The 115343-nt window shown below is 28.7% G+C and carries 121 protein-coding genes and 1 tRNA gene (1 of these 122 running past the window's edge); 19 read left to right on the top strand and 103 right to left on the bottom strand.

Annotation, left to right across the window (positions count from 1 at the left end; genetic code table 11):
• The 24 genes from ppdK to hemW all read right to left on the bottom strand — a co-directional run.
• Nucleotides 1–2152: the 5' portion of a pyruvate, phosphate dikinase gene (gene ppdK, locus LQE93_RS12000; RefSeq protein WP_231073827.1), read on the bottom strand. It extends 479 nt beyond the left edge of the window; the window shows 2152 of its 2631 coding nt (coding positions 1–2152); it begins with the start codon at nucleotides 2150–2152; the stop codon falls past the left edge of the window.
• Between the two features lie 140 nt (nucleotides 2153–2292).
• Complete coding sequence (locus LQE93_RS11995; RefSeq protein WP_055267452.1) at nucleotides 2293–2931, bottom strand: helix-turn-helix transcriptional regulator; 639 nt, start codon at nucleotides 2929–2931, stop codon at nucleotides 2293–2295.
• A gap of 180 nt (nucleotides 2932–3111) precedes the next feature.
• Complete coding sequence (locus LQE93_RS11990; RefSeq protein ID WP_231073826.1) at nucleotides 3112–3744, bottom strand: DUF4342 domain-containing protein; 633 nt, start codon at nucleotides 3742–3744, stop codon at nucleotides 3112–3114.
• A gap of 8 nt (nucleotides 3745–3752) precedes the next feature.
• Nucleotides 3753–4502 (bottom strand): DNA repair protein RecO, encoded by a 750-nt coding sequence (gene recO, locus LQE93_RS11985; protein WP_055267448.1) that lies wholly within the window; start codon nucleotides 4500–4502, stop codon nucleotides 3753–3755.
• A 6-nt stretch (nucleotides 4503–4508) separates the two neighbouring features.
• Entirely contained in the window at nucleotides 4509–5399 is an 891-nt protein-coding gene (era, locus tag LQE93_RS11980; protein WP_055267446.1) for a GTPase Era, read from the bottom strand.
• 10 nt (nucleotides 5400–5409) lie between these two features.
• Nucleotides 5410–5811 (bottom strand): cytidine deaminase, encoded by a 402-nt coding sequence (locus LQE93_RS11975; RefSeq protein ID WP_055267444.1) that lies wholly within the window; start codon nucleotides 5809–5811, stop codon nucleotides 5410–5412.
• 143 nt (nucleotides 5812–5954) lie between these two features.
• The gene (locus LQE93_RS11970) at nucleotides 5955–6656 is read right to left on the bottom strand and encodes a diacylglycerol kinase (protein WP_231073824.1); all 702 of its coding nucleotides are present in this window, start codon (nucleotides 6654–6656) and stop codon (nucleotides 5955–5957) included.
• A 17-nt stretch (nucleotides 6657–6673) separates the two neighbouring features.
• Nucleotides 6674–7174 (bottom strand): rRNA maturation RNase YbeY, encoded by a 501-nt coding sequence (ybeY, locus tag LQE93_RS11965; protein WP_055267440.1) that lies wholly within the window; start codon nucleotides 7172–7174, stop codon nucleotides 6674–6676.
• A 68-nt stretch (nucleotides 7175–7242) separates the two neighbouring features.
• Nucleotides 7243–9312: an HD family phosphohydrolase gene (locus LQE93_RS11960; RefSeq protein WP_231073822.1), complete on the bottom strand. Its 2070-nt coding sequence runs from the start codon at nucleotides 9310–9312 to the stop codon at nucleotides 7243–7245.
• Nucleotides 9313–9339: 27 nt separating this feature from the next.
• On the bottom strand, nucleotides 9340–10479 hold the full coding sequence (gene yqfD, locus LQE93_RS11955) for a sporulation protein YqfD (RefSeq protein ID WP_231073820.1): 1140 nt from the start codon (nucleotides 10477–10479) through the stop codon (nucleotides 9340–9342).
• A gap of 5 nt (nucleotides 10480–10484) precedes the next feature.
• Nucleotides 10485–10763 (bottom strand): sporulation protein YqfC, encoded by a 279-nt coding sequence (gene yqfC / locus LQE93_RS11950; RefSeq protein ID WP_055267434.1) that lies wholly within the window; start codon nucleotides 10761–10763, stop codon nucleotides 10485–10487.
• Between the two features lie 503 nt (nucleotides 10764–11266).
• On the bottom strand, nucleotides 11267–11443 hold the full coding sequence (rpsU, locus tag LQE93_RS11945; RefSeq protein WP_055267432.1) for a 30S ribosomal protein S21: 177 nt from the start codon (nucleotides 11441–11443) through the stop codon (nucleotides 11267–11269).
• Between the two features lie 114 nt (nucleotides 11444–11557).
• A complete protein-coding gene (locus tag LQE93_RS11940; RefSeq protein WP_055267430.1) occupies nucleotides 11558–11902 on the bottom strand; it encodes a histidine triad nucleotide-binding protein in 345 nt (114 codons plus the stop codon).
• Nucleotides 11903–12069: 167 nt separating this feature from the next.
• Nucleotides 12070–13374, bottom strand: coding sequence for a tRNA (N(6)-L-threonylcarbamoyladenosine(37)-C(2))-methylthiotransferase MtaB (gene mtaB / locus LQE93_RS11935; RefSeq protein WP_186838085.1), 1305 nt, complete (start codon nucleotides 13372–13374; stop codon nucleotides 12070–12072).
• A complete protein-coding gene (locus LQE93_RS11930) occupies nucleotides 13374–14138 on the bottom strand; it encodes an RsmE family RNA methyltransferase (RefSeq protein WP_055267427.1) in 765 nt (254 codons plus the stop codon). Before LQE93_RS11930 ends, mtaB begins: the two co-directional genes overlap by 1 nt.
• Nucleotides 14139–14156: 18 nt before the next feature.
• Nucleotides 14157–15098: a 50S ribosomal protein L11 methyltransferase gene (prmA, locus tag LQE93_RS11925; protein ID WP_055267425.1), complete on the bottom strand. Its 942-nt coding sequence runs from the start codon at nucleotides 15096–15098 to the stop codon at nucleotides 14157–14159.
• A gap of 134 nt (nucleotides 15099–15232) precedes the next feature.
• Nucleotides 15233–16426 (bottom strand): O-antigen ligase family protein, encoded by a 1194-nt coding sequence (locus LQE93_RS11920; protein ID WP_055267423.1) that lies wholly within the window; start codon nucleotides 16424–16426, stop codon nucleotides 15233–15235.
• Between the two features lie 220 nt (nucleotides 16427–16646).
• A complete protein-coding gene (gene trmB, locus LQE93_RS11915) occupies nucleotides 16647–17303 on the bottom strand; it encodes a tRNA (guanosine(46)-N7)-methyltransferase TrmB (RefSeq protein ID WP_055267421.1) in 657 nt (218 codons plus the stop codon).
• A 135-nt stretch (nucleotides 17304–17438) separates the two neighbouring features.
• Nucleotides 17439–18989 (bottom strand): nitrite/sulfite reductase, encoded by a 1551-nt coding sequence (locus LQE93_RS11910; protein WP_055267419.1) that lies wholly within the window; start codon nucleotides 18987–18989, stop codon nucleotides 17439–17441.
• Between the two features lie 197 nt (nucleotides 18990–19186).
• Nucleotides 19187–20317, bottom strand: a complete 1131-nt coding sequence (gene dnaJ, locus LQE93_RS11905) for a molecular chaperone DnaJ (protein WP_055267417.1) — start codon at nucleotides 20315–20317, stop codon at nucleotides 19187–19189.
• 206 nt (nucleotides 20318–20523) lie between these two features.
• Nucleotides 20524–22377 (bottom strand): molecular chaperone DnaK, encoded by a 1854-nt coding sequence (gene dnaK / locus LQE93_RS11900; protein WP_055267415.1) that lies wholly within the window; start codon nucleotides 22375–22377, stop codon nucleotides 20524–20526.
• A 62-nt stretch (nucleotides 22378–22439) separates the two neighbouring features.
• On the bottom strand, nucleotides 22440–23033 hold the full coding sequence (gene grpE, locus LQE93_RS11895; protein ID WP_055267413.1) for a nucleotide exchange factor GrpE: 594 nt from the start codon (nucleotides 23031–23033) through the stop codon (nucleotides 22440–22442).
• A gap of 19 nt (nucleotides 23034–23052) precedes the next feature.
• Nucleotides 23053–24084 (bottom strand): heat-inducible transcriptional repressor HrcA, encoded by a 1032-nt coding sequence (hrcA, locus tag LQE93_RS11890; protein WP_055267411.1) that lies wholly within the window; start codon nucleotides 24082–24084, stop codon nucleotides 23053–23055.
• 187 nt (nucleotides 24085–24271) lie between these two features.
• Entirely contained in the window at nucleotides 24272–25402 is a 1131-nt protein-coding gene (gene hemW / locus LQE93_RS11885; RefSeq protein ID WP_055267409.1) for a radical SAM family heme chaperone HemW, read from the bottom strand.
• A 108-nt stretch (nucleotides 25403–25510) separates the two neighbouring features.
• Between hemW and LQE93_RS11880 the strand changes: the two genes are divergently transcribed.
• A complete protein-coding gene (locus tag LQE93_RS11880) occupies nucleotides 25511–26422 on the top strand; it encodes a patatin-like phospholipase family protein (protein ID WP_231073818.1) in 912 nt (303 codons plus the stop codon).
• 41 nt (nucleotides 26423–26463) lie between these two features.
• Here the strand turns inward: LQE93_RS11880 and lepA are convergent, their stop codons facing one another.
• The 4 genes from lepA to gpr form a co-directional block, all read right to left on the bottom strand.
• A complete protein-coding gene (gene lepA, locus LQE93_RS11875; RefSeq protein ID WP_055267405.1) occupies nucleotides 26464–28269 on the bottom strand; it encodes a translation elongation factor 4 in 1806 nt (601 codons plus the stop codon).
• Nucleotides 28270–28412: 143 nt separating this feature from the next.
• Nucleotides 28413–28847, bottom strand: a complete 435-nt coding sequence (locus tag LQE93_RS11870; protein ID WP_055267403.1) for a hypothetical protein — start codon at nucleotides 28845–28847, stop codon at nucleotides 28413–28415.
• A gap of 68 nt (nucleotides 28848–28915) precedes the next feature.
• Nucleotides 28916–30037: a stage II sporulation protein P gene (locus tag LQE93_RS11865; RefSeq protein ID WP_231073816.1), complete on the bottom strand. Its 1122-nt coding sequence runs from the start codon at nucleotides 30035–30037 to the stop codon at nucleotides 28916–28918.
• Between the two features lie 442 nt (nucleotides 30038–30479).
• Nucleotides 30480–31454: a GPR endopeptidase gene (gene gpr / locus LQE93_RS11860; RefSeq protein ID WP_055267397.1), complete on the bottom strand. Its 975-nt coding sequence runs from the start codon at nucleotides 31452–31454 to the stop codon at nucleotides 30480–30482.
• 175 nt (nucleotides 31455–31629) lie between these two features.
• Here gpr and rpsT point away from each other — a divergent pair, with 175 nt between their 5' ends.
• Entirely contained in the window at nucleotides 31630–31893 is a 264-nt protein-coding gene (rpsT, locus tag LQE93_RS11855) for a 30S ribosomal protein S20 (RefSeq protein WP_032117965.1), read from the top strand.
• 31 nt (nucleotides 31894–31924) lie between these two features.
• Here rpsT and holA read toward each other — a convergent pair whose 3' ends face one another.
• The 27 genes from holA to LQE93_RS11720 form a co-directional block, all read right to left on the bottom strand.
• Nucleotides 31925–32956, bottom strand: a complete 1032-nt coding sequence (gene holA, locus LQE93_RS11850; protein WP_231073814.1) for a DNA polymerase III subunit delta — start codon at nucleotides 32954–32956, stop codon at nucleotides 31925–31927.
• Between the two features lie 19 nt (nucleotides 32957–32975).
• Entirely contained in the window at nucleotides 32976–34670 is a 1695-nt protein-coding gene (locus LQE93_RS11845) for a ComEC/Rec2 family competence protein (RefSeq protein WP_231073812.1), read from the bottom strand.
• 90 nt (nucleotides 34671–34760) lie between these two features.
• Complete coding sequence (locus tag LQE93_RS11840; RefSeq protein ID WP_055267391.1) at nucleotides 34761–35081, bottom strand: hypothetical protein; 321 nt, start codon at nucleotides 35079–35081, stop codon at nucleotides 34761–34763.
• Nucleotides 35082–35111: 30 nt separating this feature from the next.
• Nucleotides 35112–35504 carry a YbaN family protein gene (locus tag LQE93_RS11835; protein ID WP_055267389.1) on the bottom strand — a complete coding sequence of 131 codons (393 nt, stop codon included), beginning with the start codon at nucleotides 35502–35504 and terminating at the stop codon, nucleotides 35112–35114.
• A gap of 13 nt (nucleotides 35505–35517) precedes the next feature.
• Entirely contained in the window at nucleotides 35518–35817 is a 300-nt protein-coding gene (locus tag LQE93_RS11830) for a nitrous oxide-stimulated promoter family protein (RefSeq protein ID WP_055267387.1), read from the bottom strand.
• A gap of 94 nt (nucleotides 35818–35911) precedes the next feature.
• Nucleotides 35912–37582, bottom strand: a complete 1671-nt coding sequence (gene cydC, locus LQE93_RS11825; protein ID WP_055267385.1) for a thiol reductant ABC exporter subunit CydC — start codon at nucleotides 37580–37582, stop codon at nucleotides 35912–35914.
• Nucleotide 37583: 1 nt separating this feature from the next.
• A complete protein-coding gene (locus tag LQE93_RS11820; RefSeq protein WP_231073810.1) occupies nucleotides 37584–39383 on the bottom strand; it encodes an ABC transporter ATP-binding protein/permease in 1800 nt (599 codons plus the stop codon).
• Between the two features lie 225 nt (nucleotides 39384–39608).
• On the bottom strand, nucleotides 39609–39893 hold the full coding sequence (locus LQE93_RS11815; protein ID WP_055267381.1) for a DUF2325 domain-containing protein: 285 nt from the start codon (nucleotides 39891–39893) through the stop codon (nucleotides 39609–39611).
• 43 nt (nucleotides 39894–39936) lie between these two features.
• On the bottom strand, nucleotides 39937–40575 hold the full coding sequence (locus LQE93_RS11810; RefSeq protein ID WP_055267379.1) for a DUF3793 family protein: 639 nt from the start codon (nucleotides 40573–40575) through the stop codon (nucleotides 39937–39939).
• A 234-nt stretch (nucleotides 40576–40809) separates the two neighbouring features.
• The gene (locus tag LQE93_RS11805) at nucleotides 40810–40968 is read right to left on the bottom strand and encodes a DUF1540 domain-containing protein (RefSeq protein ID WP_070205701.1); all 159 of its coding nucleotides are present in this window, start codon (nucleotides 40966–40968) and stop codon (nucleotides 40810–40812) included.
• A gap of 320 nt (nucleotides 40969–41288) precedes the next feature.
• Nucleotides 41289–41663 carry a NifB/NifX family molybdenum-iron cluster-binding protein gene (locus tag LQE93_RS11800; protein ID WP_055267377.1) on the bottom strand — a complete coding sequence of 125 codons (375 nt, stop codon included), beginning with the start codon at nucleotides 41661–41663 and terminating at the stop codon, nucleotides 41289–41291.
• A gap of 4 nt (nucleotides 41664–41667) precedes the next feature.
• Nucleotides 41668–42051 carry an ArsR/SmtB family transcription factor gene (locus LQE93_RS11795; RefSeq protein ID WP_055267375.1) on the bottom strand — a complete coding sequence of 128 codons (384 nt, stop codon included), beginning with the start codon at nucleotides 42049–42051 and terminating at the stop codon, nucleotides 41668–41670.
• A 118-nt stretch (nucleotides 42052–42169) separates the two neighbouring features.
• Complete coding sequence (gene spoVAE / locus LQE93_RS11790; RefSeq protein WP_055267373.1) at nucleotides 42170–42526, bottom strand: stage V sporulation protein AE; 357 nt, start codon at nucleotides 42524–42526, stop codon at nucleotides 42170–42172.
• 44 nt (nucleotides 42527–42570) lie between these two features.
• Nucleotides 42571–43590: a stage V sporulation protein AD gene (spoVAD, locus tag LQE93_RS11785; protein WP_055267372.1), complete on the bottom strand. Its 1020-nt coding sequence runs from the start codon at nucleotides 43588–43590 to the stop codon at nucleotides 42571–42573.
• A gap of 9 nt (nucleotides 43591–43599) precedes the next feature.
• Nucleotides 43600–44064 carry a stage V sporulation protein AC gene (gene spoVAC, locus LQE93_RS11780; RefSeq protein ID WP_055267478.1) on the bottom strand — a complete coding sequence of 155 codons (465 nt, stop codon included), beginning with the start codon at nucleotides 44062–44064 and terminating at the stop codon, nucleotides 43600–43602.
• Between the two features lie 205 nt (nucleotides 44065–44269).
• Nucleotides 44270–45028: an RNA polymerase sporulation sigma factor SigF gene (sigF, locus tag LQE93_RS11775; protein WP_055267370.1), complete on the bottom strand. Its 759-nt coding sequence runs from the start codon at nucleotides 45026–45028 to the stop codon at nucleotides 44270–44272.
• Nucleotides 45029–45046: 18 nt separating this feature from the next.
• Nucleotides 45047–45469 carry an anti-sigma F factor gene (gene spoIIAB, locus LQE93_RS11770; RefSeq protein WP_055267368.1) on the bottom strand — a complete coding sequence of 141 codons (423 nt, stop codon included), beginning with the start codon at nucleotides 45467–45469 and terminating at the stop codon, nucleotides 45047–45049.
• Between the two features lie 13 nt (nucleotides 45470–45482).
• A complete protein-coding gene (gene spoIIAA / locus LQE93_RS11765; protein ID WP_055267366.1) occupies nucleotides 45483–45818 on the bottom strand; it encodes an anti-sigma F factor antagonist in 336 nt (111 codons plus the stop codon).
• A 167-nt stretch (nucleotides 45819–45985) separates the two neighbouring features.
• Nucleotides 45986–48283 carry an AAA family ATPase gene (locus LQE93_RS11760; RefSeq protein WP_231073808.1) on the bottom strand — a complete coding sequence of 766 codons (2298 nt, stop codon included), beginning with the start codon at nucleotides 48281–48283 and terminating at the stop codon, nucleotides 45986–45988.
• 186 nt (nucleotides 48284–48469) lie between these two features.
• Nucleotides 48470–49144, bottom strand: a complete 675-nt coding sequence (deoC, locus tag LQE93_RS11755; protein ID WP_055268391.1) for a deoxyribose-phosphate aldolase — start codon at nucleotides 49142–49144, stop codon at nucleotides 48470–48472.
• Between the two features lie 142 nt (nucleotides 49145–49286).
• A complete protein-coding gene (locus LQE93_RS11750; protein ID WP_055268393.1) occupies nucleotides 49287–50333 on the bottom strand; it encodes a DNA polymerase IV in 1047 nt (348 codons plus the stop codon).
• Between the two features lie 9 nt (nucleotides 50334–50342).
• A complete protein-coding gene (locus LQE93_RS11745) occupies nucleotides 50343–51293 on the bottom strand; it encodes a DUF4003 family protein (RefSeq protein WP_231073806.1) in 951 nt (316 codons plus the stop codon).
• A gap of 204 nt (nucleotides 51294–51497) precedes the next feature.
• Nucleotides 51498–51827, bottom strand: a complete 330-nt coding sequence (locus LQE93_RS11740; protein WP_055268397.1) for a hypothetical protein — start codon at nucleotides 51825–51827, stop codon at nucleotides 51498–51500.
• 127 nt (nucleotides 51828–51954) lie between these two features.
• Nucleotides 51955–52608, bottom strand: a complete 654-nt coding sequence (locus LQE93_RS11735) for an anthrax toxin lethal factor-related metalloendopeptidase (RefSeq protein ID WP_186838099.1) — start codon at nucleotides 52606–52608, stop codon at nucleotides 51955–51957.
• 295 nt (nucleotides 52609–52903) lie between these two features.
• On the bottom strand, nucleotides 52904–53902 hold the full coding sequence (locus LQE93_RS11730; RefSeq protein WP_055268401.1) for a GGGtGRT protein: 999 nt from the start codon (nucleotides 53900–53902) through the stop codon (nucleotides 52904–52906).
• 21 nt (nucleotides 53903–53923) lie between these two features.
• Nucleotides 53924–54616: an iron-sulfur cluster assembly scaffold protein gene (locus LQE93_RS11725; protein ID WP_055268403.1), complete on the bottom strand. Its 693-nt coding sequence runs from the start codon at nucleotides 54614–54616 to the stop codon at nucleotides 53924–53926.
• Between the two features lie 229 nt (nucleotides 54617–54845).
• Nucleotides 54846–55664, bottom strand: coding sequence for a ZIP family metal transporter (locus LQE93_RS11720; RefSeq protein ID WP_231073804.1), 819 nt, complete (start codon nucleotides 55662–55664; stop codon nucleotides 54846–54848).
• A gap of 189 nt (nucleotides 55665–55853) precedes the next feature.
• Between LQE93_RS11720 and LQE93_RS11715 the strand changes: the two genes are divergently transcribed.
• A tRNA-Leu gene (locus LQE93_RS11715) sits at nucleotides 55854–55936 on the top strand.
• A 199-nt stretch (nucleotides 55937–56135) separates the two neighbouring features.
• Nucleotides 56136–56999, top strand: coding sequence for a S66 family peptidase (locus tag LQE93_RS11710; RefSeq protein ID WP_231073801.1), 864 nt, complete (start codon nucleotides 56136–56138; stop codon nucleotides 56997–56999).
• Between the two features lie 145 nt (nucleotides 57000–57144).
• Here the strand turns inward: LQE93_RS11710 and LQE93_RS11705 are convergent, their stop codons facing one another.
• Nucleotides 57145–57366, bottom strand: coding sequence for a hypothetical protein (locus LQE93_RS11705; protein WP_186838120.1), 222 nt, complete (start codon nucleotides 57364–57366; stop codon nucleotides 57145–57147).
• A 66-nt stretch (nucleotides 57367–57432) separates the two neighbouring features.
• Nucleotides 57433–58176, bottom strand: coding sequence for an N-acetylmuramoyl-L-alanine amidase (locus LQE93_RS11700; RefSeq protein ID WP_186838121.1), 744 nt, complete (start codon nucleotides 58174–58176; stop codon nucleotides 57433–57435).
• A 189-nt stretch (nucleotides 58177–58365) separates the two neighbouring features.
• Here LQE93_RS11700 and LQE93_RS11695 point away from each other — a divergent pair, with 189 nt between their 5' ends.
• Genes LQE93_RS11695 through LQE93_RS11685 form a run of 3 tightly spaced genes read left to right on the top strand, consistent with a single transcriptional unit; the run spans nucleotide 58366 to nucleotide 60234 of the window.
• The gene (locus LQE93_RS11695) at nucleotides 58366–58740 is read left to right on the top strand and encodes a GntR family transcriptional regulator (RefSeq protein ID WP_055268412.1); all 375 of its coding nucleotides are present in this window, start codon (nucleotides 58366–58368) and stop codon (nucleotides 58738–58740) included.
• A gap of 2 nt (nucleotides 58741–58742) precedes the next feature.
• A complete protein-coding gene (locus tag LQE93_RS11690) occupies nucleotides 58743–59594 on the top strand; it encodes an ABC transporter ATP-binding protein (protein WP_231073799.1) in 852 nt (283 codons plus the stop codon).
• Nucleotides 59595–59598: 4 nt separating this feature from the next.
• Nucleotides 59599–60234: an ABC-2 transporter permease gene (locus LQE93_RS11685; protein ID WP_055268416.1), complete on the top strand. Its 636-nt coding sequence runs from the start codon at nucleotides 59599–59601 to the stop codon at nucleotides 60232–60234.
• 56 nt (nucleotides 60235–60290) lie between these two features.
• On the opposite strand, the gene LQE93_RS11680 is transcribed toward LQE93_RS11685, so the two are convergent.
• Nucleotides 60291–60914 carry a DUF975 family protein gene (locus LQE93_RS11680; RefSeq protein WP_186838124.1) on the bottom strand — a complete coding sequence of 208 codons (624 nt, stop codon included), beginning with the start codon at nucleotides 60912–60914 and terminating at the stop codon, nucleotides 60291–60293.
• Nucleotides 60915–61006: 92 nt separating this feature from the next.
• The gene (locus tag LQE93_RS11675; protein WP_231073798.1) at nucleotides 61007–61453 is read right to left on the bottom strand and encodes a GNAT family N-acetyltransferase; all 447 of its coding nucleotides are present in this window, start codon (nucleotides 61451–61453) and stop codon (nucleotides 61007–61009) included.
• Nucleotides 61454–61616: 163 nt separating this feature from the next.
• Here LQE93_RS11675 and LQE93_RS11670 point away from each other — a divergent pair, with 163 nt between their 5' ends.
• A complete protein-coding gene (locus tag LQE93_RS11670; RefSeq protein ID WP_055267900.1) occupies nucleotides 61617–62738 on the top strand; it encodes an aldo/keto reductase in 1122 nt (373 codons plus the stop codon).
• Nucleotides 62739–62821: 83 nt separating this feature from the next.
• Here LQE93_RS11670 and LQE93_RS11665 read toward each other — a convergent pair whose 3' ends face one another.
• The 9 genes from LQE93_RS11665 to LQE93_RS11625 form a co-directional block, all read right to left on the bottom strand.
• On the bottom strand, nucleotides 62822–63652 hold the full coding sequence (locus LQE93_RS11665; RefSeq protein ID WP_231073796.1) for a DUF4097 family beta strand repeat-containing protein: 831 nt from the start codon (nucleotides 63650–63652) through the stop codon (nucleotides 62822–62824).
• A gap of 12 nt (nucleotides 63653–63664) precedes the next feature.
• Nucleotides 63665–64243, bottom strand: a complete 579-nt coding sequence (locus LQE93_RS11660) for a DUF1700 domain-containing protein (RefSeq protein WP_231073794.1) — start codon at nucleotides 64241–64243, stop codon at nucleotides 63665–63667.
• Between the two features lies 1 nt (nucleotide 64244).
• Nucleotides 64245–64580 (bottom strand): PadR family transcriptional regulator, encoded by a 336-nt coding sequence (locus tag LQE93_RS11655; RefSeq protein ID WP_231073792.1) that lies wholly within the window; start codon nucleotides 64578–64580, stop codon nucleotides 64245–64247.
• 216 nt (nucleotides 64581–64796) lie between these two features.
• Nucleotides 64797–64988, bottom strand: coding sequence for a hypothetical protein (locus tag LQE93_RS11650; protein ID WP_231073791.1), 192 nt, complete (start codon nucleotides 64986–64988; stop codon nucleotides 64797–64799).
• A gap of 74 nt (nucleotides 64989–65062) precedes the next feature.
• A complete protein-coding gene (locus LQE93_RS11645) occupies nucleotides 65063–66148 on the bottom strand; it encodes an AI-2E family transporter (protein ID WP_231073789.1) in 1086 nt (361 codons plus the stop codon).
• A 172-nt stretch (nucleotides 66149–66320) separates the two neighbouring features.
• Complete coding sequence (locus LQE93_RS11640) at nucleotides 66321–66650, bottom strand: hypothetical protein (RefSeq protein ID WP_055267912.1); 330 nt, start codon at nucleotides 66648–66650, stop codon at nucleotides 66321–66323.
• Nucleotides 66651–66770: 120 nt separating this feature from the next.
• Nucleotides 66771–69926, bottom strand: a complete 3156-nt coding sequence (locus tag LQE93_RS11635; RefSeq protein ID WP_231073786.1) for an AAA family ATPase — start codon at nucleotides 69924–69926, stop codon at nucleotides 66771–66773.
• A 6-nt stretch (nucleotides 69927–69932) separates the two neighbouring features.
• Nucleotides 69933–71108 carry an exonuclease SbcCD subunit D gene (locus LQE93_RS11630; protein ID WP_055267916.1) on the bottom strand — a complete coding sequence of 392 codons (1176 nt, stop codon included), beginning with the start codon at nucleotides 71106–71108 and terminating at the stop codon, nucleotides 69933–69935.
• 124 nt (nucleotides 71109–71232) lie between these two features.
• Nucleotides 71233–71763, bottom strand: coding sequence for a GNAT family N-acetyltransferase (locus LQE93_RS11625; RefSeq protein WP_055267918.1), 531 nt, complete (start codon nucleotides 71761–71763; stop codon nucleotides 71233–71235).
• A gap of 174 nt (nucleotides 71764–71937) precedes the next feature.
• On the opposite strand from LQE93_RS11625, the gene LQE93_RS11620 reads away from it, so the two are divergent.
• On the top strand, nucleotides 71938–72645 hold the full coding sequence (locus LQE93_RS11620; protein ID WP_084759052.1) for a superoxide dismutase: 708 nt from the start codon (nucleotides 71938–71940) through the stop codon (nucleotides 72643–72645).
• Between the two features lie 204 nt (nucleotides 72646–72849).
• Here the strand turns inward: LQE93_RS11620 and LQE93_RS11615 are convergent, their stop codons facing one another.
• The 9 genes from LQE93_RS11615 to LQE93_RS11575 all read right to left on the bottom strand — a co-directional run bounded on the left by LQE93_RS11615 (nucleotide 72850) and on the right by LQE93_RS11575 (nucleotide 82277).
• A complete protein-coding gene (locus tag LQE93_RS11615; RefSeq protein ID WP_055267921.1) occupies nucleotides 72850–74025 on the bottom strand; it encodes an MFS transporter in 1176 nt (391 codons plus the stop codon).
• Nucleotides 74026–74166: 141 nt separating this feature from the next.
• Entirely contained in the window at nucleotides 74167–74712 is a 546-nt protein-coding gene (locus LQE93_RS11610) for a biotin transporter BioY (protein WP_231073784.1), read from the bottom strand.
• Nucleotides 74713–75163: 451 nt separating this feature from the next.
• On the bottom strand, nucleotides 75164–76387 hold the full coding sequence (locus LQE93_RS11605) for an NAD(P)/FAD-dependent oxidoreductase (RefSeq protein ID WP_055267925.1): 1224 nt from the start codon (nucleotides 76385–76387) through the stop codon (nucleotides 75164–75166).
• Nucleotides 76384–76800 carry a 4Fe-4S dicluster domain-containing protein gene (locus LQE93_RS11600; RefSeq protein WP_055267927.1) on the bottom strand — a complete coding sequence of 139 codons (417 nt, stop codon included), beginning with the start codon at nucleotides 76798–76800 and terminating at the stop codon, nucleotides 76384–76386. The genes LQE93_RS11605 and LQE93_RS11600 overlap by 4 nt, the downstream gene beginning before the upstream one ends.
• Before the next feature lie 6 nt (nucleotides 76801–76806).
• Nucleotides 76807–78882: a molybdopterin oxidoreductase family protein gene (locus LQE93_RS11595; protein ID WP_231073782.1), complete on the bottom strand. Its 2076-nt coding sequence runs from the start codon at nucleotides 78880–78882 to the stop codon at nucleotides 76807–76809.
• Between the two features lie 15 nt (nucleotides 78883–78897).
• Nucleotides 78898–79869, bottom strand: coding sequence for a sulfite reductase subunit C (gene asrC / locus LQE93_RS11590; protein ID WP_231073780.1), 972 nt, complete (start codon nucleotides 79867–79869; stop codon nucleotides 78898–78900).
• 11 nt (nucleotides 79870–79880) lie between these two features.
• Nucleotides 79881–80675, bottom strand: coding sequence for an anaerobic sulfite reductase subunit AsrB (asrB, locus tag LQE93_RS11585; protein WP_231073778.1), 795 nt, complete (start codon nucleotides 80673–80675; stop codon nucleotides 79881–79883).
• Nucleotide 80676: 1 nt separating this feature from the next.
• Nucleotides 80677–81690 carry an anaerobic sulfite reductase subunit AsrA gene (asrA, locus tag LQE93_RS11580; protein ID WP_231073776.1) on the bottom strand — a complete coding sequence of 338 codons (1014 nt, stop codon included), beginning with the start codon at nucleotides 81688–81690 and terminating at the stop codon, nucleotides 80677–80679.
• 116 nt (nucleotides 81691–81806) lie between these two features.
• On the bottom strand, nucleotides 81807–82277 hold the full coding sequence (locus tag LQE93_RS11575; protein ID WP_055267937.1) for a peptidoglycan recognition protein family protein: 471 nt from the start codon (nucleotides 82275–82277) through the stop codon (nucleotides 81807–81809).
• Nucleotides 82278–82471: 194 nt separating this feature from the next.
• Here LQE93_RS11575 and LQE93_RS11570 point away from each other — a divergent pair, with 194 nt between their 5' ends.
• Nucleotides 82472–83257 (top strand): Cof-type HAD-IIB family hydrolase, encoded by a 786-nt coding sequence (locus LQE93_RS11570; RefSeq protein WP_055267939.1) that lies wholly within the window; start codon nucleotides 82472–82474, stop codon nucleotides 83255–83257.
• 50 nt (nucleotides 83258–83307) lie between these two features.
• Here the strand turns inward: LQE93_RS11570 and LQE93_RS11565 are convergent, their stop codons facing one another.
• Nucleotides 83308–83541, bottom strand: a complete 234-nt coding sequence (locus LQE93_RS11565) for a YgjV family protein (protein WP_055267941.1) — start codon at nucleotides 83539–83541, stop codon at nucleotides 83308–83310.
• 202 nt (nucleotides 83542–83743) lie between these two features.
• On the opposite strand from LQE93_RS11565, the gene LQE93_RS11560 reads away from it, so the two are divergent.
• A complete protein-coding gene (locus LQE93_RS11560) occupies nucleotides 83744–84058 on the top strand; it encodes a heavy metal-binding domain-containing protein (RefSeq protein WP_055267943.1) in 315 nt (104 codons plus the stop codon).
• Nucleotides 84059–84071: 13 nt separating this feature from the next.
• A complete protein-coding gene (locus LQE93_RS11555; protein ID WP_172675777.1) occupies nucleotides 84072–84212 on the top strand; it encodes a hypothetical protein in 141 nt (46 codons plus the stop codon).
• 111 nt (nucleotides 84213–84323) lie between these two features.
• On the opposite strand, the gene LQE93_RS11550 is transcribed toward LQE93_RS11555, so the two are convergent.
• Nucleotides 84324–86273, bottom strand: coding sequence for a GTP-binding protein (locus LQE93_RS11550; RefSeq protein WP_231073773.1), 1950 nt, complete (start codon nucleotides 86271–86273; stop codon nucleotides 84324–84326).
• 299 nt (nucleotides 86274–86572) lie between these two features.
• On the opposite strand from LQE93_RS11550, the gene LQE93_RS11545 reads away from it, so the two are divergent.
• Nucleotides 86573–87931: an MATE family efflux transporter gene (locus LQE93_RS11545; RefSeq protein WP_186839269.1), complete on the top strand. Its 1359-nt coding sequence runs from the start codon at nucleotides 86573–86575 to the stop codon at nucleotides 87929–87931.
• Nucleotides 87932–88150: 219 nt separating this feature from the next.
• Here LQE93_RS11545 and LQE93_RS11540 read toward each other — a convergent pair whose 3' ends face one another.
• Entirely contained in the window at nucleotides 88151–88648 is a 498-nt protein-coding gene (locus LQE93_RS11540; RefSeq protein ID WP_186839270.1) for a CarD family transcriptional regulator, read from the bottom strand.
• Nucleotides 88649–88891: 243 nt separating this feature from the next.
• Here LQE93_RS11540 and LQE93_RS11535 point away from each other — a divergent pair, with 243 nt between their 5' ends.
• On the top strand, nucleotides 88892–89629 hold the full coding sequence (locus LQE93_RS11535) for an NAD-dependent protein deacylase (RefSeq protein ID WP_186839271.1): 738 nt from the start codon (nucleotides 88892–88894) through the stop codon (nucleotides 89627–89629).
• A 181-nt stretch (nucleotides 89630–89810) separates the two neighbouring features.
• Here LQE93_RS11535 and LQE93_RS11530 read toward each other — a convergent pair whose 3' ends face one another.
• From LQE93_RS11530 to LQE93_RS11510, 5 genes are all read right to left on the bottom strand, one after another.
• Entirely contained in the window at nucleotides 89811–90494 is a 684-nt protein-coding gene (locus LQE93_RS11530; RefSeq protein ID WP_231073771.1) for a GTP pyrophosphokinase, read from the bottom strand.
• A 193-nt stretch (nucleotides 90495–90687) separates the two neighbouring features.
• Nucleotides 90688–91980, bottom strand: coding sequence for a cobyrinate a,c-diamide synthase (locus LQE93_RS11525; protein WP_231073769.1), 1293 nt, complete (start codon nucleotides 91978–91980; stop codon nucleotides 90688–90690).
• Nucleotides 91981–92054: 74 nt separating this feature from the next.
• Nucleotides 92055–93068: an aspartate--ammonia ligase gene (gene asnA, locus LQE93_RS11520; RefSeq protein ID WP_186839370.1), complete on the bottom strand. Its 1014-nt coding sequence runs from the start codon at nucleotides 93066–93068 to the stop codon at nucleotides 92055–92057.
• A gap of 569 nt (nucleotides 93069–93637) precedes the next feature.
• A complete protein-coding gene (locus LQE93_RS11515; protein ID WP_186839369.1) occupies nucleotides 93638–93970 on the bottom strand; it encodes a Lin0368 family putative glycerol transporter subunit in 333 nt (110 codons plus the stop codon).
• Between the two features lie 32 nt (nucleotides 93971–94002).
• Entirely contained in the window at nucleotides 94003–94410 is a 408-nt protein-coding gene (locus LQE93_RS11510; RefSeq protein ID WP_231073768.1) for a Lin0368 family putative glycerol transporter subunit, read from the bottom strand.
• Nucleotides 94411–94700: 290 nt separating this feature from the next.
• Between LQE93_RS11510 and LQE93_RS11505 the strand changes: the two genes are divergently transcribed.
• Nucleotides 94701–94877, top strand: a complete 177-nt coding sequence (locus tag LQE93_RS11505; RefSeq protein WP_055267963.1) for an HTH domain-containing protein — start codon at nucleotides 94701–94703, stop codon at nucleotides 94875–94877.
• Between the two features lie 158 nt (nucleotides 94878–95035).
• On the opposite strand, the gene LQE93_RS11500 is transcribed toward LQE93_RS11505, so the two are convergent.
• The 7 genes from LQE93_RS11500 to LQE93_RS11470 form a co-directional block, all read right to left on the bottom strand.
• Nucleotides 95036–96844: an ABC transporter ATP-binding protein gene (locus LQE93_RS11500; protein ID WP_231073766.1), complete on the bottom strand. Its 1809-nt coding sequence runs from the start codon at nucleotides 96842–96844 to the stop codon at nucleotides 95036–95038.
• Complete coding sequence (locus LQE93_RS11495) at nucleotides 96834–98567, bottom strand: ABC transporter ATP-binding protein (protein ID WP_055267967.1); 1734 nt, start codon at nucleotides 98565–98567, stop codon at nucleotides 96834–96836. The genes LQE93_RS11500 and LQE93_RS11495 overlap by 11 nt, the downstream gene beginning before the upstream one ends.
• Nucleotides 98560–99000, bottom strand: coding sequence for a MarR family winged helix-turn-helix transcriptional regulator (locus LQE93_RS11490; RefSeq protein ID WP_055267969.1), 441 nt, complete (start codon nucleotides 98998–99000; stop codon nucleotides 98560–98562). The genes LQE93_RS11495 and LQE93_RS11490 overlap by 8 nt, the downstream gene beginning before the upstream one ends.
• Nucleotides 99001–99221: 221 nt before the next feature.
• Nucleotides 99222–99650: a gamma-glutamylcyclotransferase family protein gene (locus tag LQE93_RS11485; RefSeq protein ID WP_186839365.1), complete on the bottom strand. Its 429-nt coding sequence runs from the start codon at nucleotides 99648–99650 to the stop codon at nucleotides 99222–99224.
• A gap of 1 nt (nucleotide 99651) precedes the next feature.
• The gene (gene pcp, locus LQE93_RS11480) at nucleotides 99652–100293 is read right to left on the bottom strand and encodes a pyroglutamyl-peptidase I (RefSeq protein ID WP_186839364.1); all 642 of its coding nucleotides are present in this window, start codon (nucleotides 100291–100293) and stop codon (nucleotides 99652–99654) included.
• Nucleotides 100294–100516: 223 nt separating this feature from the next.
• Nucleotides 100517–101446: a DUF979 domain-containing protein gene (locus tag LQE93_RS11475; RefSeq protein WP_231073764.1), complete on the bottom strand. Its 930-nt coding sequence runs from the start codon at nucleotides 101444–101446 to the stop codon at nucleotides 100517–100519.
• 13 nt (nucleotides 101447–101459) lie between these two features.
• Nucleotides 101460–102140 carry a DUF969 domain-containing protein gene (locus LQE93_RS11470; protein ID WP_186839362.1) on the bottom strand — a complete coding sequence of 227 codons (681 nt, stop codon included), beginning with the start codon at nucleotides 102138–102140 and terminating at the stop codon, nucleotides 101460–101462.
• Nucleotides 102141–102453: 313 nt separating this feature from the next.
• On the opposite strand from LQE93_RS11470, the gene LQE93_RS11465 reads away from it, so the two are divergent.
• Nucleotides 102454–102921 carry a pyridoxamine 5'-phosphate oxidase family protein gene (locus tag LQE93_RS11465; RefSeq protein WP_055267980.1) on the top strand — a complete coding sequence of 156 codons (468 nt, stop codon included), beginning with the start codon at nucleotides 102454–102456 and terminating at the stop codon, nucleotides 102919–102921.
• Between the two features lie 161 nt (nucleotides 102922–103082).
• Here the strand turns inward: LQE93_RS11465 and LQE93_RS11460 are convergent, their stop codons facing one another.
• The 3 genes from LQE93_RS11460 to LQE93_RS11450 form a co-directional block, all read right to left on the bottom strand.
• Nucleotides 103083–103985, bottom strand: coding sequence for an anti-sigma factor domain-containing protein (locus tag LQE93_RS11460; protein ID WP_231073762.1), 903 nt, complete (start codon nucleotides 103983–103985; stop codon nucleotides 103083–103085).
• 10 nt (nucleotides 103986–103995) lie between these two features.
• The gene (locus LQE93_RS11455) at nucleotides 103996–104661 is read right to left on the bottom strand and encodes a sigma-70 family RNA polymerase sigma factor (RefSeq protein WP_055267984.1); all 666 of its coding nucleotides are present in this window, start codon (nucleotides 104659–104661) and stop codon (nucleotides 103996–103998) included.
• Nucleotides 104662–104758: 97 nt separating this feature from the next.
• Complete coding sequence (locus LQE93_RS11450; RefSeq protein WP_231073760.1) at nucleotides 104759–105430, bottom strand: hypothetical protein; 672 nt, start codon at nucleotides 105428–105430, stop codon at nucleotides 104759–104761.
• 325 nt (nucleotides 105431–105755) lie between these two features.
• Between LQE93_RS11450 and LQE93_RS11445 the strand changes: the two genes are divergently transcribed.
• Entirely contained in the window at nucleotides 105756–105959 is a 204-nt protein-coding gene (locus LQE93_RS11445; RefSeq protein ID WP_186839359.1) for a hypothetical protein, read from the top strand.
• A gap of 188 nt (nucleotides 105960–106147) precedes the next feature.
• Here LQE93_RS11445 and LQE93_RS11440 read toward each other — a convergent pair whose 3' ends face one another.
• The gene (locus tag LQE93_RS11440) at nucleotides 106148–106780 is read right to left on the bottom strand and encodes an HAD family hydrolase (protein ID WP_231073758.1); all 633 of its coding nucleotides are present in this window, start codon (nucleotides 106778–106780) and stop codon (nucleotides 106148–106150) included.
• Between the two features lie 177 nt (nucleotides 106781–106957).
• Between LQE93_RS11440 and LQE93_RS11435 the strand changes: the two genes are divergently transcribed.
• The gene (locus tag LQE93_RS11435; RefSeq protein ID WP_055267990.1) at nucleotides 106958–107293 is read left to right on the top strand and encodes a DUF1622 domain-containing protein; all 336 of its coding nucleotides are present in this window, start codon (nucleotides 106958–106960) and stop codon (nucleotides 107291–107293) included.
• 96 nt (nucleotides 107294–107389) lie between these two features.
• Here the strand turns inward: LQE93_RS11435 and LQE93_RS11430 are convergent, their stop codons facing one another.
• From LQE93_RS11430 to LQE93_RS11410, 5 genes are all read right to left on the bottom strand, one after another.
• Nucleotides 107390–110011, bottom strand: coding sequence for a DEAD/DEAH box helicase family protein (locus LQE93_RS11430; protein ID WP_231073756.1), 2622 nt, complete (start codon nucleotides 110009–110011; stop codon nucleotides 107390–107392).
• Between the two features lie 224 nt (nucleotides 110012–110235).
• Nucleotides 110236–110400 carry a hypothetical protein gene (locus tag LQE93_RS11425; protein ID WP_172675778.1) on the bottom strand — a complete coding sequence of 55 codons (165 nt, stop codon included), beginning with the start codon at nucleotides 110398–110400 and terminating at the stop codon, nucleotides 110236–110238.
• Between the two features lie 134 nt (nucleotides 110401–110534).
• Nucleotides 110535–111281 (bottom strand): hypothetical protein, encoded by a 747-nt coding sequence (locus LQE93_RS11420; RefSeq protein WP_231073754.1) that lies wholly within the window; start codon nucleotides 111279–111281, stop codon nucleotides 110535–110537.
• Between the two features lie 135 nt (nucleotides 111282–111416).
• A complete protein-coding gene (locus LQE93_RS11415) occupies nucleotides 111417–112373 on the bottom strand; it encodes an RsmB/NOP family class I SAM-dependent RNA methyltransferase (protein ID WP_055267996.1) in 957 nt (318 codons plus the stop codon).
• Nucleotides 112374–112520: 147 nt separating this feature from the next.
• Nucleotides 112521–113108, bottom strand: a complete 588-nt coding sequence (locus tag LQE93_RS11410) for a GNAT family N-acetyltransferase (protein WP_231073752.1) — start codon at nucleotides 113106–113108, stop codon at nucleotides 112521–112523.
• A gap of 263 nt (nucleotides 113109–113371) precedes the next feature.
• Between LQE93_RS11410 and LQE93_RS11405 the strand changes: the two genes are divergently transcribed.
• Nucleotides 113372–113806: an Hsp20/alpha crystallin family protein gene (locus LQE93_RS11405; protein ID WP_231073750.1), complete on the top strand. Its 435-nt coding sequence runs from the start codon at nucleotides 113372–113374 to the stop codon at nucleotides 113804–113806.
• A 346-nt stretch (nucleotides 113807–114152) separates the two neighbouring features.
• Here LQE93_RS11405 and LQE93_RS11400 read toward each other — a convergent pair whose 3' ends face one another.
• A complete protein-coding gene (locus tag LQE93_RS11400) occupies nucleotides 114153–114812 on the bottom strand; it encodes an MATE family efflux transporter (RefSeq protein WP_331000424.1) in 660 nt (219 codons plus the stop codon).
• A 168-nt stretch (nucleotides 114813–114980) separates the two neighbouring features.
• Nucleotides 114981–115190, bottom strand: coding sequence for a hypothetical protein (locus LQE93_RS11395; protein WP_055277808.1), 210 nt, complete (start codon nucleotides 115188–115190; stop codon nucleotides 114981–114983).
• Between the last annotated feature and the right edge of the window lie 153 nt (nucleotides 115191–115343).

Here is a 115343-nt window from a genome sequence, read left to right as displayed (position 1 = left end):
CGAATTTTAATTCTTTAACATCTCCAACAAGTGGGATCATTATTTCTGGAACAATATTATATCCTTTATTATTCTTAACTTCAATAGCAGCCTCTATTACAGCTCTAGTTTGCATTTCAGCTATTTCAGGATAAGATACAGCTAATCTACAACCTCTATGCCCCATCATTGGGTTAAACTCATGTAAGCTTTCAACTGTAGCTTTTAAATCTTCAAAAGTTAATCCCATAGTCTTAGAAAGTTCTGCGATTTCCTCATCTGTATGAGGTAAGAATTCATGTAGTGGTGGATCTAAGAATCTAATTGTTGCTGGCATTCCTTCTAATGCTTCATAGATTCCTATAAAGTCTTCTCTTTGCATTGGAAGTAATTTTTCAAGAGCAACTCTTCTTTCTTCTTCATTCTTAGCTACTATCATTTCTCTCATAGCCATTATTCTATCTTCAGCAAAGAACATATGCTCTGTTCTACAAAGACCTATACCTTCAGCTCCAAACTCAACTGCTTGCTTAGTATCTCTTGGAGTATCAGCATTAGTTCTTACTTTTAATGTTCTTATTTCATCTGCCCATCCCATGAATGTAGCAAAGTGTCCAGAAATTTCAGGAGTAACTGTATCAATAGCTTCTCCGTAAACATTTCCTGTTGAACCATCTATTGAAATGTAATCTTCAGCAGTATAAACTTTTCCGTTTACTTCTAAAGTTCTTGCTTCTTCATTAACCTTTAAAGTTCCACAACCAGCTACACAGCAAGTTCCCATACCTCTAGCAACAACTGCTGCATGAGAAGTCATTCCTCCTCTTACTGTTAAGATACCTTCAGCTGCTATCATACCTTCAATATCTTCTGGAGAAGTTTCAAGTCTTACTAAAACTACTTTTTCTCCTGCTGCAGCTCTTTCTTTAGCTTCTTCAGCAGTAAATGATATCTTACCACAAGCAGCTCCTGGAGATGCTGGAAGTCCTTTAGCTATAGGTGTAGATTTCTTTATTTCAGTAGTATCAAATGTTGGATGTAATAAAGAGTCTAATTGCTTAGGTTCTACCTTTAATATAGCTTGTTCCTTAGTTAACATACCTTCTTCAACTAAATCAACAGCTATCTTTAATGCAGCTTGAGCAGTTCTCTTACCATTTCTAGTTTGAAGGAAGTATAATTTACCTTCTTCTATAGTGAACTCCATATCTTGCATATCTCTGTAGTGGTTTTCTAATGTATGAACTATATCCATAAATTGTTTGTATATAGCTGGGTTTTGCTCTTCTAATTTAGCTATTGGAAGTGGTGTTCTTATCCCTGCAACAACATCTTCACCTTGTGCATTCATTAAGTATTCACCATATATTTCTTTTTCACCAGTAGCAGCATTTCTTGAGAATGCAACTCCTGTTCCTGAAGTTTCTCCCTTATTACCAAATACCATTTGTTGAACGTTTACCGCAGTTCCCCATTCTCCTGGAATGTCATTTAATCTTCTATAAACTATAGCTCTTGGGTTATCCCATGATCTAAACACTGCAGTAACAGCTTCTATTAATTGTTTTTTAGGATCTTGGATGAACTCTTCACCTTTTTCCTTTTTGTATAATTCTTTATATTTAACAACTAATTCTTTTAAATCATCTGCTGTTAAGTCAGTGTCAAAATGAACCCCTCTATCTTCTTTCATTTCATCAATAAGATTTTCAAATAATCTCTTTTCAACTCCCATAACAACATCTGAGAACATTTGAATAAATCTTCTATATGAATCATATGCAAATCTTGGATTGTTAGTAAGTTTCGCCATAACTTCAACTGAAGTATCATTTAATCCAAGGTTTAATATTGTATCCATCATACCTGGCATAGAAACTCTAGCCCCTGATCTTACTGAAACTAACAATGGATTTTCTAAGCTACCAAACTCTTTCCCAGTAGTTTCTTCAAGCTTTTTAATATTTTCTTGTATTTCTTCTATTATTGCATCTGATATTTTCTTACCATCTTCATAATACTTGTTACAAGCTTCTGTTGTTACTATAAATCCTTGTGGCACTGGGATCCCTAGTTTGGTCATTTCTGCTAAATTTGCTCCTTTACCTCCAAGAAGGTTCTTCATTGTTTCATCGCCTTCACTGAAAAGGTAAACATACTTCTTTTTATCCATCTCAATACTCCTCCGTTCAATACAATTATAAATATATATACTATCGAAGCTCGGCTCCGTAGCTAACCCATTTTATAAATTTTATTGTTCTATACCATTTTTTATACCCGTTAATTTTTTATACCCGTTTTTTTATTACCCTAATTATTTTCTCCAAGTTTTACAAATAACTTTGTAATATTAGTCTTTGATATTTTACCCACAATTTTATACTCGTCTTTTTCTTTTGAACTATCTTCAATTTTTTCTACTATTGGTATACTATCAATTTCATGTTCTATTATTTTCTTTGCTAATGAATATGCACTATCTTCTTGAAAACCATATATTATATTTGGCATTCTAGTCATAATAACTCCTACTGGAACCTTATGTATATCTGTTCCACCTATTGCAATTTTTAAGAAATCTTTTCTTGAAACAGCGCCTACTAAAACATCATTGTTTTCAACGAAAATTGTACCTATATCATTTAAAAATAAAAACACAATTGCATCATATACCGTTGTTGCTTCATTTACCGTAGCTGGTTTAGACATTATAGTTTCAGCTTTAATATTTGATAAATTATCTAATATATCACTATTTAACTTACGTCCTACATATACGTAACCAACCTTAGGTCTAGCATCTAATATCCCAATCATAGTTAAGATGGCTAAATCTGCCCTTAATGCTGCTCTAGTTACACCTAATTTACTTGCTAAAGCTTCACTTGTGACAGGCTGTCCTTCTTTAACTAATCTAATTATCTCTTCTTGTCTTGATGTTAATTTCACTTTACCCCTCTTTTCGACTTTTTAGGGAATATTCAGACAATTTAGATTTATTTGATATTTACAGTATAATTATAACATTTTATCAAATTTTGACTATACTTAATTTTCTGAAAAATCAGTCAAATTAGCTGATTATCCCCTATTTCTTCTATTTACTGGAACTATACCCCTGTTTATCTATTAATTACTTCCTTTTTCTTCCTCTTCAAAATTTACAGTATACACAAATGTGTTATTATCGTTCTCTTTAGAAACTATATTCTTATCATATTTTTTTAATGCATCAATGTTAACTTCTGATACTTTTTCTTTAACTACATCCGCAATATCTGAAGCCTTATCTTTTGCATCATTAACTGCCTTAGATATATACTTATTCACCACTTCTACAGTTCCATCTGCTTTAGTTATTTCTATCGTTACTTTTGTTACTACAGCTGCAACAACTACAAAAGCCAAAATTGGTGGAATTATAACTGCAATAACAGCAGCTGCTATACCAGCATTAACAGGTACATCTACAATTGTATCTCCATCTTTTGATACTTTTATTCTTGATATATTCCCCTTATTTATTAAATCTTTAAGCCAAGCTTTAAGTTCAGCTATTGTTTCTGTATTGTTATTAACAGTACCACCAGTACTATTTTCAGCTCCAATACCATTTTCATATTTTTCTTTAGCCTTTTCTTCTAAAAGAATTATAGCACCTAAAACATCACCGTTTGTAAGTTCTAAAGCGCTCTTAGCCTCTGCATAAGATACTCCAGTTCTTTCTTTAACTTTATCAACTTGTTCTAATGTTATTTCCATATTTCTCACTACTCCTTAATATAATTTAACATCTCTAAACTCTTAGGACGTTTTGAATAATTTGAATAAATTATATACGTTGTAACTTTCTCAATCTGTTTTTTAACTTCATCCGTTAGATTTAATCTATAAACCTTATCCATTGGTGTATTGTTTAAAAATCTCAAAGCACTATATGCAGCTCTAGATATATAAATTCCACCTACTTTATTACATTCATCACATACTCCCCCAAAATTATTTAATGAGATATACGTAGATGAATTTATAGGTTTTTTACATATGCTACAGTTATCAAATACCAATCCATATCCTGTTGCTTTTAAAACTCTTAATTCAAAAGATCTTATTAAAAGTTCATAATCTAAAGCATCAGTATTTAATAAATATAGACATGTTATAAAATCTTTAAAAAGATTAAAATTTTGTTCTCCATCTTCTACACAAATGTCTATAAGCTCACATACGTAAGAAGAATATGTAAGCTTATCTAAATTATCTAATAATCCTTGAAAAGAATTTATAATTTTACCTTCTTGAAGATTATAGAGGTTTTTTCCCTGAAAAAGTGAATAATCAGCAAAGCAAAGAGGCAAAGTCATAGATAAGAATTTGCTTTTACTTTTCTTTGATCCTCTTGCTATAGCTGTAACTTTTCCGGCAGCTTCTGTATATATCCAAATAAGCTTATCATTTTCTCTATAATCCTGTGATTTCAAAACAACACCTTTAGTATTTAAAAGTGCCAATAAATCCACCCCTAATTATTTCATTTTCTTATATCCTAATTCCTTAAGTAAAAGATTATTATCTCTCCACTCTTTTCTTACTTTAACCCATATTTTTAAGTTAACTTTAGCACGTAAGAATCTCTCTATCTCATATCTTGAAGTTTCCCCAATTTTCTTTAAGCTAGTTCCGTTTTTCCCTATAATTATTCCTTTATGAGAATCTTTTTCACATATAAGATCTACTTCTATATGATATGTTCCATTTTCTTTTTGTTTCATCTGAATAACATCAACAGCTATTCCATGAGGCACTTCATCTCTAAGATTTCTTAAAGCCTTCTCTCTTACTATTTCAGATACTATAAATCTTTCTTGAACATCTGTTATCATGTCCTCTGGATAGTATTGAGGTCCTTCAGGCATATAATCTTTCATTAAGTTAACTAAAGTATCTACATTTTTACCCTTTAATGCTGAAATCGGAATTATTTCTTTAAAGTTATACTCTGCTGAATACATTTGTAGAGTCTTAGCCACCTTTTCATGACTATTTTCATCAACCTTATTAACAACTAAAAATACTGGTGCCTTTTGTTCTTTTAAAGCTTCTAAAATGAACTTATCTCCTCTTCCGATCTCTTCATCTGGATTTATTAAAAATAATACTAAATCTACTTCTTTAATAGATTCCTTTGCTGAATTAACCATAAATTCACCAAGCTTATGCTTTGGCTTATGTATTCCTGGTGTATCAACGAAAACTATTTGATAGTCCTCACCTGTTAATATAGTTTGAATATTATTTCTTGTAGTTTGGGGTTTATTTGATACTATTGATAATTTTTCCCCCATTATTTGATTTAGTAGTGTTGATTTCCCTACGTTTGGTCTACCAACTATTGTTACGAATCCTGATTTATACATTAATTTCCTCCTAACCATTTAAATCTTTCTTTGAAAAGATTCCTGGTAATATTTCATCAAATGTTTTTACTAAATAATCATTTTCATTTTTTATTATTATAACAGGTATAGATGTATCTACTACAAACTCAGCAATTACCTGTCTACATATACCACATGGATATGTATAAGCGTTTGTATCTCCAACTACAGCTATAGCCTTTATTTCTCTATTTCCTTCATACACACCTTTAAAAATTGCAGTTCTTTCTGCGCAATTAGTTCCACCAAAAGATGCATTCTCTATATTACATCCTGTATATATATTTCCATCTTCAAATAAAACTGCTGCTCCAACTTTAAAATTTGAATATGGGCAATATGCTTTTTCTCTTGCTTCTAATGCTTTTTTAACTATTTCTTTGTAATCCATATTTTCAGCCTCCATTCTTAAATAGTATATCACATTTAAATTTATTGTCTTCAAATATCATAAATTTTTTTAAATATTTTTTATTTCCATAACTGAATTAATGAACTAACTATTATGTCTAAATCAAAGATTTAGAGACTCACTTATAGTTTAAATATAGTGAATATAAAAAGCGTTAATAAAACACCCAAAAGTGCTCCTACAATAACCTCAAAAACTGTATGCACTTCTGAGTCAACTCTACTTTGAGCTGTTATAAAAGCCATTAAGTAAGCTAATATTATACATATTGGTTCTTCTGTAATTAATGAAATAGCAGTTGATAAAGAAAATGCTAAAGCACTATGCCCACTTGGCATTCCTCCTTTTAAAGGAGTTCCTTCTCCATATATAGCTTTTATTATAACAGTTGCTAAACTAACTATTACAAGAGCAATAAATATCATATATGGTTCTGAATTTTTCATTTTATGAATAACTCCATAAGATATTTCTTCGAATTTATCCCAAAATATAATATATCCAACTAAGACTGCATTTATAGCAGTTATCAACACTGCCCCTGCTGCAGTGTTTTTCGCAACTTTTGCTAATGGATGATAATAATTAGTATTTAAATCTATAGCTGCTTCAATAGCTGTATTTATCATCTCAGCCATAAATACACTTGTTATAGTTAAAGCTAAAATTAAAAATTCCACTTTTGATAAATCAACAAAAAAACATGCTAATAAAACTATAACCGCTCCAATAGTGTGTATCTTCATATTTCTTTGAGTTCTTATAGCATAAATTATACCATTTATAGCATGATTAAAACTCTCCAACAACTTTCTCACTCCCATAATTCTCACCCTTTTAATTATCTCTTTATATCTAACCCATTTAATATTTCCTCTTCTCTAGTTCTCATTATCTTCTTTTCATCTTCTTCCATATGATCATAACCAAGTAGATGTAATATAGAGTGTACAACTAAATAGCATACTTCTCTTTTAAATGAGTGATTATATTCTATACTTTGTTCCATAGCTCTCTCTAACGACAATACCATATCACCTAAAACTAACTCATCTCCATCCATATACATAACATCAAACTTCTTATCTTTATATACGTCCTTAAAAAATTTGCCTTTTGGATAATCTAGCATAGGAAAAGATAATACATCTGTAGCTTTATCTATATTTCTAGTTTCTTTGTTAATTTCTCTAATCTCTTCGTTGTTCACAAATAATAATGAGATTTGACACTTTTGTTTTACCTCCTCTTTTTCTAAAGCATAAATACAAACCTCTTCTAGTTCCCTTATAAATTCTTCTGTAACCTCTATTTGATTTTGTCTATTATCTGTATATAACATATTTTTCTCCTTTAATTCAAAATTTATTTTAATAAAATGGGAAGGTAAAAACCTCCCCGAATATATTATTATTTTTCTTTTGGATATTCTACCCTTTGATGATAAACACCAATTAAAACTTTCAAGAAACATTTCTTTATATTTTCTATATCTCTTAAAGTTAAATCAGAATCTATTAATTGATCTGATTGTAATTTATCTTTAAAGATATTATTGACCATTTCCTCAATTTTCTCTTTAGTAGGCATAGGAATCGATCTAACAGCAGCCTCAACACTATCAGCTAACATTATTATTGCTGCTTCTTTAGTTGATGGAATTGGTCCACTATATCTAAAGTCTTCTTCTTTTATTTCATCAGGATTATCAGAGGAATTCTTTAAAGTATAATAAAAATACTTAACTAGCGTTGTACCATGATGCTGTATAATTATATCTTGAATAACTTCTGGTAATTTATACTCTTTTGCTAATTCCAATCCGTCTTTAGCATGAGAAATAATAATTTGAGTACTCAAAGTTGGCTTTATTCTATTATGCGGATTTTCTCTTCCCATAAGATTTTCTCCAAAGAATATAGGCCTCTTAAGCTTACCAACATCATGATAATACGATCCAATTCTCGCTAAGATAGGATTTGCATCAACAGCCTCTGCTGCTACCTCAGCTAAATTTGCAACCATTAAGCTATGATTATAAGTCCCTGGAGCTTCCATTAACAACCTTTTTAATAATGGACTATTTGGATTTGATAACTCAAGCAATTTCATATTAGTGACTATCTTAAAAGCACTCTCTAGAAAAGGTGTAAAGCCTATGGCAAATATACCCGATAATAATGCACCTAAAATAGAAAAAGTAACTTCAGACACAATCATCTTAAAATTATTTGATACTAATAACCCTGTAGCTAATGTAACTATTGCAGAAGCTATAACCATATATAAAGTCGCTTGTAAAACTTCATTTCTACCATTCACCTTTTTTATCGATGTGCAAGCAACTATTATATTAACTATCCCTAAAATAATCACTTGTGGATTAAAACCTGTAATAATTGCTATGAAAACTAAGTTCAATGTATTTAATACAACTGATAGCTTATAATCTAATAATAAAGTCATAATTAAAGCAGTACATCCTATTGGAATTACAAAAGGTGAAACAAAATTTAATGACCTCGCCATAATTATAGATACTATATTTAAAATAACAATCATAAATACTACTTTAGTATTTAATAAAAGGCTTAATCTTTCCTTCTTCATATATAGATATTGAAGTTCTAATGTTAATAATACGAGTACAGCTAAAACTATATAAATGAATAAGTATCCTTTATCTACTCCATCGCCTAAAATACCAAGTTCTGTTAATATTTCAATTTGAGATTGAGTTATTGGCTCTCCCTCTTTTACAACTATTTGATTTTTTTTGATATACTCTTTTGGTGCTAATTTTAGAGCTTCAGTAATTTTTTCATCAGTTTTATCTTTATCGAATACCCAGTTAGGTTTTATTTGAGAATACGCCATGTCTTTTAATATATTCTTCAAGTTTTCATCTAACTCTGATACATCTATTATATCATTAGCAATATTTTTAGCATCATCAATAGTTTTTGCCTCTATATCTTCATCATTTTCATCTTTAATATTATTTTCATAAACCTTTTCTAAAGCACTCAATAATATCCATTGCATCTCTGTAGCTTTTTCATTAGTTATCGATAATAATGTCTTATAATTATTATCAGTTAACGTAAAACTATCTAATTTTTTCAAAGTTTCTATCTTTTCTTTTTCAGATGCTTCACTACTTTTTAAATTTATTAATTTAGTAAAAAATGTTGTTACATTTTTACTCGCTTCAATTTTTACTTCACCTTTTAATGAATATACCTTCTCAACACCTTCTATTATCTCATTTTCTTTAGCTTTAGTCGCCTCTTGATTAATTATGTCTCTCGGTGCTTTTATATCTACTTCCGCTATATCTCCAGCCTTCAAATCATATTTATTTGGAGCAACAGCTGTAAGCATTATAAAATAAGTTATTATAAAAACCATAGTAAACAAAAAACTTCTGCGCCATTTTTCCTTAGAATCTCCAAAACCTTTTTCATCCAACTTTTTCATGTGCTCACCTTCTCATCCCATTATATGTTAATATTGTACAGGAATATCGTTCACTATATTTTTTTCTACTACAAAAACTACTTTTATAGTTAAATTCCCATCACTATCTAGTTGCTTCTTTACAATCTTATCTACTACTTTAGAATCTCTAGTAAGGTCTTTTTTCAATGATTCTTCTAAACTTTCTATAGCTATTTTTTCGGCTTCTTCTTCAGTAATATCTACTTCTTTTTCTATTCTCTCATAATATACCACTTCATTAAATATTTTTCCACTCTTTTCTATTCTATCATACTCTTTAAAGTCTTTTATAGCCTTCTTTAAATATATTTTTTTTCCAAATATACTAATGTAATATTCTGTTTCTCTTTCTCCACTTCTTTCAAGCTTTGTGCCAGTTAATTTTAACTGCATTGTTTTTTCATAAAAAGTATTAGCTATAACAATCCCCCTAGGTGCAATAATATATTCTTGCCCTTCTTTACCATCTATGCCTTCTATTAATACATCTCCCTTTTTAACCATTTGTTCCTGTTTAACTGCTGATCTTCCAGCATAGGTATATACCTTAACTACTTCTCCATCCTCAGTAGCAACTAGATTTCCATATTGCCCATTCCATTCTGTAGGAGGATTTATTTTTTCTTCTATGGTTACATTCAAAGTAGATCCCTCTACTCTTACTCTAAGCCAAAGTATCTCACTATTGGCATTTTCCAACTTCTTTTCTATATCTTCAACAACTATATCACTTTTGGCCATTCCTGGCTTTATCCCTATTTCTTTTAGTTGCTGTCTTATTTCAAATGGTGATATATTTTCTTGTACATTTATATCTATTGCCCAAACATAATTAGATAATAAAAATATTACCACTAAAAATAACATCAACCCAACCACTAAAGAAATTTTACCTCTCATATTTCTAAGCCAAAATATGAATCCCCTTCTTTTTACTATACTAATTTTGCCACCAAGAGTTTGTATAACTTCACAAACTTCTTCATAATTAATATAATCTATATCTAATCTTATAGTAGAAATATTTTTCTTATTTATTTTATATATGTTTATATTTCTATTCCAAAATATGTTCAAAATCCTATCAGGATTTAGAAGTTTTATCTCTACCGTTATTCTCCCTGCTCTAATATTATTCATCCCCATACCAATCACTCCTCATAAGATATTGAAGCAAACTTTCCACTAATAGTTATTGTTGATGTTGCTATATATAATATTTCAAAACCTTCTCCTTTTATAGATATTGGCCCTAACTTACTATTTACCCTTATCTCATCTTCATTAAAAGTTAATATACCTTTATGATTTTCTATAGTAACTTCTTCTTTACCTATAACTATTATCTTGGGTACATCTAATACAACATCTTTTGGAAGATCTAACTTTTCAATTAGTATAGTTCTTTTTTTATTTAACTTTTCCCCCATTTTATTTCCTCCTAATTAAAGTCTCTCAATGTACTTTATGATAAAGTAAGGAATAAAATCACAAAATAATAAAAAAAGAACTCAATTTACATTGAGTTCTTTTTCATTATCTTAATAGTTATAATTTCTAACTTATAAGTCTTCAAATCTACTTTGCATTAAAATAATTGGCATAACTGATAAAATAAGTTAACCTATATTTTTAATGTGATTATCCCTTTATCTGTAGCTGTGTTTATACAATTTATAAATTCTATTTATTTAATTGCTGAGGAAGGTAACTTATAAAGATTTAAATATTATAAATCTTTTATAATTCAGTTATCAAATTAAATTCAATAAATACCTTTTATTTTTGCTAAAACCTAGAAATCTATAAAAAACAACCTGGTATTACTATTTTCATTTCATTAATAACATAGCAGATTTTTCACAACTATATTCTTGATATAGTTATTTAATTCATATAGTTATTATCTAATTAATAACATTACAAATGAATACTACTTAAACTTTCTCTTTCTTGCAGCTTCAGATTTTTTCTTTCTCTTTACGCTTGGCTTTTCGTAGTGTTCTCTCTTTCTTACTTCTGAAAGAACTCCAGCTCTAGCGCACTTTCTCTTAAATCTTTTTAAAGCACTTTCTAGTGTTTCATTTTCTCCAACTTTAATTTCTGACATCTATTATCCCTCCCTCCGCTAGCTCAAATTAATTTTTAACTCAGCTACGGGCTTAATAACACACGCTATATTATATAATATTTAGACTTAAACTGTCAATAATAAATAACTTTTCTAGCCTGGTGGCCATTGCAATCCTCTTCCAGCAAGAATATGGAAATGCATATGTCCTACTGTTTGACCTCCATCTTCACCACAGTTATTTACTATTCTATAGCCACTCTTATCAATTCCAAGCTCTCTTGTTATTTTATTAATTACAAGGAAAATATGTGCAACAATTTCACAATTTTTTTCATTTATTTCATTTGCACTTACTATATGCTCCTTCGGAATTACTAAAAAATGAACTGGTGCTTCTGGACTTATATCATAAAAAGCTAAAACCTTATCATCTTCATATATTTTCTTAGATGAAATTTCACCTTTTATTATTTTACAAAAAATACAATCCTCCATAAATTCACCTCCTTTTATTAGTTATAAATAACAAATGATAAGTTATACATAAAAAATATGAAATTTATTAAAAATCTATTAAAGAAATCTTCTAAATAATAATTAACGTATTTTTATTTTAACCTAACTTTGTAAGCTTTCTTGTAAACCTATCACTTGTCACTATCTTAAACCATTTCTGCTATTGCATAATCTTTTTCTGCTTTTTCTAGCTTAACATCTACTATTCTACCAGTAATATTAGCTGCCATGCAATGAACTTCAACTTTTATATAATTTCTTGTATACCCTTCATATACATCTTCTTTTCCTTTTACTTGCTGTTCAAATAAAACATCCATTTCTCTATCTATAAACTTCTCAGTAAAAGCTTTTTCATTTATGTCATTTAACTCTATAAGTTTTTTGCTTCTCTCATCTTTAACTTTCCCATCAATTTGGTTTGGCATATCAGCAGCCTTAGTTCCTTTTCTTGGGCTATACTTAAAGATATGAGTTTTTGTAAGCTTTATTCTCTTTAAGAATTCGTAAGTTTCATTGAACTCTTCTTCTGTCTCTCCTGGAAAACCAACTATTACATCTGTTGATATTGACACATCTGGAAGTGTTTCTCTTAAAAGATTTACTGAATCCTCATATTCTTTTGCAGTATATCTTCTATTCATTCTTTTTAATGTAGCATCACAACCACTTTGAAGAGAAAGATGGAAGTGAGGACAAAGCTTCTTAAAGCTTTTTATTTTTTCTATAACTTCTGGAGTGAAGAATGCAGGTTCTATCGAGCCTATTCTAATTCTTTCTATCCCATCAATTTTTTCAATTTCTTCAATTATTGAAATTAAATTTACATTACCTTCTAAATCTAATCCGTAAGATGCTGTATGTATTCCAGAAAGTATAACTTCTTTGAATCCATTTTTAGCAAGCTCCCTTACTTCAGAAAGTACCTTGTTTGGATCTTTTGAACATACTGAACCTCTTGCATATGGAATAGTGCAATATGTACAAAATCTATTACATCCATCTTGTATCTTTAAAAATGCTCTAGTTTTATCTTGATAATCTTCTATTTTTAAATCTTCAAAAACTTTGTTTTGAAGGACACCTTGCACGTGTACCTGAGATTTTCCTTCATCTTTAGCTTTGTTTACATAGTAAACTACATCACCTTTATTTCTAGTTCCTAAAACTACATCCACTCCTGGAATTTCAGAAACTTCTTTTGGTGACATTTGTGAATAACATCCAACTGCTGCTATTATTGCTTCTGGATTAGTTCTTCTTGCTCTACTTATTATCTGTCTTGATTTTTTATCTCCCATGTTGGTTACAGTACAAGTATTTATTACATAAACATCAGAAAACTGATCAAAGTCTACCACTTCATAACCTTCTCTTATAAACTTTTCTGCCATTGCTTCTGATTCATATTGATTAACTCTGCAACCTAATGTAGCAAACGCAACTTTCATTAAATTACTCCTCCTAAATCACTAAGCTCATATTGAATTAAAGATGCTGCTACAAATCCAGCTGTCTCTGTTCTTAAAATTCTCTTACCTAAAGTTATTATATGAGCACCTTTATCTTTTAGTTTAACAATTTCTTCCTCTTCAAATCCGCCTTCAGGACCAACTAATATTCCTACAGTTTTTATATCTCTTAAATTTATATTATCTTTTCTTAAATTGTTTATTAGAGTCTTTATACCAAACCCTTCTGCATTTTCATAAGGTACTAACATTAAATCTAATGTATCTATCTCTTCTAAAACATCATTAAAATCCATTGGTTCTAAAACCTTAGGAACAATACTTCTTTTGCTTTGCTTCGCTGCTTCAAGAGATATTCTATTTAATCTATCTAACTTCTTAAATTCACCTTTTAGTTTTACATCAACTCTTGAAGTTATTACTGGCTTAAACTCGTAAACTCCAAGTTCAGTACCCTTTTGAACTATAAGATCCATCTTTTGACTTTTAGGAAGTCCTTGATAAAGAGTTATCTTTATATCACTTTCATTACTTCCTTCTATAGTTTTAATTATATTTAATGTTACTTCTTGCTTATTAACACTATTTATTGTAGCTAAATATTCTGTGCCTTCACAATTATTTAAAACTACTTCCTCACCTGATGTTAATCTTAACACCTTCATTATATGCTTAACATCATCACCTATTATTTTTCCTACATTTTCATTTATTAATTCTTTTGCCGTAAAAAATTTATGCATACTTTTCACCTTTAAAGACTATTTTAATTTTGCAACTATACAGTTCCATTCTCCATCTCTATTTTTCTCTATTACTTCAAAACCTGAAGCTTCTAGCTTATCAACTACCATATCTACTCTATCATGAATAATTCCAGACGTTATAAAATATCCATTTTGCTTTAACACTCTCTTAACATCATCTGTAAGAATACAAATTATTTCAGCTAATATATTAGCAACTACTACATCGGCTTTTCCTTCTATAACTTCAACTAAGTTTCCGTGTAATATTTCTATATTATCTAAGTTATTATATTGAACATTTTCCAAAGAAGATTCTACAGCAACAGGATCTAAATCAACCCCTACAGCTTTTTTAGCTCCTAACTTAGCCGCTGCTATAGCAAGTATTCCTGATCCACACCCTACATCAAAAACAACACTTTCTTCTTTAACATACTTTTCTAATGATTGTATGCACATTCTAGTAGTTTCATGAGTTCCTGTTCCAAAAGCCATTCCTGGGTCTAAATTGACAACTAACTCACCATCTTTTTCTTCGTATTCTTCCCATATTGGCTTAACAACTATTTTCTCACCAACTTTAGAAGGCTTATAATATTTCTTCCAATTATTTGCCCAATCTTCTTCATGAACCTTTTCTGATTCTAACTTTCCTTCTCCAAGGTTTATTCCCATTTCTTTTAATTCTGAAAGTCTTTCATCTATGTATTTAAGAACTTCTTCTATATTATCTTCTTCTGAAAAATACGCTTTAACAACAGCAGCATTTCCTTTATGTTCTAAAATATTTATATCAGCAAAATCCCAAGTTAATGGTCCTTGCTCTCTTCCTAATATATCGTTTGGATCCTCTATTGCAACACCTTTGCAGTCTAAGCTATAAAAAATACCTGATACTGGCTCTAAAGCCTCACTTGTAGTTATAACTCTTACTTCAATCCATGTTCCTTCCATGTATATCATCCTCTCTTATTTTTTCCTATGACTAATTCTATATTCTACACTTATGTAAAGATAAAGTCTATATCTAATTTCTATTAAAAGCCATATTAAAAAGAGCCGTATAAACAGCCCTTTTTACATTTTAATTAAATTACAATTGTTTTTGCTTCCAGCTTAATAACATTTCCTTTATATTTTCTCTTTCTTTTATTTTCTACTTTTAATTTTCCATGTGATAAATTGAATACAATCGCACATGTGGACATAAATAATATTCCTAACTGCGGTGCATATAACGAACAATCAACTAACCCTTGAACTATCACAATCACATTTAGCGCCACTAATAATGGTACTAATGGTTCTTTTGTTTTATAAAGCTTAAATAAATCTTTAAACATCTTTAGCTTTATATATAAATACATACATAATCCAATTAATCCCGTAGATACCCAAAATGTTAAGTAAATATTATGTGAGTGTATACTATTTCCATTGTTATAGAAAAATTCTTTCCCATGTTCTAATGTAGCTAACGTCCCCCATCCCATTAAGGGCTTTTGAGCTATCATCTTTAAAGATCCAGTCCATATATCATATCTCGAAGAAAAAGAAATTCTAAGCTCATTAAAAACAGCTTTACTATCACCTTTACTTTCTAATATTAAAAACATTGATATAATAGTAAAAATGCTTAATCCTAAAATTATCATCTTTCTCTTATCTTTTAAACTCTTTAAAACATAGTAACAAATAAACGCCGCTACAAAAGCTACAAGAGCACCTGATGATTCTGTCAGTAAAAGTGCTATCAATATTATAGCAATGCATAGAGTATAAATATTTTTTTGTTTTTTTCCACTTGTTATTGCTCTTAAATATAAAGCTATAAATATAGCACTTGCAAACCAAGCCCCAGCCATATTAGGATTACCATAAGCACTAATAACCCTATCATTGAATGGATTTGAAAACTCTCCAGTTTTTCTAAAAATATAAAAATATACTCCCTTTTCTATTATTCCATTAATTGCCGTTAAAGCAGTTAGATAGATAGAATATTTAAAAGTCTTATGAATTCTTCTTATACTTATAAAATATCTCTGTCCCAAAAATCCTATAGCAAAGTACATAAGCAACATACTTGATCCTAAAAATGATAATACACTTTCATTTATAATCGCCACTATAAGAGACCAAATAAACAGCACTAATAGACCTATATTTAAATAGTTTTTTTCTATTTTACCTTTATTCTTAAACATTAAATACGTTGCATAGATTCCTGGAATAATAGAAGTAATAGGAGAAAATACAATCATCGTTACAAAAAATATCATAATCTTATCACCATTATTCCTTATTTCTTTTCAAAGCACTCGTACAAGTATACAGTTATTATAATTTAAATTCAATGAAATTTTCTTTAAAATTTCATTACATTATTGTCACTTTTATCTAGTAAACATATACATTGGATACCTACCATAATTGTTTGTTAAAAAAAATATAAAGTAAAAAGACTGTATTATCCAGTCTTTTTATTTTTAGAAATTTAGCCTATTTATATTCTGCAATTAAAAATTTTGTTTTTATACCTTGTTTCGTGAACATTTCTTCATGTTCTGTAACAACATTTCCCTCAAATCCACTATTGTGTAGATCATATGTTATATATTTTATATCTAAATTACACTCTTTAAAGTACTCTAATGATTCTTCAAATAACTCATCGTCATCTGTTTTAAACCATATTTCACCTTCTTTTTTTAAGAAAGTCTTATACTTGTTTAACTGTCTAGTGTGAGTTAATCTTCTCTTCTTGTGCCTATCTTTTGGCCAAGGATTACAGAAGTTTATATATATTCTATCTACTGTATCATCTTCACTTAGCATATCATCAATAAGAGCTATCTCCTGAGACATTAAAGCAACATTATTTAATTTATGATTCTTTTCTTCATATGCCTTTTCTATGTTTCTTTTAGCTAATACTAATACCTCGTCCTTTATATCTACGGCAATATAGTTTATATCTGGATTTTCAGATCCATGGACAGCCATAAACGTTCCTTTTCCACAACCTAATTCTAAATAAATAGGATTATTATTCTTAAAGAATTCTTTCCATTTTCCTTTATACTCACTAGGTTTCTGTATAAAGAAGTGACAAGCTTCTAACTCTGGTCTAGCCCATGGTTTTCTTCTCATTCTCATATAACTTCACTCCAAATCTTTTGTTTAAATCATAGATTAATTATACATCTATTTATATTTATTTCAATATTAAAAGGCTGCTATAATTCAAAGCAACCTTTTAATTTTAATTTTATATAATATTTAGTTATTATTTTAACACTTAAATTCTTCAAATATTTTTTTGAAGCTTTCTTCATTTTTTTCTAAATAAGTTGAAAAATTCATATTTTTATCTTCTAATTCCAGTGAAAGTTTATATATAAATTCTGGGATATCTTTCTTTAAAATATCTCCATAAATTTTTCCTAATCTACATTCTTTAGCTAAGAAGCTTCCATTAACATGTAATTCATAAGCTTCTTGAACTACATCATTTACTCTCTTCTTCTTTCCTGTTAGTCCTATTTCAGCAATTTCATGGACACCACAAGAATTTCCACATCCAGATATATAAACTCTTGGTAGTAAATCTAATCTATTTACTTTTTCTTTTATATAATCTAACATTTCATTTAAAGTTTCTTGGCTATTTCCTATTCCTAATTGGCAAGTCGGAACCCCTATACAAGAAACACTATATTCAAATGAAGTTTTTCCACCAATAGATTTAGTAACATCTAAAAGTCTCTTTACTTCATTTCCGTTAAGATTTCTAACATATACTCCTTCTGTCATTGATAATCTTAACTCTACTGCATCAAACTCTGAAATTATATCCTTTATAGCCTTTAACTCATCAATCTTTATTTGGCCACCAAATGGATGAATATATAAGCTATATAATCCTTCTTGCTTTTGAGGATATATTCTTTCATCTTCTATATCTATAGCTATTCCCTCTTTATTGCATACTACAGGCGTAACATCTATATCTAATTCTCCTCTTTCTTTAGCTTCTTCTACATATCTTCTATATTCATTAATGAAGTTTTCTTCGCCTAACTTCTCTACCATATATCTTACACGAGCTTTTGCTTTATTTTCATAGTTTCCTTCTGCCTTAAATAAATTAACCATACCTTCTACATAGTATAAAACTTCGTCTGGATTTATTAACTCTGGATATATTAAAGCTAATCTCGGATTTCTTCCAAGTCCACCACCTAAATATACCCTAAATTGATTTTTGCCATTTTCATTAACAGCTAAGAACCCAAGATCTTGAATTGTACAGTGTGCAGTATCTCTCTCGCTATTTGAAAATGATACCTTAAGCTTTCTTGGTAATTTATATGTTGTTATTCTTTCCATAAAATAATTTCCTACAGCTAATGCATATGGTGTAGGATCAAAAGCTTCTTCTTTATCTACTCCTGATAACGGTGATAAAGCAACATTTCTTGGGAAGTTACCACCTGCTCCACGAGTATATATATCTTCCTTTAATGCATCTTCCATTAAATCACATACTGAATCTATAGATATTCCATGATATTGTATTGCTTGACGAGTAGTAAAATGTAATTTATCTAATCCATACTTTACTGCCCAGTCATATATTAAATTTAATTGCGGTACAGTAATTATTCCTGATGGAATTCTTAACCTAATCATAAATTCCTTTCCACCTTTATGAGCATAAACTCCCATTCCACCTGAAGCATGCTTAAAATCCATCATAGAGACTTCCCCATCATAAAACTTATGACCTAACTCTCTAAAGTCCTCTATTTCAGATAATAACTTTTCTTTTAATTCTTTCATTGTACACCTCACATCTTTTAATCATATATTTTAATATACTATTAAAATTATATAAGATTTAATATTATGTTTTATATCTTCAACACTAGTTTAAAATATATTAACTTTTAATACTTTATTAGTATATACCTTTTTGTCATAATAAATCTACCCAAAATTTAATCCAATTAAAAAAGCTGCAAATTCGCAGCTTTTTTTTATCTAAATAAATCTTTAAAACCTTTTTTGTGCTTTACTTCACCATCTATACTTTCACCACAAGCTTCCATAAATGCTTTTAAAGCATCCTTTTGCTTTTCGTTTAAGTTCTTAGGAATATCAACTATTACTCTTACGTACTGATCTCCTCTACCTGATGAATTAACTCTCGGAACACCTTTACCCTTTAATCTAAATAAAGTTCCTGATTGTGTTCCTTCAGGAATTGTATATTTTACATCTCCATCTACTGTTGGTACAATTATTTCAACACCTAATGCTGCTTTACTCATAGAGATATGAGTATCTATATATATGTCATTTCCTCTTCTTTCAAACTGCTTTGATGCTGATACATTTATTCTTACATATAAATCACCTGCAGGACCACCATTGTTACCATGTTCACCTTGTCCTCTTAATGGAATTATATTTCCTGTATCAACCCCAGCTGGAACCTTAACCTTTATAACTCTTCTCTTTCTTACTTTACCTTTTCCTGAACATGTTGGACATGGATTATCAACTATTGTTCCTTTTCCACCACATCTATCACAAGTTGAAGTACTTACGAAGTTACCAAGCGGTGTTTGTCTTTGAACTCTTACTTGACCACTTCCTCCACATTGATCACAAGTTTTTGGTGTACTTCCAGCCTTAGCACCTGTTCCATGACACTCTTCACAATTTTCATTTTTAGTAATTGTAATCTCTTTTTCAGTTCCAAATATAGCTTCTTCAAAAGTTAAATTTAAAGTATATTCTATATCTGCACCCTTAGTTGGTCCATTTCTTCTTCTTGATGAACCACCACCGCCTCCAAAAAAGCTTTCAAATATATCTCCAAAGCCTCCCATATCTGAGAAGTCAAAGCCACCAAATCCACCTGATCCAAATCCACTTCCATCAAAGTCAGCAGTTCCAAATTGATCATATCTAGCCTTTTTCTCTGGATCAGAAAGTACTTGATATGCTTCATTTATTTCTTTAAACTTTTCTTCTGCTTCCTTATTTCCTTGATTCTTATCAGGATGGTATTTAATAGCTAGCTTTCTAAAGGCTCTTTTTATTTCATCATCACTTGCTCCCTTTTCAAGTCCAAGAGAAGCATAGTAGTCTTTACTTGCCATCTATCATGCCACCACCTATTTTTTTCATTATATTACTTAAGCAATATTAACATTTATAAACAAAATAGTAAACTACTTTATTTAATTAAGGATTAAGAGTTAAAAGTTTATAAAAAAATTCTAACTAAAGTTTTCTCATTAACTCTTAACTTATCAATCTTAACTTTAAAGAAGGGAAGACGGCTTTGTCTTCCCTCTATAATTTATTATTTATCGTCTTTAACTTCGAAGTCTGCATCTACTACATTGTCATCATGATGAGCTGAACCTTGGTTTGCTCCACCCATATTGTTTGGATCAAATCCTTCTGCTCCACCTTGAGCTCCTGCAGCTTGGTACATCTTTGAAGATATAGCGTAGAATTCTTGAGTTAATTCTTCTGTAGCTTTCTTGATAGCTTCTAAATCTTCTCCATCTTTAACAGCTTTTAATGCATCTAACTTAGCAGTTATCTTAGCTTTATCATCAGCAGCAATCTTATCTCCTAATTCTTCTAATTGTTTTTCTGTTTGATAAGCTAATTGGTCAGCATTATTCTTAACTTCTATAGATTCTTTTCTCTTCTTATCTTCTTCAGCAAATTTTTCAGCTTCTTTTACTGCTCTTTCTACTTCTTCATCAGAAAGGTTAGTTGAAGCAGTGATTGTGATGTTAGCTTCTTTTCCAGTTCCTTTATCCATAGCTGAAACCTTAACTATACCGTTAGCATCTATATCAAATGTAACTTCGATTTGTGGAATTCCTCTTGGAGCTGGAGCTATTCCTGATAGAGTAAATCTACCTAAAGTCTTGTTATCAGCAGCCATTTGTCTTTCACCTTGAACTACGTGAATTTCAACTGATGTTTGACCATCTGCAGCTGTTGAGAATACTTGACTCTTCTTAGTTGGAATAGTTGTATTTCTTTCTATTAATGCTGTTGCAACTCCACCTAATGTTTCAATTCCAAGTGTTAATGGTGTAACGTCTAATAATAATACGTCTTTAACTTCTCCTGTTAATACACCTGCTTGGATAGCTGCACCTACAGCAACGCATTCATCTGGGTTAACTCCCTTTGAAGGTTCTTTTCCAGTGAAGTTTTTAACTGCTTCTTGAACAGCTGGTATTCTTGTTGATCCACCAACTAATATTACTTTATCTATTTGGCTCATTGAAAGTCCCGCATCAGCTAAAGCTTTCTTCATTGGCTCAATAGATCTTTGAACTAAGTCATGAGTTAATTCATTGAATTTTGCTCTAGTTAAGTTTAAGTCTATGTGCTTTGGACCAGTTGCATCAGCAGTGATGAATGGTAAGTTGATGTTTGTTTGCATTGAAGATGATAATTCAATCTTAGCTTTTTCTGCAGCTTCTTTTAATCTTTGAAGTGCCATCTTATCATTTCTTAAATCTATACCATTTTCAGCTTTGAAAGTTTCTGCGATGTAGTTCATTATCTTTTCATCGAAGTCATCTCCACCAAGCTTAGTATCACCATTTGTTGCTAATACTTCGAATACTCCATCACCTAATTCAAGGATAGATACGTCGAATGTACCTCCACCAAGGTCATATACAAATATTTTTTCGCTGTGGTCAGTCTTATCTAGACCATAAGCTAATGAAGCAGCTGTTGGTTCGTTTATTATTCTTAAAACTTCTAATCCTGCTATTCTACCAGCATCTTTAGTCGCTTGTCTTTGAGCATCATTAAAGTATGCAGGAACAGTTATAACTGCTTGAGTTACTTTTTCACCTAAATAAGCTTCAGCATCTGCTTTGATTTTTTGAAGAATCATTGCTGATATTTCTTGTGGTGAATAAGTTTTGTCATCAATCTTAGTTTTGTGGTCAGTTCCCATTTCTCTCTTTATAGAGATTATTGTATGATCAGGATTTGTAATCGCTTGTCTTTTAGCAACTTGCCCTACTAATCTTTCTCCGTTTGCTTGGAAAGATACTACTGATGGAGTAGTTCTTGCACCTTCAGAGTTAGCAATAACTACTGGTTCTCCACCTTCCATAACGGCTACACATGAATTTGTTGTACCTAAATCAATACCTATAATTTTTCCCATAATAATTTCCTCCTCGAAATCTATCTATAATTTAGAATCTTATTTACTTTTATAAAATTAAATTAGTTTGCTACTTTTACCATAGTATATCTAATTATCTTGTCATTTCTTTTATATCCTTTTAAGAATACTTCTGCTACTGAATTCTTTTCAAAATTTTCATCTTGAACATGCATTACTGCTTGATGAAAGTTTGGATCAAATCCTGAAGTAGTATCTATTTCTTCAACACCTAATTTTTCTAAAGATGATTGGAATCCTTTTATAGTCATTTCTATACCTTTTTTAAGGTCTTCAACGCTACCATCTACAGCAATAGCTCTTTCAAGATTATCTAAAACAGGTACTAATTCCTTTAATACATCAACACAAGCATCTGTATAAATACCTTCTTTTTCTTTACTTGTTCTTTTTCTAAAGTTATCATACTCAGCCGATAGTCTCATTAATCTATCTTTTAATGTATTAAGTTCATTATCAAGTTTCTTTTTTTCATCTTTTAACTTTCTTACCATAGATAGTGTATCCTCTTCATTATTTTCTTCCACTACTTCTTCTGTAGTGTCTTCTACTTCTTCAACTATCTCTTCATTAGTTTCTTTTTCTTTAACCTCTTCAAGAACTTCATCTTGTTCTAACTCTCTTTTCTCTTCCATTACTACACCTCAACAATCATTAATCAAGACTTTGATTTTTAAGACTTTTATTTAATTCCTTCATCACTTGAGCCATTATAGAAAGCACCTTAGAATAATTAATTCTTCTAGGACCTATCAGTCCTATACTTCCTATTGCTCTACCTCCTAATGTATACTCTGCTGTTATTACAGAACATTCTTTAGCTTCAGGAATATAGTTTTCATCACCAATTCTTACAGTTATATCACCATCTGGCTCTAACAACTCTATTACACAATCCTTGTTACTTATAAGTTGAATCATCTCTTTAGCTTTTTCAATATCATTATATTCAGGGTAATTAAATAAATTTGTAGTTCCTTCTACCACTAATTCTTCTTTATCGCTGCTATTTAAACTTTCATATAAAGCTGGAAGTATAGCATTAAATAAATCATCAAATCCTGCTAGTTCTTTTTTAACTTCATTTATAACTTCTAAATTAATTGCTTCAATCGTCAAATTCTTCAATTTACTATTTAAAACATCATTAATTCTAGCTAATTTATCACTAGGTGGCATATTACTAATTTTAATTCTATGATTTTTAATTACTCCACTATCTGTAACAATAACTGAAATTAAATTTGATTCATCTATTTTTATAAGCTGAATAGATTTAATATAGCTTCTCTTCATTGAAGGTGTTTGCACTATACATGTTAAATTTGTAAGTTCAGAAAGTAATACACAGGCTTCTTTTAATATTTTATCTACTTCGTACATAGCAGAATTAATTATATATTCTTTAATCTTTAATTCTTCCTCTTTACTTAACTGAGCCTTCTCCATTAACCTATCTACATATAGTCTGTATCCCTTACTTGAAGGTATTCTCCCTGAAGATGTATGGGGTTGCTCTAAGTAACCCATTTCTTCTAGATCCGCCATCTCATTTCTAATAGTTGCAGATCCTACTCCTAAGTTATATTTCTTAGCTATCGTTCTTGATCCAACAGGTTCACCTGTCATAATATAGTCATTAATGATGGCTTGTAATATTTTTATTTTTCTTTCATCAATAGCCATAACACCACTCCTATTGTTAGCACTCATTAAGTTCGAGTGCTAATGACTACATTAACAATATATTATTCTTTAGCTTTTTTGTCAATTTCATATTACGTTAAATTTTCAGAATATTTTTTATAACTTTTTATTTTTTCAAGTTTATCTCTTATTTCCTTTATTTTTCTTTCATTTACTACCATTTCATTTATTTGTCTAATATAAATTCTGCCATTACATTATTAGAAAAGTCCATCCCTATTGATGTTAGGTATATTCTACCGTTTTCTTTCTTTAAGAAACCATTCTTTATATTTTTCTCTAAGACTTTTTCATATATACTCTCTACTGACATATTAAATCTTTCCTCGAATTCCTTAATACTTATTCCTTTATTCATTCTTAATCCCATAAATATAAATTCTTCTATTTCATCTTCTTCAGAATTAATATACTTCTCTTCATATACTTCTATGCCAGAGTTAATTTTACTTATATATTCTTCAATATTATCAATATTTTTAATTCTTGTACCATCTATATAAGAACTTGCTGCAGTACCTAAACCTATATAGTCTTTTAACTGCCAGTATACCTTATTATGCTCACACTCTTTTCCATCTAAACTATAATTGGATATTTCATATTGGTGATACCCATGATCTTTTAATACACCTTTTGTTAATTTATCCATTTCTCTTTCCATTTCTTCAGTAGGAAGCTTCAACAATCCTTTTTCATATAAATTATAGAAAACAGTTCCCTCTTCAATTATTAAACTATATGCAGATATGTGCTCTGGCTTTATACTGCATATAGTTTCTAATGTATCTTTCCAATCTTCAACTGTTTGATTAGGCAGTCCATACATTATATCTACATTAATATTTTTAAATCCTAACTCTCTTGCTAATTTAAAATTATCTAAAAACTCCTCATAGCTATGAATACGACCAACTTCCTTCAATAACGAATCTTTTGTAGATTGTAATCCAAAACTAATCCTATTAACTCCACCATTTTTCATAGCTATCAATTTTTCTTTAAATAAAACTCCTGGATTACATTCCATACTAAATTCGATATCTTTATGAAGATTAAGCTTATTTATTGCTAATAATAGCTTTTCTATTTGATTTACTTCTAAATATGATGGTGTTCCGCCTCCAATAAAAATAGTTTTAATTATATAACCTCTAGCTCTTTTTTCTATTTCCTCAATAAGTGCATCCACATAATCTTCCTTAAATCTTTCTTTTCCTGAATATGATGGAAAATCACAATAAAAACATTTCTGCTTACAAAATGGAATATGTATATATAAACTAATCTCTTTCATCTATCTCAACTCTTTCATCTTTTCTATTTATCTTTTTATATGATAAATTATCATATAAAACATTTTTGAATAAAATAATATATATTAATCTTAAGGAGTAAATTTCCATTGAAGAATTTTAAAATTCTATCTTTTGACGGTGGTGGTATAAAAGGTGCTCTTTCAACTAGAATAATTCTTAGATTAACTCAAAAATATCCTACTTTATTAGAAGATATAGATTTATTTGCTGGCACCTCAACCGGTTCAATAATTGCACTATATTTAGCATATTCAAAAAATTCTTATGCAATTGATAATCTTTACAATGAAGAAAATATAAAAAAAATATTTTCAAAAAAAAGACCGAATTTTTTTATACCCAAATTTAGCAGTAAAAATTTATTAAAAGAACTGAAAGCTAACTTTCCAGAAGGCTTAAAATTAAAAGATTTACATCCTTATGTTTTTATTCCTACCTTTAGCACTAACGGCTTCACATCAAACTCTTGGGAACCAGTTTTTTTAAATAATTTAACTGATAATACTACTGCTGAATTCTCTGTTATTGATGCTGCACTTGCTAGTTCTGCTGCTCCTACATATTTCCCATCTCATAAAGGCTTTATAGATGGGGGAGTTGTTGTAAATAATCCTACTCCAATAGCTTCATTCTTTGCACTTAGTAAACTGGATTCTATAAGTAGTTCTAGTCAACTAAGAATACTTTCTATAGGTACTGGTAACTATCCAAATAAAATTGCCTCTAATACAGCTAAATGGGGTATGCTTCAATGGGCATTTGATCCATTTATAAGCATTAAATCTCCTATATTAACTATTCTTTTAGAAGGCTCTAGTCTAGTTGAAGATATTTATTGCAAAGAATTATTTATGCAAAATTATTTTAGATTAAATCCAATAATTCCTGATCATATTGAAATGGATGATTACAAAAAAGTTTCTCTCTTAAAAAATATTGCTGATTCTCTTGATTTAACAGAGCTTTATAATTATATAGATAATATTTTTTATAAATAAATAAGGAGCTGTTCACTTTGTCAACAGCTCCTTTATATATATTAGTCTACTTTTAATACAGCCATAAATGCTTCTTGTGGAACTTCAACAGAACCTACCTGTCTCATTCTCTTCTTACCTTCTTTTTGCTTTTCAAGAAGCTTCTTCTTTCTTGATATATCTCCACCATAACATTTAGCAAGTACGTCTTTTCTCATCGCTTTAACAGTTTCTCTTGCTATAACTTTAGAACCTACAGCAGCTTGAATTGGTACTTCAAACATTTGTCTTGGAATTATTTCCTTTAACTTTTCTGCTATACCTCTACCTTTATGATAAGCTCTTTCTTTTGGAACAATCATAGATAATGCATCTACTACATCTCCATTTAGTAATATATCAAGCTTAACAAGTTCAGTTCTTGCATAACCTTTTAATTCATAATCAAATGATGCATATCCTCTTGTTCTTGATTTTAATGTGTCAAAGAAATCATAAACTATTTCATTTAATGGAATATCATAAGCTATAGAAACTCTTGTTTCTTCTAGATATTGCATATCAATAAATGTTCCTCTTCTTTCTTGACATAAATCCATTATAGCTCCAACGTAATCAGTTGGTGATATTATGTTAGCCTTAACTACTGGCTCTTCCATAAAATCTATCTCTGTTGGTTCTGGTAAATTAGTTGGATTCGTAAGTTCTATCATCTCTCCATTAGTCTTTGTAACTTTATAAATAACTGATGGAGCAGTAGTAATAATATCTAAATTAAATTCTCTTTCAATTCTTTCTTGAATTATTTCCATATGAAGTAATCCTAAGAATCCGCATCTAAATCCAAATCCTAAAGCTATTGATGTTTCTGGTTCGAAATCTAAAGCAGCATCATTTATTTGTAGTTTTTCTAATGCTTCTTTTAATTCATCATATTTAGCACCATCTACTGGATATATACCTGAGTAAACCATTGGTACTGCTTTCTTATACCCTGGAAGTGCATGTTCAGTTGGTCTATCTGCTTCTGTTATAGTGTCACCAACTCTTGCGTCTGCAACATTTTTAATTGAAGCTGTTATATAACCAACATCTCCAGCCATTAACTCACCTATTGGTAATAGTCTTGGAGTAAATACTCCCACTTCTGTTACATCATAAACCTTATTTGTGTTCATAAGCTTAATCTTTGTACCAGGCTTAACTTTACCATCAATTACTCTTACATAGCATACTACACCTTTGTAGCTATCATAGTATGAATCAAATATTAAACATTTTAATGGTGCTTCTTCATCACCTGATGGCGCTGGAACTTTTTCTACTATCGTTTCTAAAACATCTTCTACATTTAAACCTGTTTTTGCAGATATCATAGGTGCATCATGAGCTTCTATTCCTATAACATCTTCAATTTCTTGCTTAACTTCATCAGGTCTTGCTGATGCTAAGTCAACTTTATTTATAACAGGAGCTATTTCAAGATCGTTATCTAATGCTAAATAACAGTTAGCTAAAGTTTGTGCTTGTATTCCTTGAGTTGCATCTACAACTAATACAGCTCCTTCACATGCAGCTAAGCTTCTTGAAACCTCATATGTAAAGTCTACGTGACCTGGAGTATCAATAAGGTTTAATATGTATTCTTCACCATTCGGACGTCTATAAACCAGTCTTGCTGCTTGAGATTTAATAGTTATTCCTCTTTCTTTTTCAATCTCCATATTATCAAGAACTTGTTCTTCCATTTCTCTTTGGGTAAGGGTTCCTGTTATCTCTAATAGTCTATCTGCTAATGTTGATTTACCATGATCTATATGAGCTACTATTGAGAAATTTCTTATCTTTGATTGTCTATTACTTTGCATATATCTTAACTACTTTAAACAATAAAGCAGCTTTTTCACCCCCATTTAATTAAATCAAGCTAAATTATAACATATATCACCGAGGAGGTGTCAAGAATATTGGGTTATAACTATAACTTATTACTGTGTAATTATTAAAAATATTATTCACCTTCTAAAGAATTAATAAAATCTTCAACTACGTTTTCCAATTCACCCTTATTTTCTATTTCCTTAACATTTTCTTTGCTCTCTGTTTTTTCATTAAACTTTTCTTCTATTTTCTTATAACTATTTTTAAAAAAATCTATAACAGGATTAAAAATTTTCAAAAACGGATTATTTTTGGTTAAATTAATTTCTTTTTTATTTATTTTTACTGTTGCAGAATTATCTCCCTCTTCTCCTAAATAAATTTTCATCGGCGATTTATCCATAATAAATTCTGAAAAATCCTCACCAAATTCTTCATTTATTTTATTAAAATTATCTTGGAAATTCCCCACAGGAGATAGAATTTCTGTATTTATTATATTTATTTTTATTACACTTACTATTATTAATATTGCAATTATACAAAATATAAAATACTTTTTCATAAAAAAAGCACCCCCTAACTTACTAGCTATAAGGATGCTCACTTTTTTATAATTTTATTCAATTATTTTTACTCTTTAAAGTACTCTGCTATTACTCTTGCCATATACTTAGCTGAAAGTTTTGCCTCAACTGATGTATTTACATTTGCTCCTACTTCCCAAACGACAATGTTATCACTCAAACTCATATTAAATCCATTTATACCTCCAATTTCATAATGGAATATGTCTTTATTTCTCATAAGTCCTGGAAATAAATTGTTTGTTATTCCTGCTAAACTACTAGCTAAAGCTGTATTAGCTTCCAATCTACTACTATTTACACTTGTTACAAACATTATTCTAGCTAAATCTTGTCCATTTATATTAGCTGTCACAAGATTCTTATCTTCCACAGAATCTCTGTGTAAATCTATTATCAAATCAAAATCTCCATATTCATTTAGATAATTTTGAAGGGTCTCCTGTGACCTATCATAACATACAGTATAATTATTATCATGAATAGTCTTATCATGTATTACTGTTATTCCATAGCCTTCTTCTAACTCTTTAGCTAAAACATCTCCGACACCTATTACATTAATATCTTCATTATCGGTATTCCATCTAGCATCTGATCCTATTTCTGCATAACCTTCATGGCTATGAGTATGATATATTAGAACTTTAATATTTAAAGGTTCTAATATGGACTTTAAATTTGGATCAAAAGCCTCACTTACTGCATTTAATTGCGCTAAATCTTCCTCCGTAACCTTAGCTATACTATTTTCACTTACTTCATATCGTGATAAAAACGGTATACTTGATTTACTTGTTACTTCCGGATTTCCTATATTCTTAAATAAACTTATCTCATTTCCTATAATGCTAGAAGTACTTATTTTAGTTAATCCTAATGTTTCTGCAATAACCTTCTTTAATGTTAGTTTGCTTTCATAATGAACACTTTCATCATAAACTGTTGTCTCGACTACAGGCATAGAAAAATTTAATAATTGAACATATGGCAAAGCCCCTCTTTCACTATAGCTATTTATAACATTAAAAGCTCTAAAGGCTAAAAATATAACAATCAAAATCATAACTATATATCCAATACTAAATTTTGTTTTTCCTCTTGCCCTAAGATTATTTATAGGTCCTCCTCTGTTAAACTTAAAGTTATTTGAATAATATCTTTCCATGTAAATATCCCTCCATACTTTTAAGTAAAAATCTAAATCTTAAATTTAGTTATTTGAACTTACATATATAAACTCATGTGAGTAGTATGTTTCTTTTATTATGTATATGAGGGTTTTACATAATTATTAATACAAACCAAAAATATTTCATACATCAAATTCTTAACTTTAATTATAAAAAAACTAGTAAAAGCTTTAAAAAAGACATTTTACTTATATAAAAGTTGTAAATATGGTAAACTTTCATTTTCATTTTTTGTATTCATAACCTGTAAAAATCTAAAAGAAAAAAATAGAATCACTATAAGAAATATTATATATTTGACCCTAAAACATTTTCTTTTTGCAATTTTATTTCTTATATCTATATACCCTTTCAAATAAAAATCCCCCCTTACACTTTATGTATATGGGAGGGTTGACATAATCATTCACCACTAGACTAATTTAGAAATTTATTTATATCTTCTAATTCCATATCTGGTTGAATTGCTATGTTTATTCCATTTGCTACAACTTTAGCTAAATTTTCTACAACTAAATCTACATCTTTAGGTGTAACCATAAGTTCTCCAACAAAAGGAGTCAATACTTCTCTTATTAATGCATTCTTTTCTGCACGATCTACTGAATGTAGCATATTATAGAACTCCTTACCTGTTTCTGCTTTACTAATTAGTTCATCTAATAATAAATCCATAGTATCATTAACTATAGTAGCTGCATGGACAACTGTAGGAACTCCTACTGCTATTACTTTACATCCTAAACTTTCTTCATTTATTTGCATTCTATGATTTCCTACACCAGCTCCTGGAGAAATTCCTGTATCTCCAATTTGTATAGTTCTATTAACTCTTTCAAGCTTTCTAGCTCCTAATGCATCTACACAGATTACTAAACTTGGTTTTATCCTATCTACTAAAGATTTAACTATCTCCCCTGTTTCCACTCCTGTTATTCCTAAAACACCTGGAGCCAATGCACATACAGGTCTTACAGAATCATCTATAGCATCTGGCATTAATTCTTTAATATGTCTTGTTACCATTGTTTTTTCAACAACTTTTGGACCTAATGCGTCTGGTGTAACATTCCAATTTCCTAATCCAACTACTAATACTAACTTATCTTTATCTATATCTACTAATTTCTTCAAAGTTTTACCAAAAACTTTTGATACTTCATCCATGCTTTCACCGTCATATAGTGCAAAATCTGGAATATCAAGGGTTATATAGTGGCCTTTTGGCTTTCCAAGTTCACGTCCAGCCTCATCACTTTCTATAGTTACAGTGGTAATTTTAACCTCTCCTTCATATTCTTCGTCAACTTTCACGCCATCCAATTCTCTCTTATTTTCTTCTGTATATGCTTGCTTAGCCTCGATTGCGAGGTCTGTTCTTATATTAATCATATCTTTCCTCCTTAGCTTTTCTTATATCATCAAAATTATTTTCCCAAATAACTTTTAATTTCATACTTGAACTTACAAAGTTTCGGTGTTATAATAACTTATGTTAAAAATGAACTCGTACGCAGATTCCCCAAAAACTGCAGAGGCCCTATAAAATTTTAAGGGGGTGAATTGAATGGCAAACATAAAATCAGCAAAGAAAAGAATTAAAGTTACTGAAAAGAAGACTTTAGAAAACAGAATGGTTAAATCAGCTTTAAAAACTGCTATAAAGAAGTTTGAAGCTGCTGTAGCTGCTAACAACGCTGAAGAAGCTAAAGCTTTATTCGTTAAAGCTGCTAAGTCTTTAGACATGGCTGCTCAAAAAGGAACTGTTCACAAGAACATGGCTGCTAGAAAGAAATCAAGATTAGCTGCAAAATTAAACGCTATGGCGTAATAAATAAAAGCCGGTGAGTAATCACCGGCTATTATTTTACCATAAATGTTTTAAAAAGCATAAGCTCCATTTCAGTTTGCTTATCTGATGCTGATGATTTTAATTTATTTTCTGCATCAACACATATCTTTATAAGCTCATTTAATTGTTTTAAATTAAATTTTTGACATTGATTCATTATTTTTTCACACACAAATTGTGGTAATCTGTATTTACTCATAAAAAAGTCTACTCTTTTACCCTTAGATAAATACACCTTAAATTCATACAATCTCTTAAAATGATTTTGTATAGATGTTATTATAAGCATGTGCTGATCTGCCTTAAATAATAATTCATCTAATAAATCTAACGCTTTTTCGACTTTTCTTTGTGATATGTATTCAACTAAATCAAATATATCATCTTCACTTTTAGAGTTTAATAATTTATCTATATCTTCTTTTGTTATTTCTCTTCCCCATGCATATGCATCTAATTTTTCTATCTCTCTTTTAATAATGTCAAAATTATTAGCTACTTTATCTGCAAAATATTTAACTTGAATTTTACCAATAGCTCTTCCTTTATCTTTAAACATATCTTCAATTTTCTTATAATATTTGTCTTTTTTTAATTTATCACAATGAACTACCTTCATATATTTATCTAAACTTGATAACTTTTTATTTTTTTTAGGATTTTCTCTTTTATCATTAAATAAATAATACATTATAAGGATAGTATCTGGAGTCATATTTTTTACATAATTCGAAACTTCAGTATAAATTTTAGTACCTTCTTTATCTGTTTTTTCTCTTAAAAAATTGGCTCTATAAACAATAACAACCTTTTTATCTCCAAAAAAAGACATAGTCTCACAAGCATTTTCTATTTCCTGGCAAGTTGTTTGCAATCCATCAAGCTTTATTAAATTTAAGTCTAATGAATCCTTACTTATAGTTCTTTTTACTATCGAATCAATACTCTCCTTGATTAATTCTTCATCTAATCCACAAAATATATATGAGTTAGCTATTTTATTTTTTTTAATTTCATCTTCAAACTGTTCTAAATTTATCAAGATTATTTTTCTCTCCTTATCACCTTGAAATTACTTTATCATCAAATATAATTACTTCTTGCAAGTCACCTGTGCTGAAATCTATTATATCATATTCAGTATCTATTTTCTCTTTATTCACCACTAACATATATTCTTTTTTAACAGTTTCTAATTTATAATTTTTTCCTTCCTTTTTTATTATTATTTTATCTTTTATGTTTATCTCATTAAAATCTTTATAAATATTATCCGACATAGTTATTTTTTTAAGCTTTACTTTATCTACTAATGCTTTTGTTTGAATTAATATATTCTCACCTCTAAAACTAACTAATAATGCTCCTTCTTTATAATATCTTATATTAGGAATAGGATTATAATTTAATATAAAAATATATATTAATGATATTATCGGTAGCAATATAAACTTTTTATAACCTTTCCTATAAAAATAATAAGTAATTATAAGAATAGAATAAAAAAATGCTATTGTAAAATTTAAATATAATATATCAATTTTATAATCCCAGAAGAAATCCATTATATTATCTATAAATTTAATACACCAATAACATAGATATAATAAATAGTTAAATACTGGAGTAATCTTATAAAATATCAATAGTAAATTTCCTATAAGCACTAAGATATTAATAATAGGTATTATGAAGATATTTCCTATCAAAAAATTTAAAGAAAATTCATTAAAACTATATATTAAAATAGGAAATGTCAATATTTGTGCTGATATAGATACCGATACCACTTCTCTAATCTTCTTAGGTAACTTATATAATTTTTTATTTAGTTTTTTATTAAATAATATTATTCCTAAAGTAGCTAAAAAGGATAAAACAAATCCTAAGCTAAATAAATCGTATGGTCTTACTATTAATAAGATTATTCCAGCTAAAGATATCGCTGCTATTGGGTTATAATTTCTCTTAACTACTAAAGCAAAGTTCATTATCAGTATCATAATATAAGCTCTCACAGTAGACGGAGATGCCCCTGTAAATAATACATATGCTAAAGCTATAACTAAACTTAATTTACTACCAAATAGCTTCTTTAGTATTCCATATACAATAGCCATATGAAGCCCTGAGACGGCTATAGCATGTGAAATACCAAATACCTTCATATCATCTCTATCTTCATTGTCAATGGCCTCAGAGTATCCAAAAGCTACTGATGTAATAAAGCCTGCTTTCCTTCTCCCTAACTTAGATTTTATTGCTTCATATAATCTTTCTCTTCTATAGTATAAATAACTTATAAAATCCTTTTTTAAAACATTATAACTTTCAACCTTGTACTCACCTATTATTCCTTTAGATAAATCTAGATTTTTATTAAATTTTCCTATTGCTAATATTTTATCTCCAACAACTAATTCATCAATTTCTATGTCTAAGTATACATTTCTCCCACCAATTTTACCTCTAACATAGTATGATTTTATAGTATCTATTCTTATCTCTTCAATATTATCTGGAATATAGTTGTAAAATTGATGATTATTAAATAATCCTACTGCAAAAAATAAAGAAATAATAGCAGTAATAAAAATACCTTTATAAAACAGTAACAACAGAAAAAAGCCACTGACAATCGCAATTGCCAGCAGCTTATCACTACTATATGTTTTATAGAAAAAAGATGATAGGATAAAAACTAAAAAAATGTAAGGTAGGGGATTATTTAAATCTATATCTATCTCTGATTTCATAATGGCAACACCTCATTTAATAAGTTTTGCCATATTGGCCTTATCTAAATCATTTTTAACCTATATCCCTATAAGTTAAATACATTATTTTTAAAGAAATTTTATGCTTACAAATAAATATACGAAAAATGATAGTGTAGCTATAATATGAAGCTTTCTATATAACTTAGGATTATTTTTAAAGAAATATCCTGTAAGTCCTATTAATATCATTATAATAGAAAAGCCTATATATTTTATGAAATCAGGTTGCCCAAATTTCTGTATTAACGCTATTATCATTGCTAATATTGATACGCTCCCTATAGCTATATGAGCTTTAATGTATTTATTCTTTCTAATTTTTAAAATCTTTGGTATATAATATAATATTAATGCCAGCATAAAAAATGATGACGATATTCTTTCCATAATACTTTCTCCTTTGTATAAATATATATCCTAATTAACTTTTTCCACTTGTGGTTTTATAGTCTTAATTCTAAACGTAAAGTAATAAAGTTTAAAAAGTATAAGACATACTAAAAATATTCTTAAATGTAGATTATCTATTAATATCATTGGGAAAGCTAGCATAAAATCAGCAAAAGCTAATAAGCACACTTTCTGTTTCAAAGTCATTGCTCTTTCGTTAACAAAACTTTCTAAATGCTTCTTATATACTTTTGTATTTGTAAACCATATATTAAATTTTTCAGATCCTCTAGCAAAACAGAATGATGCTAAAAGCAAAAATGGTGTTGTTGGCAATATCGGTAATGCTACCCCTATGGCCCCTAGTGCAAAAGCAATTAATCCTACAGTTATATAAATATACTTCTTTATCTTATTCATCTTAATATCCTCCCTACTTATTTAATGCATGTTTCATTAATTCTACTGGGTTATAAATTATAAGTCTCGGTCCTGAAAATTTCATAACTTTTTTGACTTTTTCCTTCATATCCTTTTTATAGCAATGTATAGGACATCTCGAACAAGTAGATTTATTTTCACCGAATTTGCAATAACTTAATCTTTTATGAGCATATTCTAATAACTCCTGACACTCATCACACAGTTGCCCATCTTTCATTCCATGTTTTTTTCTGCAATATATATCTATCATTAATTTAATAGTTTTCTTTTCCCTATCAATTCTCCCCATTATTAATTTCTCCTATCACAAATATTGTTGATAATCATTATCACCTAACAATTAAAATTAAAGAGGACTTTTAAATCCTCTTTATTTCATATAATTAATTCAACACAAGCTTGCTATTTTCTAGCTTATAAGTTTTATTACATACTGCTGTAGTTGATTTTCTATGAGATATAAGAACTATTGTTTTATCCTCACAGTTTTCTTTTATAGATTTTAAAATTTCGCCTTCATTTAAAGTATCTAAATTACTTGTAGGCTCATCTAATATTAATACGTCTCCATCGCTTAAGAATGCTCTTGCAAGACCTATTCTCTGCTTTTCTCCTGATGAAAGATTTCCTCCAAGCTCTCCAACTTTTGTATCATATCCCTTTGGCAGACTTTCAATAAATTCATGTATTGAAGCCATTTTAGCTGCCTTTACAACCTCTTCCTTTGATGCTTTGATATTTCCTATTTTAATATTATCTAAAATTGATTCATTAAATAGATATGTTTCCTGACTTACTAAAGTCTGGCTACTTCTTATAGAGTCTGTTGCAACCTCTTTAATATCCTTATTATCAAGCTTAATCTTACCTTCATTAACGTCCCAGAATCTCATCATAAGCTTAACAAATGTACTCTTTCCAATTCCACTCTCACCTATAAGTGCAATCTTATCACCTTTTTCAATATGAACAGATGTATTATCGAATATTTTTTCTTTTCTATTTGGATAAGAGAATGTTACATCTTCATAAGATATTGAATCACCATTTACTGCATGCCCTTCTAAAACTTCTTCTACATGAGGTTCTTCATCTATAAGATCAAATAATCTTTCTGCACATGCAAAAGTCTGAAGTAATGTATTAGATAAATTACTTAAAGCAACTACTGGTCCGAATGATGATGCTATTACTACTATTCCTACTAACATCCATGTAAATGAAAGTTTTCCTACTGAATATTGTTGGAATCCTACACCTACAAAAGTTAATATAGCAACCATTATAGTTAAATCAGTTATAGCTCTTATTATTCCTTCATGTTCTTTTATCTTATCAAGACTTTCGTTTATTCTATGAGATTTTGAATTAATCTCTTTTAATCTTTCTTCACCATTTCCAAATAATAAAACTTCCTTTAACCCTCTTAAAGAATCAAGTATATAGTTATTACATTCACCAAACATGTTTCTATAAGCTACTCCTGCTTCTTTTCCAAGACTTGATGAAGCATATGGTATAACGAATCCTACTATTAAGAAGAATACTACTGATAATAATCCAAACCATGGGTTTATCATATATAGAATTACTGCAATTATACTGTTTGTTATTACTGCAATTGATATTGGAGCTATAGTATGAGCATAGAATACTTCTAAAAGCTCTATATCCGATGTAATAAGTGATATAAGATTACCTTTTTCTTGACCTTCTAGTTTTGCAGGCGCAAGTTTTCTAAGCTTACCAAATATCTTATCTCTTAATATATATAGTATTTTAAATGCTATGTAGTGACCAGATAACTGTTCAGCATATCTTAAAAATCCTCTAAATACTGCACTTAAAACCATAACTACCATAGCACCTGTAAAGCTTATGAATGTTATATCTCCTATAAGTGTACCTATAGCTATTGCACCAAAGCTTGCTATTGCTATTGCTGCTAAAAATCCTATAACACCCATGCTTATAGTTATTAGCATAATTGGAGCTAACGGTTTTAATTCAACTATTAGCCTTTTCATTATCTGGAAGCCTGATCTTCTTTTCATATTAGCAAACCTCCCTTATCATTTCTAATTCATTTTGTTTATTAACCATATCATAATAATGTTTCTTATCATTCATTAACTCTTCATGAGTTCCATTTTCAACTAATATACCTTTATTCATAACATATATTTGTTTTGCATCTACAACATTAGCTAATCTATGAGATATTACTAAAATAGTTTTATCTTTAGAAAGTTCATAAATAGCTTCCCAAATACTTTCTTCACTTTCAACGTCTATATTAGATGTTGCTTCGTCAAATATTATCATATCTTTATTTGCAAGTATTACTCTAGCTAATGCTAATCTTTGTTTTTGACCACCTGATAAAGCACTACCTGCTTGTCCAACATCTGTTAATAAACCATCTTTTAATCCAGCTACAAAATCAAATAATCTAGCTGTTTTTAATGCTTTATCAATTTCTTCTTGAGTTGCATCTTTCTTAGCCATTAAAAGGTTATCTAAAATAGTTCCATTAAATATATAACTGTTAGTTGATACTAAAGCTATATTTTCATAAATATTATCTAATGATATATTTTCAATATTATTTTTGTTTAATAAAATTTCTCCACTTGTTACTTTGTAATTATTTAATATAAGTGATGCTATTGTACTCTTACCAGAACCACTTTCCCCTACTATAGCAACTAATCCACCTGGAGTAATCTCCATATTTATATTATTTAATACTTTTCTTTCACCATCATAGCTGAAATCAACGTTCTTTAATTCTACTGAAATTTCTTCAAATTTAGTGTTTTCTTTAACAGTTATATTTTTTTCTCTTTCTTCTGCATCTAAAATTCCAAACATTCTATCACTAGCTGCCATACCATTCATTGCAATATGGAAATATGACCCTAAAAGTCTTAATGGAATAAAGAATTCTGAAGAAAGTAATATTATTATAAGTAAGCTTCCTACAGGAATTTCACCATTATTAAATTGATGTAAAGCTACTATAGTTCCTGCTGCTGCTCCACCAAAAGCTACTAAATCCATAATAGTTATTGAATTAAGCTGCATACTTAAAACTTTCATTGTTATCTTTCTAAACTTTTCAGACTCTGTATTCATTTTTTCATGTCTTTCTTCATCGATATTAAATACTTTTAAAGTAGTTAATCCTTGAAGATTTTCTAAGAAAGTTCCACCTAAGTCAGAGTAAGATTTCCAATAATCTTTTAATATTCTCTTTGCAATCTTTTGGATAGCTATTATTGATACTGGTATAAGCGGTACACATAAAATAAATACTAATGCAGCTTTAAATGATATAAAGCTCATAAAAATAAATAGTGTTACTGGTACTAATAATGCATAGAATAATTGAGATAAATATTTACCGAAGTATATTTCTAACTGTTCTACACCTTCAACTGCAACTTGTACTACAGCTGATGTACTTTCTACTGAAGTATAACCTGTTCCAAGCTTTAATAATTTTTTATATATAAGTTCTCTTAATGTTACTCTTGCATTTGCTGATGCTGCATTAGAAAACTTAGCATATAAAATATTGCTTAAATATCTTATAGCTAACAACATAACAATTATTGCTACTGCTCCTAATAATGAAATTGGTCCAACTACCTTAAATTCTGCCATAGCAGCAAAAATATTACTATTGATTAAATTTAATCTTTCTCCTAAATATATCTTATTAATAAATTGCCCTATTAAAATTATAATTACTATATTACATAGCACTGCGATCCAATTTGCTAATATAGTAAGTGCTATATACTTTTTTGAATCTTTACAAAGGTTAATTAACCTTTTATTTATCATCATAATATCGTCCTCCATTGATATTTCGTTTTAATTGATAACTCTTATCACCTTATTTAATATACACTAATTGATAATTATTATCAAGTTGTTTTTTAACAATATTTCAAACTTTTTCTTTAAAATAAAAAAGTACTTATAATCATTTTAATTATAAGTACTTTTATAAGTCTATCTTTATAAAATTGACTCTTTTCTTGTTAATTGTTATAAGCATATCAATACCTTCTAATTAGATGCTATTTGTTTAATTACTGTTTCTAATGAATTCACTGTACTCTTATGATTTCTAATCACTGTTATATTTTTCTTGTCTGCTTCTTTTTTAGCTGCTAATACTAATTTATGCGATACTACATCTGTTAACAATATTACCGCATCTGGTTTTCCTATTTTATTTCTAAACCCAGTTTCCATCTGTGTAAAAACTTTAGCCTTACAATTATATTTTTTACACATATCAATATACTGCTTGCTCATTCTATCATGTCCACCAACAATTACTATACTCATACATACTCACCCTTCTTTTATATTGGTTAATTATAGTTAATTTTTATACTGCTACACCATCCAACTCACTTATAATATTTTTTAAATTGCAAAATACCTTGTGAGCAGAATCCCCTTTTAAAATATACTTCACCGTTTTTTCTTTTATCATGTCGTAAGTATTAAAAACTTCTTTGGCAGTACTATAATCGTTATACACTCTCCAATACCCACAAGCTAAACACTTCTTAGTACTACAATTCATAAAGTCTTTTACATCTTCAAGAGGATACCCTAAAAAAACTCCTAATTCATGAGGGCAGTTAAATTCATTATATCTTCTTTTTAATTTTTCTAAATAAATATCTAAATCATTTTCATCACTATATCCAATCTTATTTAAAAAATGCTTATTTTCTTGTTTAAATATATAATTAGATAATTGTTTTTTATCGTATACTAAAATAATTAATGCATTTTCACATTCTCTCAAACTAATATAGTTTATGTCTATAGACTTCAAAAATTTTTCTCCATACTTGCACCATTTTTCATAAATACTATCAATACCTTTTTTTAGCGTTATTGTTGCCGACGGTTTTGCTTCTGATATCACTAGAGATGCATTAAAAATCAAAAACTTTTCAATACATTCTCTTTCTTCCATATTGTTTAAACTTTTGTAAAAACCTATTGTACTCATTCTTAACTCCTATACTCCAACCTCTATTTAATATTGATATTCATTCTCAATTACTTAATATTTTATATTATGCTTTTTTCCTTGTCAATATGAATGTATATATTTTCAAAAATATACCCTTGTAATTTTGTAGTTCTATTATTACATTTTATTTTTAATAATTTCATACTCTTTATCTTAGAAAAGAGAGAAAATCTATCATTAGACTATCTCTCTTACAGTTATTTTATTTTGCTATTTTAATACAAATGATTTACAATCTGTACATTCAGGAACTGTAGGATTTGCTTCATGAGTTCCAACTTGTATAGCATTTAATGTACAATAATCTGCTGAGTTAGCATGATGCTTGCATTGTTGTACGCTACATTTGATACTTTCATTTTTATTCATTTTTACACCTCCCTTGTCATCAACACTAATATTATTCTTCTATTAACCTTTAATTATTCATTAATTTATTACTAAGCTTTTTAAATCTCTCCCTTTTGAAACTTCTTATTTATAACTATATTTATTTTCGTTTTTTATTTCTAATATTTCTATACTAAGATATGATTTCCCCAATCTGTTAATATACTCTTAATATTTGTAAAACAAATGCTTTTTAAATTTTATCTATATATTTCTGTATTTGATTTTAATTAAAGAATTCATAAAAAAGTAGGATTTAATTTAAAAATTAAATCCTACTTTTTTTCCTATATTCTATATTATTTATGACTTCCACAATCGTGATGAACACAAATATTCGAATTATCAAATTCTTTTAGTTCATTTTTATTAATTAATTCTATATTTTTTTCTACTGTTCCATCAGTAGCTTTAAATACTTTTATTCCCATAGACTTTAGTTTGCTAATAGCTCCTTGCCCTATTCCTGAAACTACAATAGCATCAACTACTTCTCCGCATAAAGCTTTAATAGGTTGGCATTTACCGTGCTCATGATCTAAGTTACCGTTGTTTATAGTTTTTACTTCCTTTGTCTCAGAATCAACTACTATAAACATTTTAGCACTTCCAAAGTGATTATATGGGATACTGTTCATTCCTTCATTAGTGTTAATTGGAAAACAAACTTTCATATTTTTAATCCTCCTTTAAAATATTCTTACAGCAATTTTTCATTGACTTACAACTATTCTTGCAAACAGAAATATCGAAGCTATTTTCTTCTTCATTTAACCCGTCACTTATTAAATTGAAATCATCATTAATTAACCCTTTTATAAAATTAATAGATTTTTCTAATGATTCTCTATTTAGTTCATACATAAGATGATATCCTCTTTTATATCCAACTATTAAAGAAGATTCCTTAAGTACTTTTATATGTTGTGACACAGCTGCTTCTGATATATTTAAATGCTTAGCTATTCCTTTAGCACAGATGTTTTTATGAGAAACTAATATTAAGATTTTTAATCTTGTTTCATCCGCTATAGCTTTAAAAATTTTTATTCTTTCTTCCATAGGTACCTCTTTATTTAATTAAGCAATTACTTAATTAAATTATATTCCTATATTTTCCCAATTTCAAGTGTAAATAAAAAAATAACTTCTAAAAAAATTTTAGAAGTTATTTTTTAGATTATTGTTTAGTTTTAGGATTAAAAATTACAGCCATTAAATATCCAAAAAAGATTGCTGCTGTAATGCCACCGGCAGCTCCAGTTATTCCACCAGTAAAGGCTCCTAATAATCCATCTTTTTCAACACCTTCAATAGCTGCTTTAGCTAACGAATTTCCAAAGCTAGGTAATGGAATTGTAGCACCTGCTCCTCCTATTTCTATTAGCTTATCATATAACCCAAAGCCACCTAAAATTGCTCCTATTGTTACAAAAGCAACTAATATTCTTGCTGGAGTCAACTTAGTTGTATCCATTAATATTTGTGCAATTACACAAATTAAACCACCTACTACAAACGCACTTATATAATCCACTTATAATTTAGTAAACTACCTTTAGTCTACTAAAATTCACCTCCTTAATCAATTTCAATAGCAACTGCATGAGCTATTCCTGGAATAGATTCACCTTGAAGAGATGTTGTTGGACTCATTAAAGCTCCTGTAGATACCAGTAGCATCTTTTTTATCTCTCTTCTCATTAATTTCTTATAAAAATATCCACATGTAACTACTGCAGAGCAACCACATCCACTTCCACCTGAATCAGTTTTTTGTCTTTCATCATCAAAAATCATGTCTCCACAATCTACATAAACATCTTTAATATCATATCCATATTCAAGTAATAGTTTTTCTGTAATCTCTTTACCTACTTTACCTAAATCTCCTGTAGCTATAACATCATAATCACTTGGTTTTCTTCCTGTATCCTTAAAATGATTATAGATAGTATCAACTGCAGCTGGTGCCATTGCTGCTCCCATATTATTTGAATCTTTTTCACCGTAGTCTTTAACAACACCAGTAGTAACATATGTAACCTTTGGAAAATCTCCATAATTTGAAAGTACCATAGCACCTGATCCAGTAACAGTCCATTGTGCTGTTGGATTTCTTTGTGATCCATATTCTAATGGAAATCTAAATTGTCTTTCTGCTGAACTAAAATGTGATGATGTAGATGCTACTACATATCTTGCAAAACCACCATCTACAAATAAAGATGCCATACTTAATGATTCTGCCATAGTTGAACATGCACCATATAAACCAAAGAAAGGTATATTTAATTCTCTTGCTGCATATCCTGACGAAACTATTTGATTTAAAAGATCCCCTGCAAAAAGATAATCTATATCTTCTTCTTTTAAATTTGCTCCTGAAATAGCTCCTTTTATAGCTGTATACATCATTTTTGATTCTGCTTTTTCGAAACTATCTTTTCCTAAAGTATCGTCATTAATAATCTCATGAAAATACTCTTTTAATGGACCGTCACCTTCTTTAGGTCCTACTATTGAGAATGTTGAAATTATCTTCGGAGGATTTTGTAGTTTTATAGTTTGTTTTCCTATTTTTTTTGCTGCTGAAGTCATAATTACCTCCTATATCATTCCAAATAATTTTAATACATAATATACTAAACCTACTAAGACTGAAGTACCTATTCCATATACAAGAACTGGGCCTGCTATAGTAAACATTTTTGCTGCTACTCCAAATACAAATCCTTCTTTTTTGAATTCTATTGCTGGAGCAACCATTGCATTAGCAAAACCAGTAATAGGAACTACAGTTCCAGCACCTCCAAAAGTGGCTATCTTATCATATACACCTAATCCTGTTAACAATGCTCCTAGAAAAACCATTATTACAGGAAGCCACTTTTTAGCCTCTTCTTCTGGGATTCCATATTTAATTAGCATATTCAAAATAAATTGGCCAATTGTACATATAATTCCACCTACTATGAATGCTAATATGATATTTTTAAAATATTTTGGCTTAGGTTTTGCTTGCTTACTAAGATCTTGAAATTCATTTAATATCTTTTCTTCTTTCTTAGAAATGTCAGCCATAATAATCTCTCCTTCCTAACATATATGTATTATTCCTCTAAACTCAAAAAAAATGCCTAAAAAAGCTAATTCTCTAGTATATTTATCTATTAAATTTTTTTATTATTAATAAATAAAAAAACACCATATACACTTTAATGTGTTTTAGGTGTTTTACTTACTTCTTTTATTTATTCTATTTTTCATTTTCTTTAGTTTACACATCCTCTAATTTGCTTTTCATTTGCATTAGTACTTTCTTTTCTATTCTCGATACTTGAACTTGACTTATACCTAATAACTTTGCAACTTGAACTTGCGTCTTATCTTTAAAATATCTTAGCATAATTATTTGCCTTGATTTATCATCTAGACCTCTTAATGCCTCTTTTAACGCAATCTTATTTATCATACCACTATCTTCTTCACCATTTTCACTTAATTTATCTATTAATAAAACTGGTGATCCATCATCTTGATGTATTGTATCATAAAGATATGATAATCCACTTGCTGATTCCATAGCAAAGACTATATCTTCTTTATCAATACCTGCATACTCTGATAATTCATCAACAGATGGTTCTCTTCCTAGCTTTTTAGTAAGAATTTCTCTATCAAAATGTATCTTTCTTGCTAAACTCTTTACATTCCTACTTACTTTTATCATTCCATCATCTCTTATGAATCTCTTAATCTCACCGATTATCATAGGAACAGCGTAAGTAGAAAACTTTACATTATATTTATTATCGAAGTTTTTAATAGCTTTAACTAAACCTATAGATCCAATTTGAAAAATATCCTCATAGTCATAGCCCCTATTTAGAAACTTCTTACTAATTGATGATACTAGTGGCAAATTCATCTCTATTAATATATTCATTGCATCTTTATCACCATCTTTAGCTAACAGTATTAATTGAGAATTATCATTGTAATTAAAGTCTTCTTTTCTTACATTACCATTTTTCATAATACTCCCCTAACATAATTAATTAAATTTTTTCTTCATGATAACTCTTGTACCTTTTCCAAATTCACTTTCCACATTTAAACTATCCATAAATGTTTCCATAACAGTAAATCCCATTCCTGATCTTTCTAGGTCTGGTCTTGATGTATAAAGAGGCTCTCTTGCTTGTTCTACATCTTTTATTCCTCTACCATTATCTATTATAGTTATAGTCACTTCATTACTACTAATTGATGCTTCTATCCTAATTATTCCCTCTTTTTTATTTTCGTAACCATGAATTATAGAATTTGTTACAGCTTCTGAAACTGCAGTCTTAATATCAGCTAACTCATCTATAGTCGGGTCTAATTGAGAAACAAATGCAGCTACTGCTACTCTTGCAAACCCTTCATTTTCTGACCTACTTACAAATTCTATACATACTTTGTTATCTAACATAAAAACCCCTCCATTAAATGCATTTAATAGCTTCTTCTAAATTTTCGTAACTATTAATGATTTTATATAATCCTGATAGCTTAAATACCTTATCAACTCTGTTATTTACTTCAACAATACATACATTTCCATTACGCCCTTGAAGTTTCTTAGACCTTCCTATAACTACACCTATTCCTGAACTATCCATAAAAGTAACATCTTTAAAATTCATAACTAATGATTTAATATTATCTCTGTCTATTCTATCATCTATCTTAACTCTTACTTCTTCAGCACTATGATGATCTAATTCACCAATTAAATAAACAATTAAAGTGTTATCTTGTTTATCAAAATTTAGATACATATTAATCAACTCTAAATATATTATTTAGAGTTACACCCCCTTTTTCTTCCTTCTTTTTCCATAATTTTAACATAATGTATGTTAAGTAGTCAACTTTTATTACATCTTATAATTTAAAATTTAATTATAAAAAGGTATCATTCACCCAATGATACCTTTTTATAACTTCAACATTTTTTAGATTTATATTTATTTATTTCATTATTTACTTCTTCATAGAATTTATCTATAGTTTCTCCTTCACTTAATAACAATACTTCTATAGCATCATTTAATGTTTCCATTTCATATAAATGAAATTTATTTTCCATTATAGCTTTTTCAACATTCGGAGTTAAAGTAATTTCATCTTTGTTAGCTGCTGGTAGTAAAACCCCTTTTCCTTCTATAGTATCTATTATCTCGCAAACTCTATAAAATCCTTCTATTTTCTCATTTATTCCACCAATAGCCTGAACTTCTCCAAACTGATTTACTGAACCAGTTACTGCTATATTTTGTTTTATTGGTTTTCTACTAAGAGCAGATAATATTGATATTATTTCAGCAATAGATGCACTATCTCCTTCAACCAATCCATAAGTCTGTTCAAAGCTTAAATGAAAATCTACAGGAATTTCTTCATATGGATTTAAAATATTAGTTAATAACCCTTTTAATATATTTATAGATTTTTCATGAATCTTTCCGCTTAGATTACTTTCCTTTTGAATATCTACAATTCTTCCTGTACCTTTATATGCAACACAAGTTATTCTCATAGGTTTTCCAAAAGTATAATATCCAGTATCTAGCACAGCTAGTCCATTAATAGCTCCTATTCTTTCTCCTTTAACTGAAATTAATATCTTTTTTTCATTGTATAACTTCATCATTTCTTTTAATATAGCTTCTTCTTCATAAGCAACTTCTATTATTTCTTTCTCTGTTATTTTATCACTCTTAGTTTCAACTGCATAATGGTTAGCTAATAATAATAATCTTTCTATAGTATACTTTTCTACAAATAATTTATTTTTACAACTAGCTTTTCTAGATAAATATTTAAAAATCTCTCTTAATCCGTTGCTAGTTACTTTCAATAACTCTTCTTTTCTTATCTTATTATTTATTTCACTTGTTACAGTCTTTATAACATCATCAGTTATTTCAACAATCGGAGAGAATTCTGCTCTTAAAGGGAATAATTTTCTAAAGTCTTCATCTGAATTATATAAGATATCATATGAATCATAATCACCAATTATAATTACTTTAACTTTTATAGGTATAGGTGCTGGCTTAAGTCCACTGACGTTGATAAATTCCATATAACTTTTATTGTTATCAAAAGATAATGTATTAGATAATAGTATCTTCTTTAAATAGTAATAACTTGAAGGATTTGTAGCTAAAGAGCTTAACCTTAAAATTAAACATCCTTCATTAGCTTTTAATAATGATCCTGCTGTTATTAATGATATGTCTGTAGTATAAACTCCATTATGATTTTCATACTCTATTGTCCCAATCAAATTATTTAAGTTAGGATCTTCTTCAAAAATAACTGGTGGACAAGGACTCTTACTATTATCTACTATAACTTTAACATCATATTTATTTAGAACTTCATATATTTCATTTTCATCGTCTTCAAGACTCATGGTATAGCACTCTACAATATTTTCTTCTATAGATGTAAATAATTTTTCTAAATACTCGTAAGAATCATCATCTGTTATAAATTCTATTAAGGCTTCATCCTTATATTCTTCCATATTATTAATTAAAAACTTAGTGTATATTTTTTTAAGCTTTTTCATAGACTTCATCTCTAAATTTTTTAGTTCTTCTAAAACAACTTCTGCTCTCTTTTTTAACTTGCCTGCATTTTCAACTATTATTTCTTTCTTATCATCATCTAGGCTATCATATTCTTTTTCTGTCATTGCCTCTTCCCCATTCAAAGGAATAAATGCAAATCCCTTAGAACTAGCCTTTACTTCAAACCCCTCTTTCTTTGCTGATTCTATAAGCTCATTTATACACTCATTTCTTCTTCCTTGAATCTCTTCTACTAAAAAGTCCTTCTCTTCTTCTGTTGACTCCCTATAAAAATCATCTATTGTTTCTAAGTATGCATTTTTAATTCCTTCCACCGTTTCCTTTAATTTGTTTCCCTTTCCATTTGAAACAAATATAGCTTCTGGCTTTTTCTCATTCCCTATAGTTACGTAGCAAATATCTTTTGGTGAATTTAGATCTTTATATTCATTTTCAATATAACTAATTAATTCTTTTAACTTATCTTTTGAAAATGAATCTATTAAATATAAATTATATCCCTCTTTATCTATGCTTAGTGCTCTACTAATCCTCTTATATGCTTCATTAAATTCTGGAATCCCCTGTATCTCCTTAAATTCATCGTTTTCTGGTATTGATAAGTCAAACAATATTTCGTTTGGATTTAGTTCTTTTCTCATAAACCTCCTATCCAAAGTATAACTTGATTAAAATCAGTAGTTTTTACCTTTATACAGTTATATATTATATTAATATTCTCATATCTAAATTTTAGGTAATGTTTTTTCTTAAAACTAAAATTTATTTTTAAAATAAAAAGAACCACTATTTAAAGTGATTCCTTTTTGATATTTTTATATTTATTTTTAGTACGTAGAATTTGATTCTTTTCCTTCACAAATAGCTATTGATGCAGATGCACCTATTCTTGTAGCTCCATTCTCTATCATAGTTAAAGCATCTTCTCTACTTCTTACTCCACCAGATGCTTTTACTCCCATATCTGGACCTACAGTTTCTCTCATAAGTTTTATATCGTGAGCAGTTGCCCCACCTTTTGAGAATCCTGTAGATGTCTTAACAAAATCTGCTCCAGCTTCTTTTGATAATTCACAAGCTATAACCTTCTCTTCATCTGTTAGAAGGCAAGTTTCTATTATAACTTTAGTTAATGCTTTTCCTTTTGCAGCATTTACTACAGCTTGTATATCATTTTTAACGTATGCTAAATCTCTTTCTTTTAATTTTCCAACATTTATAACCATATCAACTTCAGTTGCACCCTTTTTTATAGCATCTTCAGTTTCAAATGCCTTAACCTCTGTTGTTGTTGCTCCTAAAGGAAATCCTATTACAGTACAAACCTTAACTGGTGTTCCTTCTAAAATTGTAGCAGCTTTAGCTACCATAGATGGATTTACACATACTGATGCAAAATTATATTTAACTGCTTCTTTACAAAGTTCCATAATTTCTGCTTCAGTTGCTTCTGGCTTTAAAATTGTATGATCTATCATTCTTGCAATATTTATATTTTCCATACTATACCTCCAAAAAATAAATGATGTATTCTAATTACTAATTATAATCTACAATATGTAAAATGAAAAGCATTTATTCAACAATTACAGTAATGCATATTTTAATTATTATACTGTATAATTAAACAAATTTTAGAAATTCTTAAAATAATGTTAATTGCTCAACCTTTTCTTCTTTTATACTACTTACAGTTAATCCTATTAATCTTATAGTTTCACTAAATACTTCTTCTTCAATTATTTCAGTAGCAACACTATAGATATCTTCAGCTTTATTAATATAATATAAAAGCGTTTTACTCCTAGTATGATTTATAAAAGAACTAGTTTTATATTTAACTGTAACAGTCTTAATAAATATATTCTTCTGCTGTAAATAATTACTTATCTGTAAACTAAAATCTTCAATATACCTCTTTAACTCTTCTTTATCATCGGTATCAGATTTTAAAGTAGTTTCTTTTCCATAAGATTTTCTATCTCTATTTGGTGTAACAGCTCTATTATCTATTCCTCTAATTCTATTATAAATATCTATACCATACTTTCCAAAATACTCTATAAAAAACTCCTTAGGATGAGCATATAAATCTTCAATTTTATACATTCCCATATTATTTAAACGTCTAACAGATTTTTGTCCTAGTCCATAAATTTTAGATATAGATAAGGGTTTTAATATTTCTGGAATCATATCTTCAGTAATAACCATTATTCCATTAGGCTTATTCCAATCTGAAGCAAGCTTAGCTAAAAATTTATTATATGATATACCTATAGATAATGTTAGTCCTACCTCTTTATATACTCTTTTTTTGATATATAAAGCAGCCTCTTTATAATCTTCAAATCTGCTATTTGTGATATCTAAATATGCCTCATCTATTGAAAGAGGCTCTACTAAAGGTGTTATTTCTCTAAATATATTAAAAATTTGTGCAGATACCTCTTTATATCTCCAATATCTACCTCTTAAATATATTCCTTGAGGACATAACTTTTGAGCCATAAATATAGGCATTGCAGACTTAACCCCATATTTTCTTGCTTCATATGAACACGTTGATACTACACCTCTTTCACTTACTCCTCCAACTATTACAGGTTTACCTTTTAGTTTTGGATTGTCTCTTTGTTCTACCGATGCAAAAAATGCATCCATATCAACATGTAATATTATCTTGTCCATATCTACCACCTAGTTTAATACTTCTGAAAACATACCTTTATTTTTACTATTTATAAAAGATAATATTCCATGCGCTAATAACTCATCTATATAAACCTTATTTTCTGAATTATTGCAAAAAGCAATTATTGAAATAGCTATTATAGTTCTGAAACCTTTATCTATATAATATTCGTATTCACTTTCTTGATCACATAGCTCTTCGATTACACCTTCTACTAAATCAACATTTCTTCTCGGATTAATATTGTATAGTATTCCTATAAGCGGTAAAAACTGATTAGCAATCTTTATGTTTCTTTTTTCTAGTTGTTGAATAAACTCTACGCTTCTATACATATGCCCTGATGAACCGTTTAAAAGTATTGCATTAGCTAAACCTTGAATTCCATTTTTAGATCTTATATTAGCATCTGCAATATGCTCAAAAACATTTTCTACAAAGTCATTTATAACGTCTGGCTCAATATCATTTAATGCCCATAAAGCACAAACTAAATAATCATCATCTTGTGTTATATTATAATATTTTTCTTTTAGAACATAATAAGTATCTAGCATCTTCTGTACTAATACTTCTTTATCTTTATCTCTTCCATATCTAGCTAAAACGTACGCAGTAAGAGCCAAATGAGCTCCTTCTACAAATTTTTCTTCTAATATATTCATGTAGTCAAACATATTTTGAATCAATTCTTCTTCTATACTCTTATCTAAAGATGCAATAAGTATTGATATTAAATACAGAACATCTCCTCTAAAAATAGACAGCCTTGGTGTTGATGCTTTTATATACTTTCTAATTTCTTTAATTCTTTCAACTGGTATTTCACTCTCATAATGCGAAAATACTAATGATGCAAAATGGTTTAATAAATCTCCATCATTTCTTAATTCCATCCTTGCAATTTTATAATTGTTAACAGTTAAATTAATTCTATTTAAAATGAAATTTTCCATTATTTTTTACCTCTCCTCATTGGCAATTATCAATAAAAATTTAATTACTTCTACATTATACTATAAAATAGTGTCAATTTTATATCAAAATGATATATGTCATAAATTAATATACTTATATTAAGTAAATTACTTAATACCATTAAACAGTATCATAATTAAAAAGGCTACTTAGTAAATTAAATAGCCTTATACATATATATCCTAAACTCGGATACCTTTGAGATTTAAAGATACTTTTAATTGAAACTTCAAATCATCACTTATTTTATTATCTCCATTTATTAAATTATAAAACTCAATAAAAGTATCCATATATTCTGTGGAATTTTGAATCTTTGGTAATCCATCAATATCACGTATATATTGATATACAAGGTCATTGCTTATATCATTGGAGAATTTTTCCCTGTAGAAATTTATCATTCTCTTATACTTTTTATAAATATTATATTTTTGAGAAGTTGTTATTCGAACTATAACTATAATTGCAACTACTAGTAGAAAAATACCAACCAATAAATATTTCCACACTTAGTTATCACTCCTCTTCTTATAATTTTGTAGGAGTATATAAATTACTGCCTAATATATTATATTCACTTTAACAATTTTTTCTATATTTTTTTATAATTATTCTAAATTATTAACTAAAAAAAATTCAATATTCACTTTTTATCCCTTTTTCTTTAAAATATTTTTGAATGAATTTATACGTTTCTGTTTCTTCTGGTAAAGTTCCTAAAACATACATGGAAAAGCACTGTGCAAAATACTCTTCTGAATTTACTTTTATATACTCATACTTAACATTAAAATTGCGATAATAGAATTTTTCACCATCAGGAAATATTAAATCCTTTTCACTTTCATATATTTTTCTAAATCTATATGTATCTGATATTTTTATAAATGGTAATTCATTATAACTTATAGCATGTCCAATCTCATGAAGCAAAACCACTTCATTACTGTAAGTCTTCTGTATTGTAATAGTCTTGCTTCTATGAGAATATTTTGATGTAACTCTTCCATATTCACTATTCTCACCTATATCATCTGTGGTAGTAATAGTTATTCCTATTCTATATAATTTTCTAATTAACTCTTCTGGAACTCTTCTCAAAGTTTCTTCTATATTAAAATACACAGGTTCAATCATATCCTCAGATTTTAATTCATTTATCATTTCATCAACGGAAATCTTCTTATCCCTGTAGTTATATATCTCTGTTATTGATGGACATAATAATATTATTGTGATAGCCCAAAATGCCATATATATTAATTGTAACCTTATAATTTTTTTCATCATATTTACCTTCAAAAACATATTTTTATAAATAATATGAAAAAAAAAGATTATTTAGACTTGCGGAGCACTTTGTTTATTCATATATAAGATTACTTTTAAAATATACTATATTTACCTTAACAAATACTTAATACATCTCCTACTTCATAGGTGTTATTCATATTTAATTGTATAAATTTCAATTATTAATCTTTACTCTATATTTTTAGATAAAAAATAAACCTCGTTAATTCTTTAAAATCAACGAGGTTTATCTTTTATATTAAAATTCTAATATCTCTATCTGAATTTTTTATTATTTTGCGTGTTCTTCAACAGCAACAGCAACAGCAACTGTCATACCAACCATTGGGTTGTTACCAGCACCGATTAATCCCATCATTTCTACGTGAGCAGGAACTGATGATGATCCAGCGAATTGTGCATCTGAGTGCATTCTTCCCATAGTATCAGTCATACCGTAAGAAGCTGGACCTGCAGCCATGTTATCTGGGTGAAGAGTTCTACCAGTACCACCACCTGATGCAACTGAGAAGTACTTCTTACCTGCTTCTACACATTCTTTCTTGTATGTTCCAGCAACTGGGTGTTGGAATCTTGTTGGGTTAGTTGAGTTACCAGTGATTGATACGTCAACACCTTCGTGATGCATTATAGCAACACCTTCTCTAACGTCGTTTGAACCGTAGCAGTTAACCTTAGCTCTTGGACCGTTTGAGTATGCTTTTGATTGAACAACTTCTAATTTTCCTGTGAAGAAATCGAATTTAGTTTCAACATAAGTGAATCCGTTTATTCTTGAAATTATCTTAGCAGCATCTTTTCCAAGACCGTTTAAGATAACTCTTAATGGTTCTTTTCTTACTTTGTTAGCCTTTTCAGCTATTTTGATTGCACCTTCAGCAGCTGCGAATGATTCGTGTCCTGCTAAGAATGCGAAACATTTAGTTTCTTCTCTTAAAAGCATAGCTCCTAAGTTACCGTGTCCTAAACCAACTTTTCTGTCATCAGCAACAGATCCTGGGATACAGAAAGCTTGTAACCCTTCTCCGATAGCTTCAGCAGCATCAGCAGCCTTTGTGCAACCTTTCTTTATAGCGATTGCTGCACCTAAAACGTAAGCCCAAGCAGCATTTTCGAATGCGATTGGTTGAGTTTCTTTAACAATTGTATATGGATCTATTCCGTATGCATCACATACAGCCTTAGCATCTTCTAATGTTTTCATTCCGTATTTTTCTAATACTGGAGTGATTTGTCCTATTCTTCTTTCATAACTTTCAAATAATGCCATGATTAAATTCCTCCTTACAAATTATTCGTGTCTTGGATCGATTAATTTAACAGCGTCAGCAACTCTTCCGTATTGTCCTGCAGCTTTTTCTAATGCTTCATTAGCATCCATTCCCTTACCGATCATTTCCATCATTTTTCCTAGGTGAACGAACTTGTAACCGATGATTTCATTATCTTCATCTAAAGCGATTTTAGTAATGTATCCTTCAGCCATTTCTAAGTATCTTGGTCCCTTATCTAAAGTTCCGTAAGTAGTACCAACTTGAGATCTTAATCCCTTACCTAAGTCTTCTAAACCAGCTCCTATTGGTAGTCCACCTTCAGAGAAAGCAGTTTGAGATCTTCCGTATACGATTTGTAAGAATAATTCTCTCATTGCTGTATTTATAGCATCACAAACTAAGTCTGTGTTTAAAGCTTCTAATATAGTTCTTCCTGGTAATATTTCTGAAGCCATAGCTGCAGAGTGAGTCATACCTGAACATCCTATTGTTTCTACTAATGCTTCTTGGATAACTCCATCTTTAACATTTAAAGTTAACTTACATCCACCTTGTTGTGGCGCACACCATCCGATACCGTGAGTTAATCCTGAAATGTCTGATATTTGAGTAGCTTGTACCCATCTTCCTTCTACTGGAATTGGAGCACATGCGTGATTTGCGCCTTTAGCAACAACGCACATTTCTTCAACTTCTTTTGAATACATCATATTATATTTCTCCTCCCTAATTTATAAATCATTTAGCTTGTCCGATTAAAGCCAAATTTAATAACTGGGTCAAAATCCATCCCTATGGGATAAATCTATCCTACATCTAATATAATAACAGATGTAAGTCTATGTAACAAGAATATATTATATTTTTTTCTATAATAATTCAATTTAACTGTAAAAAAAAGTGGATTTACCCACTTTTTTTTAGATATTTTTATTTAAATTATCCTAATGCAACATCTAATATCATCATTGTTATAAATCCAAGTATTAACCCTATTGTTGTCAAATTTTTATTTTCTATAGAAGCTTCAGGCAATAATTCTGACCCTACTACTGCTACCATAGCTCCTGCCGAAAAAGCTAATAAAAAAGGTAACATGCTTCTTACAGTAATCGCTGCTACGGCACCAAGAACTCCAGCCACAGGCTCTACTAATCCTGAAAATTGTCCATAAAGAAAACTCTTACCTACTGATAACCCATCTCTTCTTAGAGGAAGTGATACTGCAGCACCTTCCGGAAAGTTTTGAAGTCCAATACCTAATGCTAAAGTAATCGCAGCACCTATTGAAGCACTTGGAATTCCCGCTGCTACACCACCAAAAGCAACTCCTACAGCTAACCCCTCTGGTATATTGTGAAGAGTAACAGCTGTAACTAACAATATGCTCTTTTTATATTTTTTAGCTATTGAATCAACACTTGTTTCATTACTTTTAGTAATAACACCATAAGAATACTTGTCCATCATTTTATCAGCCAATATTATAAATACTCCTCCTGCAAAAAATCCAATTGCAGGTAACATCCATTCACTATAGCCAAGTTCTGTACATAACTCTATAGAAGGATTTAATAATGACCAGAAACTTGCGGCTACCATTACACCAGCACCAAAACCTAACATAGTATTTAGTATTCTTCTATCAACACTTTTAAAGAAAAATACTAAACCAGCACCTAATGCTGTAATAGCCCATGTAAAAATTGTTGCAAATAAACCTTGTAAAACTGGATTTAAATTCATAAACCATTCCATACCTTAGTTTTCCCTTCTAATAACACATAGTTCTACTTATAAACAATATATTGCAAATTACTACAATTAGTTCCTATATTCCGTCTAGTTAACTACTAATTTTAAAAAGATATTTGACTATTTATAAAAATATAAATTTATTGACAATAGTATATGGTATATGTTAACATTATTGATGTAGATTATTGAGTCGGCATGGCGGAACTGGCAGACGCACATGACTCAAAATCATGCGGGAAACCGTGAGGGTTCGATTCCCTCTGCCGGCACCATTTACCAAAACGCATTAACGCCAATAGTTTAAATCACTAGATTTTAACTATTGGCGTTTTTTGTTTTTATCATTTATCCACTCCCTTTTCTTATATTATCTCTAATATTTTTATAATCTAGCAAAAATTAATTTATAAAGTTTCAAATTTAAACTATACTATTATTAATTAAATTTAACTTAAATATAAGGAGGCTAACATGTCGTTACTACAAAAAGGTGATAAAGTTGGTATAGTTGCTTGTTCAAATGGTCAGTCACTTTTAAATAAAGAACGTATAAATGAACTTTTAAAAACTCTTAAATCTATGGATTTAAATCCAATATGTTCTGACTATATTTATGCTAAAAACTCTGTTTTTAATGGATCTGCTAAGGAAAAAGGTGAAAGTTTTATGTCCTTATACAGAAATATCGAAATTAAAGCTATATTTGACATTTCTGGTGGTGACTTAGCTAATGAAGTACTTCCATACTTAGATTACGAATTTATTTCTAAAAATCCAAAGCCAGTATTTGGCTATAGTGATGTAACTACTGTATTGAATGCTATTAATTCACAGGCTTCAATTCCTACATATCTTTATCAAATTAGAAATCTAATATACGATTTTAAAGAGATGCAACAAACAAATTTTGAGAATAGTGTCTTCAATGATAAAAATGACTTATTTAATTTTTCTTATAACTTTATTCAAGGTGAAAAAATTGAAGGTATTGTAGTTGGTGGTAATATTCGCTGTCTTTTAAAATTAGCAGGTACAAAATACATGCCTGATTTTACAGGAAAAGTACTATTTTTAGAAAGTATGGGTGGAGAAGCCGCTCTTATGTCTGCTTTTTTAAATCAACTTAAGCAATTAGGAGTATTTGACAAAATTAACGGTTTAATTCTTGGAACCTTTAGTAAAATGCAAGAAAATAATATTTCACCATCTATAACAGAACTTGCACTAAGTATAATAGACACCCCTACACTCCCTATAGCTAAAACAGAAGAAATAGGCCATAGTAGTAATTCAAAATCTATAATAATAGGTAAAAATATTGTTCTTATAAAATAAAAGAGAGTTGTACCATCACAACTCCCTTTTATTATTATTTCATATTATTTTATTCTATACCATCATCTTTCTTTTTCTTAGTAATTGTAAATCTACTTTTAATTACAAAAAAAGATTATACTAATAAAGAATCATCTATAAAATTTTAAACTTCTATTAATTTATACTTTTTACTTTCTAAGCCCAGCTTTACTGCATAATCTATGCATACTTTCCAGTAAGTTTCTCGATGAGTATTTTTAAAATGATTATTAAAATCATTATTATGCTTATGTCTTTGCTCATCTAAATAGCTTCCTTGTAAAACAATCTGACTATTTACTACATCAGCATAAGCTTTATCTAATGCTACCGGACCATACGACACAAGAATTCCTATATCTGAAGTTATAGCTATATCATTTTCACTATGACAATCTTATTTATTTTAAAATTAAGATTTATAAATATCTACAAAAATGCCTGAATATCCTTTAGTTTCTAATTCCTTTTTTCTTTGTTCTGCATTTGATTTTTCTTTAAAACTTCCACAAACAACTCTATAATACACATCTTCAGTTATAGATGGCTCTCCTGGTTTAGATAGTTCTATCCCACAAATTTTAGCGATATATTTCGCTATTAAAAAGCCTATCTTATCTATATTAGCTTGAATCTTTTTCAAATCACTTGTATCAATAAAACCAACTTCAATTATAGCTAATGATATTCCAAGCCCCCAAGCATATCTTATTTCTTTGTAATAATCTGTATAATCTAAAGTTATCCCATCACTTCTCAAATATATTTTCCCAGTATTATAATCTCTTGATTTAACTCCTCTATTTGCTATACCTAAAGTCTCAGAAATATTTTTAACTAGATTAAAGTCCTCTGTTAAATACTTTTCTCTTGATGGAACAAATATCTCTGTACCTGTTCCTCCTCCAGCATTAATATGAACTGATATGCCTGCCTTAGCTGTATATATATTTCCATCTAAATCATTATCCGCATAATTATTTTCATCTCTATGAATAGATAATGCTGTAGTTTTCAAATAATTAATTGCTGTTGTTACTATTTTGTCTGCTAAATCATTTTCCCTTACTGTTCCATAAACAGCTCCTGGATCATAAACTCCTGTTTTCTCACTAATTCCATGTCCTTCAAAAATGAAAGAATTATAAGTTACCATTTACCTTCACTCCCTTCAAAGTAAAAATGTATTAATTTTTATTATTTTACATTTAAAAAATATGTTAAACTTCTTTAATTTTACTCCTTTAAAATTTTATAATTTTTAATATTCTTATTGACCTACTATCACAATAGTGATACTATGTGTATATAATACATATACACACTTAGGTACGGAGGTGTACACTTGGATATTATTATTAGTAATTCCTCGCCAATAGCACTATATGAGCAAATAGAAAACCAACTTAAAAGTCAGATACTTAATGGGAAATTAAAACCTGGTGATCCTCTTCCTTCTATAAGAACATTAGCTAGAGAGCTAAAGGTAAGTATAATAACTTCAAAAAGGGCTTATGAAGAATTAGAAAAAGACGGGTTTATACAAACTGTTGTAGGTAAGGGAACTTTTGTTTCTGGTGCTAATTCAGAAAGATTAAAAGAAGCTGCTATGGCAGAAATGGAAAGCAAATTAGAAGAATTAATAATTTCAGCAAAATCTCTAGGATTATCTTTAGAAGAATGTATTGAGATATTTAAAAGTATTTATGAGGAGGTATAAATATGAATGCTATTAAAATTAAAAATTTACAAAAAGACTATAAGGATTTTTCACTAAATATAAAAGAACTAAATGTTCCTACTGGATATATTACAGGTTTCATAGGGCCTAACGGTTCTGGAAAAACAACTACTATTAAATCTATTTTAGGAATGGTTAAACCTACTAATGGAAATATAGAAGTTCTTGATTGTGACATTTCTAAAGATATAAAAATTAAACAAGATATAGCCTATGTTGGAGATGTATCTGGTTTTTTAGAAGAAAGTAAAATATCTAATCTTCATAAAGTAATTTCAAATTTTTATTCAAATTGGGATGAAGAGCTATATAAAAAATACATTAATGAATTCAAAGTAAATGAAGATAAAGCATATAAAGATCTTTCAAAAGGACAAAAAAAGCAATTTGAACTTATTATGGCTTTAAGTCATCATCCAAAGCTTCTTATTATGGATGAACCAACTTCTAGCTTAGACCCACTTATAAGAAATGACTTTCTAGAATTGATGCAACGTCATATGGAACTTGATAATATGACAGTTTTTTATTCAACCCATATTACTACTGACTTAGATAAAGCTGCTGATTATATTGTAATGATTTATAATGGCAATATAATTCTTCAAGATGAAAAAGATTCAATATTAGAAAATCACATTATAGTTAAAATCAAAAAAGACCTTTTAGATAATAATCTTCGAAAAGAATTTATTTCTTTAAAAGAAAATTCTTTTAGCTTCGAAGGTCTTATGAGTAATAAAGATAAGGCATATGAACTTTTCGGTGATGAAGCTATTTATGAAAAATGTACTCTAGAAGATATATTAATGTATTATACAAGGAGGGCTTAAGGATATGAAAAATTTAATAAATTTACTTAAACTTCAATACAATTCACTTTTTGCATTAAAGAAAAGCTTATTAATTCTTGTAGTTATGGCTATATTTTTTGCAGTATTTCAGCCATTTATGATAGTTTTTGCAGGTGCTATGTTTTTAATGATTTCATGTTATTCTTTAGTCTTCTATGAAGAAAGAAGTAAAATGAACTATTTAATATATTCTCTTCCTATAACTACTAATGAGTATATTTTATCTAAATATATTTTTGGTTTATTAAATACAATTATATCTATGGGAATATCAGTACTTTTAGCTTCAATAATAAAATTTATTGGATATAGCTCTGATGTAAACTCTATGCCGATATATGCTATAGCTCTTTCCACATTATCTATAGGCATATTTTTCTTAGCAATAGTTCAGCCAGCTGCTTTATTATTAGGAACTGAAAAAGGAAGATATATACTTGTATTTTTAGCAGTACTTCCTATTACTTTTTCTACTTCATTAGTTCAATTATTACCTGAAATAAATATAACTATTAGTCCAACTATGATAGGAATATTAATAGTCCTAGCTTCAATAACAATACTATTAGCTTCATATTTTATTACATGTAATAGATTTTCAAAAAAAGAAGTATCCTAGAAAAATATTATATGTCAATACAAAAGACCTTAGTATCTTAACTAAGGTCTTATCATCTAATACATTTTATTCCCTTTTAAACTTAAATAATAATTAGCTTCAGTAAGTTTCTGATATGGGGCAACCCAAAGTCCTCCTATCCCTAATGTCAATGCAGCTACTATCCACCATCCTATAAATGATAATTCTAAAACAAAAAAATCTGCCTTATAACCCTTCATCATCTCTGTACTTTCACTTAAACATTGTGTTATTGATTTGCTACTATCTTCAGCTAGTATAAAGAATGCTTGTGAAAACATTAATGCTACAATTATCCCTGGTACTATAAATAAAATAGTTCCAATAGCAACAGCAAGTGAAATCAAGATATTTAATCCTAATGTTTTAAGATATATATTAAAGTATGAAAATAGATTTTCTACCTTTGGTTTTTCTATGTTGGTTGCAAGATTTAATAATAATTTACATAATCCAGTAGTTATAACTCCACCTAAAAATAAAGATAATAGATTAACAGGAACGGAAAGTGTTAATCCATCTAATCCAAATCTTTCACCGATATTATAAATCACATCAAAATCTGTAAAAATTGCTGCTAATAATACTGCTCCAATGGCTATTCCCCAATTGCCTCTTAATTGTTCCTTAGCTCTAAACTTTAATTCTGATCTTTCCATAAAATCACCCCTTTTTATATAAATCATATTATTATTTGTTTATAAATATACATATAATCACCTTAATTAATTTACATCACTTAGGTTAATACTTATTTCTCATATTCATACATATAATAATTACACTTTTCCATACCTAAAGACTCATAAGTCTTTTGAGCATTATGATTTTCAAATTCTACATATAGCCTTACACCACATATATTTTCATCTTTATCACACATTTCTTTTACATGATTGTACAATCTTCTAAATACCCTTTGTCCTCTATACTCCTTATCTACATATACACTTTGTACCCATATAAATAAACCATTTCTCCAATCACTCCATTCATATGTATACATAATTTGCCCCACTACTTCATCATTTATTTCACAGACATGATACACACCTTTTCTTTTATCTTCTAGTAATGCTCTTACTCCGCTACGTAATATATTCTTATCTAATCTCTTGTCTTCTGTCTCAAAAGCTAAATTATAGTTAAATTCTACAATCCTTTCTAAATCTTTAAGTTCAGCTTTTCTAATTATCATACATTGCCTCCTATTTCAATCCTTAAACCTTAATTTTATTATTATAATAATTTTATATAATTATAATATAATAACCTTTATTGTTAAACATTATTTTACTTTATATTTAATTTTATCCTTTTATGTTATAATGATTTTTATACTATTGTTTTAGGAGGAAATTATGTTATATAGAGAATATGGTCAAACTCATGAGAAAGTATCTATACTTGGTTTTGGATGTATGCGTTTTCCAACCATAGATAATAAAATTGATGAAGAAAAATCTACAGAAATGATTCAATACGCTTTATCTAAAGGAGTTAATTATTTTGATACTGCTTATACTTATCATAATAGCGAATCTGAATCTTTTGTTGGTAAAGCTTTAGAGCATTGCCGTAAAGATATATTTATAGCTACTAAATTGCCAAGTTGGTTAATAAGTAGTAGAGATGATATGGATAGAATATTTAATGAGCAGCTAAATAGGCTAAGAACTGACTATATAGATTTTTATTTAGTACATGCTTTAAATAAAGAGTATTTCACAAATTTAAAGGATAATGGTTTATTTGAGTTTCTTGATTCTATTAAGAAAAGTGGTAAAGCACATCATATCGGATTCTCATTCCACGATTCTCTGGATGTTTTTAAAGAAATAGTTGATTCTTATGATTGGGAATTCTGTCAAATCCAATATAATTATCTAGATACAGATTATCAAGCTGGAACTGAAGGTTTAGAGTATGCTGCTAACAAAGGACTTGGTATAGCTATAATGGAACCTTTACGTGGTGGTAAACTTGCTTCCAATATTCCTAACGATATCCAAGATTTATGGGATACAGCAAATAATAAAAGAAATCCTGTAGAATGGGCATTAAAATACTTATGGAATGATTCGCGAATTAGCGTAGTCTTGTCTGGAATGAGCAGTTTTTCTAATATTATAGATAACATTAACTTTGCAGAAACATCAACTCCTAATTGTCTAAATGAAGAAGAGCTTAATTTAATTAGTAAGGTTACATCTTCTTATAAAGCAAAAATCAAAGTAAATTGTACTGAATGTAAATATTGTATGCCTTGTCCAGTTGGTGTAAATATCCCTAGAAATTTTGATTTATTAAATAAGGCTTCATTATTTGAAGATATAGAAAGCAGTAAAAAATCTTACAATTCAATGTCTGAAGAAAGTAAAGCAATTTCTTGCGTAAAATGTGGTAAATGTGAGAAGCTTTGTCCTCAAAGCATTAGAATTAGAGAAAAACTTGAAGAGGTCGTTAATACACTAGGAAAATAAAATCCTAACTAACACTAAAAAGAAATATGCCTTCGGCTGATAAACTTATCTATGCCGTAGGCATAAGTTCTATTTTCTATTTTCTATTTTCTATTTTTATAATTTGCATTTACAGTTTCTTTTCCATTAGTTGTATTAACATCTAAGTTTTCTATTTGATAATTCTTATCTTCATTTTCTAATGTTATAGCTCCATTTGTAGTTCTAAGTATAATATCCTTACTATAACAATTATATGCTTTTATAAGACCATTTGTAGTTCTTACTCTTATATCATTTGATTTTATATCCTCTATATCAACTAATCCATTAGTAGTTTCAAAACTAATAGATTCTGCGTTTATATCTTCAGCTACAACTCTACCGTTATTAGTATTTATTTTAACTTCACCTTCAACTGTTATATCACCTATTTCAAAGTTTCCATTTGTAGTTTCAATATCAATATTACTTGCTTTAATATCATTTATCTCTATATTTCCATTAGTTGCTTCTACAGTATAGTTCCCAATTATACTTTCTGGAACAATTATCTCTACAGTACCAGCAATACTTGAAAAATCAAAAAGATTTATAGTTCCATAGCTTTCTTTTCTTTTTATATTTATAGTATCTTCATTACTATCTATTGTAAATTTATCATTTTCATTATTATACCAGCAATTAACTATTATCCTATTATTAGTCCCACTATAAATTTCAACCTTAGTATTGGGAACATTTAAGTTAAATTTAATATTACTACTAACTACATCTATTTCTTGCGTAAACGATTCAGCTACACCATTAAACTTTACTCCATAATTACCAAAACTGATTCCTCTAAAAGCTTCTCCTGTTGCTAATAGTCCAATGCTTCCTACAATTAACATAATAACCGCTAGTATAGACGATATTAAAAAATACTTCTTCACCTTTTATCCCCCCTAAGATATTAAGCTTATATTCCACTTAACATATTTAATCATTAATTTAACCATTCCAATAGCTATTGCAAGTGCAGCATTAAATAATAATATTCCTACACCAGCCATAACAAAAGTCTTTAATAATCTGATTCCAATATTTACACTAGTATTTAAAAATAATATTGCTAAAGAACTTCCAGCTACTGCAATTCCGCTTACCCCTACTGAAAATGCAGCTACTCCAACTCCAAATACTACCCATGCTAAAAATAAAAAATTAACTATCTGCATAAATACAAACAAGGCAATATTCCCACTTTTAACTTTTTTAGCTTCATAATTACTTTCATTTACTCTATATTGAGCCTCTGTATTCTTATATTCTTTACTATTATCTTCATAGCCAAGCTCTTCGATATATTGTTTTGCTATTTCTTTTGGATCTCCCAATTTATTTAATATTTGTTCTAAAGATTCACCTTCATCTAATAGCTCATTTATATGCATACTATAATCTTCGATTATATTTTCTATTTCTTCTTTTGGTAATATTGATAAATTGCTTCTAAGGTTATATAAGAATTCACCTTTAGTCATTTTATTCACCTTCCTTACTATCTTTATATTCATAACTTAAAACCTTATTAACACTTACTACAAACTCACTCCACCCTTTTACCATATTCTCATAATGAATCTTTCCTTCTTCTGTAATCTTATAGTATTTTCTCTCCTTGCTACCTTCGCACACTTTAGTATAAGTCGAAAAATTACCTTCCTTTGTAAGTCTTCTCAATATAGGATATATAGTATTTTCTGTAACATCCATATCTGCTTCTATCTCCTTAACTACCTCATATCCATACATATCCTTCTTTGAAATAAGAGATAGAACACATAACTCTATAATTCCTTTTTTGAACTGAGTATTCATTTCCTCACCTCTTCACAACTTATTGTGTATTACACAGTATATTATATTACTATACTGTGTAATACACAATACTTTTTTATATTTTTTTCCATATTCATTGTAAAAATACTCATTACCGTAATACAGTTCATCATAATCATATATTAATTTAAACTTATTTATTATTAATTAAATAAGGAGCTATGCATTTGCAACAGCTCCTTATATTACTTACTTTTATTTCATCTTCTTTAATGCCTTTTTCATTTCATTTAATGATGAAGAAAAATTCTTCTTTACAGCATCTCCTAAATCTTCTATCTCATCAATGATATTGGATACTTCATCTGCAATTTCCTCAGTCATTCTTCCTTTTTTAATCACTTTCATCAATCCATTTATTTTCTTTTCTAACTTTTCGTGAGCCATAAAATTAAACCTCCAAGTAAAAAAATAAATATTTCATAGAATATTTTATCCATTTTTACTACTTTAATTCACTACTATTTTACTGTCTGGTATAATAAAAAGGCTCCTATAAAATAAAACATTCCTAAAAACCCTAATGGAGTTATTGCTATAAATAACCCAATTATCATAACTATAGGATGAACACCTATGAATGAAGCTACAAGATTTTGCTCTAATAACTGTCTCACTAATGCAACAATCACATATCCAATTAAAAGTATTATTGCTGCTGTTTTACTTCCGCTAAAATACATAATTATTGCTAAAATTCCATATACAAGGCCAGCTCCTATTATTGGTAAAAAATCCAAAACGGCAGTTAAAATTGCTAATGGTAAAGCATAACTTACTCTAGCTAATGTAAATATCACAGAACTTATAAAAGCTATCACTAGCATAATTAATAAATATGCTTTAATATATCCACCAAAAACAGAATTCATTTTATCTTTAACAGTTGAAAATAGCTTATGTCCTTTTTCAGAAAATATGTTTTTAACTCCTATTTGAATGTTTTCTATTTCCTTTGTAAAGAAATACGTTGATATCAATGTAACAATAACTGTTATAAGTGCTCCTGGAATTGAGCCAGCAAGACTTAGCATTTTCTTTCCTAAAGTTGTTGCAAAACTACTAATAACTTTTACTATAGTCATAATGCCTTCATTTATTTTTTCAACAATACTTGGGTCTAAATTATTTAATCCTGCTAATATGCTACCAACAAAACTATCTATAGCATTTATTATTTCCTCCACTGTTGATGGATTAGTTAAATACTCTAAAAGCTTTCCTGTCTGCAAAATTATTTCATAAAGAATTGCACCTAATGCTGATAACATAAGAATAACTATTGTTATTGTCAATAAAAATGAAACAAATCCATTTGTTAGTTTAATTTTCTTACTATTTTTATTTAATAATAATATTTTATTCTTTATAGGTTTTAGCAATATCGCTATTATAAAAGCTATTACAAAAGGAAATGCATATTTTAAACTAACAGCTAAAAGTATAAATCCTAATGTATATATTATTAAAAATTTTACAACTTTTTTTGCCCAATTTATAAAATCTTGAGAAATATATTCTAAAATACTGCCCCTTTTTAAATCCACATCTATTATCCTTTCTTAATTTAAATTATATCAATTATTATGTAACAAGTAAAAAAATGTAACCTAAACCATAGGTTAAAATTCAACTACATCGAGGTGAAAAGACTACTGTCGCGTCAGTGCCTTTTCACCTTTGATGAAGTTAAACTTTCCTAAGGTTCATCATACTCTATTATAAAAATTCTCTTAATAAATCTTTTCTTGCTTCATATAATTCTTCTTCATTTTCTTTTAAGTCATTCCAATATTCACTATTCCTGTGTAAAGCCTTTAGCATTTTAGTTACTTTCTTACTAGTTACATCATTATCTCTTGCTAATGTTGCAACTGTTAAAACAAAAGTCCCCACATCCTGTGGATCATCTAGAAGGTTATCATTGCTAGCTATTAACTCATCTATAGCCTCAGCTTCATCCATTCCTTCCATTAAGTAACGTTCAAATTCTTCTTTAATATCAACTGCTAAATCATCATCATAAATATCTAATCCCCAAACACCCATATCAAGTCCCTCCTTATATTTAACTTAATATTTTTTTAATTAACCACACTTGTTGATATTATATGACCTTAGTATTTATAGTATTATATGAAACTTCTTAAATTGTGCTATTTTTTTATATTATTTAATTATGAAATTTGCGTGACTTCCATCTTTTCCTGGCGTTATTTCAAGCCTTGCATCCACTCTTTCCTTTAACTCTGGAACATGGGATATTACCCCTACTAATCTACCTAAGTCTTGAAGATCCATTAAAGCACTTATTGCATTATCTAAACTTTCTGAATCTAAAGTTCCAAAGCCTTCATCTACAAACATAGTATCAATTTGTACGCCACCTGCATATGACTGAATAACATCTGCAAGACCTAAGGCTAATGCTAAAGAAGCTTTAAATCCTTCTCCTCCAGATAAAGTTTTAACATGTCTTTCTTTCCCAGTGTATGCATCTATTACTTCAAGTTCTAATCCTGATTGTTTTTGTCCCTTTTCCCTACTTTCTTTACGCTTTAAAGTATACCTCGAATTAGTCATTTTGCTTAATCTACTATTAGCAGCTCTTATAATATCATCAAAATATGCTGCTAATACATATCTTTCAAAGGTAATTCTCTCTGCATTATTACCTTTTGCTAATTCTGCAAGTTCGCCTATAACTTTATATTTTGCCTCATCTCCTTGTATTTTAGTTGTAATATCCTCTATACTTCTTAAACTACTCCTATTGTTACTTATTCTTGAATATATTTCTTTTGATTCTTTATTTAATAAAGTTATTTCATTAAGCTTTTCATTTATTAAAATATCATATTCTTTTAAATCTACTTTTATCATGTTTTGAGTTTCTTCACTTATTCTTTTAAACTCATCCTTTTTAGACGTTAACTTATTATAATACTCTCTTATATATGTATCTTTTACATTTATCTCATTATCACTTCTCTTAGCGTTATTATAATCATCTATATCCTTAAATAAGCTTTCTTGTATCTTTTGATTAAATATAAGTTTTTTATTACCTACTTCATCTAAATACCTTTCATTAAGCTCAGTATAATTGACTACATCTTGCTTTAATTTTGTTAAAGTATCTTTAATATCATTAAATTCTTTTTTAGTTAATTCTAAGTTCTCTTCTAATTCTCTTATTTTAGATGTAATTCTAACATCCTGCATTCTAAGTAAATTATCATCTTTTATATCCTCTGGTAATATTGATTTAGCCTCAGCTAAAAGACCTTCTTCCCTTGTTAAACTACCTAAGCTATTTTGTTGTCTTTTTTTAGCTTCTTCAATTTTACTTTCTTCTATCTTTATTCTCTCTTCTAATGCTTTAATCTCTTTATTAACATTATCTTTATTTATTATAACTTTAGAAATTTTATCTTTTTCTTCTGTTAATTCTTCAATCTCATTTTTAAGCTTTATTCCACTTTCAGTTACAGCTTTTTTCATCTCATCAAATTGAAGTTTTATATCACCATTAAAATTAACAACATCCTTTATTTCATCTAATGCTGCTTTAATTCCCTCTTCTAGCATTGAATCATTAGTAGCTTTTTTTATTGCAAGCTCTTTCAACGCTTTATCATAAGCATTCTTTTCAGCTTCATAAATATCCTTTAATTCTTTAAGCTTCTCTTCAGTTGGTACATTTTCTTGCATTTTAGCTAGATTAGGATGACTAGTTGAACCACATACCGGGCACTTACTACCCTCATCTAAGTTTAAAGCTAAGATTCCAGCCAATCCCTTTCTAAATAAAAGATCACCGTTTTCATATTCCTCTTTTTTCATTAAGTATTTTTTTTCTAAACTCACTACCCTTAAAGCTTCTTCGTTATATATTTTAATTCCATTTTCGTAAGCTAGAATCTTCTTAAATACTGACTTAGCTTTTAATATTAAAGCTTCCTTTTCTCTTAAAGAGTTACTAACTCTTACAAATAATACTTCATTCTCAGCTATACTTTGTTGTATTTCTCTATCCTTTTCAAGCTTTTCCTTATCGCCCTTTAAGTCATTTTCTAAAAGCTCAATATTTTTTGTTTGTCTATTTAGTTCATCTGTAAGTTGTTTTACTAATATTTCTTTTTCCTTATAAATCTTAAACTTCTCAAGTTTCTTTTCAACTTCCAGTTTTTCCTTTATTAAAGCATCCTTTTGCTTTATTTCTAATTCTGCCTTTTCATAAGCTTTATTTTTAACATTAAAAATAATTTCACTATCAACTAAAGCTTTCTTACTACTTTCTAATCTTGTAGTATTATCTTTTAATTTTTCTTCGGCTTCAACTACTGATTTTTCTAGATGAATAATATCCTTTGCTTTTTTAGCTTTCTCTAGTAAAACCTCTTCTTTCTTAATCTCTTCTTCCTTATAATTTAATAACTCTAGTTCATTAGATACCCTATCTTTTAACAGAAGCTTTTTATTATCTTCTTCAGCTTTAAATCTATTTTCTTCTATTCTCTTTTTGTCCTCATTTAATTTTTCTATCTTTGTGTTAATTTCTTTTTCATCAGATTTATCTTTTTCAATAAGAGCTTTAGTTAATTTAATAATCTCTAATACATCTTTGTCTACACTATTTATCAATTTTCTTAGCTCATCATTTACTACTGGATCTATTTTACTAATAAAAGCATCTCTTCTTTGTTTTTCCGATAAAACTCTATTTCTAAGTTCTGTACTTTTATCATCTAATTTCTTTTGAATACTAAGAAATCTTTCTGTTCCAAATATATTTCTGAATATCGGCTCTTTATCCTTACTTTCAGCTTCTAATAATTTTTTAAATTCACCTTGTGGAAGCATAACTATTTGTTTAAATTGGCTAGCATTTAACCCCAAAATTTGCTGTATCTTTTCTGTTGCCTCTGATGGTCTTGATATTACTGTTTCATCATCTAAATAGAGTTCTGCTTCGTGCTTTTTATCTATTTGCTTAATAGTACCATTTTTATATACCTTATCTACAGTTTGAGTTGGTTTTCTAATTATCTTATATTTTTTCCCTTTTGCTAAAAATTCTAATTCTACATACGCAATATCTGTTCCTTTAGCATGATGGCTTTTTAATGACTCCATAGTCCTACTTGTGCCACTTGCCTCTCCAAATAATGCAAATGATATAGCATCAAAGATAGTGGTCTTTCCTGCTCCAGTAGGTCCTGATATAACAAATATATTACTCCCTTTTATTTTAGTAAAATCTATTTCTTCCTTTCCTGCATAAGGTCCAAAAGCATTTATTATAAGCTTTAATGGTCTCATATATCACTACCCCCTTCCAATTTCCTCTAAAACTTTATTTAAAACTTCTATTCTTTCTTGATCCATCTCTTTCCCTTTTATGCTTAAATAAAAATCTGTAAACAGCTCTGATTCTGATTTATCTCTAAAATTATTTCCTGCTGAAGTTTTACTATCCACATTTTTTTCTCTCGAATTTACCATTTTTAATCCCATTACATTTGGAAATACAGCTCTTAACTTTGATATTGCATCAATAACTTCACCTTCATCAGTAAGATTTGCAAATATATAGTCATTTAAATTTTCACCTTTATGTGTATCTCTATCTATAAGTTTTTCTAAAGGTCCTTCAACAACTCTCATATCTCTTAATACCTGTAGCTTTCTTAATTCAACTTCTATTTCTCCTTTTTCATCTAACGTGATTATAGGTATGCTTTTATTTTGCTCACACTCTGATACTGAATATTTCAATAGAGAACCTGAATATCTTATTCTGTTTCCTCCAACCTTTTGAGGTCTATGAAGATGTCCTAAAGCAACATAATTAAACAAGTCAAAATTTCTTCCATCTATTAAGTCTGTACCCCCAATAGATAATGGTCTTTCTGAATCTGAAAGTTCTAAATCACCTTTATTCTCTTTATCTTCCATATTAAAAGTTACATATCCATGAGTTATTAAAACATTTCTTTCATCTTTATTTATATCTTTTTCTAACTCATTAACTAAAAACTTCATAGCATCATCATAAGTTCTTATTTCATCATTTTTATAAATCAATCTAACTTTTGCTGGATCAACAAATGGTAATAAATAAAAGTTAACATTTCCAAATTCATCTTTTATAGTTACCTTTCTTATTTCTTTCTTAAACGTTCCCTCTATATATAATCCTTTATCTTTTAGCAACTTACTTCCAAATGACAACCTCTCAGGACTATCATGATTACCTGAAATAGCTAAAACAGGTATGTTTAATTCTAAAATTATTTTACTTAATACATTATCCAATAGTTCTACAGCCTCTGCTGGTGGTACTGAACGGTCATATATATCACCTGCTATTATAAAAGCATCTGGTCTTTCTTCTTCTAATAATTCTATTAATCTATCAAGATAAAATTTTTGGTCTTCTATCATAGAAAACTCATTTACAATTTTTCCTATATGCCAATCTCCTGTATGGATTATTTTCATCTATTTCACTTCCTTATACTTAGTAAATTTACATAATTTTATTATATCAAAATACAAGTAACTACTATATAAAAAATTAATGAACAAAAAAATAAGTGCAACCTAAGTTACACTTTATATCTTTCTATTCAAAAAACTCTTTTGTATATTCAACAATTCCACTAACTCCGATTAAGCTACCATCGTTTAGCTCTTTAACCATAAAAGCCTCATCTGGTACATCAAAAGGAGCTTTTATTCCATATTTACTTGCAGGAACAAAACCAAATTTAGGGTAATACTTATCATGCCCTAAAACTATAACAGACTTATATCCTAATCTTCTAGCACTTTCTAATGCAACATTTATAAGCTTACTTCCAATTCCTTTACCTTGATACTCAGGTATTACAGATACAGGTGCTAATGCTAATGTTTCAACACTCATATCTCCATTATTAATTTTTGCTTTAGTAAGCATTAAATGAGCAATAACTTTTCCATTATCCTCTGCAACTAATGAAAGTTCTTTTATAAAGTCATCACTTTTCCTTAGTCTATTTACTAATAAATGTTCTGTTCCATCGCTATGCACTGCATTTTTAAAAGCCTCTTCAGTTAGTCTTTCTACTACTTCATAATCTTTTTCTAACTCTTCTCTTATATTTATCTCCATATTTTCTCTCCTGCAATAAATAATATTCTCTACATATTTTAATATATTTTTACCATAAACTTCAAGTTTGTCTTATATAATCTTAGACTCTTGCTCTTATAAAAAGTTTCACTTCGTAGAAAAATTCTTATAAATTTATATATTAAATCCATACTAATAATAGAGGTGATACAAATGAAAAAATTTTTAACGTTCTTATGTTTATTTTTAACTTTCTTTAGCCTAACGTCATCTATCTGCTATGGTGAAGAATTAGAAAAAAATAAATTTACTCTTAATCCATTGCCATATGAATATGATGCTTTAGAACCATACATTGATAAGGAAACTATGATTATCCATCATGATAAACATCAAAAAGCTTATGTAGACAATTTAAATAATGCTATCTCTAAATATCCTGAATTGTATTCTAAAGGTTTAGAGGGATTATTAACTAATGTAGATTCTCTTCCTAGCGATGTTAAGCAAGCTATTATAAATAATGCTGGTGGCGTTTATAATCATGAGTTTTTCTGGTCTATAATGGCTCCTGAACAACCTGGAGTTCCTATGGGTAACTTAGCGAAAGCAATAAGTAAAACTTTTGGAACATTTGATGATTTTAAAACCCGATTTAAAATAGCTGCTCTAAATAGATTTGGTTCTGGTTGGGCATGGCTAGTTTCAGATAAAGAAGGTAACTTGTCAATTATAAGTACTGCAAATCAAGATACTCCTATAACTCAAGGCTTAATTCCTATAATAGGAGTAGATGTATGGGAACACGCTTATTATTTAAAATATCAAAATAGACGTGGTGAATATATAGACGCTTGGTGGAATACTGTAAACTGGGAACAAGCAGAAAGAAACTACAATGCTGTTGCTGCATCAAGATAAAAGTAGCTATGCTAAGGCAAAGATTATTTCATAAGATTAAAGTTAGCTATACTAGATGCAACGTAGCTATTCTAAGTGAAGATATAATATTTCACATATAAATAAATAAGTAAAAAAGTGCTAATTAGGCACTTTTTTTACTTATTAAAAGAGAAGTTTCCTTTTCTTTTCACATATTCAAGCTTTTTCTCTTTACTTAGCAAACTACTTTACTTTTCTCATAAATAAAAATGCTAATATCATAAAGAATAAACCGTATACAAACATACAATTATATCCTATTAAATCAAATAAAAGTCCAAGAAGTGGTGGTGATATTATATTTGCTATTGATGAAAATAAATAATACATACCTGTAAATGTTCCTAAATATCCAAGTGGTGACATCTGAGCTACAAAAGGATATGAATTAATATTAATCATTGCCCAGAAAACTCCAAGAGCAAGGAAAAATGCTCTTATTATTAAAATATTCTTAACAAAAATTAATATACAAAATATAGCCATCGCACCTATTAATCCAATAGTTATAGTCTTTTTCTTGCCTAGCTTTGTCCCAATTATACCTGCTGGAATAGCAAAAACTAAAAAACTTAAAGATACAAAGGTAAAGCTAAATGCTGCTGCACTTACATCTATTCCAAGATACATTTCACTATATCTAGTAAAAAAAGTTTCTATCCCGTTATATCCAATAAACCAAGAGCATATTGCCATAAGTAAAAACTTAGTACTTGGATTTTTAAACGCTACTTTAAATCCTTCCTTAAAATTAACCTTCTTTTCTGCTTGTTCATAATTTATTACGTCTCTCTTTTCTTTAATACAAGTAAACAAAATTACAAAAGATAATAATACTAAAACACCTGCAAGATAAAATGGATACTTCGGACTTAACTTCCACAAAATTGAGCCTATAAAAAAGGCTATAAGAGAACCTATTCCTCCCATAAAATTAATTATGCTGTTAGCCTTACTCCTCTGATCCTCTGGTGTTATATCCGGCATAAGAGCAATAACTGGCGAACGAAATAAACTCATTGAAAGATTCATTAAAAGTAATGCTGCTATAAGTGTTGCCAATCCCTTATAATTTGGAATTAAAAATATAAATAATACTGCCAATGGCATTCCAACCATTAAAAAAGGCATTCTTCTACCAAACCTTGTCCTAATTCCATCACTATACATCCCAACAGCTGGTTGAATAAATAACGCAAAGTAATTATCAAATGTCATAATAAATCCTATAATAGCAGAGCTTGTAATAAAGTTACTTAATAACTTAGGCATAAATGCATTATACACTGACCAAGTTATACTAGTTGCAAAAAATCCAAAGCCAAGTAAAAACGTCTTTTTGTAATTTAGTTTTCCCATCCTTATCCCCCTCATTTATATCTGTAATTTTAGATATGTATTTTTATCAATCCTCCCCTATTAATATCATATGACTAGTTTGCTAAATACATTTTAACTTTCTGTTAAATAATCAATATTTTTTTATTTATTAGATATTTTTCAACATCCATATATCTTATTAATTCTTATAGCTATAAAAGACGCTAAAACGCATTTAATAAGATCTCCTAGAATAAACGGTATAATAGATACTTTTACATTTTCAACAAATGATAATCCGTTATAATATCCCATCCATGTAGCTCCGCAAATATAAATAATTACCATGCCTACTAAAACTGTTAACATAATAGATTTTTTTAAATCTAAAGCCTTACCTCTAATTAAAGTAATAATAAGTACTGCTAATAGAAAACCTAAAAAATAACCTCCACTAGGTCCTACTAAAGTTCCAATACCAGATTTTCCTCCTGAAAATACAGGTAGTCCAATTGCTCCAATAAGATAAAACACTATTATTGATAACATACCATTTTTGGTACTCATGGTAAGAGCTATCAAATTAATTATTATAGTTTGTGATGTTATCATTATTGGTGTAAACGGAATTGGAAAAGCTATATATGATGATATACATAAAAGTGCTACCATTAATCCAATAGCTGTTATATCTCTAACTTTATTTCTTTTTTCAATATTAATCATTTATTTAAACACTCCTTCTATAACAATTTTATTTTTAAAAAGCAATAATATTTTGTTCATATCTAAAATGATGAAGGTACACTTTCTTCATAATCATACTAAATATTAATAAAGGCTTGTCCTATAAAAATTAATTGAATTTTCATTACATGCCTTTCCTAGTTATTCAGTTAAATTTATATATTATCCTCCTCTCTATACCCTCCTACTTAAAATAAAGCATTTTATTTTGATTGTCAAACTATTTAATTTTAATAATACCTTCAGAAATAAAAACAATACTTTATTTAAATATATAGAATTTTATTAATAGAAACTGCCATAGCAGTTTCTATTAATTTGCCATTCTACATTTATCATTTTCTATTAAATAAAGTAGCTTATACTTTTTTACTTTTAACCATTTACTTTAAAGTACTTCTTCACTATTTTTATTTTATTTGATAAATGTTTAATATGTATATTCAAGGTTTTCTTTTATATTGAAAAAATCTGCATAATCTATATCAAATAATGGTTTCTTTACTTTTGATACATCTATTTTTTCTTTTATAAGCTGAGTTAAAACACCTGCATATGATAAATCTCCTTGGATTATAGCACCGTAAATCTTTCCATCCTTATATATAACTTTTTTATAATCCTTACCATCACAATCTATTACTTCTTCATATGAATCATCTGGTTTAACTACGACTCCTAAGGACATAGTTGCTAATCCTAAAAAATTCATTGTATTTTTACTACCAAAGAAATCTGTCATATATAGTTCTTTTCCGTACATATTATTAGCTGCTATTATTCCTTCTTTCACAGCTGTTGGCCAAATTGGATTTCTACCAGTTATATCTCCTGCTCCATAAACATCTTTAGTATCAGTTTCACCTTTTTCATTTATGATAAGACCAAATTTATCTGTTTCTATTCCACTATCTTTTAAGAATCCAACGTTTGATCTTACTCCAGTACAAGCTATAACTAAATCGCAAGGAATTTTTTCTCCAGTATTTAAAAGTAACTCTACGGGATTATTATCATTATCTAAAACAAGTTGTTCTGCTCTCACTCCAAGTTTTAAATCTACACCTTTATCTGTAAGCATATCTTGATAAACTTTAGCTGCGTAATTATCTAATTGAAGAGGTAATATTCTATCTCCCATCTCAACCATTGTTAGTTTAATATCATAATCCACAAGTCCTGCTAAAGCATCTACTCCTACCAATCCAGCTCCTAGTATAACTACATTTTTACACTTTTCTGCTACATCCTTAATTTTAATAGCATCATCTAGATTTCTTAATCCTACCACATTATTACCTTCTCTTAATCCAGGTACAGGCGGAATAAAAGATGATGAACCTGTAGCTAATAATACCTTATCATAACTTAATTCTTCTCCATTATCTAATGTTAATTTATGTTCTTTAGGCTTTATCCCTATAACCTCAATACCTTTCATCCATTTTATATTATATAAATCAAAGAACTTTCTTGGAGTAAAATCTAAATCTTCAATAGTTCTTCTCCCATCTAAATAATGATGAAGGATACATCTAGAGTATACATAATCATCTTTAGAAACTAATATTATCTCAGCTTCTTTATCTAGTTCTCTCAATGTTTTAGCTCCACTTATACCAGCTGCAGATGCTCCAACAACTATATATCTCATACTTCATCTACCTCCTCTAATGTTATTGCTGCCATAGGACATTTCGCTACACATTGAGGTGTTCCACTTTCAGTTTCTCTACACATATCACACTTCATAACTTCCTTATTATTTAGGTGATTCATCTTTAACACCCCATACGGACATGCCATGATACACATAAAGCAACTTGCACATCTTGACTTATCATATAGAACAAGTCCAGTATCATCATCTCTTCTCATGGCTCCTGTCATACAAGTATATACACACTCTGGTCTATCACAGTGTCTACAAAATATTGGTGAATATCTACCATCACTATTTATAGCTATCCTACTTCTTGTATCTTCTGAACCATGAGATACGATACATGCTGTAGTACAAGTAAGACATCCAATACATTTTTTTCTATCTATCTTAATTCTCTTCATATACTCTTAACCTACTTTCTCTATATTAACAGCAGCTAGCTTAAATGATGGTTCCTTTGAATATGTATCAAAAAATGATGGTAATAAAGCATTTGCTTCTATATAATGCATAGGTGCATATATTTCATTCTTCTTTACTGTTCTAGATAATTTCGCAATAAATTCTCTAGCAACTCCATTAGATGAACTTACTCTTACTTTATCATTTTCCTTAACTCCTAATTCCTCTGCTAATTCAGGGTTAATATTTATATAAGCATGTTCTGGAACTATAGCTTCTACAGTAGCAATCTCTCTAGTTCTAGTTTGAGTATGCCATTGCCCTACAGTACCTCTTCCTGTATTTAATACATAAGGATATTCTTCTGATAATTTCACTGGCCATTCTGCTACATCTTCATATATAAACTTTGCCTTACCACTTGGAGTATAGAACTTTTTATCTTCAAATAATCTTCTCTCATTTGACTCTAATACATCCCCTTCTTTAAAAGGCCATTGTACTCCTTTTGAATTAGTAATCATATCATAAGTAACTCCTGAAATATCACAAGGCATACCTTTACTACATTCTTTTAATGTATTAAAAGCCTCTTCTGGAGTTCTCCATTTATCTAATAAACTACCCATTCCAAGAGCTTCCCCAATTCCTAGGAATATATCATAATCAGTAAGTTCATTTTCTTTCTTTTCAAGAACAGGATTTATAGTTGATAATCTTCTCTCTGTATTTATAAGAACACCTTTCTTTTTAAGTCCTCCTGTAGATGGAAGTAATAAGTGACAATACTTTATAGTATCAGTTTCGCCATACATATCTTGAACTACTAAGAAATCAACTTTTTCTGCTGCTTTTTTAAATTCTTCATTATTAATCCATGATGATCTTGGATTAGTAGCAACTATCCATAAAGCTTTTATCTCTCCTTCAATCGCCTTTTGAATTATTACATTATAAGGAAGTGTAGGCTTTTTAGGTAACATCTCTGGATCAATATTTAATGCTTTAGCTACAGCTTTACGTCTATTTTCATTGTCATAGTCTCCACCACCATAAAGCCCTGTAGTATTGCTATAAACTCTAGACCCCATAGCATTACATTGACCAGTTATAGAGTTAGCTCCTGTGCCTTCTCTTCCTATATTTCCTGTCATAAGAGCTAAATTAATTATTCCTTGAGCAGTTCTTACCGCTTGATAACTTTGGTTAACGCCCATAGTCCACCAGAATGATACATTCTTTCCATTATGTATTATCTCTGCTAATTCTAAAACTCTACCTTTAGATATTCCTGTTTTCTCCTCTATATCTTCTAATTTATATTTTTTAACATGTTCTTTAAATCCATCAAAATCTTCTGTATGATTTTGAATGAATTCTTCGTCAATCCACCCTTTTTCTATTAATACATTTGCTAATGCATATAACAAATATAAATCTGTTTTAGGTTTTATATCTATCCATATATCAGAATTACTTGCTGTTTCTGAACGCCTAGGGTCAATAGTAATTATTTTTGCTCCTGGATTATTCTTAACTCTTCCCCAAAGAATTGGATGAGCAACTACTGGATTTGCTCCAATAAATATTATTACATCTGATACTTCTAAATCATGAAGAGTATACGGTGGTGCATCAAAACCAAAGCTCTGCTTATAAGCTACAACGGATGTTGCCATACATAGTCTAGTGTTACCATCACCATTACCACCAAGATAATTCCTTCCTATATGACCTATAAGTGCCATTTCCTCTGTAGCAAGTTGACCTGTACTAATAAATGCAACACTTTCTTTACCATACTGATCTTGAATTTCATTAATCCTCTTTGCAAAATACTTAAAAGCTTCATTCCATGATATTTGATTCATATTACCTTCTTCATCTCTTAATAGTGGTAATACTGGATTATGATATTTTGTATTTTGCTTATCTAAGTTTAATCCTTTTATACAACAAAATCCGTTATTTACAGGATACCCAACTGTAGGTACCACCTTTACAATATGATCATCTTCTACATGAAAATCTACGTTACATGCAATAGAGCAATAATTACAAGTTGATTGTACTACTTTCATAAAATTTTACTCCTTCTAACGATAATGTATTCCGTCCCAATAAACGAAATCTTTTACTTCTGCGATATCTGGTAATTTCACCCCTTCTAAAGCATAATCCTTATATAGTTTGAATCCCATTCTATCAACTATATAACCTATATGCTCCTTTCTCATCGGAGCATTAGGATCTATATATTCTTCTGCAAATTTATATGTATTTTCAATTATCTTTGTTACTGAATCCTCATCAGCCCATTTAATAAAATCTTTTGCTATTCTTGGATTCTTCTTTCCTGTTCTACCCATTATACAAACTCTAAAATACTTTTTAGGATTTCTTGTCCAAGCATTGTTTGGGCATACTAAAACGCACTCTCCACAGCCAATGCATTTGTCATGATCTCTAACAACTTTATAGTTAACACCTTTTAAAGCATTTGTAGATACCTGTTTACATTTTTTAACGCACGCACCACAAGATATACATCTATAGGAGTTATACTCTGGTAAACACATACCAATTACGCCTATATCATGCATCCTTGACTTTATACAATCATTAGGACATCCTGTAAAAGCTATTTTTACATGAAGATGATTAGGATAAACTATATTTTCTATTTTTCTTGCAAAATCAGTAGTATTATACTGAGCTTTAGGACATACTTTATTACCTATGCAAGCTGCTATATTTCTTGTACCTGCTGCTGGATACCCTTCTCCTTCTATAGGTTGATTTATTTTTGTTTTATCTATCAAAGGTTGTATTTCTTTATTTACCTCTTCCATATACTCCATAGGTATATTAAGTATTTCAAACCCTTGCCTTGTTGTCATATGAACAGATCCATCACCATATTTATTAGCTATATCAGCTACCATCTTTAATGTTTCTGCACTTAATGCTCCGCCTGGAATTCTAACTCTAAGAGCAGTAACATATTTATTTTTAGTTATTCTAAATGCATTTTTCATCACTTTCCCAGTATCTAAATCTCTAATCATATTTTCACCTCCTAATCATATAAAGTTTTGCCAAAGCTAAAATTAAATACTGGTCCATCTATACATATATAAGTTGAATCCATCTTACAATGGCCACATTTTCCTAATCCACAGCTCATTTTTCTTTCATAAGATACCCATAAATCTTCATCTTTAATCCCTAACTTCTGTAGTTCTATAATTGCAAATTTCATCATCATTGGCGGACCTACTACTATTCCTGCCACATTATCTATATTCTTAATTTTTAGTTCAGGTATATATTTTGTAACTAATCCAATATTGCCATCATAATTTGAATCTGCTCCATCTACAGTAAGAATTACATTCATCTTGTCATCATATCTTCTTATATCTTCAACAAAAAGTACATCATTAGGTGATCTAAATCCACAAATTAAAGTTAAACCCTTACATTCATCATAATTATTATAAAAGTACTCTATAATTCCTCTTACCGGAGCTAATCCACTACCTCCTGAAACTATAATTATCTCTTTATCTTTATACTGATTTACATCAAATCCATTACCATAAGGACCTCTAATTAAAAGATTATCTCCCTCTTCTAATTTAAAAATTTCATCAGTAACCTTTCCTACAGCCCTGATAGTAAAATCTAATGTATTCTCGCCTATCCCTGATACTGATATAGGACTTTCACCATGCTTAGGCATAGAAATTTCATAAAACTGGCCTGGCTTTACATCTTTAGAATTTGCATACACTCTAAATGTCCACTCTTTATCTGTATGTTTTATTATTTTTAATATTTTAGCACGCTTTGGTATATATAGGTTTTCCATACTATTTCTCTCCCTCCATATCTCTTACGTAATCCGTAACTCTATTCATTGCTGTTGAAAGAGAAATATATTGTGGACAAACATCATCGCATCTTCCACATCCTACACACATCTGAACTCCAAATCTTTTACCATAATCATACATCTTATGTAAAGTTCTAAACCTCATCTTATCACCATTTTTTTGTCTTACGTCATGACCACCAGCCATTGTAGTAAATCCTTCTACTTGACAAGAAGCTCCTACTCTTCTTCTCTCGCCAACCTTAGGATTATCAACACTAACAATATCTTGCATTGTAAAGCATGAGCAAGTTGGACAAGAGAAGTTACATCTTCCACAAGCTATACATCTATAGTCATAATCTCTCCAAAAATCTGCTTGCGATACCTTTAATGGGTCCATATCTTTAGGTAAGTTTACATAAACCCCATTAGACTCAACAAAGTTAATATTAAAATCTACTTTTTCTCCATTAAAAATATCTTCAAACTCTTTATCTTTAATCTCTATATAAACATCTTCTTTATCTACTTTTATCCCTAAAGAATAATTATCTGCCTTATTAGTATTAAAGCTTACACAAAAACAATTTCTAAAACTCTCTTCACAGCCCATAGCTACAATTTTAACCTTATCTCTAAGTCGTTTATAATAAAAATCAGGCTCGCTACCATTTCTTAAATAAACATTATCAATTCTATCTAAACCGTGTATATCACAAGATCTCATAAAAACTAAAATTTTACGCTCATCTATCTTTGGTATTTTATATTCATCTTCACTAAAATAAAATAATGTTTCTGTTACTGGCATTACCACATCTTTTGCTGAAAACTGCGACTTTCTTCCAAACTCTACTTCCTTAATACTATTTATTTCTTCATATCTAATTACATCAGTATCAGAGTATGTTCCTCTATAAGGTATAGAAACAGGTGCAAAAATCCTGTAATAATTCTTCAAAGCAACTAATATTTCATCAAACCTTTTAACCGGTATTTTTACTTTCATTTTATTTACCACCTCTGTCATTATCTTATTTTTAGTAATCTATTATTCTATTATGCAAAAAAAGATAGGTTCCCCTATCTTTTACTTTTTTCTATTTAAATAATAACTTTTAAATTTTAATATAACTTCTCAATTAATACTTCTCTAAATTTATTCATATCAAATAGTAATCCTGGACAAGTCTTCTCTACTCCTTCAATCTCTCTATGACCTATTACTCTATTTGGTTCAATATCGTAACGTATCATAAAATCCAAACAAATATCTACTAAGCTCTTCATTTGCTCTTCAGTCGGTAAAGTTTCATCAAAATTTCCAGCTAAAGCTATTCCTATAGAATCTTTATTGTGATATTTTGCATGAGCTCCTACGTACATACCCCTACCTTGAAATATATCGCCATTCTTCTCAATAAAATAATTATATCCGATTCCAGCCCATTTAAATCTTTCTATATGCAGTTTATGAGTAGATTCAACAGTTAAGTTAGGATTATGTGTATGATGAATAATTATTTGCCTTGGCTTATCCATAGCTATTAATTCTTCATTAAACTCTAAATCTATTACATTTATTTTTCTCTCCATAAATTATCCCTTTCTATGTACTTATAATTTGCACTTTTATAATTATATACTTCTAAAGTATATTTTACTATTTTTCCAAAATAATTTATATTTGTTTCAAATAATCACCTTGTAAAACAATAAAAAACAATATAAAATGTAATCAAACAATAAAACTTAATAAAATATATTTAATTATTCTCGGAGGATTTTAAATGATAAAATTAATTGCAACAGATATGGATGGAACACTATTAGATTCAAATAATAAAATCAATCCAGAGTTTTATGAAGTTTTTGATAAACTAAAAGAAAAAGATGTTATTTTTGCTGCTGCATCTGGAAGACAATACTATAATCTTGTTGATAGATTTGAAGATATCAAAGATAATATGATGTTTATTGCAGAAAATGGAACTTTCGTTATGCATAAAGGTAAGGAAATTATTCTTAATTCTTTAGATAAAAGAATTGCTGTAGAGCTTATAAAAATTGGACAAACTATAGAAAATGCCTATGTTATTCTTTGTGGTAAAAAAGCAGCTTATATAGATAAAACTGATAAAAGATTTATGGACCAGGTTAACAAATACTATGCAAAAGTAAAAATTGTAGATGATCTTTCAAAAGTTCATGATGACATATTAAAAGTAACTATCTGTGACTTCGGTGGTTCAGAAAATAATAGCTATAAATATTTTGCTAATTATAATGACAAAGTTCAAATAGCTGTAGCTGGTGAAATTTGGCTTGATATGATGGCCAAAGGTGTAAATAAAGGTCTTGCAATAAGCGAAATACAAAAACTATTAAATATTAAACAAGAAGAAACTATGGTTTTTGGTGATTACTTAAATGACCTTGAAATGATGCAAAATGCATACCATAGTTATGCTATGGAAAATGCTCACTCTGATCTAAAAAAGGTTGCTAGATTTATAGCAAAATCTAATGATGATAATGGTGTTGTTAGAGCTATAAAAGAAAAACTTGAGTTGTAAATCACTAAATTAAAAAGGATTATGAAAAGCAAATACTTTTCATAATCCTTTTATTTTTTATTATCTTTTTTCATCTTAATTATATAATATATATTAACAAAAAATATAAATAGATTAATTACTCCTACTGGATATGCTTTTATATTAAAACCATATATTACAAATAAAATACATCCTATAGTATTTATAATTCTCAACTTAAACATATCAGTCATCAGTAGAGATATGGCGATACAAATTGATGCTGCATATCCTACCCACTCAATAACAGGTATTCCAAACATAATTAGCCTCCTTAAATATCATCTCTATAAAAATAATGTTTGTATTTTTCTCTAAAAAAATTCTTTAAACTAAAAATTTATTATTTTTCCACAATTCATAAGCTACCAAAAATCTTTTTATAAGTTTTTAAATAACTCTTATTGTGTTTTATTTTAACTTGTGCTATTATTAATACATAGAAATTTTTAGGAGGATTTAACAATGCTTATTTTAACTACTGATACAGTTCCAGGAAAAGAAATTATAGAAATCAAAGGATTAGTAAAAGGAAGTACTATTAGATGTAAGAATATTGGTAAAGATATAACTGCTGGCTTTAAAAACCTTGTTGGTGGAGAAATGACAGGATACAATGATATGCTTACTGAAGCTAGACAAATAGCAATTGGTAGAATGGTTGATGAAGCTGAATCTATGGGTGCTAATGCTATAATAGGAATGAGACTTATGTCTTCTTCTGTAGCTGCTGGAGCTGCTGAAATGGTCGCTTACGGAACTGCAGTTGTAATTAGTTAGAGGTACCTATGATATGATTATAGTTGCCTTAATTATATTATTTTATCTAGCTATTATTATAGGCTCAATATGTCTTTTAATCTGGGCTATTACAACTAGAATTAAAGAAAAAAAACGCGAAGAGATAGAACATAAAGATTATAAAAACTATTAGTTTTGCTTTGAAAACATAATGCTAGGTTACCTATTGTAAAGATTTATCTAAAATATAGGTAACCCAGCATATCAACATAGCTTACAATCATCTTATCTCAGCGTTTATTCCTTAAATTATTTCACAGTGCATTTCTTCTTCTACCTTATCCCAAGGTACAACATATCCCTGTCCTTTAGAGCAAAAAATAGAACTTGAGCTATATTCTATATCAGCATCTCTTCTATACCCTATTTCTTCAATAATCTCTTCTGTATTATGACATTCATCGTACCCATCAAAAACTAAGTTAATACTTCCCTTTCCTTTAGAAAAGGCTATAACTTCGGCACTATAATCCATTAAAGTCTTAACTGGTCCTCTTCCTGTTATAGTTACTCTATTTTCATTAATTTCAGGTGGATTAAAAGAACCACTTAATCTTTGAATATCTGATAAAACTCTTCCCATATAATCAAGTTCCACATCTATTTTAAATTTATAATAAGGTTCTAATAATATATTTTCTGCTTTTTCTAATCCCTGTCTTAAAGCCCTAAATGTAGCTTCCCTAAAATCTCCACCTTCTGTATGCTTATTATGAGCTCTTCCTGTTAATAACGTTACTTTTATATCTGTTAAAGGAGAACCTGTAAGAACTCCATGATGATCTCTTTCAAAAATATGTGTTCTAACTAAATTCATATGTCCAGTACTTAAATGATCTGCATGACACTTATTTTCAAAGTCAATCCCTGAATTTCTGCTTAATGGTTCTAGCTTTAAATGCACCTCTGCATAATGCTTCAAAGGTTCAAAATGTCCATATCCCTTTACTTCATTATTAATAGTTTCTTTATATAAAATTTTGCATGTCCCAAACTCAATATCTAAATTAAATCTTTCCTTAACTACTTCCTTTAATATTTCCAATTGAATTTTCCCCATAATATGAACATGTATCTCCTGTAATTGTTCATTCCATACTACATTTAAAGCTGGATCTTCAGCATCTAAAAGCTTAAAATATCCAAGAACTTCTTTTATATTATTTGATGGATCAAATATTACTTTAGACATCAATGTAGGTATCATATTATATTTTATATTTTCTGCTAAATTTCCCAGTCCATCTCCAGTCTTAGCTTTAGATAATCCTGTTACAGCAAATATATCTCCTGCCTTAACCTCATCAACTGTTTTAAACTTATTACCATTATATATTCTTATTGAACTTATCTTTTCCTTAGTATTATCTCTATAAACTACTTCATCTCTAACCTTTAATGTACCTTCTATGGCTTTTATAAAAGCTATTCTATTTCCATTAGCTTCGTGACGTATTTTATATACTCTACCTGCAAATTCAGTTTTTTCATCATATTCTGTATATGTTAACTCATCAAGATTTTCTAAAAATTCTCTTATTCCTTCATCTTGAAGTGCTGAACCCCCAAAGCATGGAAAAACTTTAGATTCTTTTATTAAATTTTTAAATGTATTAACCCAACTCTCTTTATCATAATCACCTTCAAAATATCTTTCTAATAGCTGCTCATCATACTCGCTTATAAACTCAATAAGTTCTTTAGATAATTCTTCTCTCTTAATATCCCCATCTATATAAAATAAATCTTTTGATAAAACTCTCTTTATCTCATTAATAACCTTATCTTTATCTGCGTTAACTCTATCAAGTTTATTAATAAAAATAAAAGTAGGTACTTTATACTTCCTCAATAATTGCCATACTGTCTCTGTATGACCTTGCACCCCTTCTACTGCACTTATTATAACAATAGCATAATCCATTATTCCTATAGCACGCTCCATCTCTGTAGAAAAATCTATATGTCCAGGAGTATCAACTAAATAATAGCTATTGTCATTAAATTCGAAAATAGCTTGGTCTGAAAATACCGTTATTCCTCTTTCTTTTTCAATATTATGACTATCTAAAAATGAGTTTTTATGATCTACTCTTCCTCTATTTCTTATTGACTTTGTATGATATAGTACTTGCTCTGAGAATGTAGTTTTTCCTGCATCAACATGAGCTAGTATCCCAATTGTTTTTTTCATTTTATCACCTTATTCTTCTTTAACCTATATAATAGTCTTATATTATCTCTTACTTGTAATTGTAACAAATATCGCTGTCAATATAAATAGATTAGGTTCTCTATTATTCTCCACAATCTTAGTTACTATAAAAGCTGAATTATTAGGTATATTTTTTATATCTAGAAAAGTTATTTAAATTACTAAAGCTATTTTTTTCATTTTATGAAAATTATTTTTTTCTTCTTGTTTAAAGTATAGAAAGATGATATTCTATGTAATTGTGAAGTAAATTAATTTAATTACTTGGGGGGTAAAAAATGACTAAAGATATGACTCAAGGTAGTCCAGTAAGGCATATTTTGCTTTTCTCTATACCTTTATTAATAGGAAATGTATTCCAACAGTTTTATAGCATGGTAGATACTATAATAGTTGGTAGATTTGTAGGCGTTGATGCACTAGCTGCCGTAGGTTCTACTGGTTCATTAGTATTTTTAATAAATGGATTTGCATTAGGTTTAACTAGTGGATTTTCTGTTATGGTTTCTCAACGATTCGGCGCAAATGATGAAAAAGGATTACGAAAAGCTGTTTCAAGCTCTGTTGTATTATGTACAGCATTAGTTATTATATTAACTACAATAAGCTTAATAGCTGCTAAACCATTACTTCATTTGATGAATACTCCGGATAATATTTTTAATGATGCTTATACTTATGTAGCTATAATATTTGCTGGTATAATAACTACAGTGGCTTATAACATGATGGCAAGTATATTAAGAGCTCTTGGCGATAGTAAATCTCCATTATATTTCTTAATAATTTCTTCTGTATTAAATATAATATTAGACTTAGTATTTATAATAAACTTTAAAATGGGTGTTGCTGGTGCCGCTTATGCAACAATTATTTCTCAAGGTGTATCTGCTATCCTTTGTTTTATATACATCTTAAAGAAATATACTATTTTAAAATTAGCTAGAGAAGATTATAACGTTAAAAAGAGCATGTATATAAGACATTTAAAGATAGGTATTCCTATGGCTTTACAATTTTCAATAACTGCATTAGGTTTACTTACAGTACAAGGCGCATTAAATGTATTAGGTTCAACTGTTATAGCAGCATATACCGCTTCATCAAAAGCACTACAATTAGTAATGCAACCTGCTGTTACTTATGGTGTAACAATGGCAACTTATTGTGGACAAAATCTTGGTGCAAAAAGATATGATCGTATAAGTGATGGTGTTAACAAGGCTGTAAAGATTTCTATAATAACAAGTTTAATTGCAGGCTTTGTACTTATAGCATTCGGTACACAATTTGTTAAATTATTTATAGATAATCCTGATGCACAAATTATCGCTTACTCAAAGCAAGTTCTTACTATTTCAGGAATATTCTTTATACCATTAGGATTAATATTTATATTTAGAAATGCGCTTCAAGGTATTGGCGAAAGCTTTGTTCCTATGATGGCTGGTGTTGCAGAACTTGGAGCGAGAGCTTTAGTTGCTTTCACACTTCCATCATTCTTAGGATTCTTTGGTATATGCTTAGCTGATCCTGTTGCATGGATTGCTGCTGCAGTTCCTTTAGCAATCTATTATTATATTACTATAAAAAAATTGTTAGCTAAATATGATACTTCTGTTGAAGTTATTGCATAAATATAAAAAGGTCAAGTCACAATTTGGACTTGACCTTTTTTCTACTTATCCGTAGTAAAACCTCAAATATATTTCTCAATATCTATCTTTACTTTGCTATCATCTGTTATCTTAAAAAAATTATAATTTACTCTTGCTTATCATCTTAAACTACTTTAAAATATCTATTGCATATTTATATATTCCAAACTTATCAATCTTATGGATTGATAATTATATCTATTGACCTACTTGTTCTTTTATATAATTAGGAACTTCCTCCGGAGCTATATCCAATATAAAGGCAAGTTCTTCATTTAAAAGCTTTTCTGCTGCTTGCATGATTTCATCATCACCTTTATATAACTTTTTACCTATTGATTTTTTAGTTTTTTTACCTAAATATATTGTTCTTATTAAAGTAATTAACTCCTCACAGTCACCACTTTTTAGCATTGATTTAAATTGCTCATTTCTGATTCTATCATCCTCAATCCACGTAGTATCTGCATTTGGTACAATATTTATCAACTCTTCAATAGCCTCTTTTGAAAGAAGCTCTCTCATCCTAATAGTTGTATTATCAACCGGAATTTTTATCACTGTATTTTTTGAGTAAACAGGCTCTAATACATAGTATTCTCTTTCCTCTTTACCTAAAAATTTCTCTTTCTTTATCTCTATAACTTTACAAACTCCTGTAGTTCCATACATTATATAATCATTAACTTTAAACATTTAAGCTTCACCTTCCTTAACTTTAAATTCGCTTGTAGTTTACTAAAATATATAAGACTAAAGCAGTTAATAATTATATTGAAAAATAAAAAAGTAGCTTTAACAACTGGACTTACGTTGTTAAAACTACTCGTTGTAATATTATTATATCACTTTTAATAACTTAATGTAAGTAAAAAATTTATAAATAATTTTATTAAAATGATATAATAAGTTATAAAAATATATTTTGGAGATGATTTTATGACTAATGAAATAGAAATGCTCTCAAAGATTTTTAAGGAAAGTAATAATATAGTATTCTTTGGGGGAGCTGGAATGAGCACAGAAAGTGGGATACCTGATTTTAGAAGTTCTAATGGTCTATTTAATGAAAAACTTAATTTAACCTTTACTCCTGAACAGTTAGTATCACACTCATTTTATATGAGATATCCAGAAGAATTCTTTAATTTTTATAAATCAAAGCTAATTTATCCTAATGCAAAACCAAATGCTGGTCACATAGCCTTAGCTAAACTTGAAAAAATGGGTAAACTAAAAGCAATAGTGACTCAAAATATTGATGGCCTTCATCAGGCAGCAGGCTCAAAAAATGTTTTTGAACTTCATGGCTCTGTTCTTAGAAATTATTGTGTTAAATGTCATGCTTTTTATGATGAAAAATTTATTTTAGAATCTAAAGGGGTTCCTACCTGCATCAAATGTGGTAGCAGAGTTAAACCTGATGTAGTTCTTTACGAAGAAGGCTTAGATGATAATGTTATTAGAGGAGCTGTTAATGCTATAGCTAATGCTGATACATTAATTATTGGTGGAACTTCACTTGTTGTTTATCCAGCAGCTGGACTTATAAATTATTTTAGAGGTAAAAACCTTGTTCTTATAAATAAAAGTACAACTCAAGCTGATTCTAAAGCTAACTTAGTCATTCGTGATTCTATTGGTAAAGTTTTAAGTAAAGCTGTTAGTAATATATAAAATTTATAGACTATACCTAAATAAATTAAATTGATAATAATTTTTAATACTTTTATAATTAAAAAAATAAAATAAGTATATTGGCCAAATTTCATATTAGTCAACATACTTATTTTTTATTTAAAGTTTATGAAAAATATACTTATTTATAAAGTTTATTCAATAGCATATTATCTTTACATTATAATCTATTTTCAATCCTATTTCGTATCTCTTCCATACGTTTATCTAAATCTGCACTTATTTCAGAACATACAAGTAATTCTCGTTCTATTATCTCAGTTTCATCTGTATCAATATTCTTTTTATATCTTAATTTATGCTCTAAACTTGCCCAGAAATCCATAGCTATTGTTCTTAGCTGAACTTCAACACTTATAGATTTTTTCCCACTTTGCAAGAAAATTGGCACTTCTATAATTAAATGTAAACTTCTATATCCGCTTTTCTTAGGATTCTTTATATAGTCCTTTTTCTCAATTAACTTAATGTCATCTTGATTTAATAAACATTCTGCTAACATATAAATATCTTCTGGGAATGAACAAATTACCCTTACGCCAGCAATATCTTTTATATGTTCCTGTACTGCTTCTATTGAAAATTCTATCTCTTTCTTCTTAATTTTCTTAGCGATGCTCTCAGGAGACTTTAATCTTGTTTTTATATGTTCTATTGGATTTCTATCATACTGCAATGAGAATTCCTCGTTTAATACATTAAACTTAGTTTCAATTTCCATTATTGCACATCTATAATATGTCATAAGTTCATTCATAGGTCTCATATTTTCATGTACAACATCTAAAAACTCATCATTAATTATTCTTTCTCTAAAAATTTTTTGACCAATCTCTTTTAACATACAATCACCCTTTACTATTAGTTTAATCCAATAGTAATATAGTATCATATTACTATTATCTAAATCAAAAAGATTAATCTTAATTATCCTTTAATAAATTAACTAATTTTAAATATTAATTAATTTAGAAAGTAACTTAAAAATAGTGTTACTATAAAAAAAGAAATTCATATTTGAATTCCTTTCTATAATTTTATTTAGTTATAAATCTTAAAAATTCCATATTACCAAAGAAATGAATATGAGGATATCCTGCTATAGTATTTTTCTTTTTATAGCCACAATTCCAGCTTAAAGCATCTCCACTCCAGCTTTTTTTGGTAACATTATATATACTCTCTTCATTTAGCTCTACATCTGACTTGTGGAATTCATGACAATTTATACTTATGTTTTCACCTTTAATTGCTACATTGGCATAACCAAAGCGTTGTAGTGATTTAGTCATATATGTATATCCTTTTAAGAAACCTACCATTTCGCAATCTTCTATTTTTTCTGTTAAGTACATCAATCCACCACATTCAGCATAGCATTTTAAGCCCTCTTCTAATGCTTTCTTGATACTATTTCTCATAGATATATTTTTACTTAATTGCTCTTTAAACACTTCTGGATACCCACCACCAAGATATAGAAAATCGATATTTTCTGGTAGTTTTTCATCTCTTATTGGACTAAAATAAGTAACATTTCCTAGTTCTTCTAAAAGCTCTAAGTTTTCTTTATAGTAAAATCTAAAAGCCTCATCATATGCAACAGCTATATTTAAGTTTCTATTTTCTAAATGAAATTCATCTTTCGTTTCTAATTTGACTTCCTTAGAATTTTTGATTATATAAGTCAAATCTACATTTTCTTCAATTAATTGAGCACATCTTTCTATTTTTTCTATCATATTGTTAACTTCAATACTTTGAACTAGTCCTAAATGTCTACTTTCAAGTTTTATACTTTCATCTTTAGGTATATATCCTAGTACCTTAACATCACAATTAAGCTCCACTGTAGATTTCAGAAGTTCATAAAATTTTGGGCTAACAGCATTAAAAACAACTCCAATAATATTAGCATTTTTAAAGTTCTTTATTCCATTAATCTCTGCAGCTAAAGTTGCCACCTGAGTTTTTGGTGTTAAAACTAGAACTATCGGAATATCACCTAGAATATTTGAGATATTATAAGTTGATCCTTTTTCAGTAATACCAATTCCATCATATAAGCCCATTACCCCTTCTATTACTCCAAAATCACCATTACCTCTTGAAAAACTAGCTTTTACTCCATCTTCTCCCATAAGATGTAAATCTAAGTTTCTTGATTCTTTTCCTGTTATTTCACTATGAAAACCACTATCTATATAATCAGGACCTACTTTATATCCCTGTACATCATATCCTTTATTTTTTAATAATTTCATTAATCCTAAAGTAAAAGTAGTCTTTCCACCACCACTACAATTAGAAGATATAATTATATTTTTCATCTAGCATTTCCTCATTTCCTAATAATAAAATTATATCCCCAATTATACCACACCATAAAATTTAGTGAAGTAAACTATAATAGTACTATGCCACCGTCTTCACATTCCCTAATAATATCATCAGTCCATACCGCAGATTGTACCTCTCCAACATGAGCTTTCTTTAGAAAGAACATACATATTCTTGACTGTCCAATTCCTCCCCCCATAGTATATGGTAATTCTCCATTTAATAAAGCCTTATGAAAATCTAGCTCTCTTCTTTCATTACATCCTGATTCATCTAATTGCTTTGCTAATGCTTCTTCATCTACTCTTATACCCATTGATGATACTTCTATAGCTCTCTCTAATACTGGTGACCAGAATAATATATCTCCATTTAATTGCCAGTCATCATAATCTGGAGAGCGTCCATCATGTTTTTCACCTGACTTTAATTTTCCACCTATTTTCATTATAAATACTGCTCCAAAATTCTTTGTAATAGCATCTTCTCTTTCTTTAGCTGTTAACTTTGGATACATATCTTCTAACTCTTGAGATGTTATAAACTTAATATCTTTAGGTAATATTGGTGTTAACTGCCTGTAAGTTAAGTGCATATAGCTTTCTGTAACTTTAAAAACTTCATATATCTTATTTACAACTTCTTTTAAAGTTTCTTCTGTTCTATCTTCTTTTCTAATAATTTTCTCCCAATCCCATTGGTCAACATAAAGAGAATGTAAATTATCTAATTCCTCATCTCTTCTAATAGCATTCATATCTGTATACAGACCTTGTCCAACTTCAAATTTATATCTTTTTAAAGCCATTCTCTTCCACTTAGCTAATGACTGTACTATTTCCATTTGTGAATCTTTTATTTCCATTGCATCAAAGCTTACTACTCTTTCTACACCATTAAGGTTGTCATTTATTCCCTGTCCTCCTTTTACGAAAATTGGTGCAGATACTCTCGTAAGGTTTAAACTTTCTGCTAAATTAGTTTCAAAAAAATCCTTTATCTTTTTTATAGCTACTTCTGTTTCTATTAGATTTAGTGTAGGTTTATATCCTTTTGGTATAATTGTTGTTTTTTTCATATAAATGACCTCCTATATTAAAATAAAAATTTGTTAATGAAACACACTACTCATTTATATTCGTAGATATGCACTCTATGTAACTTCAAGCTATCAAATCATAGATTAAAACTAAAAAAACCTTCCATCCCTATAAAAGGGACGAAAGGTATATTCCGCGTTACCACCCAGATTAGCTAAAAATAAGCTCACTCATTAACAGTACATAATTATACTGCTGAATTTTTAACGGTATTATTCCGCCTAGGCCTACTTAAGTGAGACTTTAAAAGTGAAATTCTAAATCTGTGATTTAGTTAAACAAACTTTCACAGAGTGAATTTTAATTTAGTTAGTTGAACTTATACCTTTGACATAATGAAAAGGTACTTACTCTCACAAGTTCGGTTAGGTGCTCAAAGATGTTTTTCACTATAGCTTCCATTATGGGACTTTCACCGTCACCCACTCGCTTATAAACTTCTTTCAATAGCTACTCTTCTTATCACTGCATCTCAATTATCTAATTTGTATACTATATTATTATTTTTTTGATAATGTGTCAATATTTTATTATATTTTTTTATATTTTATAAATTTGTTAACACTATACCAGCTAAAACTCCCCCAATACAACACCCTAATAAAACCGGTAAAGATTTCTTTATATTTCTACTTTCTAAAGCAGTTGCAATAAATACTCCACTAGCAACTGCTAAAGCCATATCTATCCAAACCTCACCTGATTGATTAATTAACCCCAAGTGATGATTTAATATCCACATAGTTCCTACAATAAGTCCTGCTGATATCCATCCACCTAATGGTCCAAAAATTTTAACTAGTTCATCCCATACTAACCTTACTATAAAAGGAAACATTATAGCTCCTAATAGTGTTTTAATTGCTTCTTCAATTGTCATATTTCACTCCAACTTTTACTATTTATCAAATTCTAAACTAAGCTCTCAATACTATCTATATCTTTGATTGTTTCAGAACTTTCTTTATCTTTTTTCATATCTTTTTTTACAAATACAGATAAAGTTCCTCCAATACTCCCTCCCACAATTACTAAAATCAATGTTGGTATAGAAGTTAAAATCTCATCAACATTACCTATTCTAATCATATCTCTAACTATACATGCTATCCCTATTGAAATCCCCATATCTATAAATGCACTATTCTTTTCATTCGGTATCAGTCCAATATAATGATTTAAAAACCACATAGTTCCTACTAAAAATACGGCTGCTAATATACCTCCTAAAGTCCCTAAATTTTCTGTAAATATTCCCCATACGCCATTTATTACTAGCGCTGCTATAAATCCGCCTATTATTGCTCTTATCACCCTCACTAAATTTCATCCCCTTAAATTATAACTACAATTATTTACTTTGTTCCCTATTATTTTATCATTATATGAGTACTAGTTTTTTTCAAAATATGAAATCGCTTACTTAATAATCTAATATTAATTATTATATAAAAATAATTATTGATTTATACGGTATATTATGTTATATTATGGATAAAATATACAAATAAAAAATTCATTATTTACATCTGATTCCAATAGTGAATTCGTATTATGACCATATATATCTATTTGGTATATATTAAAATTTTATTTAAAGGAGATATAAAATGAGTGCTAAAGAACAAGTTTTAAATTTATTAAAAGAAAATTCAGAAGCAATGAAGGCTGGAGAAATTGCTGCTGCATTATCAATAGATAAAAAAGAAGTTGATAAGGCAATAAAAGAATTAAAAACAGATGGAAGTATAACTTCACCAAAGCGTTGCTTCTATACAAACGCATAATAAATTGTCCTTAATTGATGAAAATAATCACTTCATTATATTAAAGTTGATTTATTGCCATCACGTAATTCAAAAGAAATTTATTTTTATTAAATACGCTTGATATTATATATTATAATAGCCTATGTCAGATACTCATCTAACATAGGCTTTCTTATTTACTTAAACTGACTATAATATAGGTTAGCATAAAACCCATTTTTCTCTATAAGTTCATCATGATTTCCTCTCTCAATTATCTCTCCATTATTTACTACAAGTATTTTATCTGCATTTCTAATAGTACTTAATCTATGAGCAATCACAAATGTTGTTTTGCCTTTCATAAGGTTTAATAATGCTTTTTGAATTTTTATTTCTGTTCTTGTATCTACTGAAGATGTAGCCTCATCTAATATTAGTATTGATGAATCTGAAAGTATAGCTCTTGCTATAGCTAAAAGTTGTCTCTGCCCTTGAGAAAGGTTTCCTCCATTATCTGAAAGTACCGTATCATAACCATGGGGTAGCTGCATTATAAAGTGATGTGCATTTGCAAGTTTAGCAGCTTTTTCTACTTCTTTATCAGAAGCTGAAAGATTTCCATATCTTATATTTTCTCTTACTGTTTCTGAGAAAAGATATGTGTCTTGAAGCACCATTGCTATAGACTTTCTAAGACTTTTTCTAGTAATATCATTAATATTTTTATTATCTATTAATATCTCACCACTATCAATATCATAAAACTTAGTTAAAAGATTTATGATAGTAGTCTTTCCTGCTCCAGTAGGTCCTACTATTGCAATAGTTTCTCCTGGTTTTGCTTTTATATCAGCATGTTTTAAAACTTTCTTATCTTTAACATATGAGAAGTTAACATCTTTTAACTCCACTTTACCTTCAAATCTTTCTAAATCCTCTGCTTCTGCCTTATCTTTTTCTGGTTCTTCATCCATTACTTCAAATACTCTTTCAGCGCCAGCAAGGGCTAACTGTATTGTATTAAATAGATTCATAATTTCATTTATTGGCCTAGTGAAATTTCTCATATAAAGCATAAATGTAAATACTATACCTACAGTTATGTTCATACCTTTTAATATAAAAAATCCACCACATACTGCAATTATTAAATATGAAATATTATTTACAAAGTTATTTAAAGGTCCCATAAATCCAGATAAGCCTTGAGCTAATATAGAGCTTTTTGCAAGTTTTTCATTTATCTCTTCAAAGTTTTTCATTACATTATCTTGTTCTGAAAATAGAAGTACAGCCTTCTGTCCTGAAACCATCTCTTCTATATATCCATTAAGCTTGCCTAACTCTCTCTGCTGTCTAACAAAGTATTTCTGTGTAATTTTTACAAGTATCTTGCTTACTAAAAACATTAAAGGTATAGCAAGCATAGCTATAAGAGTTAAAAGTGGGCTTAATAAAAGCATCGCAATGAACATTCCTAAAATGTTTATTATTCCTGAAAATAACTGTGTTATATTTTGAGAAAGAGTAGAGTTTATGTTATCTACATCATTTGTAAGCCTACTCATCAAATCTCCACTTGAATGAGTATCAAAATATTTTATAGGTAACTTCTGAAGCTTAAAAAATAAATCTTTTCTTATATCACGTGATACCTTTTGGGCAATATTCACCATTATTATATTTTGAAAATATGTTGAGAAAATCGATACTGCATACATAAGTAAAAGAACTATACATATTATCCCTAAACCTCTCATATCTCCAGTTTCAATATAATTATCTATAGTAAGTCCATTAAGTCTTGTCCCTAAAATACTTATTAATGTAGTTATAAAACATAATCCAAACACAAGGATAATAGACTTTTTATTATTTCCTAGGTAATTTAAAAGCCTTTTTATTGTGCCTTTTAAATCTTTAAGTTTTTCAGGCTTTTCTTTAAATAGCCTGTGAGGTCCTCCGCCAGGTCTTGACGGTATTGCTGATACCTTAGATGCCATTTAAAGCTTCCTCCTCTCCTAATTGTGAAATAGCTATACTTCTATATATCTCACAATCTTTCAATAAATCACCATGCTTTCCTATAGCACTTACTTCTCCATCATCTAATACTATTATCTTGTCGCAGTCCATTACAGCTGAAATTCTCTGAGCAATTATAATTGTAGTTGAACCTTCGAGCCTTCTCTTTAATGATTTTTGAAGCTTAGCTTCTGTAGCCATATCTAATGCACTTGTAGAATCATCTAGTATTAAAATTTTAGGATTTCTAAGTAAAGTTCTAGCTATAGAAAGACGTTGTTTCTGCCCTCCTGAAAGATTTTTACCTCTTTGCTCCACATTTCTTTCATATCCTTCTTCATTTGAACATATGAATTCATAAGCTTCTGCATCCATAGCTGCATTATCCATCATATCTTTTGTAGCTTGATTATTACCAAACTTTAAGTTATCCTCTATTGTTCCTGAAAACAGTATTGATTCCTGAAGGACTATTCCAATAAGTGATCTTAATTCTTTCTCACTTACATCTCTTACATCAGTTCCACCTATTAATACCTTTCCCGAAGTAGCATCATAAAGTCTTGGAATAAGCGCTATTAATGAACTTTTACCACTTCCAGTTGCACCTATAATTCCTACCTTTTCTCCTTCAGCTATTTTAAATGATATATTGTTTAACACGTTTTCGCTTTCTTTATTATATTTAAAACATACATCTCTAAATTCTATATCGTATTTTTTTATAGCTTTTGGATTTTTAGCTTCAACTATAGATGTTTCTGTATCTAAAACTTCATTAATTCTTGCGGCAGATACTTTTGCTCTTGAAATACTTATTATAATCATCAGCATCATATTTAATGAACTCATTATCTGAATTAAATAATTTATAAAAGCCATTATTTTTCCTATTTCTAATGAGCCTTTATTTACCATATTTCCACCAAACCAAAGCACTGCAATAACGCTTAAATTCATTGCAAGAGTAACAAGAGGCCAAAGAATTACTGTTATACTCTGTGCTTTTATACTTGCATCCATAAGTTCATCATTAGAAATATCAAATCTTTCTTTAGCCTTCTTTTCCATTACGAAAGCCTTTATGACTCTTATACCTAAAAGATTTTCTCTCATTACTAGGTTTACTCTATCTATTTTGTTCTGCATATTTGTAAATGCAGGAATTGATCTGCTTGTAATATATATAATTGAAATTAAAACTAAAGGGATAGCTATTAAAAATACTAATGATAATTTAGGACTTAATGAAAAAGCCATAATTATGCCACCGATACAAAGTAACGGTGCTCTTACCATTATCTTTAATCCTGTAAGTATCATTTGCTGTACTTGAGTTACATCATTTGTAAGCCTTGTTATTAACGATGATGTTTTAAATTCATCTATTTCTCTAAAAGATAAGCTCTGTATCTTTGTAAATAAATCCTTTCTTACGTTCTTTCCTAAGGTCATACTTGCAATACTAGCCAGATACCCACATGCCATTCCTCCAAAAGCACCTATTACTGCAATAATTATCATTTTTATACCTACAGTAAGCACATAATGGGCATCACCATTTGCTATACCTATATCTATGATATTTGACATAAGCTTAGGCTGATTTAAATCCATAACAACTTCTATAAACATCATTATAGGTGCAAGTATGGCACATAATACTGCACTACCCTTAAGATATTTTAATAATCTAATCATCTAAAGACTTTTCTCCTTTCTTTAAATTATCATATATTCTATCAAAAATATCTTTTGCCATAGTCATTTCTTCTTCACTAAATCCTCTAAAACAAATTTCCTCTAAATCGCATAGAGTTCTTTTAGCTTTTTCTTGGGCTTCCTTACCTTTGTCCGTAAGATATACATTAAGAATTCTTCTATCATTCTTATTAGGTATTCTTTCTATAAATCCAACCTTCTCCATAGTAGATAGTACATTAGTAGCTGTAGCCGCTTCTATATCACAGTTTTTAGCAATATCTTTCTGACTACACCCATCATTTTCTGATAGATAACTTAATATTTTAGGTTGACCTTTGCTTATATTAAATTTTGCAAATTCACTTCTAAATATTTTATGATGACATCTTAAAGTCTTCATTAAAGACTTGTGCACTTCCCCTCTTTCCATAATTACACCTCTCTTCTTAATTATTATTATATGCTTTAAAATAGTTAGATAGCTAACTATTAGATATCTAACTAAAATTTTATTGCTATTGATAACAATTGTCAACTACTTTTATTTGTAAATTATTCTTCTTATTTTTTCCTACTACTAACAAATTATTAATTTTTTTAATAATTATATAAAAAAAAGGAGATGCCTAAACATCTCCTTAATTTATATACTTACTTTGTCATAAAGCTTGCCCAATCACCATGGTCAACATATACGCTATTTTTTTCAAAGACTTCTTTATCATTCATAGCATAATAGTACACGTAACAGCTTTCCTTTTCACCATTTTCTAGCTCAACATCCATTACTACTCTATTATACTCATTTCTGCTGTCATTAACTCCATAATAATTTTCCATCTTATCCATAGGAATCATTACTTCTTCAAAATTCTTTATAGTCATAACTTCACCAAGTACAACGTCATTACCCTCTAATAACGCTGGATATCCTTTATGAGGCATATGATAAAGCTTCCCTTTAACTTTTCCTAAAACAGCATCCTCAATTTTGCCCTTTAAATATTTATCGTAATTATAGAAACCAGTTCTTAAGCTACCATAAACAAATATCTTCTTTTGTTCTCTAGGTTCTAACATTTTAGCAAACAGCTCCGCCTACAGCTTTAATATCTTCTGAATTTTCCACTGCTGCTTTTATACATAATTCTAATCCTTTTGCAATATCATTTATGTTCATAGCTGGCTTATCTGGTTTATCTAAAGTTTGTGCTGGTATGTATGGCACGTGTATAAATCCACCTCTCGCATTTGGGAACTTCTTATCTATCATATATAAAATTCCATACATTACGTGGTTACATACGAAAGTACCTGCTGTGTTAGAAACAGCTGCTGGTATTCCATTTTCCTTCATCTCTTGAACCATTGCCTTTATTGGAAGGTTTGAGAAGTAAGCTGCTTCACCATCTTCAAATATAGTTATATCTAACGGTTGATTTCCTTCGTTATCTTTTATTCTAGCATCATCTATGTTTATAGCAACTCTTTCAGGAGTAACTTGGAATCTTCCACCTGCTTGTCCTATTGAAATTACTATATCTGGGTTGTGAAGCTCCATAGCTTCTTCAATCTTAGCTAAAGACTTTCTGAATACTGTTGGTATTTCAAGTTTAATTACTTCCGCTCCTGATATTGTTTCAGGTAGTAATTTAACAGCTTCTAAAGCTGGGTTTACACTTTCTCCACCAAATGGATCAAAACCTGTTATTAAAACCTTCATATTTATATCTCCTTTTTTCTAATGAAGAATTAAAATTGCCACTAAAACTACTTAAATATAGTTTCTTTTTACTATCAATTTTAAATTCTACATTTCTAGATTTAATTTATTAGTATAAAATTTTAAGAATAAAGCCAGCTTAGGCTGACCTTATCCTTAGTTTTATATAAACTGCTTTAGCAGTTTTAACCTAATTTTAAATTATAACTCTTAAATATTATTATTAGAATGCTAAGAAGTACATTAATACAATGTGAGCGAATAATAAAGCTAAAGCAACTGGTGCTTGATTCTTTATTATAGCATTCTTATCTTCGATTTCTAAAAGTGCTGCTGGCATTATGTTAAAGTTAGCTCCCATTGGAGTTAATAATGTTCCACAGTAACCTGCTGTTAACGCTAAAGCACCTGCAACTGCAACGTTAGCACCTTGTGAAAATACGAATGGTATACCTATTCCAAGTGTTATAACTGAGAATGCAGCAAATGCATTTCCCATTATCATAGTGAATACTGCCATACCTATACAATAAGCTGCTACACCTATTAATAAGTTTCCTTGTGGAAGTACACTTGATATACCTGATGATATTACATCACCTACTCCAGCTGCTGTGAATAAAGCTCCAAGAGCTGCTAATAATTGTGGTAATATACTTGTTGATCCAACTGATTGAATCATTCTATCTGATTCTTCAACTAATACTTTTGGTGAAGCTTTAGTTATGAAGAACGTTACAATTATTGCAAGAACTGCTGCAACACCTATTGAAGCTGTTCCTGATATTGGTGTAAATTGTGCTATAAGTAAAGCTGATACAGCTATTACTAGTGAAGGTATAAATACCTTTAATCCTAATTTATTAGCTTGTTCTTCTCCGAACTTTGCATCTAATGCTTTTATAGTTCCAGGATTAACTTGTTTAGCTAAAGTAAGGATACCTATAACAACAAGCATTCCTCCAACAACATTGTAAGGTAATTTATGTCCGAATATAAATATTATTCCTAGTAATGACCAGAATAATGCTGTTCCGTATTTTGTTTTATGATTCTTATCTTTTAAAGTTACTACTGCTGTATTAAGCATCATAATACCAATTATTATGTAAAATAACTCTAATAACATATTTGAAAATGCTGCGAAATCCATATTACGTCTCCTCCTATTTCTTAGTCTTACTGTTAATTCCGTATTGCTTGTCTAATTTCTTGTCTAACATCATATTTTGTACAAGAACAAATACAAATGCAACTACTGCTATTACTATTGAAGCTTTTGCTACATCAATACCGTTTGTAGGGTATCCTAATTCAGTTAAAGTATTTGCAACAAGTAAAACTCCTGAACTTGCTAAGAAAAGGTTTTGTCCATAGAAGTTACCGTAGTTATCCATTGAAGCTGCTGCAGCTTTAATTTTCTCTTCAGTCTTCTTATCGATTTCACCATATTTACCTATAGCTGCACCTTGAGCCATTGGGTTTATTAAAGGTCTAACAAATTGAGGATGTCCACTTATTCTTAAGCTCATTGCTCCTCCAATTTGTCTTAATAAGCAGTAAAGTGTTAATAATTTTCCTGTTGAAAGATTCTTAACTTGCTTAATTAATTGAACTGCTTTTTCTTTTAAACCATATCTTTCTGATATACCAATTACAGGTAGAGTAAGAATAAATATAGTCATTAACCTTTGATTAACAAAAGTCTTTCCTAAGATTGTTAAAATCTCATTTATGTCCATATGTGCTGCTAATCCTGTTGCGATAGCTGAAATTATTATTACTGCAATACTATCAAACTTCAACGCAAATCCGATTATTACTATTAAAATTCCTATAAGTACCATTTGGTCTCCCCCCTTAATAATATCTAATTAAAAGATATATCATTTTTCGCCATTTGTCTACAAGAATTTTGTGGATAACATTCATTTTTGTATTATATTTATAATAAAATCATACTTTTTTTAATACTTTAACAACCGCTTATGAATTGACTTTGCAATTTATTTATTCTTATTATTGAATTTTCTAACAATTTTATTACTATATAAATCTTATAATTGTAAGATAATACTATACTTCTATTTAAGTAATTTAATTATTTTAAAATAAATATAATTATATTAATATCTCTTATGAGTTTTGGGAGGTCAAATTATGTTTAGAGAAATTCGTAAAAAATCTAGAGAAATTTTTGATAATGATATAACTACTATTTTAAATTCAGCCGAATATGGAACTCTAGCTACAGTGGATGAATATGGTATGCCATATGCTACTCCATTAAATTATGTATACTATGATAATGCTATATATTTTCATTCTTCTCCTTATGGCCATAAACTTGATAATATCGCTAATAATTCTAAAGTATCTTTTTGTGTAGTTACTGATACATGTATAATCCCTGAGAAATTCACCACTAAATATAAAAGTGTAGTTGCCTTCGGTACTGCTTCTTGGGTTATAGGCACCGTTAAAGAAGCTGCTCTTATAGAATTTATAAAAAAATACTCTCCAGAATATTTAGAAAAAGGAAAAGCTTACGTAGAAAAAGCTAAAGCCTCAACTACCGTTATCAAAATAGAAATTGACTATTTAACAGGAAAATCATCAATTAAGTAAATTTCATAGCAATTTGGTGAAAAGTTTGACTTAGTCAAATGGAAATTTGACAAACCTTATATAAATATATTTTTTCAATAAAAAAGGTTAGGGTAATTTTTAAAATCACTCTAACCTTTTAATGCTTTAATCATATCAAGTTAAAGAATTTAGATCAACCATTAATCCTCATTCTTTTCGTCATCATCAATATCATCATTCTCATCATATTCATCGTCTTCGTCTTCATCTTCATCTTCATCTTCATCTTCATCTTCATTTTCTATTTCATCTTCAAGCCTATCTTCTAACTCATCTTGTAGTTCTTCAAGCTGATCTTCATCTAAAAATATGCTTCCATCAACATTTCGCAATAATTCTAACATCTCTTGAGTTGTTAAATTTTCTATTGCATCTTCAAAATTATCCTCATCAAGTTTTACTAAGGCCTCATATTTACCTAAGCTAATTCCTTGGCTCTGAGCCTTTTCTAAATCTGATTTTTCTCCCTTTAAAAATGCTACATCAGTACCTTTAAATGTATTTTTAATAACCTGTTGAATATCTTTTTCATAATCAATATTCTCATTTCCAATAAAAGAAAATCCTACTAAAACTGCATTATTGTTATTTAAATAATTGCTTTGACTTAATAAATCTCTTAATGCTATTGTTCCTTCTTCAAAAGTCATTCCTTTTATTTTATCTAAACCTAATGCAATAGCCTCATCATTTATACCTTTTACACTCTTTATAATTCCTTTTTCATCTAAATTAAATTCTATACTAGGATTTATATCAAAAGTTAAAACTGCATAAACATTATTCATTTTACTAGTGAAAATATTCATTATTGGATTAATTAAAATTATAAATAAAGCTGCAATTGCGCCTAATGGTACTATATACTTTTTAAATGGAATTACCTTAGCTGCTTCTTTTTTCACATAAATGTCTTCTTCAAAAAAGAATATAGGGTTTCCTATCTTTAATCCATCTTTATTCTTTATTCTAGCTAATGTTCCATCTTCTTTCATAACAATAACATAGTCATCTTTTATTTCCATAACTATCCCTTTAAACATACTGCACCTCCTATCTCTTTATCCATAATCTTAAGTTTCTAAAATTCTTATCAATAATAATTACTACGGATATTATAAATTTCTTACTTCTTTTAATCACTTTTTCTGTAACAGAAAACTTTACTGAAATTTGCTTTATAGGAAGTCTTCTTTTTTCATACATAAAACTAGTTAATGGCTTTTCCTTGCTAACCTTTTCTGATAATTCTATGGCATTTCTTCTTGTATCTTCATGTTTAGGCGCCTCATCCACTAAATCTTCAAAAGTAAAGCCAAAGGCTTCTATTTCATTTTTCAGTTTACCTATTTCATTTGATAATTCATCACTTTCTTCAACCACTGTCTCTGCTACTTCAGATATGTCAATCCCTTTATCTTTAAGAGCTTCTATTGATTCAACTTTATTATTTCTATTCTCTTTTATTAGATAATTTTTCACTCTACTACTTATGACAAGCTTTGCAAAAGATGAAAAACTGCCTCTGCTCTCTTCATATTTATCTATAGCCTCTTTAAATGCAATGAGTGCTATACTTAATTCATCATCATTTTCTACGGATACGTATCTCCCAGTAATTGAACTTACAGTTTTTACTATAAATGCCATATAGTCTTGGATTAATTTATCTATACTAGTATTTTTAATATCATTAATATTCTCTTCTATAAATTCCATTTAATTATCTATACCACCTCTCTATTTTTCCTTACAACAAAACTCTAGGAGTATCCTCCTAGAGATATTGTTAACATAATACTCTGCTAAAATTCAATTAATCATTATCATAGTGGTCATCTATATCATCAAAGTCATTTATATCATCAATGTCATCATAATCATCATAGTCATAATCATCATGATCTAAATCTAATCCTGCTTCATGTTCTTTTAAGTCAATTATATCCTCTATTACATCATCATATTTTTGTCCATATTGATTTTCTAATTCATTTTCTAAAATCTCATCCCATGCTTCACCATTCTTAGCAAATAAATCATTAGCCCAATTTGTTCCATATTTACTTTCTATAGCTTTTATTATCTCATCTCTTTTACCTATTTCTTCTGATGTATAATAATCATAGTCATCTATATCATCAATACCTAACTCATTTTCTTTTCTTTCTATAACATAATCAATCAAATCATCATACTTTATACCAAAATATGCTTCTAACTCATTTTCTAAAACTTCATCCCATCTGTCACCATTTTTTGCTAATAAATCTGTTGCCCAATTTGCTCCATACTTATTTACAAGATAATTTTCTATTTCTGATGTAGTAACATTTCCTCCAGTATATTTTGAAGTTTCTGCTACATTTACTGGTTTTACTTCTACTGTTTTGTTAACTCCACCGTCATTACTTGAAGCCATTGCTGTTAAGCCTGCTCCACATATACCTGCTACTACTAACCCAGCTAAAATTTTATTCATTTTCATTTTAAATTCCTCCATTTACTTTCTTTTTAATATTAAATACCTAATCTGTTTTTTATTTAGGTACCACTTTTCTAATTTTGTTTAAATTCTTTTTACATTATTAAATACCATATGCTTTTTAATTTTAGGTACCTTTAGTGATTTTTCTTATTTTTTTTACTTCACTTCCTTCTGACACTATTAAATACAAGTTGCTATTTAATCTTTGGTACCTTTTTAGCCGAAAGTCCAAATTTTATTTAATATTTATAGAATTGTAGTTTCTTATTGATATATAATAAGAATATATATTTGAATAACATATTAATAAAAATGGAGAGATTTTATGAGAAATAATATATGTATAAAATGCAATTCTAGAAAAATAGTAAAAGTTGGTAAAGAATCAAGATATAATAATGCAATATATCTAAATGCCTTTAAAAATGCTATCGCAACAAAATACATATGTTGCGATTGTGGATACTTTGAAGAGTATTATGAAAATGAAAAGGACAGAGAAGCTATTTATAAAACTTATAGTGAATAACCAATTGATATACAATGAGTTAAAAGTGGACAAATTTATACTTGTTCACTTTTATAATAAATGTCTACATTACTTCAAAATAGAGCCGTTTATTATCATTCATTTTTTATTTTATACTTTAATAACCTTTTGCAAAATAAAAGAAGCTAAGCATTTGCTCAGCTTCATTAAACTATATTAATAATATTTTATTTTTCTAGTATATTCTTTAGCTCTTCAAAACTTTCAATTACTAATTCAGCATCTTCAACATTCCCAAAACCATACTTTGCATAAATAAAAGGTATATTACATTCCTTTGTTGCATTATAATCCCCTTCTGTATCTCCAACATATATAGGATTTTGTAACTTATTTCTCTCTATAACTAACTTTATATTATCACCTTTAGGTAATCCGGTTCTTTCGTAATTTTCAAAATCTATAAAATACTTCTCTAATTTATGAGCTTCTAAGAAAGCTTCAACATATCCGCATTGACAGTTACTAACAATGAATAGCTTGTACTTTTTCTTCAATTCATCAAGTACCTCTTCTACTTTTTCATATAACTTCCCACCATTTACTCTTAAGTAATCACATTCAGCTGCTGCACACTCATCAAATATTTCTAATCCTAATTTTTTATCAACATTTGGTAGTAATCTTTCAACTATCTCCTCAGATGTTAATCCCATTATACTTTGAATCTCTTCAATTGTAATAACCTTATTAATTTCTTGATAATTATTTTTTAATACATTATTCCATACGTCTAAAATACTATAAGTTGCATCCCACAACGTCCCATCTAAATCAAATATAATACTATCTATTCTCATCCCTATTTCTCCACCTTTTAAATTTATACCCTTGCTTATTATGAAAACTAAAATACCTCTCTATATAAATATATCATTATGGCTAATATAAAACTATATTACTTTTATACTCTTTTAGCCTCATACTTTTTTTATATTAGGGCAAATTAAAATATAACTTTATTTTGAGGTGTAATTATGCTTGAAGAATTATTTGATATTTATCTACCGATTTTAATTCATCTTTTTGAATTAATGGGAATTATTATATTAACTCTCGGTACTTTCACTGCCTTTATCAACTACTTTAGAGGTAAATTTTCAAAAAAAGATTATAAGGTTAAATATGAATTTGCTGATGTTATGGTTACAGCATTAGATTTTAAGTTATCAGCTGAAATTTTAAAAACCGTAATAATAAGAAGCAAGGAAGAACTAGTAATCCTTGCTGTAGTATTTATAATAAGAATTATTATGACTTTTGTGTTAGAAAAAGAAATGAAAACACAAGAAAAGAAAGAAAAATTTAAATAAAGTGCAAACTAATACAATTAAGAGTTAATAATTTAAATACTAAATTATTAACTCTTCTCTTTTAACTATTAATTTTATTAATTCGTTACAATATTATTAACTAGCTTTTGAATCCATATTAATTCTACTAAGTAGCATTAGCTTATTAACTTCTAAATTACTATTATCATTATTGTAGCTATACCATCTCTTCATGAATTCTTCATTTGAGTCTATTAAATCTTGAAAATATACAATATTAAAATCATCAATAAATGTGTTTAAAACCTCATTAAATTCTTCTGATTTAAGTAAATTTACAACGAAGCCTCTATTCCAGCTTTCATCATTTATATATTTATCATTAATAACTTGTCCTTCTTTTGGTAATGATTTATCTACAGTATTTCTTACTATATTTTCATTACCATATAACGCTACTAGTAAATTTATAAAGTTTTCTTTTGGTGGGGCTATCTTATTAACATAACAATCTATATTGTACTTTTCCTTTATATAATTATAAAATTCTATTATTTTATAAAGACTCAAAATCCACGCATTTTCTTCAAATTCAGAAATAACCTTAAATTCATTTATTAATAAATCTTCTTTTCTTTTATCTAAAACTCCTAATTTATACTCTTTTATCTGTTTATCCATCCACTTTATCAAAGCTGTATTATTTATTGTATCCACATCACTTTCATAAACTGGAATATAGTATTTATCATTAATTAATTTGTAGTAAAGAATCCTTTTTCTATAACAACTACTAATAAAGTTATCATATTTAATTAAATTTTCTTTCCAATTATAAAATCTCTGATCCCATATAAACCCTATTGAATCAAGCTTTTCTATGAATTCTGGATTTAAAATTCTCTTATTATAAAGAGTTCTTTGAAGACTTATAAAACTATATAATCTACTATACTCTTCTGAATTAGGTACATTTATGTTCCCATATAAGCTTTTAAACTCACATAATGCGTCAAAATACTCTTCCCAATTATATGTTATCTTTTTCTCTATATTTTTAAGTTGCGATATTAGTTCAAAATGCTCATCATATAACGCTAAACGCACCTCATCACTTTCTACCCCTATACTTTTTCTATACTCATTATGTAAAGCTTTAGCTTCTTCTAACTGAGTTCTAAACTTCATAAGCTCTAAATTATCTATATTATCTACAAAGTCAAACACAATAGGAGTTTTATTAGCTGAATCTGCTGTTAGACATCGTCCAAGTTGCTGATAATATATAGTTGGAGATTTAGTTGTTCTAAGCATAATAATTCCACTTATATTTTTAATGTGAATTCCTTCATTTAATTTACTTATGGAAAATAATAGTTTTACTTCTTCTTTACAATCATTATTTTCAAAATCAAAAAGCTCTAAAGTATTATTATTCTCTGATGTCACTATGTACTCTTTAACTTTTACAGTAGGTTCTAAAATATTATTAAACCAAGTTATTACCTCATCCTTCATTTCATTTAGGTGTTTATTATTTTCACAAAAAACTATGAATTTTAGATTATCTACTTTAGGTAAATGCTTCTTAATAACATGCTCTGCTTTACTTTCTTTTTCGTATAAAGCTTTATAAATATTAAGCTCTTCTATATACTTTTTTCTATCCTCTGTAGATATATTATATTTTTTCATTAGCTTCATCTTTTTATCTATTTCTTTATCAAGATTATACATAGCTGAAACATATATAGGACTAGGTAAAATCCTTCTTACTATAGCTTCTGAAAGGCTTAATGGTGTTGTAGATACACCATCTAAAAGCTCACTAATCATATCTCTATTATTATCTAAAAATCTTATTGGAGTTGCTGATAATCCTACAACTTTTGCACTTGAATTTTTATCTAAAATGTAGCTTACAGCTTTCCCCCAGTTTAATGCCCCAGCTCTATGAAGCTCATCTAAAATTATTAAATCTACCTTTAAATTATCTATCTTCCCTTTAGAGTACATAGCTGAAAACTTACTATATGTATAAAATTTACACCTTGTCATACTCCAAGGGGCTAGTCTCTTCAATCTCTCAATAATTTCATTTGTAGGTGCTAAAAGAATAGAATCTTTCTTTATATAGTCAAATAATAATTGAAGTATAATAAAACTCTTTCCTGTTCCCGTAGCATTAGGTACAGCCACTCTATTTTTATTTTCTAATATGGCCTTTATTTCTTTATATGTGTATCTATTATGAGGTCTTAAATCTGGCAATAATACTTGTCCATTATCATCTTCTGAAAAATTATTTATAAGCTCTTCAATATAATCAAAACTTTCTAAAGTCATGTTAGTTTTATTAAATATATTAATCTTTTCAACATATCCATTTAAGGATATTATCATAAAATATTTGCAGTTATATCTTTTACTCGATTCTTTTTCAAACTTAACTAATTCTTCTCTTATCACTGTATTAGTTAATGGCTTACTTACATTTTTAGCTTGTACTATCCATACCACTTTGTTTGGATTATTCTTTCTTGATAAAAGTATATCTGCTCCCCCATCCCATGAGCCTCCATTAACTGTTGCTATAAATCCATTACCTTCAAAAAGAAATGCTAAATACTCCTCAAATAGTTTTCCTTTAATATGTATATAAGCTTCATTTAATGTTTCCTTGATTAAATATATTTCCTTATTGTAGGTCATCTTCTTTAGTTTATCTAATATGCAATTTTTATCTTCTTCTTTCATATCTTAAGAAATTTTCTCCTATGTTAGTAATCTTTTCCTTATTAATATAGCAAGAATAGTTAATACTCCCAAGACAAAAATATCCATTTAATAATGTAATTTGTTCCAAATTTGAATTTTGTTTAACTTTTTTGAAGATATAGATGAATTTTACTCCATTATTTTTAGATAGAATTACCATTTATAATTAAGCTAAATAAACTTAAGAAATAAGAATTTTACTTCTAGTCGTCGCTACATACACAGAATGAATTTTGTAGCTCTACATATTCTTCTTTACTAAGTGATTTTAAGTATTCATCAAAGTGATCTTCTGAACAAAAGTATCCAATCTTATTTTCAAAATAATCTTTTGATAATTCTTTTTTGCAAAATAAACATTTTTTCATTTTTATTACTATCCTAACCTTCGTTAATTTTATATTTCATATGTTATATATCTTAAAATATTAATAGTTACTATTTTATCTTATAGACAAAATAGTAACTATTACACTTCTTCATTAAAAATAGTTTCTACAATTTACTTACTTTTATTAGAGCTTGAAGAAGACTCCTTCATTTTACTACTTATTATAGAATTTTCAATTATAGTGTAAAATATAGCCTCTTCTACATCAATATCACTTTTATCTCTTATCTCAATAGTATATCTATGTGTTGGACTAAAAAATCTTCCATCTATGACATAGTCTACATTATTCTCATTATCATAAATTTTATAATCTTTACAGAACAGTATCGCATCTGGAATAGCTCTCCCCTGTTTATTATGATTTTCATCATAGAAGTATTGTACACGCTTTAATCTCCAAAAGTCTCTTTGCTTTTCCTCACCTATATATCCAGTTGTATCTCCGTTAGCATCTTCTACCTTTGCTAATCTATTAATTGATATATTAAAAAGTTTTACTTGTGTTAATCCTAACCTTTTTATTTGACTTTCCTTCTTTATAAGATTGCCATGAATATCCTTTAACTGAAGAGTATCTCCAAAGATAGGAAAGAATTTTCCTTTAACTTCGCCTATTAAAACTCCATCACTAAGAATATAATAATGTTTTCTAAAGGAAAATAATTTTTTCTCCATAGTAATTTCATCAGAAAGTTCTATTATTTCTTCAAAAGTCTGTGTTTGTGGATTGATTATATCTGTTGATGTTTTTCCAAATACTCTAATCTTTTGAGCAATGTAAAATCCTAATGTCAATAAAAGTATAAATATAAGTATTCCACATACTATCTTAATAAATTTATTTAAAACTCTCATTTTCTTCCCCCAACTAATATAAGTTATTAAATAATTGTATCACCGAAAAATTAGTCCAGCAAGTTATAAACTAAGAACAAAAGTGATTACAGTAAGCAATAATTTACCGTAATCACTTCTCAAAATTGTATTTTATTATTTTTTACATATTAAACAAAGATAAAATCCTTCCATAAATTCATTTGGAATAATTCTGATAGATCTACTTATTCTCTCATCATACACCTTATCTTTATAAAAAATTGCTCCTTTTTTATAATTAGGAATATTTATATTTATAGGCAAAATATCTGCATCTTTATTCTTTTTTAATAAATAATTTACTACTTCCTCATTTTCTTGTGGTGAAATTGTACAAGTTGAATACATCATAACCCCACCTCTTTTTAATGTTGCAAAAGCTGATTGAATAAGTTCTCTCTGTACTTTTATAAATGGTCCATTCTTTAGCAATTTAAGCTTCTTAGTATTTTTAATATTAATTGTCCCCTCTCCTGAACAAGGTACATCTAATAATATCTTATCAAAATATTCCTTATAAATATTCATTAGCTTTCTACCATCTAGATTTAATGTAGTAACATTATTAGCTCCATGCTTTTCTATATTAAAATTTAATCTTTCATATCTAATTTTGTTAACTTCGTTTGCAATTATTTCACCTTTATTATTCATCTTTTCTGATAACTTCAAAGTTTTTCCACCTGGTGCCGCACACATATCAAGTACTTTATCTTTCTCATTTACATCTAATATTTCTGCTGGCATTATACTAGATAAATTTTGCATATATATATATCCTTTTCTATATGATTCTAACCTCTGTAGTAATCTTTCTTGCTTTTCTTTCAATATATATACGTCTTTAAAACAAGTGCTTTTATCTACTTTAATATTTTTTCTTTTTAGTTCCTCCAAAGTCTTATCGCTACCTTTTTTTAACCTATTTATCCTAAAGGTTGTCCTTCTTCCTACTAAATAACTTTTTAATATTAAGTCAACTTCTTTTGGAGTATATATCTCATATAACATATCTAGATAATACTCTGGGAATAACCCTCTAAGTCCTTTAATACCTATATTTATAGCCATAAATCCTCCCCCTAATTTATAACTTTATATATTATATGTTGAGTTTCTAATATTTATATTCCAATTATGTTTTACTAAAGTTAAATAAAAAAACAGATTACTATAATAAAAATTTATTAAGTAGTCTGCTATTTTTTTCATTTACATTTACTTAATTTTGCTCCATATAAGTTCCCATGCCTCATTATTATAATTTTCAAAATCCATATGACAACACTCCCAATTATCAGGTTTAATTCCTGAATAAGGCTTAAATCCGAACTTTAAATATAAATCTATAGCCTTATAACTCCAAGTTTGTGTTTTTAAATATACATACTTTTCACCTTTTAATTTTTCATTTTTCAAAATATATGATATAAGAGCTTTTCCTAATCCCTTTCCTCTATAATCAGGATGAACTGAAAGCCAATGTAATCTATACTTTATCCCTTCATCAAAATGCTTTCCAAACCATAATGATGCAGTTGCAACTACTTTTCCTTTAGGGCTCTCTACAAAATAACAATAATTACTTAAATCAACATTTTCCTTAATAAATTCATCTTCAAAATATCTTTTAGCATCGGATACATCTTTGAATTCACCCACTTCTGTTTGAAGCTTGCTCCATTCTTCTTCCATCCCTTTTTCATAAGGTTTAATGGTATATCCTACTGGCAATTTATACTTTCTAAAAAATTCACTATTTCTTCTTATCATTAATACCTCGTAATATTTTATCGATTTATCCATAACTTATTCTCCCTGTATAGTTCTATATTAATAATTCTATGAAAAAAATATTTATTAATGATTTTTATTTTTACATCTTAAATTTAAGCAAAATTTATTGAAAAAAATTAAAAATACTAAATAAATACATATAACTTTAAATTGATTATTCTTTCTTACAAAAGCTTTCCATTTCAACTTTGACTTTCTTTGACCTTCTTCATATAATATAACTGTACAAAGAAATAAGATATAAAAAATAAATTATTAAAGGAGGTCTTTGTATGTATGGTTTAGTACCTTTCAAATTTAATAACAGAGGAAACAGAGGATTAACAATCAATGATATGTTCCAAGACTTCTTTAATGATGATATATTATCACCATTTACTGAAGCTAATCACTTTAAGGCTGATATAAGAGAAACTCCAGAAGAATATTTAATTCAAGCTGAATTACCAGGAGTAGAAAAAAATGATATAAATATAGAATACAATAACAACTGTTTAACTATTCATGCAGTTAGAAAAGAAGAACATGAAGAGACTAAAGATAACTTCATAAGAAAAGAAAGACATTATGGTGAAGTTTCAAGAAGCTTCTGCGTAAATAATATAGATAAAGCACAAATTCAAGCTAAGTTTGATAATGGAGTTTTAAGTATTAGATTACCTAAACAAGAAAAGACTGTGAATAATACTAAAATTGAAATTCAATAATAAATCACTTTAAATTGAATACTTTAATATTTAGAAAAGAGATGATTATTTATGAAAATATCAAATCTAAGATCTAATCCTAGATTCAAAAATTTAAAATTTAAACTTAGAAAATTACTTCATAGCTCAGATAAATAAAAAATACCTTACTAAGATACACCTTATTAAATAGCACCTTTAAATAAATATTACTGCAATTTAATCAAAAAGAAGGTGGTATATTAGAAGTTAAGTTACTAAAAGAATTATTAACTAAAGTAAAAGAAGTATAATCTTAGTGTAACTTAAAATACCTTTGGCAGAAATAATATTCATGCCGAAGGTATTTTTTATAAACAACCATTTTTTATGGCATAGTAATATATTCCTCTGTAGATTTAGCCTGGCTATTATATTTTTTTAACCATATAAAATATCCAAAACATATACCTACTGATACAAAGGATGCTACTGGTGAAGCTAATCCCATTTTAAACAATGACGTATTAGGCACTTTGCTCATTAAATACGACATTGGAATACGAACTACAAATGTTGCAATCATACTATGAATAAAAGCAATCATAGACCTACCACACCCACTAAAATATGAATTCATACAAAATATAAATGCTACTAATATACAATCAAAAGAATATGACTTCAAGTACATAGCTGCTGATGCTATAACTTCTACATCCTTAGTAAATATGCTTGTAATTGTATGAGGCAAGAACTGGCAATATATACATACTAATATTCCACATATAAGTGAGTATCCTATTCCATACTTTAATCCTTTTATTGCGCGGTCAGGTTTATTTGCTCCCATATTTTGAGCTGTCATTGTTGCTACTGCTGATGCAAAAGCCGTTGGTGGAAGCATTGCAAATATTATTATCTTTTCAACAACCCCTACCGATGCTGACGCTATTAATCCCATACTATTAACTATTACAGTTATTAATAAAAATGATATATTTACTAATGCATCTTGAAGTGCTAATGGTGACCCTACTTTTAAAATACGTCTTAATGAATATTTATCAACTCTTACATATTCCTTATTAAATTCAAAAGAAAACCCTCTCTTTTTAATAAATATGGCTTTGTTTTAAAATAGTGTTGAAATTAGCATAACATAATAGGATGTCCAAATGGACATCCTATTTGAATCGTAATATACTAAAATTGTCTATTTAAAACTCAAATTTTCTTTTATTAATACTATAGCAAAATATATAGTTGATATCACTCCTATAGCTGAAATAAAATAAAGTGACTGGCTTAAGTAAAACCCGACTACAGGAATATAGTGGACTGCATCATAAAATACAGGCATACTTATTAAAGACAAAATTATACTCCCCAAAATGCAGTGAAGTAATTTAGTGTTTTTACTCATAATGTTTCCCCCTCTTTTTACGTCGTACTTTAATACAATTGTTCATCAATCATTATATTAATTGTACACTAAAAATAGTAAAATCAAAACAAATTTTACCTTTTATACATATATTGGTCTTCTAATTTTAAAATCCTTTATTAAAGATATAGA

This window comes from Clostridium sp. NSJ-145 (genome assembly GCF_021044725.1).
GTDB classification, from domain to species: domain Bacteria; phylum Bacillota; class Clostridia; order Clostridiales; family Clostridiaceae; genus Clostridium; species Clostridium disporicum_B.
Note: the sequence above shows the minus strand (reverse complement) of the source record. Positions and strands in the feature narration are given on the sequence as shown.

Excerpts from the sequence above, each read along its gene's own strand:
- LQE93_RS11435 (WP_055267990.1), top strand. The coding sequence starts at position 106,958 with ATGCTTGAAGAATTATTTGATATTTATCTACCGATTTTAATTCATCTT.
- LQE93_RS11440 (WP_231073758.1), bottom strand. The coding sequence starts at position 106,780 with ATGAGAATAGATAGTATTATATTTGATTTAGATGGGACGTTGTGGGAT.
- LQE93_RS11745 (WP_231073806.1), bottom strand. The coding sequence starts at position 51,293 with ATGGAAAATTTCATTTTAAATAGAATTAATTTAACTGTTAACAATTAT.
- LQE93_RS11970 (WP_231073824.1), bottom strand. The coding sequence starts at position 6,656 with ATGGGAGTGAGAAAGTTGTTGGAGAGTTTTAATCATGCTATAAATGGT.
- LQE93_RS11540 (WP_186839270.1), bottom strand. The coding sequence starts at position 88,648 with ATGTTTAAAGTTAATGATTATATAATGTATGGAACTACAGGAGTTTGT.
- pcp (WP_186839364.1), bottom strand. The coding sequence starts at position 100,293 with ATGAAGGTTTTAATAACAGGTTTTGATCCATTTGGTGGAGAAAGTGTA.
- LQE93_RS11460 (WP_231073762.1), bottom strand. The coding sequence starts at position 103,985 with ATGTTTAAAGGGATAGTTATGGAAATAAAAGATGACTATGTTATTGTT.
- LQE93_RS11490 (WP_055267969.1), bottom strand. The coding sequence starts at position 99,000 with ATGGAAAGAGGGGAAGTGCACAAGTCTTTAATGAAGACTTTAAGATGT.
- LQE93_RS11475 (WP_231073764.1), bottom strand. The coding sequence starts at position 101,446 with ATGGATTTCGCAGCATTTTCAAATATGTTATTAGAGTTATTTTACATA.
- LQE93_RS11405 (WP_231073750.1), top strand. The coding sequence starts at position 113,372 with ATGTATGGTTTAGTACCTTTCAAATTTAATAACAGAGGAAACAGAGGA.
- LQE93_RS11620 (WP_084759052.1), top strand. The coding sequence starts at position 71,938 with ATGAAAAAATTTTTAACGTTCTTATGTTTATTTTTAACTTTCTTTAGC.
- LQE93_RS11835 (WP_055267389.1), bottom strand. The coding sequence starts at position 35,504 with ATGAATAAGATAAAGAAGTATATTTATATAACTGTAGGATTAATTGCT.
- LQE93_RS11600 (WP_055267927.1), bottom strand. The coding sequence starts at position 76,800 with ATGAAGAGAATTAAGATAGATAGAAAAAAATGTATTGGATGTCTTACT.
- era (WP_055267446.1), bottom strand. The coding sequence starts at position 5,399 with ATGTATAAATCAGGATTCGTAACAATAGTTGGTAGACCAAACGTAGGG.
- LQE93_RS11920 (WP_055267423.1), bottom strand. The coding sequence starts at position 16,426 with ATGATATTTTTTGTAACGATGATTGTATTTTCTCCTATTACTTCTATT.
- LQE93_RS11960 (WP_231073822.1), bottom strand. The coding sequence starts at position 9,312 with ATGAAAAAGTTGGATGAAAAAGGTTTTGGAGATTCTAAGGAAAAATGG.
- prmA (WP_055267425.1), bottom strand. The coding sequence starts at position 15,098 with ATGGAAGGAACATGGATTGAAGTAAGAGTTATAACTACAAGTGAGGCT.
- LQE93_RS11625 (WP_055267918.1), bottom strand. The coding sequence starts at position 71,763 with ATGGAGATAAATATAAGAGAAGAGTTAGAAAAAGATTATGAAGTAGTA.
- LQE93_RS11470 (WP_186839362.1), bottom strand. The coding sequence starts at position 102,140 with ATGGTACTTATAGGAATTTTAATAGTAATAATCGGATTTGCGTTGAAG.
- LQE93_RS11650 (WP_231073791.1), bottom strand. The coding sequence starts at position 64,988 with ATGGCTCACGAAAAGTTAGAAAAGAAAATAAATGGATTGATGAAAGTG.
- LQE93_RS11430 (WP_231073756.1), bottom strand. The coding sequence starts at position 110,011 with ATGAAAGAAGAAGATAAAAATTGCATATTAGATAAACTAAAGAAGATG.
- asrB (WP_231073778.1), bottom strand. The coding sequence starts at position 80,675 with ATGGAAAACCTATATATACCAAAGCGTGCTAAAATATTAAAAATAATA.
- yqfC (WP_055267434.1), bottom strand. The coding sequence starts at position 10,763 with ATGGGGGAAAAGTTAAATAAAAAAAGAACTATACTAATTGAAAAGTTA.
- dnaK (WP_055267415.1), bottom strand. The coding sequence starts at position 22,377 with ATGGGAAAAATTATAGGTATTGATTTAGGTACAACAAATTCATGTGTA.
- LQE93_RS11450 (WP_231073760.1), bottom strand. The coding sequence starts at position 105,430 with ATGAAAATGAATAAAATTTTAGCTGGGTTAGTAGTAGCAGGTATATGT.
- LQE93_RS11805 (WP_070205701.1), bottom strand. The coding sequence starts at position 40,968 with ATGAATAAAAATGAAAGTATCAAATGTAGCGTACAACAATGCAAGCAT.
- asrC (WP_231073780.1), bottom strand. The coding sequence starts at position 79,869 with ATGATTAGAGATTTAGATACTGGGAAAGTGATGAAAAATGCATTTAGA.
- LQE93_RS11415 (WP_055267996.1), bottom strand. The coding sequence starts at position 112,373 with ATGGCTATAAATATAGGTATTAAAGGACTTAGAGGGTTATTCCCAGAG.
- asnA (WP_186839370.1), bottom strand. The coding sequence starts at position 93,068 with ATGAAAAAAACAACAATTATACCAAAAGGATATAAACCTACACTAAAT.
- asrA (WP_231073776.1), bottom strand. The coding sequence starts at position 81,690 with ATGAAAGTAAAAATACCGGTTAAAAGGTTTGATGAAATATTAGTTGCT.
- LQE93_RS11830 (WP_055267387.1), bottom strand. The coding sequence starts at position 35,817 with ATGGGGAGAATTGATAGGGAAAAGAAAACTATTAAATTAATGATAGAT.
- sigF (WP_055267370.1), bottom strand. The coding sequence starts at position 45,028 with ATGAAAAATGGTAATGTAAGAAAAGAAGACTTTAATTACAATGATAAT.
- lepA (WP_055267405.1), bottom strand. The coding sequence starts at position 28,269 with ATGCAAAGTAATAGACAATCAAAGATAAGAAATTTCTCAATAGTAGCT.
- LQE93_RS11485 (WP_186839365.1), bottom strand. The coding sequence starts at position 99,650 with ATGTTAGAACCTAGAGAACAAAAGAAGATATTTGTTTATGGTAGCTTA.
- LQE93_RS11655 (WP_231073792.1), bottom strand. The coding sequence starts at position 64,580 with ATGAATACTCAGTTCAAAAAAGGAATTATAGAGTTATGTGTTCTATCT.
- LQE93_RS11930 (WP_055267427.1), bottom strand. The coding sequence starts at position 14,138 with ATGCATAAATTTTTTACGGCAAAAGAATTAATAAATGAAAATGTAGGA.
- LQE93_RS11690 (WP_231073799.1), top strand. The coding sequence starts at position 58,743 with ATGAATGCTATTAAAATTAAAAATTTACAAAAAGACTATAAGGATTTT.
- rpsT (WP_032117965.1), top strand. The coding sequence starts at position 31,630 with ATGGCAAACATAAAATCAGCAAAGAAAAGAATTAAAGTTACTGAAAAG.
- LQE93_RS11940 (WP_055267430.1), bottom strand. The coding sequence starts at position 11,902 with ATGGAGGATTGTATTTTTTGTAAAATAATAAAAGGTGAAATTTCATCT.
- LQE93_RS11710 (WP_231073801.1), top strand. The coding sequence starts at position 56,136 with ATGTCGTTACTACAAAAAGGTGATAAAGTTGGTATAGTTGCTTGTTCA.
- LQE93_RS11530 (WP_231073771.1), bottom strand. The coding sequence starts at position 90,494 with ATGTTAAAAGAGATTGGTCAAAAAATTTTTAGAGAAAGAATAATTAAT.
- LQE93_RS11725 (WP_055268403.1), bottom strand. The coding sequence starts at position 54,616 with ATGATGTATTCAAAAGAAGTTGAAGAAATGTGCGTTGTTGCTAAAGGC.
- LQE93_RS11720 (WP_231073804.1), bottom strand. The coding sequence starts at position 55,664 with ATGGAATGGTTTATGAATTTAAATCCAGTTTTACAAGGTTTATTTGCA.
- LQE93_RS11815 (WP_055267381.1), bottom strand. The coding sequence starts at position 39,893 with ATGAGTATAGTAATTGTTGGTGGACATGATAGAATGAGCAAGCAGTAT.
- LQE93_RS11605 (WP_055267925.1), bottom strand. The coding sequence starts at position 76,387 with ATGAGATATATAGTTGTTGGAGCATCTGCAGCTGGTATAAGTGGAGCT.
- LQE93_RS11425 (WP_172675778.1), bottom strand. The coding sequence starts at position 110,400 with ATGAAAAAATGTTTATTTTGCAAAAAAGAATTATCAAAAGATTATTTT.
- LQE93_RS11575 (WP_055267937.1), bottom strand. The coding sequence starts at position 82,277 with ATGGAGAGAAAAATAAATGTAATAGATTTAGAGTTTAATGAAGAATTA.
- LQE93_RS11420 (WP_231073754.1), bottom strand. The coding sequence starts at position 111,281 with ATGAGAGTTTTAAATAAATTTATTAAGATAGTATGTGGAATACTTATA.
- hrcA (WP_055267411.1), bottom strand. The coding sequence starts at position 24,084 with ATGGCTATTGATGAAAGAAAAATAAAAATATTACAAGCCATCATTAAT.
- LQE93_RS11570 (WP_055267939.1), top strand. The coding sequence starts at position 82,472 with ATGATAAAATTAATTGCAACAGATATGGATGGAACACTATTAGATTCA.
- ybeY (WP_055267440.1), bottom strand. The coding sequence starts at position 7,174 with ATGTTATATACAGATAATAGACAAAATCAAATAGAGGTTACAGAAGAA.
- LQE93_RS11515 (WP_186839369.1), bottom strand. The coding sequence starts at position 93,970 with ATGACAATTGAAGAAGCAATTAAAACACTATTAGGAGCTATAATGTTT.
- LQE93_RS11865 (WP_231073816.1), bottom strand. The coding sequence starts at position 30,037 with ATGGAAAGATATTATTCAAATAACTTTAAGTTTAACAGAGGAGGACCT.
- LQE93_RS11550 (WP_231073773.1), bottom strand. The coding sequence starts at position 86,273 with ATGAAAAAAACAATTGGGATACTAGCTCATGTTGATGCAGGAAAAACT.
- LQE93_RS11535 (WP_186839271.1), top strand. The coding sequence starts at position 88,892 with ATGACTAATGAAATAGAAATGCTCTCAAAGATTTTTAAGGAAAGTAAT.
- LQE93_RS11410 (WP_231073752.1), bottom strand. The coding sequence starts at position 113,108 with ATGGATAAATCGATAAAATATTACGAGGTATTAATGATAAGAAGAAAT.
- LQE93_RS11800 (WP_055267377.1), bottom strand. The coding sequence starts at position 41,663 with ATGAAAGTTTGTTTTCCAATTAACACTAATGAAGGAATGAACAGTATC.
- LQE93_RS11495 (WP_055267967.1), bottom strand. The coding sequence starts at position 98,567 with ATGATTAGATTATTAAAATATCTTAAGGGTAGTGCAGTATTATGTGCC.
- LQE93_RS11560 (WP_055267943.1), top strand. The coding sequence starts at position 83,744 with ATGCTTATTTTAACTACTGATACAGTTCCAGGAAAAGAAATTATAGAA.
- LQE93_RS11565 (WP_055267941.1), bottom strand. The coding sequence starts at position 83,541 with ATGTTTGGAATACCTGTTATTGAGTGGGTAGGATATGCAGCATCAATT.
- mtaB (WP_186838085.1), bottom strand. The coding sequence starts at position 13,374 with ATGAAAGTTGCGTTTGCTACATTAGGTTGCAGAGTTAATCAATATGAA.
- LQE93_RS11975 (WP_055267444.1), bottom strand. The coding sequence starts at position 5,811 with ATGGATTACAAAGAAATAGTTAAAAAAGCATTAGAAGCAAGAGAAAAA.
- LQE93_RS11660 (WP_231073794.1), bottom strand. The coding sequence starts at position 64,243 with ATGACTAAAGGTGAATTCTTATATAACCTTAGAAGCAATTTATCAATA.
- LQE93_RS11820 (WP_231073810.1), bottom strand. The coding sequence starts at position 39,383 with ATGATGATAAATAAAAGGTTAATTAACCTTTGTAAAGATTCAAAAAAG.
- LQE93_RS11465 (WP_055267980.1), top strand. The coding sequence starts at position 102,454 with ATGTTTAGAGAAATTCGTAAAAAATCTAGAGAAATTTTTGATAATGAT.
- LQE93_RS11505 (WP_055267963.1), top strand. The coding sequence starts at position 94,701 with ATGAGTGCTAAAGAACAAGTTTTAAATTTATTAAAAGAAAATTCAGAA.
- deoC (WP_055268391.1), bottom strand. The coding sequence starts at position 49,144 with ATGGAAAATATAAATATTGCAAGAATGATAGATCATACAATTTTAAAG.
- LQE93_RS11810 (WP_055267379.1), bottom strand. The coding sequence starts at position 40,575 with ATGAGTACAATAGGTTTTTACAAAAGTTTAAACAATATGGAAGAAAGA.
- rpsU (WP_055267432.1), bottom strand. The coding sequence starts at position 11,443 with ATGTCAGAAATTAAAGTTGGAGAAAATGAAACACTAGAAAGTGCTTTA.
- LQE93_RS11500 (WP_231073766.1), bottom strand. The coding sequence starts at position 96,844 with ATGGCATCTAAGGTATCAGCAATACCGTCAAGACCTGGCGGAGGACCT.
- LQE93_RS11990 (WP_231073826.1), bottom strand. The coding sequence starts at position 3,744 with ATGGAAATAACATTAGAACAAGTTGATAAAGTTAAAGAAAGAACTGGA.
- LQE93_RS11455 (WP_055267984.1), bottom strand. The coding sequence starts at position 104,661 with ATGGAATTTATAGAAGAGAATATTAATGATATTAAAAATACTAGTATA.
- LQE93_RS11445 (WP_186839359.1), top strand. The coding sequence starts at position 105,756 with ATGAGAAATAATATATGTATAAAATGCAATTCTAGAAAAATAGTAAAA.
- dnaJ (WP_055267417.1), bottom strand. The coding sequence starts at position 20,317 with ATGGCAAGTAAAGACTACTATGCTTCTCTTGGACTTGAAAAGGGAGCA.
- LQE93_RS11845 (WP_231073812.1), bottom strand. The coding sequence starts at position 34,670 with ATGAAATCAGAGATAGATATAGATTTAAATAATCCCCTACCTTACATT.
- LQE93_RS11545 (WP_186839269.1), top strand. The coding sequence starts at position 86,573 with ATGACTAAAGATATGACTCAAGGTAGTCCAGTAAGGCATATTTTGCTT.
- LQE93_RS11870 (WP_055267403.1), bottom strand. The coding sequence starts at position 28,847 with ATGAAAAAGTATTTTATATTTTGTATAATTGCAATATTAATAATAGTA.
- LQE93_RS11795 (WP_055267375.1), bottom strand. The coding sequence starts at position 42,051 with ATGGAAGAAAGAATAAAAATTTTTAAAGCTATAGCGGATGAAACAAGA.
- LQE93_RS11670 (WP_055267900.1), top strand. The coding sequence starts at position 61,617 with ATGTTATATAGAGAATATGGTCAAACTCATGAGAAAGTATCTATACTT.
- trmB (WP_055267421.1), bottom strand. The coding sequence starts at position 17,303 with ATGAGAATGAGAAGAAAACCATGGGCTAGACCAGAGTTAGAAGCTTGT.
- LQE93_RS11595 (WP_231073782.1), bottom strand. The coding sequence starts at position 78,882 with ATGAAAGTAGTACAATCAACTTGTAATTATTGCTCTATTGCATGTAAC.
- LQE93_RS11395 (WP_055277808.1), bottom strand. The coding sequence starts at position 115,190 with ATGAGTAAAAACACTAAATTACTTCACTGCATTTTGGGGAGTATAATT.
- LQE93_RS11735 (WP_186838099.1), bottom strand. The coding sequence starts at position 52,608 with ATGATGAAAAAAATTATAAGGTTACAATTAATATATATGGCATTTTGG.
- LQE93_RS11635 (WP_231073786.1), bottom strand. The coding sequence starts at position 69,926 with ATGAGACCATTAAAGCTTATAATAAATGCTTTTGGACCTTATGCAGGA.
- LQE93_RS11615 (WP_055267921.1), bottom strand. The coding sequence starts at position 74,025 with ATGGGAAAACTAAATTACAAAAAGACGTTTTTACTTGGCTTTGGATTT.
- LQE93_RS11730 (WP_055268401.1), bottom strand. The coding sequence starts at position 53,902 with ATGGCATTATTTGAAAGTTATGAAAGAAGAATAGGACAAATCACTCCA.
- spoIIAA (WP_055267366.1), bottom strand. The coding sequence starts at position 45,818 with ATGTATCTAAATTTTGATAAACAAGATAACACTTTAATTGTTTATTTA.
- LQE93_RS11685 (WP_055268416.1), top strand. The coding sequence starts at position 59,599 with ATGAAAAATTTAATAAATTTACTTAAACTTCAATACAATTCACTTTTT.
- gpr (WP_055267397.1), bottom strand. The coding sequence starts at position 31,454 with ATGATTAATATAAGAACAGACCTCGCAATCGAGGCTAAGCAAGCATAT.
- spoIIAB (WP_055267368.1), bottom strand. The coding sequence starts at position 45,469 with ATGTTAGATAACAAAGTATGTATAGAATTTGTAAGTAGGTCAGAAAAT.
- LQE93_RS11760 (WP_231073808.1), bottom strand. The coding sequence starts at position 48,283 with ATGAGAAAAGAACTAAATCCAAACGAAATATTGTTTGACTTATCAATA.
- LQE93_RS11640 (WP_055267912.1), bottom strand. The coding sequence starts at position 66,650 with ATGGGTGTTTGGGGATTAGATATTTATGATGATGATTTAGCAGTTGAT.
- LQE93_RS11840 (WP_055267391.1), bottom strand. The coding sequence starts at position 35,081 with ATGGAAAGAATATCGTCATCATTTTTTATGCTGGCATTAATATTATAT.
- yqfD (WP_231073820.1), bottom strand. The coding sequence starts at position 10,479 with ATGGGGATGAATAATATTAGAGCAGGGAGAATAACGGTAGAGATAAAA.
- LQE93_RS11910 (WP_055267419.1), bottom strand. The coding sequence starts at position 18,989 with ATGAAAGAATTAAAAGAAAAGTTATTATCTGAAATAGAGGACTTTAGA.
- LQE93_RS11630 (WP_055267916.1), bottom strand. The coding sequence starts at position 71,108 with ATGAAAATAATCCATACAGGAGATTGGCATATAGGAAAAATTGTAAAT.
- LQE93_RS11675 (WP_231073798.1), bottom strand. The coding sequence starts at position 61,453 with ATGATAATTAGAAAAGCTGAACTTAAAGATTTAGAAAGGATTGTAGAA.
- LQE93_RS11700 (WP_186838121.1), bottom strand. The coding sequence starts at position 58,176 with ATGGTAACTTATAATTCTTTCATTTTTGAAGGACATGGAATTAGTGAG.
- LQE93_RS11750 (WP_055268393.1), bottom strand. The coding sequence starts at position 50,333 with ATGGACAAGATAATATTACATGTTGATATGGATGCATTTTTTGCATCG.
- LQE93_RS11680 (WP_186838124.1), bottom strand. The coding sequence starts at position 60,914 with ATGGAAAGATCAGAATTAAAGTTTAGAGCTAAGGAACAATTAAGAGGC.
- LQE93_RS11555 (WP_172675777.1), top strand. The coding sequence starts at position 84,072 with ATGATTATAGTTGCCTTAATTATATTATTTTATCTAGCTATTATTATA.
- hemW (WP_055267409.1), bottom strand. The coding sequence starts at position 25,402 with ATGAAAGAGATTAGTTTATATATACATATTCCATTTTGTAAGCAGAAA.
- LQE93_RS11525 (WP_231073769.1), bottom strand. The coding sequence starts at position 91,980 with ATGAAAAATATAATTATATCTTCTAATTGTAGTGGTGGTGGAAAGACT.
- LQE93_RS11610 (WP_231073784.1), bottom strand. The coding sequence starts at position 74,712 with ATGATTAATATTGAAAAAAGAAATAAAGTTAGAGATATAACAGCTATT.
- grpE (WP_055267413.1), bottom strand. The coding sequence starts at position 23,033 with ATGGAAGAGAAAAGAGAGTTAGAACAAGATGAAGTTCTTGAAGAGGTT.
- cydC (WP_055267385.1), bottom strand. The coding sequence starts at position 37,582 with ATGAAAAGAAGATCAGGCTTCCAGATAATGAAAAGGCTAATAGTTGAA.
- spoVAD (WP_055267372.1), bottom strand. The coding sequence starts at position 43,590 with ATGACTTCAGCAGCAAAAAAAATAGGAAAACAAACTATAAAACTACAA.